This window comes from Amycolatopsis sp. 505, assembly GCF_031625235.1.
Taxonomy (GTDB): domain Bacteria; phylum Actinomycetota; class Actinomycetes; order Mycobacteriales; family Pseudonocardiaceae; genus Amycolatopsis.
On the sequence record NZ_JACKQP010000012.1, the window covers coordinates 113,870 to 225,799 of the forward strand.

A 111,930-nucleotide genomic window follows, 5' to 3' on the forward strand; every position below is an offset into this window, starting at 1 on the left:
CGACGACCAGCAGCGAGCCGCCCGGCCGGATCGCCGCCGCGGCCGCCGTGAAGACGTCACGGCGCAGGTCCGGCGGCAGGTGCATGTACTGCGCGGAGACCAGGTCGTACTGCGCTTCCGGCCGCCACTCGAGGATGTTGCGGTGCAGCCAGTTCACCGTCACGCCCGCCTCGGCGCCGGCCTCCGCCGCGCGGGCGAGCGCGGTTGTCGAGATGTCGACACCGTCGACCGTCCAGCCGTGCTTCGCCAGCCAGATCGCGTCGCCGCCCTCGCCGCTGCCGAGGTCGAGGGCGTGTCCGGGTTTCAGGCCTTCGACCTCGGTGCGCAGGTTGACGTTGACGTTCCCGCTCCAGATCCGGTGCTCGTCACGCTGGTACATCGCTTCCCAGAAGTCCTGCTTCAGCATGGCGTCGACGGTCATCGGGTGGTCGTGGGACATGGTTCCTCCTCAAGGACGTCCCCCGAGCATGCGGGCGACGTCCCCGGGAAGGCAAACCTCGTTGCCGGTTTGGCAACTAGCCCGCGCCGTACACCTGCATTTCGTACAGCGAGTAGCCGTAGGACGTCCCACGCGTGACGCCGTTCATCCGCACGTACCGGCCGGTGCCGGTCAGGCCGGTGAGGTCGTCCGTGCCGCCGTTGCCGGTCGTGGTGCTGTAGATCGACGTCCAGGTCGTGCCGTCGGCCGAGGTCTGGATGCTGTACGCCTTCCCGTACGCGGCTTCCCAGGTCAGTTTGACGTGCGAGACGGCTTTCGTGGCGCCGAGGTCGACGCGCAGCCATTCCGCGTTGCTGCCTTCCTTGGACGCCCAGCGCGTGCCGGTCAGGTTGCCGTCGAAGGCCGCGCTCGCCGGGTAGGACGACGATTCGGTGGAGGACGCCGTTGCGGTCTTCCCCTGTGAGAGCAGGCTTTCCGAGCCGCCGGTCACCGTGACACCCAGCGACGCCGTCTTCGTACCGCCGGTGAGGGTGATCGTCGCCGAGCCGGGGGACGCGGTGGCCGCGGCGGCGACCGTGACGGTCGAGGAGCCGCCGGCGGGCACCGACGCGGGGGAGAAGGCCACGGTGACGCCCGCCGGAGCGCCGCTCGCGGAGAGCGTGACGGCGTCGGTGGAGGTCACGGTGGCCGTCGCCGAGGCGCCCGGCGCGACCGACACCGACGACGGCGTCACGCTGAGGCCCGAGGGGGTGCCGGCCGCGGTGAACGTCCAGCGGGCCTGGGTGCCGGAGCAGCTGCCCGCGGTCAGGGTGGTGCCCGAGGCGCGGAAGCACTTGCTGCTGGACTGGATGTCGGAGATGGTGCCGTCCGGGTTGATCGACCACTGCTGGGCCGGGCCGCCGGTGCAGGTCTGGAGCACGATCGAGCTGCCGGAGATGCCCGCGCACTTGTCGTCGATCACCAGGAACGCGCCGTGGAAGGTGAACCGCTGCTCGGCGGTTCCGGTGCAGGCGGCCACTTTCAGCGTGCTGCCGCTGCCCGGCGCGGCCAGGCAGGTGCCGGTGGAGTTGTTCTTGTACTGGCCGACCGTGGTGTTCGGCTGCGCGCCGCCCCAGCATTCACCGGTGCTGGTGTCGAAGATCGGCGTGGCGTCGTAGGGTTCGTTCGAGGGCGGGTCGACGACGACCGGTTCCATGACCGGGGTGTTGTCGGCGTTGTAGTGCGTGAGCGCGTCTTCGCAGTCGATCGCGTCGAAGGCGCTGCCGCCCTTGCCGCCGAGCCAGAGGTCGATGTGGCGCAGGCCGGGGCCGCCGTTCGGGCCGTGGCCGTTCCAGTCGTCGGAACACTCGTCGCAGCCGTCCTCCATGATGAAGTACTTCTTCACCCGTGGCACCCAGACCTTGGTGCCGGGCTTGAGTTCGTCGCTGCTGGTGGCGAAGGTGATCGGGTCGGCGTAGGTGCCCTTGCCGCCCGCGGTGCCGTGGATCTGCGGGTAGGAGATGTCCCCGCCGGGCGGGGTGTTGTCCCACCAGCCGTAGAAGGTGAGGAAGGTGGGCTGCGTGGTCGCCGCGGCGGCCGTGCTTCCGCCGGCGAGGGCGGTGGCCAGGGCGAGGAACAGGGTCACGACGAGCACGAGCGCGCGCCGGGTCATGCTGCCTCCGGGGGACTGGGCGGACGATGACTGCGGCGTGCGTCCAGGTTCGCCGGGGTTCGCCGGTGCGTCAAGACCTATTCGTAAAGTTTCCTAACGAATGCGGTTTCGTGTCCCGCTCGCCGGGAAAATCGCGTGGCCGCCGGGAGTTCTCGGCGAAGATGGCGGCATGAGCGAACAGCGGGAAATCGTGGTCACCGGGGGCGGCACCGGCATCGGGCTGGCGATCGCCGCCCGGTTCGCGGCGGCGGGCGAGCGGGTGACCGTCACCGGGCGGCGCAAGGACGTCCTCGAAGCGGCGGCGGAGAAGATCGGCGCGCGGGCGGTGTCCTTCGACGCGAGCGACCCGGCGGCGGTGCAGGCGGCACTGGCGGACCTGCCCGAGCGGGTGGACGTCCTGGTCAACAACGCCGGCGGCAACACCGACCGGGTCCGGGAAGCCCCCGCGCCCGGGGACCTGAAGGGCCTCGCCGACGCGTGGCAGGCGAACTTCGAAGCCAACGTGCTCTCCGCCGTGCTCGTCACCGCGGCACTGAAGCCGCGTTTCGCGGACAACGTGCGGGTGGTGACGCTCGGCTCCATCGCGGCGAAGCAGGGCTCAGGCTCGTACGGCGCGGCGAAGGCGGCGATCGAGGCGTGGAACACCGACCTCGCGCGGCAGCTGGGCGCCACGGGCACGGCGAACGTCGTCGCGCCGGGCGTCGTCCTCGACACGGAGTTCTTCCACGGCACGCTGACCGACGAGTGGCTGGAGCCGCGGATCGCACTGGCGTTCAACGGGCGGGCCGGCCGCCCGGAGGAGATCGCGGCCACGGTGTCGTTCCTGGCCGCGCCGGACGCCGCGCACGTCACCGGCCAGGTCGTGCCCGTGAACGGCGGCGCGTACGGCGCCCGCTAGGCCATCCGGGTCGGATGGGCGGCGCGCGGCCGCCGTTCTCTCCATGGTGGAAGTGTTGGAACCACCGGAAGAGAGAGGGGATCCGCCGTGACGGCCGCTCCCGAAACCCCGGCCCTCCCGACGACCCGGCCGGCCGGCTGCCCGTTCGACCCGCCCGGGACCTACGCCACCCTCCGGGAAACCGCGCCGACGTCCAAGGTGCGCTGCCCGGCGGGCATGGACGCGTGGCTGGTCACCCGGTACGCCGACGTCCGCGCGGTGCTCGCCGACCGCACGCTGAGCTCGCGCGGCGCGTCTTCGGTGCACGTGAACCCGAACGCGGACCTGGATTTCGAGGTCAGCCCGGGTTCGATCATCCAGCTCGACGGGGTCGCGCACGCCCGGCTCCGGAAGAAGGTGATCGCGGAGTTCACCGTGCGGCGCGTGGAGGCGCTGCGGGGGTACGTGCGTTCGCTGGTGGAGAGCCATCTCGACGAGATGCTCGCGCGGCCCGGCCACGCGGATCTGGTGCAGGACTTCGCGTTGCCGATCCCGTCGCTGGTGATCTGCGAGCTGCTCGGGGTGCCGTACGGGGATCGGTCGCACTTCCAGCGGCAGAGCGCGACTTTGGTGAGCACGGACGCGACGCGTGAGGAAGGCGAGGAGGCGTACGACACGCTTTCGGGGTATCTCGCCGAGTTGTTCGTCTCCAAGCAGCAGAATCCGCAGGACGATCTGTTCAGCAGGCTGTCTTCCGGTGCTTCCGACGCGTTGACCATGGAGGAACTGGTGGTGCTCGGCCTGAGCCTGCTGGTGGCGGGCCACGAGACGACGGCCAACATGATCGCGCTGAGCACGCTGCTGCTGCTGGAGCACCCGGGCGGCCGGGACGAGGTGCTCGCCTCGCCGGACCGGGCGGTGGAGGAACTGCTGCGGTACCTGTCGGTGGTGCAGTGGGGCGTGCTGCGGTACGCGACAGCGGACGTGCAGGTCGGGGCCCGGTCGGTGAGGGCGGGCGAGTGGCTGGTGGCGGCGCTGAACTCGGCGAACCGCGACGAGTCGGTGTTCACGGGCGCGGACAAGCTGGACTTCGGCCGCGAGTCGCCGCGGACGCACGTGGCGTTCGGGTTCGGAGCGCACCAGTGCGTGGGGCAGCAGCTGGCGCGGGTGGAGCTGCAGGAGGCGTTGACGGGCCTGTTCCGGCGGGTGCCGGATTTGCGGCTGGGGGTGACGCGGGAGGACCTGGAGTTCAAGCACAACACGCTCGTGTACGGAGTCCGGGAACTGCCCGTCGCCTGGGGTTGAATTCGGGAGTATGTGACGGCACCGGCTGATCCCGTGAGGAGGGCCCATGACAGCTCGTCGCCTGTGGGCGGCCGTGGAACCACTGCACGCCGTCGTCTACTTCGCGCCTCAGACGGCCGAAGCGGCGAAAGCGGCCGGCCTGCGCGGCTACTGGATGGGCTACTTCGCGGGGCGGCTGGCGCCCCTCGGCCCGATCGGCCCCGGACCGGCGACGGCGATGCTGTTCGGCTTCGCGCCGTCGATGGTGGCGCGGTCCTTGCCCGACGCCTGGTCGTTCGCCTCGCCCGAGGCCGTCATCGGCTCGCGGACGGAAGCGGTGGCGTCGGCCTTGCGCACGGTCGCGGACGACGTCTCGGAGCTGAGCGCGCTGCTCTGGCGGGCGGTGGACGCGTGCGAGTTCGGCGGCCGCCCGCTCGCGGCGGCGTGGGCGGCGGTGCCGAAGCCGGCGGACGCGCCGGCGAGCCTGTGGCTGGCGGCGACGATCCTGCGTGAGCACCGCGGCGACGGCCACGTCCTCGCGGCGGTCCACGCCGGCCTGAGCGGCCTGGAGACGACCCTCACCCACATCGGTGACGGCGTGCTCGCCCGCGAGGACATCCAGCCCCACCGCGGCTGGACGGACGCACAGTGGGACGAGGCCACCGACCGGCTGCGGGCCCGCGGCATCCTCGACGCGGACGGCGTCCTCACCGACGCGGGCCGTGCCTTGCGCCGCGGCGTCGAGGACGACACGGACCGGCTGGCGGCGGCCCCGGTGGCGGCGCTGGGCCCCGACGTCGACCGGCTGCTGGCGCTGGCGGTGCCGCTGAGCCGGGCGGTGATCGACCGCGGGCTGGTCACCATGCCGAACCCGGTCGGGGTTCCGCGGCCCTGAGGTGTCGATTCCGGGTGCGCCCGTTCGACGCACGGGCAAAACCGGACACTCGGGAGGACTTCATGACGTTGCTCGCCGGCAAGAACGCGATCGTCTACGGCGCCGCGGGGCGGATCGGCACGGCGGTGGCCACCGCCTTCGCGGAGGAGGGCGCGCGGGTGTTCCTCGCCGGCCGCACCCGCTCCAGGCTGGAGGAGGTCGCCGGCCGGATCCGCGCGTCCGGCGGCCGGGCCGAGACGGCGGAGGTCGACGCCCTCGACGAGCGCGCGGTCGACGAGCACGCCGCGGAGGTGGCGGCCGAGGGCGGGATCGGCGTCTCGTTCAACCTGATCGGCCACGGCGACGTCCAGGGCACGCCGCTGGTGGAGATGGCCCTCGCGGACTACGAGCGCCCGGTGCTGACGGCGGTCCGCACCCAGTTCCTGACCGCCCGCGCGGCGGCCCGGCACATGATCGGGCAGCGGCCGGGGGCGATCCTGTTCTTCGGCGGCGCGGGCGACCCGGTGCGGGAGTTCTCGGTCGGCGGGCTGCAGGTGGCGTTCCACGCGCTGGAGGCGATGCGCCGCCAGCTCGCCGCCGAGCTGGGGCCGCACGGGATCCGCACGGTGACGCTCCGCACGGGTGGCATCCCGGAGACGATCCCGGACGGTTTCGCGGGCCGCGCGGAGCTGGAGGAGAACATCGCGGGCAAGACGATGCTCGGCCGCGCGGCCACCCTGGCCGACGTGGGAGCGGTGGCGGCGTTCGTCGCGTCGGACCGGGCGGCCTCGATGACGGCCGCCACGGTCAACGTCAGCTGCGGCGCCCTGGTCGACTGACCCGCACCCGACGTCGCGAATGACTCATTCGGGACCTCCCACGTCCCGAATGAGTCATTCGCGACCTTCCGGCGGGCCTCAGCGCGACCCGTCCCGCTGCTCGACCACCAGCCGCTGGTGCCGGGCCGCGCGCACCCGGTCGCCGCAGGTCGTCGAGCACCAGCGGCGGCGGGCGTGCTCGCGGACGTAGTACCTGATGCACCCGTGGGCCTCGCACGGCCGCACCAACGGCCCCAGCTCGCCGCTCACCACCTCGATCGCGTCGCGGGCCAACGCCCCCACCGCCGCGTCGAGGCTGCCCGGCCGGGCGCTGTCCCACGAGCGGGCCGGCCCGGCACCCCAGGTCAGCACCAGCGCGGCCCCGTCCGCGCGGGCCGCCGCGTTCACCGCCGACACCGCCGCCGCGGAGGGCGCACCGCCCGAGGCCGGCGCCGCCAGCAGCTCGCGGACCGCCGACCGCAGCTCCGTCAGCCGGCGCAGCGACGCCGCGTCCGGGACAGCCGCCGCCAGCCCGTGCGAGTCCAGCCACGAAACCGCCGAGCCGGGCGTTGCGAGGTCGTCCGCCGCCACGCGCCGGGTGTTGACCAGTGCCAACGCCGGCGAGCGGTCCTCGCCCGGTGCCGCCGTGACCATGTCCGCCTCCCGATGTCCGTCCCCAGAGTGTCCCCGACCGTTGACAGCCTACGCCGTCTCATGGATAAATGAGCAAGTAACCATGAGACGCGAGGAGGCAACCGTGCACCACCGCTACGCCACCGTCGACGGCCACCGGCTCTTCTACCGGGAGGCCGGCCCCGCCGGCGCCCCCACGATCGTGCTGCTCCACGGCTTCCCGACGAGCTCGCACATGTTCCGGCACCTCATCCCCGCCCTGGCTGGCCGCTACCACGTCGTCGCGCCGGACTACCTCGGCGCCGGTGCCTCCGATGCGCCGTCCACCAGCGAGTTCGCCTACACCTTCGACGCGCTCGCCGAACTCACGCTCGGCCTGCTCGACCAGCTCGGCCTCGGCCGCTTCGCGCTCTACATCCAGGACTTCGGCGCGCCGGTCGGCCTGCGCATCGCGACCGCGAACCCCGATCGGGTGACCGCGATCGTCACCCAGAACGGCAACGCCTACGTCGACGGCCTCGGCGCCGGGCTCCCGCAGAAGCTCGCCGCCGGCACCCTGACCGAGGACGACCTGCGCACCATGGTCACCCTCGAGGCCACCAAGGCGCAGTACCTCGACGGTGTGCCCGATCCCACGCTGGTCAGCCCGGACGTCTGGATCCACGACCAGGCGCTGCTCGACCGGCCCGGCGCCGCCGCGATCCAGCAGGCGCTGCTCGCCGACTACCACCACAACATCGGCCTGTACCCGAAGTTCCACGAGTACTTCCGGACCAGCCGGGTGCCGCTGCTCGCCGTCTGGGGCGGCAACGACGAGATCTTCATCGCCGACGGCGCCCGCGCCTACGCCCGCGACCTGCCCGACGCCGAAATCCACCTGCTCGATTCCGGCCATTTCGCCCTCGAGACGCACCTGGATTCGATCGCCGGGTACATCCGCGGTTTCCTCGGCCGGGTGCTGCCCGTTGACCGGGACGCCGGTTGACCACCCGGCCGCCGCGCTCGTAGGGTTTTCCCGACCTCCGCCGTCGTCATCAGCCATGGAGGACGGTATGAGTCGACTGATTCGGGCGGGGGCGATCGCGGTCGCGCTCGCCGCCGCGGCGATCACCCCGGCGGCCGCCGCGGACCCGTTGCTGTCACAGGGAAAGCCGGTCACCGTGTCCTCGTCGGGCGGCTGCTGCCCGGCGGCGAACGCGGTCGACGGCGACAGCTCGACCCGCTGGGCGAGCGCGGCCGGTGTCGATCCACAGTGGATTTACGTGGACCTCGGCGCGGCGGTGCACGTCAGCCGCGTCCGGCTGCAGTGGGACGCTTCCTGCGCCACCGCCTACGAAATCGACACGTCCACCGACCACGTCACCTGGACGAAGATCTACGCGACGGACGCGGGCAAGGGCGGCGTCGAGGACCTCACCGCCCTCGACGGCACCGGCCGGTACGTCCGGGTGTACGGCACGAAACGCTGCCGCACCGACTCGTCGAAGGGCTATTCGCTGCAGGAATTCGGCGTCTACGGTTCAGGTGGCGACGTTCAGCCGCCGTCACCGCCCGGCAAGCCGGCGCTCGTCGGGGTCACCCCCACCAGCGCCACGATCGAGTGGACCGCGGCGACCGACAACACCGGCGTCACCGGCTACGACGTCTACCGTGACGGCCAGCTCTGCGCCAGCACCACCGGCGCGCTCACCGCGACCTGCGGCAACCTCGGCCCGAACGGCAGCTACGGCTTCTACGTCAACGCCCGCGACGCCGCCGGGAACGTCTCCCAGGCCAGCGGGACGCTGCAGGTGAAGACACCGCCGTCCGACGACCACACGCCGCCGTCCGCGCCGACGAACGTGCACACCACCGCCGTGAACAGCACGTCGATCGGGCTCGCGTGGACGGCGTCGACCGACGACGTCGGCGTCACCGGCTACCGGATCTACAACGGCACCACGCAGATCGGGACCTCCGACACGGCGAGCACCACGCTCGGCGGCCTGACCCCGAACACCGCCTACCACCTCCAGGTGCGGGCCGTCGACGGGAACGGCAACCTCGGCGACCCGAGCACGCCGGTCCTGGACGTCACCACCACCGGCGGGTCGAACTGCACGCCGTCGCAGGGGGTCTGCGGTGCCACGCAGGTCGGCACGGACGACGACGTCGTGTGGGGCCTGGTGACCCTGCCCGACGGCACGATCCTCTACAACCAGCGCGACGCGCACGCCATCGTCCACCTGAACCCGAAGACCGGCGCGAAGAAGACGATCGGCACCGTCCCGAACGTGCAGAGCACCGACGGCGAAGGCGGCCTGACCGGGCTGGAGATCAACCCGGTGTCGTTCGCCTCGGACCACTGGCTCTACATCATGCACACTTCGGGCAGCGACAACCGGATCGTGCGGATCAAGTACGACCCCGCCGCCGACTCGCTGACCACGAGCACCGAGCAGGTCCTGCTGACCGGCATCGCGCGCAACAAGTTCCACAACGGCGGCCGGCTGCGGTTCAGCCCGGACGGCCGGTTCCTGTTCGCGGGCACGGGCGACGCGCAGAACAGCGGCAACGCCCCGAACACCAGCAGTCTCAACGGAAAGGTGCTGCGGATCAACCCGGACGGCTCGATCCCGGCGGACAACCCGTTCCACAACGCGGTGTGGAGCTACGGCCACCGCAACGTCCAGGGTCTGGCGTTCGACTCCCAGGGCCGGTTGTGGGAGCAGGAGTTCGGCAACAGCATCATGGACGAGACGAACCTGATCGTGAAGGGCGGCAACTACGGCTGGCCGTCCTGCGAAGGGACGTCGGGTTCGTGCGACGGGTTCATCGCGCCGAAGAAGACGTACCCGGTGGCGCAGGGCTCCTGCAGCGGGATCACGATCATCCGTGACGCGCTGTACGTGGCCTGCCAGCGCGGGGCGCGGCTCTACCGCGCGGTGATCAGCGGCAGCTCGCTGACGAACTTCCAGACGTTCTTCAACGGCACCTACGGCCGGCTCCGCACGGCCGAGCCCGCGCCGGACGGGCAGATGTGGCTGGCGACCAGCGTGGACGGTGACAAGGACAGCACGCCGCACAACAGCCACAACAAGATCCTGCGGGTGTCGGTGGGGTAGGTCCGGCCGGTCCGGTGGTCGGCGGAGCGTGGCACACTTCGTCGACCACTACGCCCGGCAGGGGAGCACCGCGCATGACCGATCGTCCGGCGAGGCGAACGCAGGAGCAACGACGCGCCGAGACCGAGCGGCGCGTGCTGGACGCGGCCATGGCGCTCATCGCGCGCAGCGGCTCGCGCGCCGTCACCCTCGCCGAGGTCGGGGAAGCCGCCGGCTACAGCCGCGGCATCGTCTACCACCACTTCGGCAGCCGGGAACGGCTGCTGGAAGCCGTGCTCGACGCGGCGCAGCGGTTCGACGTCCCCGCCTACGACGGGGACGGCCTGGAGCACCTGGTGCGGATCGTCGAGGCGTACCTGCGCAACGTCGTGCGGCGCACCCCGTCGGCGCGCGCCTTCCTGCAGCTGTGGGGCGAGGCGATCGCGGCCGACCCCCTGCTGGCGCCACTGTTCGCCCGCCGGGACGCCGACTTCCGGCAGCTGCTGGCGGACGTCCTCCGCCAGGGCGTCGCCGACGGGTCCGTCCGGTCCGACGTGCACCCGGCCGCGGCCGCTGTGCTGGTCGTCGCCCTGGTCCGCGGGACCGGGCTGCAGCTGATCGCCCAGCCCCCCGTGCGCAACGTCCCCACCCTCATCCGCGAGGCGACGCGCTCGGTCCGCGCGGCGTTCACCGTCGCGCCGTAGTTTCCGGCCGTGGCCGCCCGGCGCCGGCCGCTGCTACACTTACTTGCATACATGCACGCAAGTTAGGAGTGGAGATGGCTGTTCCTCTGGTACTCGTGCACGGCAACCCGGAGAACTCAGGCGTGTGGGGACCGCTGATCGCCGCCCTCGGCCGGGACGACGCGGTGACGCTGTCCCCGCCCGGTTTCGGGGTGCCCGCGTCGGACGGCTTCTCCGCCACGGTGGCGGGCTACGGCGAGTGGCTCGCCGCGCGGCTGGAGCAGTTCAAGGAACCGGTCGACCTCGTCGGCCACGACTGGGGCGGCGCGCACGTCGCCCGGATCGCGATGACCCGCCCGGACCTGATCCGCAGCTGGGCCTCGGACGCGCTCGGCCTCTTCGCGCCGGACTACGTCTGGCACGCGCGGGCGCAGGTGTGGCAGCAGGAAGGGGCGGGCGAGGCCTCGGTGAAGGAGATCTTCGGCGGCAGTTTCGAGCAGCGGCTGGCGGTCGTCACCGCGCTCGGGATGACCGGCCCGGCCGCGGAACGCGTGGCCGCCGGGATGGACGACGGCATGGGGCGGGCGGTGCTCTCGCTCCTGCGGTCGGCCGCCCAGCCGGCGATGGCCGAGGCGGGCCGCGACCTCGCGAAGGCCCGGCAACGGCCCGGGCTGGCCCTGATCGCCCTCGCGGACGTCGACCAGGCCAGCGGGACGCCCGCGCAGCACCGGTTCGCCGGCGAGGCCGCCGGTGCCGAGATCGCCGAGCTCCCCGGTACCGGGCACTGGTGGCCGGTGACGGACCCGCAGCCGGTGGCGCGCGCCCTGACCGCGTTCTGGTCCCGTTTGGACGGTTAGCCGCCGAGGCCGCGCTGACGTCGCGAATGACTCATTCGGGACCTCCGGCGTCCCGAATGAGTCATTCGCGGCACCTGGGCCGGGTCAGCGCCAGCTGTCGTCGCCGAAGCCGAGGGTCACCGGGCCGCGGCGGGTGCCGGCCACGGTTTCGGACGGCAGCACGTCGTCCAGGAACGCGTACTCCGGGCTGCGGGTCCGCGCGTGCCACTGCGCGATCTCGTGCCAGCCCGGGGCGGCCAGCGCGCCGCCGAAGTGCTGGACCGACAGGCTTGCGGTCAGGCACGCGAACCGCAGCCGCTCCACCAGCGGCCAGCCCGTCAGCGTCGCGGCCACGAACCCGGCGCCGAACACGTCACCCGCGCCCGTCGCGTCGAGCACGTCGACCGGCAGCGCCGGGACCGCTGCCGTCTCGCCGGTCGTCCCGTCCACCGCCAGCACCCCCTCGCCGCCGCGGGTGATCACCGCGATCGGGACCAGCTCCGCCAGCCGGGCCAGCGCCGCCTCGGGCGTGTCCGTGCGGGTGTAGCGCATCGCCTCGATCTCGTTCGGCACGAACGCGTGGCAGCACGCCAGCTGCTCCAGCAGCGCCGGCGACCAGGCTTCGGACGGATCCCAGCCGACGTCGGCGAACACCAGGCTGCCGGACTGGTGCGCGGTGTGGACCCACTCGGCCGTGTCGAGGCCGATGTGCGCCACCGTCGCCCGGCTCGGCGGCGGCGAACCGGCGAGCTCGGCGACCGGGACGGGCGGCGGGTGGCCGTGGGTGACCATCGCGCGGTCGCCCGCGTAGGCCAGCGAGACCGTCACCGGCGAGTGCCACTCCGGGAACCGCCGCGACCGCGACAGGTCGATGTGCTCCTGGCGGGCCAGCACGTCCCAGCAGTAGCGCCCGTAGACGTCGGTGCCGAACGCCGCCGCCAGCGACGTCCGCAGGCCGAGCCGGCTCAGCGCGACGGCGAAGTTCGCGATCCCGCCCGGCCCCGAGCCCATGCCGCCGGTCCACACCTCGGTGCCCGGCGCCGGCGGGTGTTCGAGCCCGGTGAAGACCAGGTCGAAGAACAGCAGGCCGGACAGGAAGACGTCGACTTCGGGGGTGGGTTCAGCCGGCACGGGCGCCTCCACGGCGATCACTCGGATGGTCGGCCCGAGCCTGCGTCAGCGAAGGGAGAATCGCAAGAGCTGGGCCGTTTCGGCCACGGATTGCGTGCTCCGGGCTGCTAGGGTCGGCGAATGCGGCACGGCTGTCACCCGACCGAGCGAAGTGACCCGCGGTGAGGCTGGCGATCCTCGGCGGCGGCGGGTTCCGCGTGCCGCTGGTGCACGCGGCGCTGCTGGACGGCGGCGAGGTCACCGAGCTCGTCCTGCACGACGTCGACGCCGGACGCCTCGCGGCGATCGAACGGGTGCTGGCCGAGCAGGCCGGCGGCGTCGCCGACGCACCACGGGTCCGCACCACCACCGACCTCGCCACCGCGGTGTCCGATGTGGACTTCGTGTTCTCGGCCATCCGGGTCGGCGGCCTGCGCGGCCGGCGGCTGGACGAGCGGATCGCGCACGCGGAAGGCGTGCTGGGCCAGGAAACCGCCGGTGCCGGCGGGATCGCCTACGGACTCCGGACGGTCCCGGTCGCGGTCGCCCTCGCGCGGCTGGTCGGCGAGCTGGCGCCGCGCGCGTGGGTCATCAACTTCACCAACCCCGCGGGGCTGGTCACCGAAGCGATGGCCGCGCACCTCGGCGGCCGGGTGATCGGCATCTGCGACTCGCCGGTCGGGCTCTGCCGCCGCGTCGGCCGGGCCCTCGGGATCGACGCGGCGGCGGCGAAGTTCGACTACGCGGGGCTCAACCACCTCGGCTGGCTTCGCTCGGTGCGCGTCGACGGCGAGGACGTCCTGCCGCGGCTGCTGGCCGACACCGCCGCGTGCGAGTCGTTCGAGGAGGGCCGGCTCTTCGGCGCGGACTGGCTGCGCACGCTCGGCGCCATCCCCAACGAATACCTGCACTACTACTACTTCGCCCGCGAGGCCGCGGGTTCGGAGTCGCGCGGGGCGTTCCTCCTCGAGCAGCAACGCGGTTTCTACGCGGACCCTTCGCTGGCCTCGTGGGAACGCACACGCCTGGAACGCGAAGCGACGTACATGGCCGAGACGCGCGAAGGGGAGCGTGACGACCTCGAAGGCGGCGGCTACGAGAAGGTCGCGCTGGCCTTGATGCGCGCCCTCGCGCACGGCGAACGCACGACGCTGATCCTCAACGTCCGCAACGGTTCCGCGCTCCCGGGCGTGCCGGGCGACGCGGTCGTCGAGGTCCCGTGCGCGGTCGACGCCGGCGGCGCCCGCCCGCTCGCCACCGGACCCCTCGCCGACCACGCGCTCGGCCTGGTGACGACGGTCAAGGCCGTCGAGCGGGCCGTGATCGAAGCGGCGACGACGGGTTCGCGGGCGGCGGCACTGCGGGCGTTCGCGCTGCACCCGCTGGTCGGCTCGGTGCCGGTCGCCCGGCGGCTGCTCGACGCCTACGCCGCCGCGCACCCGGAACTCGCCCACCTCGCCTAGACCGCCGCCATCGCGTTGAACTCCGCTTCGGCTTCCCGTTCGGTGTGAACCTGCCACGCCCGTTCGGCGATGTCGTCCGGATCGAGCGTGCCCACGCTGAAGCCGTGGTCCTGTGCGGTGAACACGCGGTGGATGTCCCCGCGCTCGATGAGGCCGCCGATGGTGAGGATCCCGGCGTGGACGCCGGTTTCGCGCAGGGCTTCGTGCAGCGTGAGCACGTACATCCGCAGCGCCGCCGACGCCGGGGCGAGGCTGCCGAGCATCGGCATCGGGTACTTGCCGCTCAGGCCACCGGCGAAGAGCAACGACCCCGAGCCGCGCTTCACCAGGCCTGGCAGTACCGCTTCGACCAGTTGCGCCGCCGGGCGCACGACGGAATCGAACGTGGCGCGCAGGGTGCCGGCACCGGCTTCGGTGAGCGGGGTGATGCCCGGGCCCGCCGTCGCGTCGGCCGGCCCGAAGTACACCGTGTCGATCTCGCCGGCGTCGGCGGTGATGCGGACGAGCACGTCGCGGAGCCGGTCTTCGTCGGTGACGTCGGCCGTGTAGGTGCGGGCATCGATCCCGGCCAGTGACGCGCGGTAACCCGCGTGCCGCGTGTCGGTGCGGGAAACCAGCGCGGTCGTGAAGCCTTCGCGGCCGAACCGGTGGGCGATCGACAGGCCCAGTCCGGGGCCGGCACCCAGGACGGCGAGCACTTTCGGCAAGGGAACCTCCTCAAGTTGAGTACGTTCTCAACTTAGCCACAAGTTGAGGAGGACGTCAACTTACTGGCCGAGGTCCACATAGGACACTGCGCGGGTGAGGCCGTCCGGGCGGTTTCCGGCGTCCGGACGGGTTTCCCGTGGTCGACCGCCTTCCGCGGCGCCGGGAGCGGCGCCCATCATCGGCGGCATGACCGCTGTCTACCCCGCCGAGAAGGACCACCCCGCCGTCCCGATGGGGGAGGTCTACGCCGGGCACCCGCCGGTGTCCCGGATCGCGTTCCCCAGCGGGCACGAGGGCTGGCTGGTGACGCGCTACGACGACGTCCGCACGGTCTTCTCCGACCCGCGGTTCAGCCGCAACCTGCTGTACCCGGGCGCGCCGTGCCTGATCGAGCCGGGCGATTTCTCGACCGGCGAGCACAGCATCCTGAACATGGACCCGCCCGACCACACGCGCCTGCGGCGGCTGTCGGCGCAGGCGTTCACCGTCCGCCGGATCGCCGCGCTGCGGCCCCGGATCCAGGAGATCGCCGACGAGCTCGTCGACGCGGTGATCGCGCACGGGCCGCCGGCGAACCTGGTCGAAGAGTTCGCCTTCCCGCTGCCGACGCTGGTCATGTGCGAACTGCTCGGCGTCCCGTTCGCCGGCCGCGCGCGGTTCGCGCGGTGGTCGCGCGTGATCGTGACGCCGATGCAGCACGCGCCCGCCGACGTCGAGCAGGCCCGCCGCGACGGCGCCGAGGACATGGCCGCGCTGGTGGCGGAGAAGCGCGCGCGGCCCGCGGACGACTTCCTCAGCGCGCTGGTGCACGCCCGCGACGAGGACGGCGACCGGCTCACCGAGCCGGAGCTGATCGACCTGGCCACCCAGTTGCTGCTCGCCGGCCACGAGACGACGGTCAGCTTGATCGGCTGCGGGATCGTCCTGCTGAGCCGGCACCCGGAGCAGCTGGCGGCATTGCGCGCCGACCCCGCGCTGACGCCGGGGGCGGTCGAAGAGATCATGCGCTACGACGGCCCGGTGGACTCGTCCCTGCTGCGCGTCGCGCTGGAGGACGTCACGCTGAGCGGGGTCCTGGTGCGCCGCGGGGAGGCGGTGCTGGCGCACGTCGGGGCCGCGAACCGGGACGAGAACGCGTTCCCGTCGGCGGCGGAGTTCGACATCCGCCGGAAGGACGCGCCGCAGCTCGGCTTCGGGCACGGCATCCACTTCTGCCTGGGCGCGGCACTCGCCCGGCTCGAAGGGGAGATCGCGCTGCGGGCCCTGGTGGACCGGCTGCCGGGGCTGGACCTGGCGGTACCGTGGGAGACGATCGCCTGGCGGCCGCCGCTGTCGGTGCGCGGGCCGGAGGAGGTGCCGGTGACCTGGCGGGGATGAGCCCTGCGCCGAATGCCGGTTCCCATTGACTCCGGCGGCCGAGCCGCGCCGCGCGGGACTGCTCCACTCGGGTAGAACCTGTTCCAGTTCGGGGCCGTGCCGGAGACCATGACCCTCGCCGTTCCCGCGAGCGAGGAGTCGCCATGGATGCCGACCTGACCCGCCGCCAGCTCCTCCGCGGCAGCGCCGCCGGGGTGGGCCTCGCCGTCACCGCCGGGCTCGCCACCCCGGCCGCCGCGGCGGCGGCCGAGTACGACGTCGTCGTGGTCGGCTCTGGAGCCGCCGGCATGACCGCCGCGCTGACCGCGGCCAAACGCGGGCTGAGCGTCGTCGTGCTCGAGAAGGCGCCGACCTTCGGTGGGTCCGCGGCCCGGTCCGGGGCCGGCATCTGGATCCCCAACAACCAGGTGCTGCTCGCCGCGGGCGTCCCGGACACGCCCGCGAAGGCCGCGCAGTACCTCGCCGCCGTCGTCGGCCCGGACGTGCCGGCCGCGCGTCAGGAGGCCTTCCTGCGCAACGGCCCGGCGATGATCTCGTTCGTCCTGGCCAACAGCCCGCTGCGGTTCCGCTTCATGGAGGGCTACAGCGACTACTACCCGGAGCTCCCGGGCGGGCTGCCGAACGGCCGGTCGATCGAGCCGGACCAGTTCGACGGGAACCTGCTCGGCGCCGAGCTGGCGAACCTGAACCCGCCCTACCTCGCCACCCCGCCCGGGCTCGTCGTCTTCAGCGCCGACTACAAGTGGCTGAACCTGGCGCTGGTGAACGCCAAGGGCGCCGCGGTCGCCGCCGAATGCCTCGCCCGCGGCACCGCCGCCGCGCTGGCCGGGCAGAAGCCGCTCACCATGGGGCAATCGCTCGCCGCCGGCCTGCGCGTGGGCCTGCAGCGGGCGAACGTCCCGGTGCTGCTCAACACCCCGCTCGTCGACCTGAACGTCGAAAACGGCGCGGTGACCGGGGTGGTGACGCCGAGCGGGCTGGTGCGGGCCCGGCGCGGGGTGATCGTCGGCTCCGGCGGGTTCGAGCACAACGCGGCGATGCGCGCGCAGTACCAGCGGCAGCCGATCGGCACGGACTGGACCGTCGGCGCGAAGGAGAACACCGGCGACGGCCACCGTGCCGGGCAGCGGGCCGGTGCCGCGCTCGACCTGATGGACGACGCCTGGTGGGGCCCGGCCATCCCGACCCCCGGCGACCCGTACTTCTGCCTGGCCGAGCGGACCCTGCCCGGCGGGCTGATCGTGAACCAGGCCGGGCAGCGGTTCGTCAACGAAGCCGCGCCCTACAGCGACGTCGTGCACACCATGTACGACAAGAACCCGGCGGCGCCGGACATCCCGGCGTGGCTGATCGTCGACCAGAACTACCGCAACCGGTACCTCTTCCGCGACATCGCGCCGCTGCTGCCGTTCCCGGACGCCTGGTACAGCGCGGGTGCGGTCTTCAAGGCGTCGAGCGTCCAAGGGCTGGCCACGCAGATCGGCCTGCCGTCCGCCGTCTTGAAGTCCACTGTGGACCGCTTCAACGGCTTCGCCCGGTCCGGGGTGGACCCCGAGTTCCGCCGCGGCGCCAGCGCGTACGACCACTACTACACGGATCCGTCGGTGACGCCGAACTCCTGCCTGGCCCAGCTGAGGCTGGCGCCGTACTACGCACTGCGGCTGGTCCCCGGCGACCTCGGCACGAAGGGCGGCATGCGCACGGACGCCCGGGCGCGGGTGCTGCGCCCGGACGGCTCGGTGATCCCCGGCCTGTACGCGGCGGGCAACGCGAGCGCGGCGGTGATGGGCCACAGCTACGCCGGCGCGGGGTCGACCATCGGCCCCGCGATGACGTTCGGCTACATCGCCGGCAACGACGTCTAGAACTCCTTTTCCACCAGCGGGAGCACCTCGGTGCCGAGCAGTTCGATGGCCCGCATGACCTCGGTGTGCGGGACACCGGACCAGTCCATCTGCATGGCGTACCGGTCCGCGCCGGTGAGCTTGCCGACCGCGATCAGGCGTTCGGCGATCTCCTGCGGGCTGCCGACGAACAGCGCGTTCGCGTCGCGGGTGTAGTCGTCGTACTCCGCGCGCGTCGGGACCGCCCAGCCGCGGGCGCGGGCGCCGTATTTCATCGTCTCGAGCCAGTACGGGTAGAACGTTTCCTTGGCGTCCTGGGACTTCTCGGCGATGAAGCCGATCGCGCCCATGGTGACGTGCAGGTCCTGCTGTTCGCCCGCTTCCCCGGCGCGGCGGTAGAGGTCGACGAGCGGGGCGAAGCGCTCGGGCTGCCCGCCGATCACCGCGTACACCACCGGCAGGCCGAGCAGGCCGGCGCGGATCGACGACTCGGGGTTGCCGCCGGTGCCGACCGAGATGCGTAGGTGGTCCCCGTACGGCCGGGGCAGGATCCGCGCGTTCTCCAGCGGCGGGCGGAACTTGCCGGACCAGGTCAGCGGGTCTTCGCGGTCGATGCGCAGGAGCAGGGCGAGCTTCTCCTCGAAGAGCTCGTCGTAGTCGCCGAGGTCGTTGCCGAACAGCGGGAACGACTCGGTGAACGACCCGCGCCCGGCGAGCAGCTCGGCGCGGCCGTGGCTGAGCTGGTCGAGGGTGGTGAACTGCTGGTAGAGGCGGACCGGGTCCTCGGTGCTCAGCACGGTGACGGCGGAGCTCAGGGTGATCTGGTTCGTGACGCTCGCGGCGGCGGCCAGCACCGTGCCGGGGTTCGAGATCGCGTACTGGTCGAGGTGGTGCTCGCCGAGGCCGTAGAAGCCCAGGCCCAGCTCGTCGGCGAGCTTGATCCGCTCGAGGGTGTTGGCCAGCGTCCGCGCGACGGTGGGCTGGTCGCCGGTGCGCGGGTCCGGCGCGCGGTCGCCGAAGCTGTAGATGCCGAGTTTCATACAACGCTCAACTACTTTGGGGGCGGATTCGTTCCCTCACCCGAACCGGGCCTGGATGGCTTCGAGGTTCTTCTCCGACAGCTGCAGCGCGGCGTCGCGGAGGCTGAGGCCGTCGAGCGTGGCGACCTCGAACATGCCGGTCACCAGGCCGCGCATCCGGGTGCGGACCTTGCCGAAGGCCTCCTCGGCGTCCGCGCCGACGTCGCCGAACAGCGTCCACCACCACCAGGAGTTGGTCGCCGAGTTGGCGACGAAGTCCGGCACCACGCGGATCCCGCGCCGGTCGAGGAGCTCCTCGGCGTCCGGGGTGACCGGCAGGTTCGCGGCCTCGACGATGAGATTCGCGCCGATCTTGGCCTGGTTGTCGGCGTCGACGCAGTAGGAGATCGCCGCCGGCACCAGCACCTCGGCCGGCACGTCCAGCCACGCTTCCGGGGGCAGCAGCTCGTCGCCGGGCTTGAGGTTGTCGCGGTCGATGCCGCCGAAGCGGTCGCGGTGCCGCAGCAGGTTTTCGACGTCGAGCCCGTCCGGGTTGGCGACGACCCCGCGCACGTCCGAGACGCCGACGACGCGCAGGCCGGCGTCGGCGAGGAAGCGGGCCGTGGCGCCGCCCATCGCGCCGAACCCCTGGAGCACGACCCGGTTCGGCCGGTCGGCCATGCCGAGCAGCTCCAGCCCGGTGAGCGTGGCCTGCGCGACGCCGAGGCCGCCGACCAGCTCGTCGAGCCCCAGGCCGCCGACCTCGATCCGGAAGGCCTCCGCGAGCCGGGCGGTCGCCGCGTCGCGGTCTTCGAGCAGCGGGTAGACGGCCTGCACCGGGCTGAGCAGGCCGATTTCGGCGATGACGCCGTCGATGACGTCCTGGCGCAGGCCCAGGTCCTCGCCCATGGTCCAGTACTGCTCGATGAGCGGCCGCATGGCGTGCAGGTACCGGGCGACGACGTCGCGGGCGCGCTCGTCGTAGGGGTCGAAGTCGATGCCGCCCTTGGCGCCGCCGAGGGGGATGTAGCGGCCGTCGGGGTCGTAGTTGAGGCCTTCCTTGAGCGTCATGCTCCGCGCCAGGCCGCGGACCTCGAACAGCGAGCAGCCGCGGCGCATCCGCAGGCCGCCGCTGGCGACGCCGCGCACGAGCCGGTCGATCACCAGGTAGCCGCGGCACCCGGTGACGGGGTCGGTCCACGCCACTTCGAGCAACGCCGTTCCGCTCATCGCCCCTCCTGATCCCCCGGTCAACACCCGAGCTCGTGCGCCATCGCCTGGGCGACCCACCGGTCGCAGTCCCCGGTGGTGACCGTGCCCTCCCGGGCGACGACCTGGACGGCGAGCCCGTCGAGCAGCGCGGTCAGCCGCCACGCGGCGCCGTGCGGATCGGGGCACCGGAAGGTCCCGGCCCCGACACCCTCCGCGATCAGCGCGACGACGGCGTCCCGCCACCGCAGGTCGAGCCGCTGCAGCACGGCCCGCAGGGCGGCGTCCCGCATGGCGGCGGCACCGGCTTCGATCCACAGCGGCCAGTTGTCGTGCTTGGTGGGCCCGTACAGGGCGAGGACGGCCCGCAGCCGCTGGTCGGCGGGACCGCTTTTGCCGAGCTCCTGGTTCAGCTTGCTCAGTTCGTGCTCGGCGGCCTGCCGGAAGGCTTCGATGACGAGCGTTTCGAGGGTCCCGAAGTGGTAGAAGATCAGCGCGGTGCTGACATCGAGTGAGTGAGCGACATCGGCGGCCCGCACCCCGGCGATCCCCCGGGACCGGATCTGCGCGAGAGCGGCCCGCACGATCTCGTCCCGCCGCACGGCAACGGCCTTCCGCATCATGCGGTCACCGTACCGAGGGCGCCGGGAGCGCGGGAGGCGCCGAATGTGGGTTCCTCGGCCTGTGCGGACGGTCAGGAGCGCAGGTGAGGGTGGGCGACCCCGGCCGCGCGATGGCGCTCGGATCGGTGTGACCGGGCGGCGGCCGGGCTCCGAACCGCCGTGGCCCGCGAGCCGGGCGGGAGGAGCCGGGCGGCGGCAGCCTGTGCAGCGGCCGGGCTGGGCGGCGGGCAGCGAGGCTACTGGGGTTGGCGGCGGCGGGCGGCGAGGCTTGCGAACCGGCGGCTCGGATCCGCGCGCGCCCTCGGAGGCGGGTGGCCCCGCGGTCGCCGAGCCTGTGCCGCGTTGTGAGGTCGCCGTGCCCTTGGAACCGGGCGGGGAGTAGTCGGCAGCGGGCTTGCGAACCGGCGGCCCGGGACCTGCGGCGGCCTCGGAATCGGGCGGGGGAGTCGGCGGCGGCGGAAATCGGCTAGCCGGTCTCGGCGATCCGTGGCGGCGGTCCCGCGTCTGCCCGGACCGAGATGGCGGGACGGGTGGGAGGAGCCGGGCGGCGGCTGAGCCTGTGCCGCGCTGTGAGGTCACTATGAGGTCGCTGTGCATCGGCCCGCGCACGCTGCGGACGCGGCGTCCCTGTGGTGATCTGGACTGGTGGCGATCAAGTTTCCCCGCATCGCGCTGACGGCCGCGGCGGCGTTGCTGGTCCTGGGGACCGGGCTGGTCCTCGGCACCGGCACGACCGCCGACGACGCCTACGCCGCGGGCGCGATCGCCACCCCTCCCGTCCCCACCGCCCCCGCCGTAGAACCGGCAAACCCCGCCGCAGCACCGGCGAAGCCCGCCGCGTCCCCGGTCGGCGCGCTCTTCGCGGACGGGAGCCACTTCTGCACGGCGAGCGTCGTCCACTCGGCCGCCGGCGACCTCGTCCTCACCGCCGCGCACTGCGTCCGGGACGGCATGACCTTCGCCCCCGGCTACCACGACGGCGTCGCGCCGTTCGGGCAGTGGACGGTGACCTCGGTGGCCGTCGCCGGCGGCTGGACGGCGTCGAACGACCCCGATCTGGACTTCGCGTTCCTGACCGTCCGGCAGGCCGGAAACCCCGCCTCCCTGGAAAGCCTCACCGGCGCGAACGTGCTCGGCACGAATCGCGGATTCGAGCACCGGATCACCCTCACGGGCTACCCCGACACGACCGATTCCCCGGTGGTCTGCGCCGGGGACACGACGCGTTCCGACACATATCAGCTGCGCGTGGCGTGCCCCGGTTTCCCGGACGGAACCAGCGGCGGGCCGTGGGTCACCGACGGCGCCGTCATCGGCGTGATCGGCGGTTACCAGCTCGGCGGCGACACCCCGGACGTTTCCTACAGCGCCTATTTCGACGACGACATCGCAAAGCTGTACGCCTCGGTCACGGGCTGAAAACGCGAACCGGGCCCGTGTCCCTGGCGGAGGACACGAGCCCGGTTCACCTCTCGGAACCCTCAGCAGGTCACGATGAGCCCAGTGAGCGCCGAGCAGGTCTTCGACGCGCTGTCGTTGGCGGCGTTGGGATCCGCGGGCGAGCTCGCCGTCCGCTTCGCCGTCGTGGTGTACGAGCCGAGCGCGAGCAGGCCGCCGTTCACCGAGAACTTCGGCGTCGCCGACGCGCCGCTGGCCAGCGAAGCGACGTCACAGTTCACGGTCCGGGTGCCGCTGACGTGGGTGCAGCCGCTGCCACTGGCGAACGACAGACCGGCCGGATACGTGGCCACGACCCGGGTTCCGGTCGCCGTGGCCGGGCCGTTGTTCGTCACGGTCACCGTGTAGTCGATGCGCGCGTTCAGCCCGCCGTGCCCGGTGGCGCCCAGCGCGACCTTGACGTCGGCCTGCGTGGACGGCTCGGCGACGGTGATCACGGGGCCGTCGAAGGTTTCGAAGGCGTAGTTGTCCCCGACGAACTGGTGCTGCAGCGTGAACTGCCCCGGTGCCGCGGTGTCCTTGACGCGCAAGGTCCACACCGTGGTCCTCGTGCCGCCCGCCTCGAGGTCGCCGAAGGCGGCGCGGTAACTGCTCCCGGCCTGGAAACAGCCGACCGCCGTCGTGTTGGTGCAGGACACGATGTCGGCGACGTCGACGATCGCGGTCGGCGTGCCGTAAATGGCGCCCTTCGCGAAAGTCACCGTGAAATCGCGGTCGTTGTGAATGGTTTGCGTGACCGTGAATGTCTGCCCCGGAAGCACCGTGGTGGGACTGACTTCGACGGAACTGGTGGGCGTGTCCGCCTGCGCGGCGGGGGCGATTGCGATGAACGCCGTGGCCAGTGCGGCCACCGAAGACAGGATCGTGGTCCGTCGCCAGCTTCTTTGCATAGTCGTCATCTCGCTGTTCCGGTCCGGGAATGCCGCTCTGACTGATGGTGCATTGGGGTCTTTTTGGACAGCCGACGCTGATCAGTCGTCGCACTCCCGGAATTCGTTACCGCCATCCGGACGCGTTGCGGCACCGCCGTCAGGAGGGACGCCAGCGGCCGTTCATCTCACCCGGCCGCGGCGGCGGGCCCGGCAGATCCGGGCCTTTCGCCGACAACCCCTCGATGAGCAGCGCGAGGTACCGGTGGCGCAGCTCCGACGTCCGGTCCGGGTCGTCGACGCGGATGGCGGCGCAGCACTCGAGGATCATGCCGATGTCCTCGGCGACGGCGTCCGCGCGCAGCCGCCCGGTCTCGTGCGCCCGCTCGACCAGGTGCTTGGTCAGCTCGCCCGCCCGCCGCGCGTCCCGGCCCATCTCGGGGGTCGGGGTGAACGTGCCGGCGAGGTGGACGGTCAGGGAGTGCACGTCGAGTTCGACGACCCGGGCCAGGAAGCCGGTCAGCGCCGACCAGCCGTCCGGCTCCTCCGCGGCGACTTCGGCCTCGCCGATGTACATGAGGAGCCCGTCGTGGCAGATCTTGCAGAGCAGGGCTTCCTTGCTGGGGTAGCGGCGGTAGAGCGCGCTGATGCCGACGCCGGCGCGTTCGGCGACCTGCGAGATGGGGGCCTTCGGATCGCCGAGGAAGACGTGCCGGGCGGCGTCCAGGATCACGAGGTTGTTGCGGGCGGCCTGACCGCGGCGGCCGGGCAGGGCGGTGTCTGTCTCGCGCATCGGCCGAGATTACCACTGGAACGGATCGTTCCGGTCTGCTACAGTTCGGAACGAAGCATTCCGTTCCACCCTTCCGAGGAGTTCACCATGACGGTCCCCGCCCTCCGCCCGTTCCGCGTCGAGATCCCGCAGGCCGCCCTCGCGGACCTGGAGAACCGCCTGCGCGGGGCGCTGTGGCCGGACGAGCTGCCCGCCGAGTACGGCGTCACGAACGAGCGGGTCCGCGCGCTGGCCGAGTACTGGCTGGAGAAGTTCGACTGGCGGGCGTTCGAGGCGCGGCTGAACGCGTACCCGCAGTTCGTGACGGAGATCGACGGCGAGGACATCCACTTCCTGCACGTCCGCTCGTCGCGGGAGGACGCGACGCCGCTGGTCCTGACGCACGGCTGGCCGGGCTCGATCGTGGAGTACCTGGACGTGATCGGCCCGCTGACCGAGCCCGCGTCGGCCGACGAGCCGGCGTTCCACCTGGTCATCCCGTCGCTGCCGGGCTTCGGCTTCTCGGGCCCCACCCGCTCGGCGGGCTGGGACACCCACCGCACGGCGGCGGCGTGGGCCGAGCTGATGAGCCGGCTGGGCTACGAGAAGTACGGCGCGGTCGGCAACGACGGCGGATCGATGATCTCGCCGGAGATCGGGCGGCTCGCGCCGGAGAAGGTCGTCGGCGTGCACGTCACGCAGCTGTTCTCGTTCCCGTCCGGCGACCCGGCCGAGATGGCGGACCTGAGCGAAGCCGACCAGGCCGCGCTGGCGCACCTGCAGTGGTTCTCGGAGAACATGTTCTCGTTCAACATCCTGCACAGCCAGCAGCCGCACACGCTGGCGTTCGCGCTGACGGACTCGCCGCTGGGCCTGCTGGCGTGGAACGCCCAGCTGTTCGGCGAGCACCTGGACCCGGAGTTCGTGGTGGCGAACGTGGCGCTGTACTGGCTGACCCGCACGGGCGGCTCGTCGATCCGCTTCTACTACGAGAACGCCCGCGCGACGGCGCACCCGGAGGGCCCGACGACGGTCCCGACGGCCCTGGCGATGTTCAAGGGCGACTTCCAGTCGATCCGCAGGTTCGCCGAGCGCGACCACGCGAACATCGTCAGCTGGAACAGCTACGACGTCACGGCGACCGGCGGCGGCCCCCGCGACGCGGCGGGCCACTACGCGGCGCACGAAGCCACGGAGGTCCTGGTGGCGGACATCCGCAAGTTCTTCGCGGGCGTGCAGGCCGGCTGGCCGCTCCTCGAGTCGGCCCACGAAGCCCTGCGGGCGGCGATCGCGGGCGTGACGGACTGGTCGGCCCCCACGCCGTGCGCGGAGTGGAACGTCACCCAGGTCCTCCAGCACGCGGCAGGCGACCAGCTCGGCTACGCGGCGGCGATCACCGGAACGGGCGGCCCGGACTTCAACCCGTTCGCCCCCTCGGGTTCGCTTTCGGTGACGGCCTCGGAGTTCTTGGAGCCGACCTTGGCGGCGGCGTCGGCGGCGTTCGCAACGGTGTCCCGGAACGCCGAGGCGGTCCCGACCCCGTTGCCCCAGGGAGCCCTCCCGGCCCCGGTAGCGGTCGGAGCGGCAGCTTTGGACGCGGCGGTCCACGCTTGGGACATCGCGGTGGCAACGGGCCAGAAGTCACGGCTGACGCCGGCGTTGGCGGCCCAGCTCCTCCCGGTGGCCCACCAGCTGGCAGAGCCCCTCCGCGGCTTCGCGTACGCCCCGGCGCTGAACCCGTCCCCGGCCGACGACGCAGTGGCGACGCTCCTGCGGTACCTGGGCCGCAACCCCGAGTGGACGGCTTGAGCTCCGAGCGGGGGAGCGGGAGTGCCGGGAGCCGCAGTGACGGCGCCCGGCATTCCCGCATGCGCACCCTCGCGCTCGCGGCTCTCGCGCTCCGCATCATCGGTACCCGCGCCGCCTACGTCGGCTTCCTCCGCGCTGGCGCTTTCGGTGTGCACGTGAGCCGCTTCCGCACCCCCTCCGCACCGCCGCCCCGGCTTCGCCCGAACCTGCGCCCTCCGACCCCCCGCGCACCTTCCCCGCGCGCGCCCGGCGCATCGGCGCCTGTCCCACCGGCCCGCCGTACCGGCATCCTCTGCGCCGGCGCCCGTGCGTCGGCTTCGCTCGAACGTGCGCCCTCCGACCCCGCGCCCTCCCCGCCCGCGCCCGCCGCACCGGCACCCTCTGCACCGCCGCCCCAGTCCCGGCTTCGCCCCCACCCGACCCCCACCAGTGCCCGCCGCACCGGCGCCCGCCACACCGCCTTCACCCGCACCGTTCGCACCCGCACCGTTCGCACCCGCGGCCTCCGCGCCCGCTCCTTTTGCACCACAGCCCTCGGCCGCGTCGCCTCCGCGCCGCACCAGGTTCCCGGCAGCGCACCACCCGACCTGCCCGAACGAGCCGCCTTCAGCGCGAAACCGACCCAAAACCCCGGCTCACCACTAGCCTCCCAACCATGACGGCATCGGTCACCTCGCCCGACGGGACGGTCATCGGCTTCGAAACCCTCGGCGACGGCCCGCCGATGGTTCTCGTCCACGGCACCGGCGCTGACCACACCCGCTGGGCCGCCGTCCGGGATCGGCTTGCCGAGCGATACCGCCTCCACCTCGTCGACCGGCGCGGCCGCGGCCTCAGCCGGGCCGAGGCCGCCGACTACGACATCCGGCGCGAAGGCGAAGACATCGCCGCCGTGGCCGAAGCCGCCGGGGGCGATGTCTACCTCCTTGCGCACTCCTACGGTGCCCTCTGCGCCCTGGAAGCCGTGCTCACCACCGAAGCCGTCAGCCGCCTGGTCGCCTACGAACCGCCTCGGCCGGAGCCCGGCGGGTCGGTAGTCCCGCCCGAGGCGCGCGCCCGGATGCGAGAAGCCGACAACCCCGAACAGATCCTCGAAATCTTCCTTCAGGAGGCGCTCCGGGTGGACGTCGAGGCCATGCGCCGCACCCCCGTCTGGCGCTCGCGGGTGGCCGCCGCGCACACGATCCCCCGGGAACTGGACGTCGTCGAAAACCTGGTCTTCGACGCGCGGCTCGGCGAGATCGCCATCCCCGTCCGGCTGTTCGCCGGCACCGAAAGCCCCGGCTACCTTCGGCTGGCCGCCCACGCCGTTGCCGAACTGATCCCCACCGCCGACGTCGTTGCCATGCACGGCCAAGCCCACCAGGCCATGGACTTCGACCCCGGCCAGTTCACCGAGGCGGTGTTCGCGTTCGGTCCGGCGTGAGACCGCGGCGGTGCGCCCACGCCGCCACCTCCGTCCGGTTCGCCAGGCCCAGCTTCGCCAGCACACTGCGGACGTGGCTCTCCACCGTCCGCTCCGACACCACGAGCCGCTGGGCGATCTGGCGGTTGCTCAACGCTCCGGCCACCAGCGTCACGATCTCGCGCTCCCGGCCGGTCAGCGGGTCGGCCTCGGCGCGGACCCGGTCGAGGAGCGCCGCCGCGTCCCGGACCCAGCCGGGCATGCCGAGCCGGCGGGCCTCGTCGGCCGCCTGGCGGGCCAGGGGCTCCGCGCGGGACAGGTCTCCGAGCGCCGCCAGCTCGGCCGCCAAGCGGACGCGGTTGTGCACGACGTACGGCCGCGCGCCGAGCCGGGTGTCCCAGGCGATCGCCTCCTCGAACAACGGCACCGCCTCCGCGTGCTGCCCGAGGATCGCCGCCAAGCGGCCGGCCCAGCTGCTGGAGCAGTCGCTGCAGAACGTGCCCGCCCCGCCCGAACCGACCGGGGACGCGCCGGCCACCTGCTTGGCCAGCCACTCCGCCGTTTCGACGTCCTCGAACGCCTCCAGCAGCGGCAGCAGGTTCGGCCCGATGCCCGGTGCCTGCCCGATGAAATCGGGGTCGCGCAGGCGGGGACGCAGGGCGTCGTACGCCGCGCGCGCCTCGTCGCGGCGGCCGGTGACCAGCGCGCACAGCGGCCGGGAGATGACCGTGATCGGCAACGGCGGGGCGATCGCCAGCAGCTCGTCGTAGCCGTCCGGGAGCTCCGCCGGGTCGCCGACCACCTCCGCCAGCTGCTGGGCGAACGCGAACGACATCCCGACCGCCGAGCGGTCCTCGGCCAGTTCCGCCTCGGCGAGCTCGCGCGCCAGCCGGTTCTGCATGCGGGCTTCGGCGAACGCGCCGCGGTAGGCCGCGACCGAGGCTCGAAGCCGCAGCTCGTGCCAGCGGACGAGCGGCAGCCGGGTCGTCGCCGCCAGCGCCGCGATCGCGGCCAGCTCGGTGTCGACGACCGGGATCGTGCCGACTTCGAACGCCGCGTCCAGCCGCCACTTGTGCCCCCACAGCGCCACCAGCGGCCGCGCGGGGCCGCCGAGGGACACCGCGAGCGCGCCCAGCCGCAGCCGCTCGGCCAGCGGGAGTTCGAACGGCCGGATCTTCATCCGGGCGCGGACGGCGTCCAGCACCGCTTCCTGGTCGCCGGACAGCTCGGCCAGCGCCAGCGCTTCGGCGGCGGTTCCGACGGCCTCGGTCGCCCGCCCGTAGTCGGCGGTGACCGCCGCCGACTGGGCCAGGAGCTTCGCGCGCACGGCCGGGTCGGCGGCCGGCCCGATCGCGGCCAGCGCGGACGCCGTCAGCTCGGCCATCCCGGGCAGCAGGTCGGGCGCCGAGGTGTCCCGGACGACGAGCGCCGCGGCGGCGGCGAGCGCCGGATCCGACGTCAGCTCGGCGGCCTCGCGCGCGTGGCCGAGGCTGCCCGCGAACCGGCCCGCGCGGTACTCCGCCGTCGCCAGCTCGACGAGCAGTTCCGCGAGCCCGTCACGGCTGCCCGCGCGGCGGCGGCAGTCGAGCGAGAGGGCCAGGAACCGGGCGGCTTCGGTGAACGCCAGCGAGCGGGTGGCGTCGCGGGCCGCCGCTTCGGCCCAGTCCGCGGCCCGGGCGAGCGCGTCCGGGGTCGCTGCGGCCCGGAACCAGTGCCCGGCCACCACGCCCGGCTCGGCCCGGTGCTCCAGCGCGGCCGCCGTCCGGGCGTGCAGCTGCTCGCGGACGCCCTGGTCGAGGTCGGCGTAGATCCCGTCGCGCACGACGGCGTGGGCGAACCGCCGCGAGCCGGCGACGGCGGGCCGCAGGACCCCGGCGCGCACCGCGCGGTCCAGCGCCGCGACGACGTCGTGGTCCGGCCGCCCGGCCACTTCGGCGACGACGTGCGCGTCGACCTCCTCGCCGAGCACCGAGGCGATCGCCAGCAGCTCCCGCGTCCCGGCGTCGAGCCCGGCGACCGTGGTGCGGACGAGGTGCCGCAGCTCGGCCTCACCGCCGCCGGTCGCCGCGGACCGGGCCACCGCCTTGAGGTAGAGCGGGTTCCCGCCCGAGCGCCGCAGCGCGTCGACGGCGTCGGCCCCGGCCCGGCCGACCTCGGCGAGGTACGCGCGGACGTCGGGCTCGGTCAGCGGCTCGAGGCGCAGGCTCTCCGTCCCCGGCCGGCCCAGCAGCTCCGGCAGGGCCTCGAACAGCGGGCCGGCCGCGTCGGTGTCCCGGTAGGTCGCGATCACGGCGAGCCGGGACCGGCGGATTTCCCCGGCCAGGTGCCGCAGCAGCCGCAGGGATGCCTCGTCGGCCCAGTGCACGTCTTCGAGGACGACGACGAGCCCGTCCGGCGCGGCCGCCGCGACCAGCGCGTCGGCGGCCAGCGCGACGAACCGGAACCGGGCCGCGACCAGGTCGGTGCCGGCGCGGTCGTCGAGGTCGGCCAGAGCTCGCGAGACCTCCGCGCCCGCCGCCGGCAGGGCCTGCAGCACCCGCCGCCACGGCCACAGCGGCGGGGCGCCCGGGTCGTCGACGCACCGGCCCCAGACCGCGGCCGGGCCGGTGACCGTCTCGGCGAGCCGGGTCTTGCCGATGCCGGCCGGGCCGCCCACGAGCACCAGCGCGCCGGTGCCGCCGTCCGCCGCCGCGAGCCACGCGCGCAGGTCGGCCACGGCACCGGCCCGCCCGACGAACGGTTCGCTGCGCGTCACCCGAGCAGTATCCCCTCCGTGCCCGGTTTGCGCGGTGGTCTCCGTACTGGCACTGATGTCCGGACGGCGCTCGCGGCCGAGAGTGACTCCCAACGCGGTGACCAGCGAAAAGGAGCACCTCATGCACGCCACCATCCACCAGTACCGGAGTCCGCTGGGGACGCACGACCTGGCCGAGGGCGCCCTCGGCGCCGCCACGCTCGCCCAGCTCGGCGGCCCGGCCGGCGCCGTCGTCACCTTCTGGCCCGACGCCGCGGCGGCGGGCGAGGCCGCGACCCGGCGGCCCGCCGGGACCACCTGGCTCGACACCGGCGTCTACCGGGTCACCGACGCGCACTGGGCGTCGGACGCGGCCTCCTACGCCCAGCTCACCTGGTTCGACGGGCCGCGGGGCGCCGAGCAGTCGGCCGCGGAGCTGCGCGCGGGCCGCGAGCGCATCTGGCCCGCCGTGCGGGATCTCGAGGGCGTCGGCGCGAGCTACACCCTCATCGCCGAAGACCGGTCCCTGGTCGTCGTCGGGTTCGGCGCGTCCGTGGCGACGATCGAAGCCGTCCAGGAGGCGATCATGGCCACCGAGCTGCTGGCCGGCGAGGACCCGGCGCTGCTGCCCGGCCCGGACCGGGTCGACCTGCACCGCGTGCGGCACGCGGCCCTGCCGGCCCCGGCGGGTGCGCGATGAGCCCGCACACCGCCCCCGCGCTGCGCGCCGGAACCTGGACCGTCCGCAGTGGACGGACGACAGCGGGCTTCGAGGTCCGCAACTTCGGCTTCAACCGCGTGCACGGCACGATCCCGGTCCGCACGGGCCGCGTCGAGGTGCGCGACGGCGCCGTGACCGCGGTGCACGCCGAGCTGGACCTGGGCGCGCTGGACACGCGGAACGAGCGTCGTGACCTCGACCTGCGCAAGCCGAACCTTCTCGACAGCGCCGCTCAGCCGGACATGACGTTCGCGGCCACCGGCGTCCGCAGGCAGGACCACGGCTGGGAAGTGACCGGCGAGCTGCGGCTGCGCGGGACGTCGTGCCCGCTGACGCTGACCGTCGAGCCGGTCACCGCCACCCGCGTCCGCGCCACCGGGACGCTGGACCGGGCCCCGCTCGGCCTGCGGGTCCCGCGCGCGGTGATCGGCCGGTACGTCCGGATCGACGTCGAGGCGGAGCTGGAACCGCCTAGCTGAAGTCCTTCGGGAGCAGGGTGGTCGCCGCGTCCGGCGCGGCGACCGCCTTGGGCCGCCGGTCGCGGAAGATCCAGCCGCCGACGATGCCGCCCAGGAACCCGAACAGGTGACCCTGCCAGCTGACCCCCTCGTCGGTGGGCAGCAGGGAGACGAACGTGTAGGCGAAGCACAACGCCATCACGAGCCCGATCACGATGTCGATCGGGTGCCGGTCGAACAGCCCGCGCACGATGATGTAGCCGAAGTAGCCGAACAGCAGGCCGCTGGCGCCGACCGTGACCGTGTGCGACGGCGTGATGAACCAGACGCCGAGCCCGCTGGCGACGATGATCAGCACGCTCACGCCGAGCCACTTCTTCACCCCGCGGTAGGCGGCGAGGAACCCGAACACGAACAGCGGCCCCGAGTTGGCCTCGATGTGCATCCAGCTGGCGTGCATGAACGGCGAGGTCAGGATGTCCGGCAGCGACCCCGGGTCCCGCGGCTCGATGCCGAACTCGCGGCTCAGGTCGTAGCCGTCGACGGCGTTGACGATCTGCACGAGCCACATGACCGCCAGCAGGGCGACCATCGCCCACAGGGCCTTCTTGGCCTCGGCGATCATCAGTTCGGCGTCGCTGCGGGCCGGTTCCTCGCTCATTTCGTTTCCCCCCTGCTCGGTTCGCGCGCCCGAGAATAGCCGCCGCGGGGCCCGGCCGGCGGCGTTCCGGACCCAGCCGTGACCTGGCAGGGTGGTGACCATGACGTCACACCGGCCGGAGATGGCCTTCCGCGGCCGTCGCATGCCCGGCGACCGAGCGTTGGTCATGGCCATCGTCAACCGGACCCCCGACTCGTTCTACGACAAGGGAGCCACCTTCGCCGACACGGCGGCCATCGAAGCGGTGGACCGAGCGGTGGCGGCGGGCGCCGACATCGTGGACATCGGCGGCGTGAAGGCGGGCGAGGGCCCGGAGGTCGACGTCGACGAGGAGAGCAGGAGGGTGGTCCCGTTCGTCGCGGAGGTCCGCCGCCGCCACCCGGAGCTGGTGATCAGCGTCGACACGTGGCGCCACGAGGTGGGCCGCCAGGTCTGCGAAGCGGGCGCGCACCTGCTCAACGACACGTGGGCGGGCGCCGACCCCAAGCTGGTCGAGGTGGCCGCGGAGTTCGGAGCGGGCTACGTGTGTTCGCACGTCGGGGGGATGCCGGTCCGCACGGACCCGTACCCGAAACCCACCGCAGAGCGCCCGTTCTGGCCGAGTTACGAGGACGTCGTCGCGGACGTGATCGCCGAACTGACGACGGCGGCCTCCCGGACGGTGGCGGCCGGGGTGCCGCGCGAAGGGGTGCTGGTGGACCCGACGTTCGACTTCGGCAAGAGCACCCGCCACGGCTTGGAGCTGCTCCGGAACTTCGACCGCCTGGTGGAGACGGGCTGGCCGGTGTTGGTGGCCCTGTCGAACAAGGACCTGATCGGCGAGACGCTGGACGTACAAGCCCACGACCGCTTGGCCGGAACCCTGGCGGCAACGGCAATAGCGGCAAAGGCAGGGGCGGCAGTGTTCCGCGCACACAATGTAAGAGAGACGCGCGAGGCAGTGGAGGCGGTAGCGGCATTCGCGTGATTCAAAGGAGGGAGCTGGGTGGTCATCCCGTCGCCTGAGGCCGTGAAATCGCTTTGAGCCGGGCCCGCAACCCACCGCGCAGAGCGGGCCGACGACGCAAGCTTGCGGGCCCGGCTCAAAGTGATAGGCCTCGTTCAGGCGACGGGATGGCCACCCTGCGGCCCACCTCCCCAGAGCGGGCTGACAGCGGTAGTTGTGGTCATCCCGGAGCCTGCCTGTCCGGCGAGGACGCTTTTGTCTTTCTGCCGCGGCAGAAATCTTTGCCGCGGCAGAGGCGGGTCCGACCTCCCCCGCCCCTCCGGTGGGATTCTCAGTCGTCGCCCGGGTGTGTCAAGGCGGGAAAGCGTGCCTTGACACACCCGGTCGCCGACTGAAGGGATGGCTGGGATGAGGGGCGGGGGAGGTCTGGTGACGTCGCTGGTCGGGTTGCGCTCCCGGCCGCCGGTCCGCAGGTGGCGATGCCGTGGTCGCCTTGCGCCTCCGGCCGCCGGTCCGCAGCGCCCTCAGCCCGGCTTGCGCCTCCGGCCGCCGGTCCGCAGCGCCCCCGCCCGCCTTGCGCTCCCGGCCGCCGGTTCACAGCGGCCCCAACCCAGCTCGCACCCCAGCCCGCCGGACCGCAGCGCTCCAGCCCGCCTTGCGCTCCCGGCCGCCGGTCCACAGCGCCCCAACCCGGCCCGCCCCCCAGCCCGCCCGTCCGCAGCACCCCTCCCAGCCCGCCCCGCGCCCCCCGGGCCGCCGGCTCGGGTCTTGCCTGTGGACAACACCCGCGCCGGCGCCCGAATCTGTCGGTGCCCTCCGCTAGCGTGGAAATCGGGGGCTGCTCAGGCACCCCTACCGGCTGAGCCGCCAGAGGGAGGTCACCTCCGCGGCTCGCGCCCGGTGCAGCGGGTCGGCCAAATCGAGCGCTCGCGGGTGCCGGGGGACCGCCTCCGTCCGGTCCACCACTCGCAGCCCCGCCGCCGTGATCCAGGCCAGCAACTCCTGCCGCGTGCGCAGCCCCAGGTGCTCCGCCAAATCCGACAACACCAGCCATGCCTCGCCGTCCGGGGTCAGGTGGCGGCGTGCTCGGTCGAGGAAGCCGCGCAGCATTCGGCTGCCCGGGTCGTACACCGCGTGGTCCAGGTCCGTGCGGGGCCGGCCCGGGAGCCAGGGTGGGTTGGCCACCACGAGCGGGGCCCGGCCCGGTGGGAACAGGTCCGCCTTCACCACCTCGGTGCGGTCGCCGAACCCCAGCCGGTCCAGGTTCGATGTCGCGCACGCGACGGCCCGGGGCGAAGTGTCCGTTGCGATCACTCGGTCCACGCCGCGGTGGGCCAGCACGGCCGCGAGCACGCCTGTTCCGGTGCCGATGTCGAACGCCAGGTCCGTGCCCGGCAACGGCGCTTCCGCCACCAGGTCGACGTACTCCTGCCGGATCGGCGCGAACACGCCGTAGTGCGGATGGATCCGCGCGCCCAGGGCCGCGACGAAAACGCCGGTGGCGCGCCACTCCGCCGCCCCGAGGACGCCGAGGAGCTCCCGCAACGGCACCGCGGCCGCGACCTCCGACGGGCCGTAGACCGCGGTGCACGCGGCCCGGACGTCCGGTGCCCGGCGCAGCGGGATCACGTGGCCGGGATCTAGGGGGAGGTACAGCAGCGACAGCAGCCGCGCCCGGCGGGCACGGTCCGCGCGGTACCGGGCGTAGTCGTCCGGCGGAGGCGGTGGGATCCGGCGGTTCACGGCCGCGAGCAGGCGCCTCGCGGCCGGGTAGTCGCCATGCCAAAGCAGGGCGGTGCCCTCGGACATCGTGCGGAGGGCGGCGTCGGCGGACAGGCCGTCGCCGGCCGCGATCGCGACCCGCGAAGGCGGGGAAAAGAGCCGGCGATCGGGTTCGCCGGGCAGGACGAGGTGAGCCACGAGAAGGGTTTTCCGTTCTTGCTGCGGGCACGGCGAAGCACCCGCGAGAGGTGCGGGGTGTGCGGACGACCGGAGCGGGAACTAGCTCAGGACAGCAGCATGAACGGGATTCGTCACCCCCCGACCCTAGCTGCGGGCCCCGCACCATGCGTACAAAGGACGGAAGAGGTGATGCCGGATGGTGTTGCGGCACGGGAAGCGGCGCCGGTGGGCGGTCGTCGCCGCCGTGGCTGCCGTGCTCGTCTCCGCGCCTTCGGTCGTTGCCGCTCTTGCTCCGGCCGGTGCGGCCGCCGATCCCGAGCAGCTGCGGGCCCTCGTGCTCGATTCCGCCGGAAAGCCGTACCAGGGCTACGCCGAAAGCGCCGGTTCGCTCGCCCTTCCGGAGCTGCCGAACCTCGCCGCCGTCACCGCGCTCTTCTCGATGCGGACGCCGATGCGGGCCTGGTACGCCGGGCCCGACCGCTACCGCGTCGACATCCTCGGGACCGCCGGTGAGCACGACGTCTACCGGTTGCCCGATGGCGAATACACCTGGGACTACGGCGACAACACGCTGACCGAGCTGATCGGCGAGCCCGACCTGCGGCTGCCGCGGGCCGGGGACCTGCTGCCGCCCGAGCTCGCGCGGCGGATCCTTCGCTCGGCGAAGGGCGATCCGGTGAGCGCGCTGCCCGGGCGGAACGTCGCCGGCGTGGCCGCGTCCGGCCTGCGGCTCGTGCCCGCCGATCCCGATACCACCATCGGCCGCGTCGACGTCTGGGCGGACCCGGCCACCGGGGTGGCGGTGCGGGTCGAAGTGACCGCGCGCGGGCAGGAGGCGCCGATCCTGGTGACCGAGTTCCAGCAGCTCGAACAGACGACCCCGGTCGTCGAGGCGCCGCGGCCCGCGCTCGGGTCCGGCTTCACCGTGGTGAGCGCTCCGGACGTCGCCGACACGCTCGGCGCGTTCAGCCAGGTCACGCTGCCGACCTCGCTGGCCGGCCGTCCGCTGCTGTCGTCGAACTTCGGGGGTGTGCAGGGCGCCGCCCTCTACGGGCGCGGGCTCGCCGCCTTCGCCGTGATCGCGGTGCCGCGGACCGTGGCCAACGCGGCGGGCGACGCCGCCGGGAAGGCCGGTGCGGTGCAGGTGAAGCTCGCCGCCGGGAGCGTCGTGCAGCTGTCGATCACGCCGCTGTCGCTGGGCATCGTGCGCTCGTCGGTCTCCCGCCGCTCCTACCTGCTGGCCGGGACGGTGACACCCGGCGTCCTGAAGTCCGTCGCCGACGAGCTGTCCCGGCTGCGCCGGAGCGGCCCGTGATCGTCACGCACGCGCTGACCAAGCGCTACGGCCGCACGGTGGCCGTCGACGCGGTCGACCTCGAAGTCCGCGAAGGCGACCGCTACGGCTTCCTGGGCCCCAACGGCTCGGGCAAGACCACCACCGTCCGGATGCTGCTCGGCCTGGTCTACGCGACCGCCGGCGAGATCGAGGTGCTCGGCAAACCGGTGCCGAAGCGGGTCGCCGAGGTGCTGCCGGACGTCGGCGCGCTCGTCGAGGGCCCGGCCGCGTACCCGCACCTGTCCGGGCGCCGGAACCTCGCGCTGCTCGACGCCGCCGGACGCGGGGGCGGGCGGCGCACCCGGCGGCGTCGCATCGACGACGCCCTCGAACAGGTCGGGCTGGGCGGGGTCGACCAGCGGCCGGTGAAGGCGTACTCGCTCGGCATGCGGCAACGGCTCGGGCTCGCCGGCGCGCTGCTGCGCAAACCGCGGCTGCTGATCCTCGACGAGCCGACCAACGGGCTCGACCCGCAGGGCATCAAGGAGATCCGCGAGCTGCTGGTCGAGCTGAACGCGGGTGGCACCACGGTGTTCCTCTCCAGCCACCTGCTGGCCGAGGTGGAGCAGCTGTGCACGCGCGTCGGCGTCGTCGACCGCGGCCGGCTCGTGCTGGAGGACGACCTCGCGACGCTGCGCGCGGCCACCGGCCGGATCCTGGTCGGCACCCCCGACCCGGCCGAGGCCGCCGCGGTCCTCGACGGGCAGCTCGAAGCCCGCGACGGCGACCGGCTGGTCATCCGGCACGGCGATCCGGCGGCGCTGAACGCGATGCTCGTCGAGGCGGGGGTGCGCGTGACGTCGATCCACGCCGAACAGCGGACCCTCGAACAGGTCGTCCTCGACGTGACGGGGCCGGGCTCGGACCGGTTCGGAGCGGCCGGATGATCGGCGTCGAACTGCGGAAGCTCGCGCTGCGGCCGCGGGTCTGGTTCAGCGTGCTGCTGCTGTGCCTGCTGCCCGCGATCGTCGGCGTCTTCCTGGCCACGGCGGACTTCGCGCCGCCGCCGGGGCAGGGCGGGGCGTTCCTTTCGGCGGTGGTCAACGACGGCGCGTTGTACCCGGCCGCCGCGCTCGCGCTGGTGCTGCCGCTGTTCCTGCCGATCGCGGTCGCCGTCACGGCGGGCGACGCGATCGCCGGCGAGGCGGCCACCGGCACCCTGCGCTACCTGCTGGTGCGCCCGGTCGGCCGGACCCGGTTGTTGGGCGCCAAGATGGTCGCGCTCGCGGTGTACGTGACCGCGGCGATCGTCATCGTCGTGCTGACGTCGCTGGTGCTCGGGGTGATCCTGTTCGGCACCGGCGGCACCCCCGGCGTCGCCGGACCGGGCGGCCAGCCCACCGGCGTGACGTCGCTGTCGGGGCAGTCGCTCAGCTCGTCCGCGCTGGGGCTGCGGCTGCTGGGCGCGGTGTCCTACATCGTCGTGTCGATGCTCGGGTTCGCGGCGATCACGGTGTTCCTCTCGACGGTGTCCGACTCGGCGCTGGGGGCCGCGCTGGGCGGGCTGGCCGTGCTCATCACGAGCTCGGTGCTGGAGACCCTGGACGCGGCGGCGGCCGTGAAGCCCTACCTGCCGACGCACTACTGGCTGTCCTGGATCGACTTCTTCCGCGATCCGGTGCTGTGGCGCAACATCGACCACGGGCTCCTGCTGCAGGCCGGCTACATCGTGGTGTTCTTCGGGGCCGCGTGGGCGAACTTCGCGACGAAGGACGTCACGAGCTGAGGCACTCGGTGGGCGCTTCGAGCGGGGTGGTGCCGAGGGCCTGCAGCACGATCTCGGTGACGGCGGCGTCGGTCGGCAGGTCGCCGTGGCCGGCCGGGTTGCCGGGGCAGACCTGCTGGAGCGAGACGTTGACGGCGCCGTCGAGCCGGGCCGAGTCCGGCGGGGTCACCGTCTCGTCGTGGTCGGTCCAGAGCGACAGCCACGGCAGGCCCGGCGGGAGCGGCTGCTTGGCCAGCTCCTGCAGGAGGCTGCTGCCCGGCGCCAGCTGGACGCACGCGGTGGGACAGCCGCCCGGGACCAGCGCGCCGCCCGCCGTGGCGAGGCCGGTGCCGTGCATCGGCGCGCCGAGCGTCACGACCCGGCGGGCCTGGTGGTCGCCGTTCTCCCGGCCGACCCACAGCCGGGCCACGACCCCGCCGGCGGAGTAGCCGACGACGTCGACCGAAGGCGCGCCTTGTTCGTAGGCCTTCTCGACGGCTTCGGCGAGGACGGCGGCCTGCTCGACGAGGTCGCCGGTGCCGTCGCCGGCCAGGGTGAGCACCTCGGCGGGCCGGCCGGTGGCCTGCCGGATCCGCTCGGCGAGGGTCTCCAGGGCGCCCCGGCCGCCGCCGTAGCCGGGGACGAGGAGAACCGGGCCGGGCTTGTTCTGGTCCGGCGTCCCGGCTTCGGGCGCGGCTTTGGCACCGGAGGTCGCGAGGACGGTGGCGACGACCACGACCACCACCGCGACGGCGACGCTGGTCAGCATCAGCCGCCGCCGTGGGCTGAGCCCGCTCCACCACGCCGTGATCCGCACCCTTCCATGATGACCCGGCGGCCGCGGAACCGCCGTGACGGAAGCGGAACTCGCGTGATCGGGGCCGTTACCGCGCGTGCTTGGCGTTGAAGCGGGCCTTCTTCTGGCGGTTCCCGCACGTGTTCATGTCACACCAGCGGCGGGTGCGGCTCTGGCTGGTGTCGAAGAAGGCGGCCCGGCACGTCGGGGAGGCGCACAAGGCCAGCTTTCCGTCCCGCTCGCCGGAGACGATCGCGATCGCGTCGGCGGCGATCACGCTCAGGGCGTCTTCCACGCGGGACGGCGAGCCGAGCCGCCACTGCCGCGTGCCGTCGGGGGTCAGGACCGCCGCGGCGCGGCCCTCGATGCTGCAGTCGTTGAGGACCTGGACCGCGGCCGCCGGGAGTGTCTCCTGCAGTGCGGCCGCGGTTGCGGCGGCGTGGATCGACTCCCGCAGTTCGCGGGCGCGCTCGAGCTGGGCGGCCGTGCAGGAGTCCACGGCGAGGCCCCACACCGCCAGCCAATCGAGGAGCCGCTGCGGCGTGGGAATGCGCTCGACGGCGTCGCCGCACCGCTCCGTCAACGTCGCCGTGAAGCTCGTCGCCAGCACGGTACCGAGGCGGAATTCGGGGAACGCGGCACGCATGGAACCAGCTTAGCCGGTTGCTGGTCGGCCCGGCATCGTGTTAGAACCGTCTTAGCCGGTTCACGACGCCAAGGAGGTCCCATGCCCCTGCTCACCAGCGACGTCCACGCCTTCGAAGCCCACGCCACCGAAGCCGACCTCGACGACCTGCGCGCCCGGCTGGCCGCGGCCCGGCTGCCCGAGCCCGCAACCGGCCCGGGCCAGGGCGTTCCGCTCGCCGACCTCGTCGACGTCGTCGAGTACTGGCGCACCGGGTACGACTGGCGGGCGTTCGAAGCGCGCCTCGACCGGATCGGCCAGTTCCGCACGACCATCGACGGCCTCGGCATCCACTTCCTCCACCGCCGGTCCCCGCGGGCGGACGCCACGCCGCTGCTCATGACGCACGGCTGGCCGGGCAGCGTCGCCGAGTTCGTCGACGTCGTCGACGAGCTGGCGGACCCGGACGACGCCCGCGCACCCGCGTTCCACGTCGTCGCTCCTTCGCTGCCCGGCTTCGGGTACAGCGACAAGCCGGCCACCACGGGCTGGGGCACCGAAAAGATCGCGGCCGCCTGGGTGGAGCTCATGGGCCGGCTCGGCTACCGCCGGTTCGCCGCCCACGGCGGCGACTGGGGCGGCAACATCACCACCGTGCTCGGCGGCCGGTTCCCGGACCACGTGCTGGGCATCCACTCGACGTTCGCCGAAGGACTCCCCGGGGCGGCCACCGACGGCCTGACGGCGGCCGAGCGCCGGTGGGCCGAGGAGACCCGCCACTTCTGGCGCCACCGCGCGGCCTACGCGAAGCAGCAGGCGACCCGGCCGCAGACGATCGGCTACGCGCTCGTCGACTCCCCGGTCGGGCTGCTCGCCTGGATCCTCGACAAGTTCGCCGAGTGGTCCGACACCGAGGACAGCCCGTTCGAAACGATCTCCCGCGACCGCATCCTCGACGACGTCACCCTGTATTGGCTGACCCGCAGCGGCGCCTCCGCGGCCCGGATCTACCACGAGAGCCACAACTCGCTGGATCCCGAGCTCCGGGTCGACGTCCCGGCGGCGATCACCATGTACCCCCGCGACATCGAGCGGTGCCCGCGACCGTGGGCGCAGGAGCGGTACCGGCAGATCGTCCGGTGGCGGGAGCCCGGAGCCGGGGGACACTTCCCGTCGCTGGAGGTGCCCGGGTACTTCGTCGAGGACCTGCGGGAAGGGCTCGCGGCCGTGCTGGCCGCTCAGCCGGCGCCGTAGCAGACGTAGCTGAAGGCGGCCGGGGTCAGGCCGGAGGCCAGGTGGCGGTGGTGGCGGACCATCAGCGCGCGGCCGGCGTCGTCGGGGATCGGGAGGACCGTCGCGACCAGGGCGCGATCGACGAGGAGAGCGGGGACGTCGAGGACTTGGCGGTCGCGAACGCCATCGACGCGCTGAACGCCGAGGGCATCACCCTGATCAACTTGTCCTTCTCGGGCGCGACCTGGGAGGACAAGCCGCCGAAGGCGATCGAGGACGCCTTGCGGCGCTTGCCGCAGCACGCGGTCGTGGTGGCTTCGGCCGGCAACCGCGGCACCCGGCAGCGGGTCCACCCGGCGGGCACCAGGTTGTCGGCCACCGTGGGCGGCCGGCCCGACGACAGCCACGTCAAGGTGGTCGCGGTCGGCTCCGTCGACACTTCGCACGACCCGGCCGAGCCGCCCGTCGCGGACTTCAGCAACTTCGGGCCGTGGATCTCCGCCTACGCCAACGGGGTGCCCGGCGCAGTGGCAGGACGGGGAGCCGGACTTCAACGGCTACTCGGTGTGGAGCGGCACTTCGTTCTCGGCCGCCATCGTGACCGGGCAGATCGCGGCGAAGAGCACGCGACCGGGGCTCACGCGCGCGACGCGGCCGAACGCCTGCTGGACGACGCCGGGAAGATCTGTGTCCGGGACGTCAACGGCAAGCTCGAGCGGCCCTTCGTGCGGGGCGTGCCCGAACCCGGCGAGTGACCTAGAGGCTGGCCCAGCCGGTGGTGACCGTCGTGCCGTCCGCGGCGGTCACCGTCACCCGGGTCGCTCCGCGGGGCAGGCCCGTGGCCGTGAACCAGCCCTCCTCGCCGATCGGGCTCGTGCGCCGCTCTCCCGCCACCTCGATCAGCGCCTCTCCCGTCGCGCCCGTGATCAGGCCGCGCAGCGCCACCCGGCCGCCCGTGTACTCCACCTGCAGCTCCACCGACACCCGCGGCGACGAAAACGACAGCAGCCGGACGTCGTCGCCCGCGGCGCGGACCGCGCCCGCTTCCGCGAGGTCCGAGTCGAACGCGAGGTCCGCCAGCTCGGCGTCGAGGTCGCGGGTGGTCAGCGCCGCGCGGGCCTGGCGCAGCACGAGGTCCGGCACCGGGTCCGCCTGGGCCGCGGCCGCGCGCAGGACGTCCATGAGGTCGTCGTCGGTGGTCATGTCCGGTCCTCCGTCCCGAGCCCGGCCTGGCCGGCCCGCTCGCGCAGCCGCCCGAGGCAGCGTTGCCGGGTCGGGCCGATGCTGCCGACCGGGATGTCGAGGGCGTCCGCCACCTCCGCGTACGACGGCGGGGGCGTGGCCATGAGCACGCGCAGCAGCCGGCGGCACTGGTCCGACAGCTTGTCCAGCGCGCGCCAGAGCGCCGCGTCGCGTTCGCCGAGCAGCAGGGCCGCGTCGACGGCCGGGCCGGGGGCCGGCTCGCTCTGCCAGACCTGGTCGTCGGTCGCACGCTCGCGGTCGGTGCGGCGAAGCTGGCGCAGGCATTCGTGCCGGGTGGTGGTGGCCAGCCAGCCGGGCAGCCGCTCCGGTTCCTTGATCCGGCCGAGGTTTTCGACGAGCTTCAGCCAGACCGTCTGGACGGCGTCGGCGTCCGGGAGCCGGTGGGCGCGGGCGATCGACCAGAGCAGGCTGGCGTACCGGTCGACCAGGGCGTCCCACGCCGCCTGGTCGCCGCGCGCGGCCGCCTCGAGCAGGGTCGTGGTGTCCACTTCACCTCCGCTTGACCCACTCAGCCTAGCCAACAGCAGCCCTTCGGACCCGTACGCCATCGGGGGACTCCTTCGCGTCTTCCCCCCGCTCAGCCGATCCGGTGAGAGCGCCGGAAATACCTGAACCACCCCGGCCGTGGCCGCCGTGTGCCCGGTGGGAGTGGTGGAGATGGTGCGGAGTCTTGTGCTGGTTGCGCTGGTCGTGGAGCTGGTCGCCTGCGGCCCGCCGGTGGTGGAGGTGGACGGGCGGGCGTTGCCGGTGCCGGTGCGCACCGGCGCGCCCCCGGGCGAGCTGCTCGGGGACACGCCGGTGGCGCCGGTCGTCGTGAAGCTCTAGTTGAACGGATCCAGCGTCAGGTAGGCCGTCGCCGGGTTGCCGTCGTTGACCAGTGATTCGTGGTGGCCGACGTCGTCGAACGCGAAGGCGTACGCCTTGCCGTCGGCCATCTGCGCGTGGATCTTGCGCGCGTAGTGGTTGGTGACGGCGTCCTGGTAGAAGCCGGCCGAGCTGGTGTCCGGCTGGTTCGCGTTGGTCAGCAGCGTCGAGCGGTTGAAGCCCGCGCAGAGCGTGCGCGAGATCTGGCCGCGGACGTCGTTCGGCGCGTCGAGGTTCTTGTAGCAGCCGAAGACGCTGTCGGAATCCGGTTTCTGGAACGCGGTCACGAAGCCGCCGGAGGTGTTCGTGAAGTTCATCGTGTTGCCGGAGACCCGGCCGTAGTACTTCACGTTCGGCTGGTCGGCCACCGGGGTCACGGTCAGCGTCGACGAGCTGTACTTCGTCCAGACGCGGTTGATGTAGTCCTGCAGCACGTTCGCGGGCAGCGCGCCGGCTTCGATGCCGTGGCTCGGGGCCAGTGCCCGCAGGACCGTGCCGTCGGAGCGGGTGCGGATCAGGTTGGCCCAGCCGCCCGGCTGGCCGCGCAGCGCGGTGTAGAAACCGTTGTAGCCGCCCGGTTTCAGGTGTCCGGTGCTCCTGGTGGTGCCGCCGACGGGCTGCACGCCGACCGCGTACGGCGCGGAGAACATGTCCACCTGGGTGCTGTTGAGCCACAGGCCGCCGTCGTTGAGCGTGTACTCCGACCAGTTGAAGAGGATGTTGACGTTCGGGTCGGACGGGTTCTGGACCGCCGGCTGGACCAGGCCGCCGGTGGCGAGCTTGAAGACGAGCTTCTGCCCGTAGGAGAAGTAGATCCGGCCGGAGAACTTCGGGATCCGGATGGTGATCGACTGGCCGTTCGCGGGGCCGGGGATCGACGCGTCGGGCGCCGGGATCGGCGGCACCGCGCCGCCGGGCCAGGCGTGGAACGTGCCGTTCGCATCGGCCCAGCCCTGCTGCCCGGTGGCCAGGTTCGTGCCGAGGTCGTAGAGGTAGACGGGATCGCTGCGACCGGAATTGTTGGTGATCTTCAGGGGAATCGTGGCCGGCACCGCTTCGGCGGCGGGGGCGGTCGCGACGGCCGTCGCGAATGCCGCCACCAGCACCGCAAGCCGTTGTCGGACGGACGTTTTCGTGCGCACGGGCGCCTCCTCGTCGAGGCCGGTGATCGCAAGTTGTTCAGACCATTTCAGCGTCGGTGGCCCGGCGAGGAGTTGTCAAAGGCTGATAATTATCAGCCCCCGTCCGGACCAACGGGCGCCGTTGCGCGGAGACCACGGCGGCCAGCACGATCGCCGCGCCGAGCAGCTGCCACGGTGTCAGCCGCTGGCCGAGGGCGAGCCAGCCGAGCAGGGTGGCGACGACCGGGCTCACCAGCCCGAGGAACGTCACGTGCGTGGCCGACAGCGCGCGGATCCCGCGGAACCACAGGGCGTACGCGAACGCGGCGCCGATCAGCGAGAGGTAGGCGTACCCCGCGAGGTTCGCCGCGGACAGCGAGGCGGGCGGCGCACCCTCGACGGCCAGCGCGACCGGCACGAGCACCAGCCCGCCCGCGACGAGCTGCCAGCCGGTGGTCGCCAGCAGGGGTGCGGGGGACGTCCAGCGCTTGCTGAGCACGACGCCGGTGGCCATCACGACCGCGCCGCCGGCCGCCGCGGCGACGCCGATCGCGTCGAGGCGCGCGGAGGACTGCAGCACCAGCAGGCTGACGCCGACGACCCCGGCCACGCCCGCGAGGACGGTGCGCCGGGTCAGGCGTTCGCCGAGCAGGCCGGTGGACAGGCCGGCGACCAGCAGCGGCTGCAGCGCGCCGAGGGTGGCGGCGACCCCGCCGGGCAGCCGGTAGGCGGCGACGAACAGCAGGGCGAGGAACGCGCCGATGTTCAGCGTGCCGAGCACGAGCGAGCGCCACCACCAGTCGCCCTTCGGCAGCCGGCGGGTGAGCGCGACCAGCAGCAGGCCGGCCGGCAGGGCCCGGAGGACGGCGGCGAGCAGCGGGCGGTCGGGCGGCAGGAACTCGGTGGTGACGAGGTAGGTGGTGCCCCAGATGGCCGGGGCGAGGGCGGTGAGGAGCAGCCGTTTGTTTAGCACTAAGGCAGATTACCTCAGTGCTAAGGTACTTGGCTACCTGTTCGCTTACCGCTAAGGCATCGGTTACGCTGTGCCGATGGCGGACCACGTGGACCGGGTGCTCGCGCAGTGGCACGCCGAGCGCCCCGACCTCGACGTTTCCCCGATGGGGGTGATCGGCCGGCTGTCCCGGCTGAGCGCGCTGGTCGACGCGGAGCTGCGCCGCACGTTCGCCCGCCACGGCCTGGACCGCGCGACGTTCGACGTCCTCGCCACCCTCCGCCGCAGCGGCCCGCCGTACCGCCTGACGCCGACGGAGCTGATGCGCTCGGCGATGGTGACGTCGGGGGCGATCACCCAGCGGCTGGACAAGATGGAGGCGCGCGGGCTGGTCGAGCGCACGCCGAACGAGGCGGACGGCCGCGGGGTCCGGGTACGGCTGACCGAGGCGGGCGGGGAGCTGATCGACCGGGTGCTGCCGGAGCACGTCGAGACCGAGCACCGGATCCTGGCCGCGTTGGACGCGGATGAGCGTGACGAACTGGCCGCGACGCTGCGGACCCTCCTGGAAAGCCTCGGCGGCTCGGCTCCTTAGGAGATCTGCCGGACCGGTTCGCTGCCCAGCAGCAGGTCCAGGTCGATCCGGCCGCCGGCGGCCGCCAGGACCGCGTCGATGGCCAGGTCGACGTCGAGCTTGCGGCCGTGCTGGTCGGCGTACGCGCGCATCAGGTTGCCGATGTGCCGCTCCGGGTTGCGCCACGAGGGCCACCGCAGCGACGCCTGCTTCGCCAGCGTCGTGAAGTTCGACTGCCGCACCGTCGCTTCCAGCAGCCATTCCAGGTAGACGCGCATCGCGTGGAACGCCGTGTGCGCGGGCGTCGCCACCGGGCCGTGGCCGGGGACCAGGGTGCGCGGGCGGAAGGTGTCCTGGAGCCAGTCGAGCGCGTCGAGCCAGCCGGGGATCGAACCGTGCACCGCCATCGGGGTGTCGCCGATGAACACCAGGTCGCCGGTGAACAGCGTGCTCGAGCGCGGCTCGTGCACCACCAGGTCGCCCGCCGTGTGCGCGACCCCCGGTACAGCCACGACGTCGATCACCGCGCCGCCCAGGTCCAGCTCGTGCCAGCCGGTCACCGGCCGGACGGCTTCGGGCTCCGGCGGCTCGAGCACGCCCCAATGCGTGTACGTGAAGACGTTGCCGTACGTCTGCGGCCCGGCCTTGACCAGGTCGAGGCTGCCGGGTGCGGCCAGTGCGGTGCCGCCGTCGCGGAGGGCGACGCCGAGTCCGTTGTGGTGTTCGCCGTGCGCGTGCGTGATGACGACCGTGAGTTCCTGGTCGCCCGCGTACTTGCGGACGTCGCGCAGCAGTTCCAGGGTCGCCCGCTCGGTGCCGCAGGTGTCGATCAGCGCGACGCGCTCGGTGCCCTGGATCCAGCCGCTGTTCGCGACGAACCACTCGGCCGGGCTCTTCACGTACGCCACCGTTCCGGGCCGGGCGTGCCGGAGCGGGACGATGTTCGATCTGACGGCCGGCATGGCTTTCCTCCCCTGAACGGACGATGCGGTTAACGACGGTGACGGGGTGAGGTTGCGCGGATTCCCCCGGAATGTTCCCGCCGATTTCTGTCGGCTGACCGGTCGAGAATTTTTCGGATTTGCCGTGGTGCGAGGTCTTGACAGTCGATCACAACCGTCCATACTGGTATATACCTTTATGGGAGGGTCCGGGAAGAAAATCCAGGGGGACTTCGCGCTCGTGGGCCGACGGAAGGTCTGAGGGGTCCTTCCGTCGGCCGCGCGAAGGCCGGTCACCGGCGGTGTTGACACAGATACTGGTACGAACCAGTATGACTCCTGCCGGCCGGGAGGAGAAACATGGCGGGGGCACACGTCCGGATCGACAACCGGCTCATCCACGGTCAGGTCACCCTCGCGTGGACCCGCCGCCTCGGCGTGCGCCGGCTGGTCGTGTGCAACGACGACGTCGCCGCCGACGACCTCCAGCGGATGCTGCTCCCGCAGGCCGCGCGGGGACTGCCCACGGACGTGCTCTCGGTCGAGGCCACGCTGGCCGCCGAAGCCGGCGCGGACGTCATGATCATCGCCAAGCACCCGGAAGACGTCTTCCGCCTCGTCGAGGGCGGCCTGCGGCCCGAGGTCGTCAACGTCGGCAACGCGGCCCCCCGGCCGGGTGAGCCCTACACCATGGTCACCCGCTCGGTCGCGGTCACCGCGGACGAGGCCGACGCCTACCGCAAGCTCGCCGCCGGCGGCGTCCCGCTCGTCACGCAGCTGCTGCCGCAGGACAAGCCCGCCGATTTCGTCCCGCTGCTCGACCGGAAAGGGCTCTAGCTCCGCATGCTCGTCGCGTTGGCCCTGACCCTGTGGGCGATCTACTGCACTTACGACGGCCTCGGGCCGTTCCTCATCTACGCCCAGCGCCCGCTGATCGCCGGCTCGGTCGCCGGGCTGATCACCGGGCACCCCCTGCTCGGCCTGCTCATCGGCGCCACGCTGGAGCTGGCCGCCCTCGGCGTCTACACCTACGGCGGCGCCACCATCCCGGACTACCAGACCGGCGCCATCGTCGGCACCGCGCTCGCCGCGGGGGCCGCCGGCGCCCCGGCCGCGCAGGCCGCGATCGGCATCGGCGTCGGGCTGCCCGCGGCGATCCTGCTCGCGGCGCTGGACCCGGTCGGCAAGATGGTCACCACCGGGCTGGTGCACCGGGCCGACGGCTACGCCGCCGACGGCAACGCCCGCGGCCTGGCCATGATCCACTGGGTGAGCCTGGTCCCGTGGGTGGCCGTGCGCGCGGTCCCGACGTTCCTCGCCGCGCTCGCCGCGTCCGGCGGGCTGGTCAAGGACATCACCGCGAGCATCCCGGCCGGGTTCGTCCAGGGCATGACGCTGGCCGGTTCGCTGCTGCCGGCGGTCGGTTTCGCGCTGCTGCTCGGCATGATGGAGCTCTCGCGCTACTGGTACCTGCTGCTCATCGGGTTCGTCGGGTTCGCCTACCTGCACCTGCCGGTGCTGGGGATCGCGCTGATCGGCGTCGCGGTCGCGATGCTGTTCGTGACGCTGAAGCGCGACGAACCGGCGATCGCCGTGCCGGAAGCGCCCGCCGATGAGTCCACAGTGGACCCGCGGCTGACCAAGCAGGACCTGCGGCGGGTGTTCCGCCGGTACTTCTGGTCCAGCCAGATCTCCTGGAACTACGAGCGGATGCAGGCGCTCGGCTTCGCGTACTCGATGGAGCCGGTGCTGCGCCGGCTGTACCCGGAGAAGGCCGACTACGTCGCCGGCCTGCAGCGGCACCTGCAGTTCTTCAACACCTCGGTGCTCGTCGGCGGCCCGCTGATCCTCGGCTCCAGCGTCGCGCTCGAAGAAGCCGGCACGCCGAAGTCGGCGGCGAGCACGAAGGTCGCGCTGATGGGGCCGATGGCCGGCATCGGCGACACCGTCGTCTTCGCGCTGTACAACAGCATCGTCTTCACCATGGGCGCGTCGTGGGCGCTGCAGGGCAACTGGCTCGGGCCCGCCTTCGCCGCCGTCATGGTGCTCGTGCCGTACGCGCTGGTGCGGCGCTGGCAGTTCTCCTTCGCCTACCGCGAGGGCAAGCGCCTGGCCGGGCACCTCGCCGCCGGGGCGCTCGCCCGCGTCGCCCAGGGGGCGACCGTGCTCGGGTTCGTCGTCCTCGGCGGGTTCATCCCGTCGATCGTCAAGGTCGTCACCACGCTGACCTACCGGCAGACCACCACGGTCCAGGGGCAGCCGGTGACGCAGTCGGTGGCGATCCAGGACCGGCTCGACGAACTGCTCCCGTTCCTGCTCCCGGTGCTCGTCACGGCCGGGGTGTACCTGCTGACGGTCAAGGCGCGGCTGCGTCCGGTCTGGGTCATCGGCATCGTCGTCGTGGCCGGGGTCGTCCTGGGGTGGCTCGGCTGGTTCGCGCCATCGGCCCCGGCGAAAGGTTAGGAGTCCGCCATGCCCGTCCCGATCATCCTCGCCGGCCACGGCCGGCTGCCCTCCGGCGTCGGGGAAGCCGCCGAGATGATCCTCGGCCCGCAGTCGCGGCTGAAGGTCTGCGAGCTGAGCCCGCGCGACAGCCCGGAGGAGTTCGGCGCCCGCGTGCTCGCGCTGGCCGGCGACGCCCCCGGCGTGCTGGTGCTCGCCGACCTGCACGGCGGCTCGCCGTTCAACGCCGTCCGCACGCTCGCGGCCGGGCACCCGCGGCTCCAGCTGGTCTCGGGCCTGAACCTGCCGATGCTGCTGGAAGTCCTGCTGCACACGACCGACGACGTCACCGAGCTGGCCGGGGTGGCGCGCGCCGCCGGCCGCGACGGCGTCGTCGACGTCCTGGAATCGACCTGGTGACCGCCGCGCTCCTGCTCGCCGCGCAAGACGTCCGGATCACGCCGGGACCCGGGCACCCGCTCGGCGGCTACCTGGCCCGGGACGGCGTCGCGACCGGCACGCACGACGACCTCGAAGCGTCCTTGATCTGGCTGTCCACCGAGGACGACCCCGGCGTGGTGTGGGTGGCGCTGGACGCCCTCGCCGTCGACGCCGGCCTGACCCGCACCCTGGCCGACGCGGTCGCCGCGGCGGTGGGCATCAACCCGGACCGCGTGCTCGTCTGCGCGTCGCACACGCACTCCGGGCCCGAGGGCTGGACCGGCCCGCTGCACCCCGGCCTGCCCGGGCGGCGCGACGCCGGGCTGGTCGGTGGCATGGCGGAGAAGGTCACCGGCGCGGCGCTGCGGCTGCGCGCCGGCCGCGGCCGGGTCCGCGCCCGCTGGCACGCGGGCACGACCGAAGCCGTCGGCGGCAACCGCTACCGGCCGGACGGCCCGCACGACACGTCGTTCGGCGTGCTCGAGCTGCGCCGCGACGACGGCACGCCGGCCGCGCTGCTGTTCGACTACGCCAGCCACCCGACGGTGCTCGGCCCGGACAACCTGGCCTGGTCGGCGGACTGGCCGGGAGCGACCCGCCGCGAGCTGGCCACCCTGGTCGGCCAGCCGGTGGCGGCGTTCCTGCAGGGCGCGGCGGGGGACGCGAGCTCCCGCTTCGTCCGCCGGGGGCGCGACCACGCCGAGGTCCGCACGCTCGGCGGCCACCTGGCGACGTCGATCGCCCGCACCCTGGCGACGGTGACGACCCCGCCCGCGACGGCCGGCCCGGTCCGCCTGACCCGCTCGACGCTGCACCTGCCCTACCGCGACATCCCCTCGCTGGAGGACAGCATCGGGCTGCGCCAGGCGGCGGAGGCGGAGTGGCAGCGCGAGCTGGCCTGCCACGGCGAGGACCACCCGGCGGTCCGCATCGCCCAGACCCGCTACGAGGGCTGCGCGATGCTGGCGACGATGGCGGCGAGCGGCCGGCCGACGGGCTGTGCGGAGGTGCCGGTGAGCGTGGTGTCGCTGGGCGAGATCGCCTGGCTGCACACACCGTTCGAGCTGTTCGCCTCGCTGGGCCTGCGCATCCGCCGCGGCAGCCCGTTCCGCCACACCCGCGTGATCGGCTACACGGACGGGTACCTGGGCTACCTCCCGGACGCGGACGGCCACCGCGACGGGATTTACGAGTCGTACGTGACGCTGTTCAGCCCGGAGGCGGGGGACGAACTGGTGGAGCACTGCCTGAAGGTCCTGCGGGCGCACCGGATCAGCTGTTGAGCCGAAGGGGGAATCGCCGCTCCCGGGCTGACCAGGGCGACGGAGCCGGGGAGGCGTCACCGGATCAGCGTCGGCGGGCGGCGCCGACCGGTGCTCCCAAGCTGAGCAGGGCGATCGCGAGAATGCCCGTGCCGGCGAGGACGAAGCCGGTGTCGAGGTGCGGGTTGACCTCGTCGCGCGGCATCGGGCGGACGAAACGGGCCGGGTCGACGAGCGCCGTCGTGCGGTCGCCGGGGGCGAATTCGGTCGTTGTGCGGAGGTCGCCCGGTAGCGGGGCCGGTTTTCCCGGCACGACGAGCCGGTAGGCGCCGGCCGGGCGGGCCGGGGACACCTCCGCCGCGACCGGGGTGCCGCGGTCGGTGAGCGTCAGCTCGGTCACCAGCGCCGGGCCGGACAGGGCCAGCAGGAGCAGGCCGAACATGCCGAACGACAGCCGGGCGAAGCCCTCGTCCGGCCACAGGTCGCCCCGCCAGTACGCGACCGCCCATACCGCCGCCGCGATCGCGCCGAAGCCGAGGCCCGCGACCAGCGCCGCGTCGGCCTGGCGTTGCTGGTGCGCCGACCAGACGCTGACCACCGCCGCCGCCGCGAGGACGCCGAGCAGCAGCGCCGGCCGGTGCAGGTCGTCGCCGTAGCTCACCGCGGGCGGCTCGGGCACCGCACGCGGCTCGACGAGCGGCCTCGGTTCGGGGACGCGCGGCGGGCGGGTGGACCTGGTCGCCAGCACCGCGCCGAGGACGGTGGCCAGCAGCAGGAGCTGTCGCGTCTTCCGTGTCGCCATCGGGCCCCCCTTGCGCCGTTTCCGCTACCACGCGGGCCGGGCGCCGGGGGTTGCCTCAGGACGCCGGGCTGCGGCGCGCCTGCGTGAACACCGTGTAGCGGTCCGCGCGGTACAGCGACCGGCCGGCTTCGATCACGCCGCCGCTCTGGTCGTGCAGCGTGCCCTCGATGATCAGGCACGGCTGGGTGGCTTCGATGCCGAGCAGGGCGGCGTCGTGGCTGTTGGGCAGCACCGCGGAGATGGCCGTGTCGTTCCACTCCGGGCGCACGCCCCAGCGTTCCTCGATCGTGCGGTGCAGGGACTGGGTTTCCCAGTCGAACAGCTCGATGTCCGGGAACCGGTCGACGCTCAGGTTGGTGCGCTCGACCGCGAACGGCTCGTCTTCGACGTAGCGGAGGCGCTCCAGCCGGAAGACCCGGGCGCCGGGCGGCACGTTCAGCCGGCCCGCGATGCGGGGGCCGGCGCTTTCGACCTCGGCGTGCAGGACTTTCGTCTTCGGGACGACGCCGCGGGCCTGCATGTCCTCGGTGAACGAGGTCAGCATGTCGATGTGCGCGGCCTGCCGCTCGGCGGTGAAGGTCGCGGTGCCGTGCTGGCGGTAGAGGATGCCGTCGGCGACCAGGCGGTTGATCTCCTGCCGGACGGTGCCGCGGGCCACCTGGAAGTGCTCGGCGAGGAACCGTTCGGACGGCATCAGCCGCCCCGGCCCGGCCTCGGTGGCGGCGCTTTCGAGGATTTCCCGCAGCTGGTCGCCCTTCGGCCGCCCCGGCTGCAGCGCGTCCGGCAGACGCAGATCGCTCGCGGCGACGTGTTTCGGACGGGGCATGCCTTCAGTATGTCGCGCCCCGGCCGGGGAGGTAACACCCGGCGAGCCTTGGAGCGCCAGGGCAAAGCGGCGGCAAAGCCGGTTTCCCGCAGGTTGACGCAGGCTCGCTGGGAAGCCGGAGTTCCGGTCAGCCCGTGGCGCGGTCGCCGAGCCGTGCGAGGAACTCGCCGGCCAGGGCTTCCCCCGTCACGTGCCCCACCGCGCGGTACAGCGCCTGGGACTCGCGCGCCGTCCCGCCGGCCAGGATCGAACGCCCGGCCGCCTCCTGGACCGCCGCCAAGCCCAGCAGCGCCTCCGCTTCCACCACGCGGAACCCGCCCGCGCGGGCCGCGTCCAGGGCCGTCCGGGCGTGCTCGCCCGCCTCGCCCGGCCGTCCGTCGGCCGCCAGCACCCGGGCCAGCGTCGCCGCCGCCTCCGCCAGCTGGCCGCGCAGCCCGGACTCCGCCGTCAGGGACCGCGCCTCACGCAGCACCCGCTCGGCCGCCGCCAGGTCGCCCCGGCTCTCCTCCGCCCGGCCCAGCGCGATCAAGGCCGCCGCTTCCACCTGGCGGTCGCCGTCGCGGCGGACGCACTCCAAGGCCGTCTTCGCCGTGGCCGCCGCGGCCGGGAGGTCGCCGCGGGCGATCTGCAACGCGCTCACCACGTTCAGCGTCGTGGCCTCGCCGAAGCTGGAGCCCAGGTCGCGGAACGCTCCCAGTGCCTGGTCGAGGATTTCGCCCGCGGTGGCCAGCCGCCCGGTCGCCAGGAGAACCGATCCGAGGTCGGCGAGGTTGGCCGCCTCCCAGAACGCCAGATCCTCCTTGCGGGCCAGCGCGATCGCCTCCACCAGGCAGTCCTCCGCCTGCTCCAGCCGCCCCAGCTGCCGGTAGTGGCAGCTCAGCGAGTTGAGCGCCAGCGCTTCGCCCGACCGGTTGGCCAGCTCGCGGAACAGCTGGATCGCGCGCCGGCTGTGCTCGACGGCCTCCGACAGCCGGCCCGTCCACTCCAGCATCGCGCCGAGGTTCGCCACCGCCGTCGCCTCGCACTGGCGCCACCCGCACGCGCGGCTGGCCAGCACCGCCTTCTCCGAGTGCCGGATGCCCGCTTCGTGCTGGCCCTCGCGGAAGTACGCGCCGCCCATCGACAGGTGCACCAGCGCTTCGGCGGGCTGGGCGCCGTGGTCCTGCGCCGCGCGCAGCACGATCGGGGCCAGCTCGAGCCACTCCGCGCGCCGCCCGTGGTCGTGGAAGAACCGCCGCAACGCGTCGGCGAGGTACCAGGCGCCCGGGTACGGCCCGCGCGCCGCCGCCTGGCGCAGGGCCGCCGAGAGGTTGGGCACCTCGACGTCCAGCCAGGCCACCGCTTCCGCGGCACCCGCGAAGGCGACCGGGCTCGGCGCCGAGGGCGCGTCCTCGCGGGGGAGCGCCACGATCCGCGCGCCGAGCAGCGCGACGGCGGCGTCCGCGGCCGCGCAGTAGCCGGTGAACAGCCGCTCCCACGCCTCCTCGCGCGCGGGCTCGTCCTCCTCGGCGCGGACGCACTGTTCGGCGTAGCGGCGGGCGAGGTCGTGGAAGCGGTACCGGCGGGGCGCGTGCGCTTCCAGGAGGTTCGCCGCGATCAGCCCGCGCAGCCGCCGGGTCGCCTCGTCGACCGGCACCTCCAGCAGGGCGGACGCGGCGATCGCCGTGAAGTCGGTGCCCGGCACCAGCGCGAGCAGCCGGAACGCCTGCCGCAGCCCGGGCGCCAGTGCCTGGTAGGACACCGAAAAGGCCTTGGCGACGGCGCTTTCGCCGTCGAAGCCGAGGTGGCCCAGCGGGTCGCCGCGCAGCTCGTCGACGAGCTCGCCGATGCTGGCGACGCCGGTGTTCGCCGCCGCGATCCGCAGGGCCAGCGGGTGGTGGCCGCACAGGCGGGCCAGCTCGGCCGCCGCTTCGGGCTCGGCGGCCGTCCGGTCGCCGAGCAGCGCGGTCAGCAGCGCCTGCGAGTCGGCCTCGCGCAGCTGCGCCAGGCCGAGCGACCGCGCGCCGACGCGGGCGACGAGCTCGTCGAGCCGGTGGCGGCTGGTCACCAGCACCCGCCCCGACGACGGCAGCAGCGGCAGCACCTGGGCCGGGTCGCGGGCGTTGTCCAGCACGACCAGGGCCTGCCGGTCGGCCAGCAGCGTCCGGTAGAGCTTGCTCTGGTCGTCGACGCCGGGCGGGACGTCCCGCAGGTCGACGCCGAGGGTCCGCAGCAGCTGCGCGAGCGCGGCGGCCGGGGTGAGCGGTTCGTCTTCGGCGTCGAAGCCGCGCAGGTTCACGTACAGCTGGCCGTCGGGGTAGCGCGCCCGCGCGGTGTGGGCCCAGTGCACGGCCAGCGCGGTCTTGCCGACGCCGGCGGTGCCGGTGATCACCCAGACGTCCCCGGGTTCGTCGAGCGCGGCCAGCTCGGGCGCCCGGCCGGCGAACCCGCGGACGTCCAGCGGCAGCTCGGCGGGCCGCGGGACGGCCGGGGCGGCGGGCGGCGCCGGTTCGCCCTCGCCGCGCAGGATCCGCATCCGCAGGTCCTGCAGGGCCTGGCCGGGCTCGATGCCGAGTTCGTCGACCAGCAGCCGGTGCGCCCGCGCGTAGGTTTCCAGGGCTTCCGGGGTGCGGCCGCAGCGGTGCAGGGCGAGCATCAGCGCGGCCCGCAGGCGCTCGCGGAACGGGTGTTCGTCGACGAGCCGCCGCAGTTCCCCGACGACCTCGCCGTGCCGTCCCGCGACGAGCTCCTGTTCGTACAGCTCCTCGAGGGCGATGAGCCGGCGTTCGGCCAGCGCCGGGCCTTCGTACTCGGCGAGTGACTCGCTCACCCCGCCGAGCGGGGTGCCGTCCCACAGCGCGAGCGCGGCCCGCAGGTGCGCGACGGCGTCCGCCCCGGAAGTGGCCCGGGCCTTGGCGACCTCCTCGTCGAAGACGTCGAGGTCCCGATCGCCGGCCGCGACCTCGATGACGTAGCCGGGCGCGCGCCGCACGATGACGTCGCGGCCGAGCAGCTTCCGCAGTTCCGAGATGTGCACCTGCAGCCGCCCGCGGACGCTCGGCGGCGCGTTCTCGCCCCAGGTGAGGTCGATGAGGCGGTCCTCGGTGACGACCCGGTTGGGGTTCAGCAGCAGCGCGGCCAGCACGGACGTCTGTTTCTGGCCGCCGGGGCGGACCGGGCCCGCGTCACCGAGGACGGTGACCGGTCCGAGCAGGCGGTAGCGCACGTGATGCCCCCCGGAAGACGGACCGAAGCGAAACGGAAGTGCTGTGGACGACCCTATCCCCGGCCAGGCTGGAAGGGAGGCCACGGGTGGACCGAGACGACGTCCAGCGTCTGTTGTTCGTCTGCTTCCCGGACGCCGGGGAAGCCGCCGGCCGCTACCGCGCCTGGCGCGATCCGAGGATCGCGGTGCAGGTCGTGGAGCTGCCGGGCCGGGGCGAACGCCGGGACGAGCACCCCTACCGCGACATGTGGCTGGTGGTCGAGGCACTGGCCGGGGAACTGGCCGGGGCGCTCGAGACCCCGCACGTGCTGTTCGGTGCGGGGCTCGGTGCCCTGGTCGCCTACCGGCTGGCCCAGCGCCGGGTGGCCGCGGGACTGGGGGTCCCGCGGGCACTCGTCGTGGCACACCAGGCACCCCCATCCCGGGCGGCGCGCGCGGTGCCGGAACAGGCGGGCCGCGCGGACGTCAGCCTGCTGGCGAGTGACGCGCACCTCCCGGTGGCCCCGCCGCTGCCGTGCCCGATCAGGGGCTTCGGCGAGCCGCACGTGATGACGGGATGGGGCGAGCACACGAGCGCGGGGTTCGTGCTCACGCCGGCGCGGGCGCAGGACAGCGCGGCCATCCTGCGTGATGCTGTGCTGCGCTCGACGCAGTTGATTTCGGCGATGGCGGTGCAGGCGCCGAAGCTGGCTTAGGGCTCGCCGGCCGGGGGCGGCTGTGGCCACGGCATCGCCAGACGGGGGACCGGCGGCCGGGGGCGCGGGCCGGGTTGGGGCGCTGCGGACCGGCGGCCGGAGGCGCAAGCCGGGCTGAGGGCGCTGTGGACCGGCGGCCGAGGGCGCAAGGCGACCACGGCATCGCCACCTGCGGACCGGCGGCCGGCAACGCAACCCGACCAACGACGTCACCAGACCTCCCCCGCCCCTCATCCCAGCCTTCTCTTCAGTCGGCGACCGGGTGTGTCAAGGCACGCTTTCCCGCCTTGACACACCCGGGCGACGACTGACACTCCCACCGGAGGGGCGGGGGAGGTCGGACCCGCCTCTGCCGCGGCAAAGATTTCTGCCGCGGCAGAAAGACAAAAGCGTCCTCGCCGGACAGGCAGGCTCCGGGATGACCACAACTACCGCTGTCAGCCCGCTCTGGGGAGGTGGGCCGCAGGGTGGCCATCCCGTCGCCTGAACGAGGCCTATCACTTTGAGCCGGGCCCGCAAGCTTGCGTCGTCGGCCCGCTCTGCGCTGTGGGTTGCGGGCCCGGCTCAAAGCGATTTTCACGGCCTCAGGCGACGGGATGACCACCCAGCTCCTCCGATGACAAGCTTCCTGCTGCTGCTCACCAGTGATGTATAAGCACTGTTACAATCTCCCCGTGTCTCTGGCCCGCGCCTTTGTCGACCTCGGTCCGCTCCGTGCCTCGCCGCCCTTTCGGCGGCTTTGGCTGGGGCGGGTCTTCTCCGGCTTTGGCTCGCAGATGACCCTTGTTGCCGTCATGTTCCAGGTCTGGGAACTGACTCGGAGCACCCTGTGGACCGGGGCCGTGGGGCTTGCGCAAGCTCTGCCCATTGTCGTCTTCGGTCTGTTCAGCGGGTCGCTTGTGGACCGGGTTGATCGGCGGAAGGTTGCCCTCGTTGCCACCACCGGGCAGGCTGTCTGCTCCATTCTCCTTGCCGTGCAGGGGTTTCTGGGGGACGTTCCGGTTGTTGCGGTGCTGGCACTGGTCGCCGCCCAGTCGTGCTTTGTCGCCTGTGGTGGGCCGGCCGCCCGGACCTTCGTTCCGCGGCTGCTGCCGCCCGGCCAGCTGGCCGCCGGGCTCGCTCTGAACCGGATCGCCTTCCAGAGCGCCATGCTGCTCGGCCCCGCGCTCGGCGGGCTCGTTCTCGGGTGGGTCAGCGTCGGCGGCTGCTACGTCGTCGACGCTCTCACCTTCTGCCTCGCCTTCTACGGCGTCTTCGGCCTGCCCGCGATGCGGCCCGATGGCGAGCCGTCGCGGCCGGGGCTTCGGGGGGTGGTCGATGGGCTCGCCTTCCTCGTGCGGACGCCCGTTGTGCGCGGGGCGTTGCTCACCGATCTCGCCGCCACCGTCCTCTCCATGCCGATCAGCCTGTTCCCGCTCGTCAACGCCGAACGCTTCGCCGGCGATCCGCGCACGCTCGGCCTGTTCCTGTCGGCCATCGCGGTCGGCGGGGTCGTGGCGTCCGTCTCCTCCGGGACCTTCACGCGGCTGCCTCGGCCAGGCCGCGTGATGCTCGCCGGGTCGGCCCTGTGGGGAGCCGCGCTGACCGGGTTCGGCCTGGCGCCGGACCGGTGGCTCGGCCTCGCCTGCCTCGTCCTCGCCGGGGCGGCCGACACAGTCTCCGTGGTCTCGCGCAGTGCGCTCGTCCAGCTGGCCACGCCGGACGCGCTGCTCGGCCGGGTCGCGGCCGCCGAGCAGATCGTCGGCCAGGCCGGTCCGGACGTCGGCAACCTGCGCGGCGGGCTCGTCGCGGGCGCCGTTTCGGGAACCTTCGCGCTGGTCAGCGGCGGGGTGCTGTGCGTGCTGGCGGTGGTGCTCGTCGGCGCGGTGACGCCCGGCCTGCGCCGCTTCTCGACCCCCGCCGAGGCCGCGAACAGCGGTTAGCCCGGCGACGGCGCCAGTTCCAGCGCCTTCTCCGCGCCCTGGATGAGGTCGGCGTAGGTGATCACCTCGACGCGCCCGAGGTGCGCGTTGTACGTCCGGAGCGTGTCGGGGACGTGCTCGCGGGCCTTGGGGTCCGGCACGTGCTGCGGGTCGCCGATGACCACCGTGGCGAACGCGCGGCGGCATTCGATGCCGAGTTTCTCCTTGATCGTGGTGCGTTCTTCGTCGAATTCGCGCAGGTAGTTGATGCTCTGGCCGACCGCCTTGTTCACTTCGGGGCCGACGACGAAGTAGTTCCGGTGGGGGATGACGAGATCCGGGACGCAGGCCCGTTTCAGTTCGACGACGTGGAGCGCGCCGTCGGCGCGGATCAGCGGGACGTCGAGCTGGGTCATCACCGTCAGGTGCCGCCGCTTCGCCTTGTCGACGAACTTTCCACCGAACATCCACCAGCTTTCCTCGAGGATCTTCTGGAATTCGTTCTCCTTGGCCGCCGGATCCCGGACGACTTCCGAAAGCGCCGTGATGACGTCCCGCTGCTTCGCGGCCTGGATGCCGTCGAGCAGCACCTGCCCGGCGCCGTGCGCGGCCAGGACTCCGGCCGCGTTCGGGGCGTCCGCCAGCGCTTCCGCCAATTGGGCCAATTGGCCCGCGTCCGCTTCGCCCGTCTGGACCTTCCGGATGACGGCGGCGAGCGGGACGTCCGGCTCGGGGGTCTCGAAACGGCCCGAGAGGAACCGGTGCAGTTCGGCGATGTCGGCGTCCTCGCACGTCCACCCGCTCGCGCCGGGCCGCAGGTCGAACCCGGAGAAATCGGGTCGCGGTGTCCAGGAATTGACCACCAGGATCAACTGACCGTCGCCGCTTTGTTCGGGAACGTAATAGAGGGTCGCGGTTTTGTAGACGTTTTCGCCCCGGTGGACGACCGTGGATTCGACGTGCCGGTAGCCGGGGGGTGTCGATTCTTCGATCCGCCTGATCAACTCGTCGGCGGGATCCGGTTCGCCGGGTGAGGAGGTCACGCCAGGCAGTCGCGCCGCCACTCGGTGGCGTTACGACGATCAGCGCAACCCGAGGTCACTACCTGCGGTGGCAAGATCACGAAACCCGGCCACGTGACGACGGTTTCTTTCCGGCCCTCCTGACCGTCCTGTCAGTAGGTTACCCGTTCGCCTTCTTGTCACTCTTTCGCGTGAACCTGACGGGACATATTTCTCGGCAACGCATTTGCGGCCCGGGAAATCGTCATCTACAGTCCCGCTGATCACGGCCGAACGAGCCGTATTCCGTGGTCCCCATAATTCTCTCCGAGGAGTGGCATGCTTCATCGCGCCTCGACACGCCGGCTCGCCGTGCTCGCCCTGGCTTTCGCCGTCCTGCTGACCGGGTGCAGCCAGGTCAAGGGCTCCTCCGCTCCCGGTGACGTCGAAAAGCCGTCGATCCGGGTCGCGATCCTCACCACCGTCGACCTCGCGCCGCTCTGGCTGGCCCAGGAGGGCGGGTACTTCAAGGCCGAGGGCCTCGAGGTGCAGACGGACGTCGGCGCCAGCGGGCAGGAGACGCTCAGCCGGATGACGAGCGGCCAGGACGACCTCGCGCTGTCCACCTACACCCTGTTCTTCCTGGCCAAGAGCAGTGGCGCCGCCGACGTGAAGCTGGTGACCGACGGGACGTCGGCGAGCCCGCGCAGCAACGAGGTCGTCACCGTGCCGAACTCGCCGGTCAAGACGGTGACCGACCTCCAGGGCAAGCGGATCGCCATCAGCTCGAAGAACGCCGCTTCGGACGTGCTGACCCGGTCGGTGATGCGCGACCACGGCGTCGACCCCGGCAAGGTGCAGTGGGTGCCGATGCCGCTGTCGGAGATGAGCGGCGCGCTGGCGCAGGGGAAGGTCGACGCGGCCTACCAGCCGGAACCGTTCCTCACCCAGGCCGCCCGGACCGCGGGCGCGTTCCCGGTCATCGACGCCGCCAGCGGCAGCACCCAGAACTTCCCGCTCACCGGCTACGGCGCCACCGCCAAGTGGGTCCAGGACCACCCGAAGACGATGCGGGCGTTCCAGCGCGCGATGCTCAACGCCACCCGTGCCGCGGTCGACCGGGCCCGGATCGAACCGCTGGTCGTCCGCAACGCCAAGGTCGACCAGGACATCGCCAGCCTGATGGTGATGCCCGCCTTCGGGTCGAGCCTGGACGCCCGCCGCATCCAGCGGGTGCCGGACCTGCTGCAGCAGCTGGGCGTGGTTCAGACGAAGCTCGACGCCTCTTCGATGATCGCCCCGCAGACCGGCACCGGCTGAGCCGGCGACCGGTCGCCGGAGGGCGGGTGCGCATCGCGCACCCGCCCTCTTTTCGTATGTGGCCAAGGGTTTCCGCAAAGGCTGTTATCCCGAAATTTTCAGACCACCGGGGGCCCGTCCGGTTTCGGTGATTCGCACCTTGACACGACCGCCGCCGCAGCCCAGTCTCTTCATACCGACCGCGCGGTACGACGTTGTCCACATGGTGGGATAGGAGAGTCATCGATGGCGCTTCCCGGCGAAGACCTGCTCGTGGTCGACGGCCTCACCGTGCGCTTCGGCGGTCTCACCGCCCTGCACGACGTCCACCTGAGCGTCGACGCCGGCACCGTCGTCGGGGTCATCGGGCCCAACGGCGCGGGCAAGACGACGCTGTTCAACGTCGTCTGCGGCTTCGTCCGGCCCCAGGCGGGCCGGGTGCTGTGGCGGGGGCGGCCGCTCGTCCGGCACCGCCCGGAGCACCTCGCGCGGCTCGGGATCGTCCGGACGCTCCAAGGCCTCGGGCTCTTCCCCGGCCTGACGGTCCTCGAGAACGTGATGGCCGGCGCGGGCCGGCACGCCCGGACCGGCGCGTTGCCGGCCCTCGTCGGCGCCGGCCGCTCGGCTCGCGACGAAGCCGAGCTGGCCGAGCGGGCCCGGGAAACCCTGGGCGAACTCGGGATCGCCGACCTCGCCGGCCGGCTGCCCGGCGTGCTGCCCTACGGCGTGCGGAAACGGGTGGCGCTCGCGCGGGCCCTGGTGGCCGAACCCGACCTCCTGCTGCTCGACGAGCCCGCGAGCGGGCTGTCGTCCGCCGAGCTCGTCGAGCTCTCGACGCTGATCCTCTCGCTGCGGCGGCAGATGGCGGTGGTGCTGGTGGAACACCACATGGACCTGGTCATGCAGGTCTGCGACCAGGTGGTGGTGCTGAACTTCGGCGAGGTGATCGCGACCGGGCCGCCGGCGCTGATCCAGGCCGACCCCCGCGTGGCCGAGGCCTACCTCGGCGACCCCGCCGAGGAGGCGTCCGGTGCTTGAGATCGAAGACCTGTCCGTGGCCTACGGCGCGGTCCGCGCGCTCGACGGCGTCGGCATCACCGTCGAACGCGGCGGGATCACCGCCGTGCTCGGTGCGAACGGGGCCGGGAAGACCACCCTGCTGCGCACCATCAGCGGCCTGCACCCCGCCCGCAGCGGCCGGATCGCCTGGGACAAGAAGGACCTCACCGGGCTGGCGCCGGACCGGATCGCCCGCGGCGGGGTGGCGCACGTGCCCGAGGGCGGCGGCGTCATCACCGAGCTGACCGTCGACGAGAACCTCCGGCTGGGCGCGCTGTGGCGGCGGGACCGCGCCGACCGGGCCGCCGCCCGCCGGGAGATGTACGAGCTTTTCCCGGCCCTGGAAGAACGTTCGGCGAAACCCGCCTCGACGCTCTCCGGCGGCGAACGGCAGATGCTCGCCATCGGCCGGGCCCTGATGAGCCGGCCGTCGCTGCTGCTGCTCGACGAACCTTCGCTCGGCCTCGCGCCGCTGATCACCGCCCGGATCATGGGCATCCTGCGCGACCTGCGGGCCTCCACCGGGCTCACCGTCGTGCTCGTCGAGCAGAATGCGCACTCCGCGCTGTCCATCGCCGACCGCGGGTACGTCCTCGCGCTCGGCCGGGTCGTGGCCGTCGACACCGCGGCGGAACTGCTGGCCGACGACGGCCTCCGCCACGCCTACCTGGGTTTCTGACCGTCCTAATTGGAGGTGAACGGTCCGGTATGCAGGACTTCTTCGACCTGACCCTCGGCGGGATCTCGGCCGGCGCGGTGTACGCGGCGCTCGGGCTCGCCCTGGTCATCATCTACCGGGCCACCCGGGTGGTGAACTTCGCGCAACCCGCCCTCGCCCTGATCTCCACCTACCTCGCCTACTCGGTGACGAAGGCGACCGGCAGCTACTGGCTCGGGTTCGCCGTCGCGATCGTCGCCGGGACGCTGCTGGGCGTCGCCACCGAACGGCTGCTCATCCGGCCGCTGCGGCACCGCTCCGAGCTCAGCTCGATCATCGTCACGCTCGGGCTGCTGCTGGTGCTGCAGGCGGTCGCGGGCATGATCTGGTCCAACGAGCCGCTGGCGTTCCCGTACGCCTTCGACTTCCGCGGCCGGTTCTCCGCCAACGACCTGTTCGTGGTGCTCGTCGTCGTCGCCATCGCCGCGCTGGTGCTGGTGGTGTTCAAGTACACGCCGCTGGGCCTGCGGATGCGGGCGGCCGCGTTCGCCCCCGAAGTGGCGCGCACCCTCGGCGTCCGGGTCGGGCTGATGCTCACCGCCGGCTGGGGACTGGCCGCGGCCGTCGGCTCGCTGGCCGGGCTGCTGGCCACCCCGCCGTTCCTCTTCCCGAACGTGCTGGACGGCGTCTTCGTGTACGCGCTCACCGCGGCGGTGCTCGGCGGCCTCGACAACCCCTTGGGCACCATCGCCGGCGGGTTCGTCCTCGGCGTCGGGCTGTCCTATGTGTCCGGCTACTTCGGACCGGAGATGGTGACGATCGCCGCGCTCGCCATCCTGGTGGTCGTGCTGACGCTGCGGCCCAGCGGACTGTTCGGCCGGGCCAAGGTGAGGCGGGTATGAGCGTGCGCACCGAACCACCCGAGGTCCTGGTGGCCGCCGAGAAGAAACGCCGGACGATGCCGCCGCTGCTCGTCCACGCGCTCGCCGCGCTGGGCGCGTTCGCGGTGGTCGTGCTGCTGACCCTGGTCACCGACGAGTTCACCAACCTGCGCCTCGCGACCATCGGGTACTACCTGGTCGCGGTGGCCGGGCTGACCCTGCTGACCGGCCTCACCGGGCAGGTGTCGCTGGGGCACGGCGCGTTCATGTTCATCGGCGCCTACACGGTGGCGCTGCTGGTGAAGCACGTGCCGTCGTTCCCGTTGTGGGCCGACCTGCTGCTGGCCGCGGCCGCCGGCGGGCTCGCCGGGCTGCTGGCCGGCGCGGCGGCGGCCCGGCTGCGCGGCCCCTACCTCGCCGGGGCGACCCTGGCGCTGGCCGTCGGGCTGCCCGCGCTGACCCGGAAGTTCCCCGACTTCCTGGGCGGCAGCAACGGGCTGAACTTCACCGTCCACAGCAGACCGGCCGGTGTCGGCGTCCCGGAACTGCGCTGGCAGACCTGGATCGTCTGGCTCAGCGTGCTGCTCGCGCTGGTGCTGGTGGTGAACATCGTCCGCGGCCGGCTCGGCCGGGACTTCCGCGCGGTCCGCGACGACGAGGTCGCCGCCGCGCTGAGCGGGATCGCCGTCGGCCGCACGAAGATCCTCGCCTTCCTGGTCAGCGCGGTGTGCGGTGGGCTCGCCGGTGGCCTGCAGGCGTTCCTGCTGGGCACCGCCGCACCCGGCTCGTTCACGCCCGCGCTGTCGCTGAGCCTGCTGGCCGCGGTGGTGCTGGGCGGGCTCGGGTCCCTGTGGGGCGCGCTGTGGGGCGCCGTCGCGCTCGTGTACTTCCAGGCCTGGTCCGAGGATCTCGCCGACGTCCTGCACCTGAACACCGACGTGGCCAACAACCTCCCGCTCGCGGTGTACGGCGTGATCCTCATCGTCGTCGTGCTCGCCTTCCCGCGCGGCATCCAGGGCGGTTTCCGGAAGCTGCGCGGACTTCTCCGCCGACCCGCCGAAAAGAAGGAGAACCATGAGAACCACTAGGTACGGCGCGGGGTTCCTCGCCCTCGCCCTGACGCTGACCGCGTGCGGCGGCGCGGGGGAAAGCGACGGCGGCGGGCAGCAGGCCGCCGATTCGGCGGTCGGCGTGACGAAGGACGCCGTCGTCATCGGCACCCACCAGCCGCTCACCGGCCCGGCCGCGCCCGGCTACAGCAAGATCTCCGTCGGGGCCCGCGCGGTCTACCAGGCGATCAACGACGGCGGCGGGATCAACGGCCGCAAGATCGACTACAAGGTGGAGGACGACGGCTACAACCCGACGAAGACCGTCGAGGTCGTCAAGAAGCTCGTGCTGCAGGACAAGGTCTTCGCGATCGTCGGTGGCCTGGGGACGCCGACGCACTCGAAGGTCGTCGAGTATTTGAACTCCGAAGGCGTCCCGGACCTGCTGGTGTCCTCGGGCGCGCTCGCCTGGGACAACCCGCAGAAGGCGCCGATGACCTTCGGGTACCAGGTGGACTACACCCGCGAAGGCAAGATCCAGGGCAAGTACGTCAAGGACACCTTCGCGGGCAAGAAGGTCGGCTACTTCACGCAGAACGACGACGTCGGCCGCGACACCCAGGCCGGGCTCGACCAGTTCGTCAAGGACCAGGTCGTCGCCAAGCAGGGCTACGACAGCGCGAACACCGACGTCACGCCGCAGCTGTCCGCGCTCAAGGCGGCCGGGGCCGAGGTCGTGGTTTGCGCGTGCATCCCGGCGTTCACCGCGCTGTCCATCCTGGCCGCGGCGAAGATCGGGTACAAGCCGCAATTCGTGGTCAGCAGCATCGGCGCGGACCCGGCGACGCTGTCCGGGCTGCTGCAGGACTTCGCCAAGCGCGGCGGCGCCAGCGTCTCCAGCGGGCAGCTGCTGGCCGGCCTGATCGGCACCGGGTACCTGCCCGACGTCGCCCAGACGTCGGACCCGTGGGTCGCCTACTTCAAGGGCATCCACGACAAGTACATCGCGAAGGAGCCCTTCACCAACACGGTGCTGTTCGGCATGGTGCAGGCCTACACGTTCGGGCAGGCGCTCAAGGCGGCCGGGCCGGACCCGACGCGGCAGAAGGTCGTCGACGCGATGAGCTCCGGCGCGCTGAAGGGGCCGGGCTTGACCCCGTTCGGGTTTTCGAAGGACTCGCACGCCGGCTACACGGGCGCGTACGTGTTCAAGATCAACCCGGACACCACGACGACGGTGCTCCAGCCACCGGCCGTCACCGACCGGGGGACGGGCGCGATCACGCCGTACTCCGGTGAGCGGGCCACTCCCGAGCAGGTCAACCTGGTGAGCAAGTGACGTCCGGGCCGGCTCGTGGGTGCCACGGGCCGGCCCGTCCGCTCACATAGGGTGGCGACATGAGTGTCAGGGAGAAGGTCGTGCGGGCGGCGGTGCGGCTGTTCGCCGAGAAGGGCTTCGAGGCGACGACGGTCCGCGAGATCGTCGAGGAAGCCGGCGTCACCAAGGGCGGGCTGTACCACTACTTCGAGTCCAAGGACGACCTGCTCTTCGAGATCTACGCGGCGATGCTGCGGATGCAGACGCGGCGGATGGTGACGATCGCCGAGTCGGACCTGCCGCTGCCCGAGCGGCTGCACGCGATCATCGCCGACGTCGTGGTCACGAGCATCGCCGACCTCGACGCGGCGACGGTGTTCTTCCAGTCGTTCCCGCTGCTGGAGAAGTCCAAGCAGGTCCAGGTGCGCGCGGAGCGGCGGACGTACCACGAGCGGGTGCGCGACCTGGTCGCCGAGGGGCAGCTGTCCGGGGTCTTCCGCGCGGACGTCCCGGCCGACCTGGTGATCAACTACCACTTCGGCGCGATCCACCGGCTGGGGATGTGGTACCACCCGGAGGGGGAGCTCTCGGGGGAGCAGGTGGGGAAGCACTTCGCGGACCTGATGCTGCGCAGCCTCCGTCCATAGTGGACCGGTTTGACTTCGCCGCCGCCGTGGTACTGATCGGGATCATCGTTGTCTCGCCGAGGAGGGTGCTCGTGCAGATCCAGGTCAACACCGACCACAACGTCCACGGTGGCGAACGGCTGGCCGCCTACGTGACCACCGACCTGGAACAGGGCCTGTCCCGGTTCGGCGGGTGGCTGACCCGGGTGGAGGTGCACCTCAGCGAAGACGGCGGCGCCGAGACGGAAGACAAGAAGTGCGTGATCGAGGCCCGGCCCAGCGGCAAGCAGCCGGTGGCGGTCACCCACCACGCGGCCACGGTGGACGACGCCTACGCCGGGGCGACGCACAAGCTGGTGCGCGTGCTGGATTCCCGGTACGAACGCGCCCACGACCACAAGGGCAGTGACAGCATCCGGCACATGCCCGCGCCGGAAGACCCCGTGATCGGCTAGTCTCGAAGCCGTGTCGAGCCCCGAAGCGTCCAGGACCGGGCTGCCGGTCTTCCCGGCGGCCCGATAACCCCCCGTTCCCGGGTTGCCGGGTGACCACGAAATCGTCCTGCCGATCTCGTGATCTCCTGGAGCTTCCGTGCCCCTTTACCTCCTCGCCCTGGCCGTGTTCGCCATGGGCACGTCCGAATTCATGCTGGCCGGGCTGGTGCCCGGCATCGCCGCCGCCTTCGCCGTCCCGGCGGCGCAGGCGGGGTACCTGACCTCGGCCTTCGCCGCCGGGATGGTCGCCGGCGCACCGCTGATGGCGGCCCTGTCCCGGTCCTGGCGGCGGCGGACGGCGCTGCTGTGCTTCCTGGCGCTCTTCGCGCTGACCCACGTCGTGGGCGGGCTGACGACGTCGTTCGCCGTCCTGCTCGCCACGCGGGTGCTGGCCGCGGTGGCGAACGCCGGATTCCTCGCCGTGGCCCTGACCGCGGCGACCGGTTTCGCGCGCCCCGGCCGCGCGCTCGCCGTCCTGCTGAGCGGCACGACGGTGGCGTGCGTCGCCGGAGTGCCCGGTGGAGCGCTGCTGGACGCGGCGTTCGGCTGGCGGTCGGCGTTCTGGGCGGTGGCGGCACTGTGCCTGCCCGCGTTCGCCGCGGTGTGGTCGATTCCGGACACCGTGGCGGGCGAGCGGCCGGTCGGGTTGCGGGCCGAGCTGGCGGAGTTGCGACCGCTGGCCGGGGTGCTCGCCGTCGCGGCGCTGGTCAACGCGGCCACGTTCGGGGTCTTCACCTACCTGGCGCCGGTGGCCGCCGGTGTCGCTCCGGTACCGGTGGTGCTCGGTGCGTTCGGGGTGGGGTGCTTCGCCGGGATCACCGCGGCCGGGCGGCTCGCCGACCGGTGGCCCGCACGGGTGGTGCCGGCCGGTGGGCCGCTGCTGCTCGCCGGGTGGCTCGCGGCGGCCCTGGCCGGGCCGGTCCCGGCGGTGCTCGTCACGCTCGCGTTCACGCAAGGCGCGTTGTCGTTCGCGGTCGGGGGCACGGTGATCGCCCGGATCCTGCTGCTGGCGGAGGGCGCTCCGACGATGAAGGGGTCCTACGCGACCGCTGCGCTGAACGTCGGCGCCACGGCCGGCCCCGTGCTGGCCGGGGCGGTGGCGAACCCCTTCTGGCCCGCGGCGGCGCTGGTGGCGGGGGCGCTCGCGACCTACGCCTGCCTGCGCCGCCGGACGTAGTGGGTGACCAGGCCCGCGATCGCCGCGACCGCGATACCGCCCGCGATCGTCCGGGGCAGCAGATCCAGCCCCACGAGGAGGCCACCGGCGTTGACCGTGGCACTGATCACCAGCACCAGCCACAGCAGGACCGGGGTGGAGGGACGCGTCGAAACGTTGTCGTTGTTCATGACGCCAACGCTAAAGAACCGCCGCCACCACGGAAATGCCGTGCGCACCCGGATGCGGGGTAGTGCCTGCGCTACCCCGCATCCCGGCCGAGGTACGCCAGCACCGCCAGCACCCGGCGGTGCCCGGCGCCCTCGTCGGACGGCAGGCCCAGCTTCGCGAAGATGTTCCGGATGTGCTTCAGCACCGCGCCGTCGCTGACGACCAGCAGCTCCGCGATGGTGCCGTTGTTGTAACCCTCGGCCATCAGCGCCAGCACTTCACGCTCCCGCGCGGTCAACGCCGCCAAGGGATCGGCCGCGCGCCGGCGGGCCATCAGCTGGGCGATCACCTCCGGGTCCATCGCCGTGCCGCCCTTCGCCACCCGCTCGAGGGCGTCCAGGAACCGCTCGACCTTGCCGACGCGCTCCTTGAGCAGGTAACCCACCCCGCCGACGCCGTCGGCCAGCAGCTCGACCGCGTAGCTCGTCTCCACGTGGGCCGACAGCACCAGCACCGGCAGCGCCGGGTGGATCTCGCGGGCCCGGACGGCCGCGCGCAAGCCTTCGTCGCGGTGGGTCGGGGGCATGCGGACGTCCATCACGACCGCGTCGGGCCGGTCGCCCTCGACGAACGCCAGGAAGTCCTCGGCGTTGTCGACCGCCGCCGCCACTTCGATGCCCGCCGTCTTCAACAGCAGGGCGAGGCCTTCGCGCAGCAGCGCGTCGTCCTCCGCGATCACGACCCGCATGGCAGCTCCACTCGCAGCACGGTCGGCCCACCGGGTGGGCTGGTCAGGGTGAGGGTTCCGTCGAAGGCTTCGGCGCGGCGCCGGATGCCGGCCAGCCCGCTGCCGTCCGACTCGGTCGCGCCGCCGCGGCCGTCGTCGCGGATTTCCAAGTACAGCAACGACGCCGTGCCGCCGAGCCGGATGTCCACTTTGGACGCGTCGGCGTGCTTGGTGACGTTGGCCAGCGCCTCGGCGACGACGAAGTACGCCGCGGCCTCGACCGCGGCCGGGCGGCCCGCCTCGTACTCGACGTCGACCGCGGCGGGCACCGGGCAGCGCTCGGCGAGCGCCCGCACCGCCCCGGCCAGGCCGCGTTCGCTCAGCAGCGGCGGGTAGATGCTGCGGACGACCGTGCGCAGCTCGGCCAGCGCGTCGGTCGCGGTGTCCTGGGCCTTGACCAGCAGGTCGCGCGCGGTCGCCGGGTCCCGGTCGTACAGCTGCCCGGCGATGCCCAGCTGCAGCACGACCGCCGCGATCCGGGCCTGTGTGCCGTCGTGCAGGTCGCGCTCGATGCGCCGCAGCTCGGCGCCGTGGGCCTCCAGCGCCGCCGCCCGGGTCGCGGTCAGCTCGGCGACCCGGTCCGCCAGCACGACGCCGGGCGCGGGCCGCAGCAGCCGCCGCGCGAGCCCCGCCTTCCACCGGGCGATGCGCGGCATCAGGAGGAACAACGCCAGCATCGCGACCCCGCTGAGCACGCTCAGCCCCGCCGTGGGCCACGAGTTCACGACCACGCCGAGCTGGCCCTCGATGCCGCCGGGCACCCACGGCCAGACGACGGCGAAGACGAACTGCTGGAGCGCGCTCACCGGCAGGCCGAACGACAGCACACCCAGGATCGTCCCGGTCGCCGCGTGGAGGCCGAGCCACGCGAGGTCGCGGCGGGTCGCCGGGTCCTTCAGCGGGGAGCCGTCGCGGTACGGCTCGGGGATCGGCTCGCCGAGGTGGCGCGCGGCCTGGCGGCGGTCCACCCCGACCGGCCACCGGGACAGCCGGATCATCGGCGCCAGCGACGGGATCCCGATGCCGAACGGGCACAGCAGGACCACGGCGAACAGCCCGGTGAGGGCGAACATCGACAGCAGCGACGTGCCGGCGCCGACCACGAGGTAACGAACCGCCGACCAGCACTCGCGCAAGCGGGTCGTCACGGCCACAGTGTCCCACCCCACCCCCGGGGTAGTGCTGGCGCTACCCCGCATCCACCTCCCCACAGGATCGATCCGCCGCCCGCGCCGCCCTAGTTTTCCTTGGGAGAGAACGAAGGGGATCGCAATGACCACAGCGAATGCGCTGGAACTGACCGGGGTGCGGAAGGTGTACGGCTCCGGTGACGGCGCCGTCACCGCGCTCGACGGCGTGTCGGCGGAAGTGGCCCGGGGGACGTTCACCGCCGTGATGGGCCCGTCCGGCTCGGGCAAGAGCACTTTCCTGCACTGCGCGGCCGGCCTCGACCGGCCGACGTCGGGGCGCGTGCTGCTCGGCGGCACCGAAATCGGCCGGCTCAAGGAACGCCAGCTGACCGAGCTGCGGCGCACCCGGATCGGGTTCGTCTTCCAGGCCTACAACCTGCTGCCGTCGCTGAACGTGCTGCAGAACATCACCTTGCCGCTGCGGCTGGCCGGCACCAAACCGGACCCGCAGTGGCTGCGGCAGGTCGTCGACGGCGTCGGGATCGCGAACCGGCTGGAGCACCGCCCGGCCGAGCTGTCCGGCGGGCAGCAGCAGCGCGTCGCGATCGCGCGGGCCCTGGTCACCCGGCCCGAGGTCGTGCTGGCCGACGAGCCGACCGGCGCCCTCGACACCCGCACCGGGCGGCAGGTCCTGGACCTGCTCCGCGCGATCGTCGAGCAGATGGGCCAGACCGTGCTGATGGTCACCCACGACCCGGTCGCGGCCTCCGCCGCGCACGGCGTGCTCTTCCTGGCCGACGGCAAGCTGGCCGGCCACCTCCCGCACCCCACCCCCGAGCGGGTCGCGGAGCGGATGACGCACCTCGGGGAGTGGTGAGCGTGCTGGACCTCGCCTGGCAGACGATCCGGAGCCGCCTCGGCGGGTTCGCCGGCGCCTTCATCGCCATCCTCTGCGGCACCGCCCTGGTCGCCGCCTGCGGCATCCTCATGGAATCCGGCCTGCGCGCCGGCGTCCCCACCCAGCGCTACGCCGCCGCGGCCGTCGTCGTCGGCGGAGCCCAGTCCGTGCGCCCGCCCGGCGCCGACGCCCTGTCCTCCGAGCAGGTCGGCGAGCAGCCGCCGGTCCCGGCGGCACTGGCCGGGCGGATCGCCGCGGTCCCCGGCGTGCGCGCGGCCGTGGCCGAGCAGAGCTTCCCGGCCCAGGTCGTCACCCGCGACGGCCGGGTGCTCGCCGACCGCGAGTCGCTGGGCCACAACTGGGACGCGGCCGTGCTGGCACCGTTCACCCTGCGCGGCGGAACCGCGCCCGCCACCGCGGACGAGGTCGTGCTGGACGCCGACCTCGCCCGCCGGGCCGACGTCGGCGTCGGCGGCCAGGTGCGGATCACCACCCGGTCCGGGCCGGTGCCGTTCAAGGTGAGCGGCGTCGTCGACGGCACCGCGCGCCAAGCCGCCCTGTTCTTCACCCCCGGCCGGGCCGCCGAGCTGGCCGGCCGCCCCGGCCAGGTGCACGCGATCGGCGTCCTCGCCGACCCCGGCGTGGCGCCGGAGACGCTCGCCGACCGGGTGCGGGCGGTCACCGGCGGCGCCGAGGTGACCACCGGCGTCGAGCGCAGCAGCATCGAGTTCCTCGACGTCAGCCAGACCCGGGTGCTGCTGCTGGCCATCGCCGGCTCGTTCGGCGGGTTCGCGCTGCTGGTCGCGGTGTTCGTGGTGGCGAGCACCCTCGCCCTGACCATCAACCAGCGCCGCCGGGAGTTCGCCCTGCTGCGTGCGGTCGCGGCCACCCCGCGGCAGATCCGCAAGCTCATCGGCACCGAGACGACCCTGATCGCGCTCGTCGCCGGCGTGCTGGGCAGCCTGCTGGGCCTGGCGGTCGCCGGTGGCCTGCGGGACGCGTTCGCCGCGATCGGCGTGATCCCGGCCGACTTCGGGCTGGCGATCAGCCCGCTCCCGCCGGCGGCGGCGGTCCTGCTCGGCCTGGGCGCGGCCCGGCTGGCGGCCTGGGCGGCCTCGCGGCGGCCGTCGTCGATCCGGCCCGTCGAAGCGCTCGGCGAGGCCGCGGCGGAACGCCGTGAGCTGGGCCGCGGCCGGCTGCTCACCGGCTGGGCCCTGGTGCTGGCCGGCGTCGGCGGCGCGCTCGTCCCGCTGTTCCTGCGCGGCGACATCGCCGCCGCGATCTCGACGATGTCCACCCTCGTCGTCGTCATCGGGCTGGCCGTGGTCGGCCCGCAGGTGACCGGGCTGGTCACCCGGTTCCTGGCCCCGGTGCTCGCGCGGGTCTGGCGGATCAGCGGGTACCTCGCCGGGGCGAACGCCCACGCCAACGCCCGGCGCGTCGCCGCGGCGGTGACCCCGCTGATGCTGGCCGTGGCGTTCGCGCTCGCCACCTTCTACGGGCCGACCGCGACCGCGGCGGCGGCCCAGCAGGAGTCGGCGCGGTCGACGACCGCCGACTACGTGCTCACCGCACCGGGCGGGCTCTCGCCCGAGGTGGCCGCGGCGGCCGGCCGGGTACCCGGGGTCGCGGCGGCGACGCCGGTGGTCCGCACGTCGGTGATCACCGCGACGCCGGTCGGCGACAGCGTGGAGGTCCAGCGGACCCCCGCGCAGGGCCTGGCGGGCGACCGGGCCGGGGCCGCGCTCGAGCTGGGCGTCGACGCCGGCCGGCTCGCCGACCTGACCGGGGACACCGTGGCGCTGAGCCGGGCGGAAGCGGACTGGCTGGAGAAGAAGCTCGGCGACGAGGTCGAGTTCTACTTCGGCGACGGCGTCCCGGCGAAGCTGCGGCTGGTCGCCACCTACACGCACGACCTGGCCTTCGGCGACTTCGTGCTGCCGGTCGCGCTGGCCCGCGAGCACATCGGCGGCCGGCTGGACGATTCGGTGCTGATCCGGCGGCAGCCCGGCGCCGACGCGGGCGCGGTTGCCTCGGCGCTGAGTGCGTTGCCCTACCCGGGACTGGTGGTGGCCCCGGCGTCCGTCAGCACCGCGCCGGAAGGCGGCGAGCGGCAGGCGCAGTTCTACCTGAACCTGGTCGCGGCCGGCGTCATCGTCGGGTACCTCGCGATTTCGGTGGCCAACACGCTGGTCCTGACGACCGCGCAGCGCGGCCGCGAGTTCGCGTTGCTGCGGCTGGTCGGCACGACCCGCCGCCAGGTGACCCGGATGATGCGGCTCGAAGCACTGGCCACGGTCGGGATCGCGATCGTGCTGGGCACGCTGGTGGCCCTGGTCCCGTTGGCGCTGCTCAACTTCGGGCTGCGGGGCAATCCGGTCCCGGCCGGTCCGCTCACCGTCTACTTCGGAATCGTCGCCGGTGCGGCCGCGCTCGGGATGGTGGCGATCGGGGTGGCGACGTCGGTGGCGCTGCGGGCCCGGCCGATCGACGCGATCGGCGTCCGCGAGTAAGGGGGAGCGGGGTGAGCCGGAGCCGGCTCACCCCGCCCGGGTGTCAGCAGGCCGTGTGGGTGTCCACGCCCTCGAAGGAAGTCACCAGGTACTGGGTCGTCTGCCCGAGCAGCACCGAGGTGCCCGCGGCCACGCACTTCTCGCCCTGCTTCGCGCGGACGCCGCCGCCGTAGGCCAGCCCCCACACCTCGATCTTCGTGGCGGCGGAACCGCAGTTGCCCCAGTGGTAATCCCGCGCGGACGGGCCGGACGCGCCCGGTGTCCAGTAGTTGCCGCAGGTGACCGACTCCGTCGCGGACGCCGGGCCCGCCGTGACCGGCAGTGCCGTCGCGACGATTCCGAGCGCGGCCGCGGCCGCAATTCGTTTCATGTGAACCCCCCGTGGTGAATGAGAACGGTGCGGGGCCCACGCTAGCGCTTTCCGGAAGCGGGAAACCCCCTGTAATTCCTAGGGGTTGACGCGAGGTGCGCCCCGCGCGATCATCGAAACTTTCCGAAAGTTATTGCCCGACCAGCGGGACCGCTCGCATGCTTTTCCCATCCTGGCTTGCCTGCCAGCCTCGACGAGGAGGAAGCATGCTCACCAAGAAACGCGGCCGCAGCAGGGTGTTCGCCGGCGGCGCCGTCCTTGCGCTGATCGCCGCATTCCTGCCCGGAACCGCCTGGGCCGACACGGTCATCACGTCCAACCGGACGGGCACCGACAACGGGTACTACTACTCGTTCTGGACCGCCGGCGGCGGCTCGGTCTCCATGACGCTCTCCTCCGGCGGCAACTACCGGACCAACTGGAGCAACGTCAACAACTTCGTCGCCGGCAAGGGGTGGAGCAACGGCAGCCGCCGGACGGTGAACTACTCCGGCAGCTTCAACCCCTCCGGCAACAGCTACCTGGCGCTCTACGGCTGGACGTCCAACCCGCTCGTCGAGTACTACATCGTCGACAACTGGGGCAGCTGGCGGCCGACCGGGACGTACAAGGGCACCGTCACCAGCGACGGCGGCACGTACGACATCTACCAGACGACCCGCTACAACGCGCCGTCCGTCGAAGGCAACAAGACGTTCAACCAGTACTGGAGCGTGCGCCAGCAGCGGCGGACCGGCGGCAGCATCACCACCGGCAACCACTTCGACGCGTGGGGCCGGGCCGGCATGCGGCTGGGCAGCTTCAACTACTACATGATCCTGGCGACGGAGGGCTACCAGAGCAGCGGCAACTCGAACATCACGGTGGGCTGACCATGCGCCGGTCGATCACCATCCTGGCCACGGCGGCCCTCGCCGTGGCGGGCACCATCGCCGTCACGCCGGCGGCCCGGGCGGCCGCGTGCAACGGGTACGTGGGCCTGACGTTCGACGACGGGCCGTCGAACGCCCACACCCCGGCCATCCTGAACGCGTTGCGCCAGAACGGGTTGCGGGCGACGATGTTCAACGAGGGCCAGTACGCGGCCGCCTACCCGGCGCAGGTCCGCGCCCAGACGAGCGCGGGCATGTGGGTGGGCAACCACAGTTACACGCACCCGCACCTGACCCAGCAGAGCCAGGCGCAGGTGGATTCCGAGATTTCCCGGACCCAGCAGGCGATTTCGGCCGGGGGCGGCGGCACGCCCCGGCTGTTCCGCCCGCCGTACGGGGAAACGAACGCGATGGTCCAGTCGGTGGCGGCCAAGTACGGGCTCCGCCAGGTCATCTGGGACGTCGACTCGGGCGACTGGAACAACGCGAGCGTCAGCGCGATCGTCGCGGCCAACGCCCGGCTCACGAACGGCCAGGTCATCCTGATGCACGAATGGCCGGCCAACACCCTCTCCGCCATCCCGCAGATCGCCCGCACGCTGGCGAGCCGCGGGCTGTGCGCGGGGATGATCTCGCCGCAGACGGGGCGGGCGGTCGCCCCGGCCTGAGGCGTGCGGAGGGCGGCGCGGCGCTTGCACCCCGCCGCGCCGCCCTCCGAACCTCCACAGTGGATTCTCCGGCGGCCGTCCGGTGGTAGCCTGCCTCCCGGTGCCGGGAGGGGGATCATGGGGGAGCCGCGGGTGATCAGGGTGGTCGTGGTGGACGACCAGCAGGCCGTCCGCGAAGGCCTGGTCGCGCTCATGGGCCTGCTCGACGACGTCGAGGTGGCCGGTGCGGCGGCCGACGGCGCCGAAGCACTCGCCCTGCTGCGGCGGCTCGACCGGATCGACGCGGTGCTGATGGACCTCACGATGCCCGTGATGAGCGGCGTCGAAGCGACCGAGCGGATCGTCCGCGACCACCCCGAGGTCGCCGTCCTGGTCCTGACGACGTACGCGGACGACGGATCGATCGCCGGCGCCCTGGCGGCGGGCGCGCGCGGCTACCTGACGAAGGACGCGGGCCGCAACGAGATCGGGGCCGCACTGCGAGCGGTGGTCGCGGGCCAGCTGACCTTCGGAGCCGGCGTGTCCGGACGCGTGGCGTCCGCGTTGTCGGGCCGGGGAGCCGGGAAGGACCGGCTGCCGGACGGGCTGACCGCGCGCGAGGCCGAGGTCCTCGGCCTGATCGCGGCGGGCATGAGCAACGGCCAGATCGCCGCCGAGCTCGTCATCGCCGAGGCGACGGTGAAGACGCACATCAACAACGCGTTCGCGAAGATCGGCGTGCGCAACCGGATCGAAGCGCTGCGGTACGCGGTGCAGCACGGTCTGGGCCGCGGGTTCCCGGCTTAGCGGCAACCCGGCTCACCGGCCCAGTTTCTTCAGGATGATCGCGACCACGCCCAGTAGCAGGACAAGCAGGAGGATTCCGCCGCCGATGACGGCGAAGCGGAGGAACAGGAACCCGAGCACTTCGTTCATGGCTTTCCTTTCCGGGTGTTTTCCGACGGAAAGGAAGTTAGGGCGGGACCCGGGTGGAGCGGGACCATCCGGCGGTGGAGATCCGGGTGGATCACCCGGCGACCCGCGTCCGGCAGCACCGGACCTGGTCTTCGGCTGGTGATGCGCTCGCCGACGTGAGAGAAGCGACCTCGCTGAGGTTCGGTCTCGCCAAGGGTTCCCTCCTCAAAATATCCAAGAAATAGGAGGCGCAATGATTTCGGCTGAGTTCCACCGGCTGCGGCTCCCTCCGAGGCGGGACCTCGGTGGTCAAAAAGCTGACAAAATGGCCAGGAAATGTCCAATTCCGCGTAACTGTGCATCGGCATGTGCAGTGACCGAAGTCGCCGCCGATATGCCCGATCGCTCGCTTTCGAGGCGAACGGGGAATCGAGAGCATCTCTCAGCTGCTTCCGCCGTCTGTGCGTAGCCGGCGGACTAGTCCCCGCCAAGCTGTGTGGCTGAGGTGCAGTTCACCTGATCGGGGCGATTTGGAGTCCCGTACGCGAACGATCTCGCCGTCCAGGGCCACTTCCGTGCACTCGGGCTTGGCAGTCGGGTGAGATCGGGAACTCCGGTGCCAGGTAATGCCTCGCTCGTCGACCTCGATTATGGGTGCGCCAAGTCGTCCGTTCATCAGGCCCTCCCGACCCATGATCGGCCGGAGGGATCACCTCCGGCCAATGGACGTGCTGCAGAACAGTCCGATTCTACCCCGATTTCGCAATAGCGAGGAAATTCGGCTCATTCGGCTAATCGGACGCCCGGATGCGGTCGATGGTCGCCTCGAGTTCGTCGGCGGGGGAGGCGTGGTCCGGGTGCTTCAGCACGTCGAAGGCGTCAAGGTACCGGGCGACTTCGTCGGGGTCCGTACGGGCGAGCACCACGCGGCCGGGCTGGTCGAGGTAGACCACGTGGTCCTGGTCCGGTAGCTCGAAGAGCGTGAAGGAGGACTGCATGCCGTCGGTCACGCCTCGATCGAACGTGGCCACCTGGATGGCGACGTTCGGCAGGCGGTTCAGCTCCACGAGGAAGTCGAGTTGCTCCCGCATCACTTCCGCGGAGCCGATCGTTCGGCTGATCGCTGCCTCGTCCAGGATGAACCGGGCCTCCACGGACGGGGACTCGGTCAGGAGAAGGCGGCGTTCGGTGCGCATGAACACCGCACGCTCGATCGCCTCCTCCGAGGAGTCGAAAACAGTGCTCAGCGCGCGGATGTAGGCGGGGGTCTGCAGAATCCCCGGTACGACGAACGCCTGGTACTCGCCCATGCTCGTCGCCGAAGCCTCGACGGCGATGAAGTTGATCAGCGTTGGGTCGACCTGGCCCCGGAAGTCGTCCCACCACGCCTTTTCGCGAGCGGCCCGAGCTGCCTCGGAGAGTGTCTCGACGACGGAGGGATCCTCGACGCCGTAGAGCGCGAGGAGCGCTTTCAGGTCGGTGATCGAGATCCCGACGGTGCCGCCCTCGATGCGGATCACCTTGGACATCGACCACTCGAGCGCGGCGGACACCTCCTTCTGCGTCAACCCGGCGGCGGCGCGTAGGCGACGGAGTTCGCCCAGCAGTCTGCGTCGCGCGGCCACCGGATTGCGTCCCCCGAGCATGATCGGCCCACTCTCTACTAGTCTGGCCTTGCCACCGCCTGCTAGCTTCATGACTGTGAGCAAAGTGCCAGTTCGACATCTGCCAGGTGGCGTTTCGCCATAGGGCAATAGTAGTACCATCTGCTACCGCTAGTAAGCAACTGGTGAGTAAGAACGCACGATCGGGGCATAAGCGAGTGGGTGGTCGGCACGACGACGGCCGTTACTACCGGACCCTGAGCTGGTCCTACTCGGTCCTGATGGTGGTGCGGACCTACACCACCCTCGATCGCCTGCTCACCCTGATCGAGGCGCTCTACCCCGACTCCCCGCGCATCAAGTTCGTCGTCGAGCCGGGATCGGACTTCGCCCGAGGGCTTGCGCGCCACATCGAGGGGATGGGCTTCGAGGTGCTGACCTGGGCGGAAGCGAAGGCCATCCGGTTCGACGTCGTCCTCGCTGCCCACGCGACCCGTGCGCTGGGCGAGCTCCGTGGCCCGGTGTTCGTGGTCCCCCACGGTGCCGGGTACAACCGGCTGGTGGCATGGTCGAGTGGGAGCGACGAGTTCGCGACCGGCCTCGTGGACAGCCAGCTCACGATGGACGACGGACGGGTGTACCCCAGCGCGATCGGTGTGTCCCACGAAGAACAGGTGGAGCGGCTCCGGGTGAGCGCGCCCGAGGCCGCTGATCGGGCCGTGGTCATCGGCGACCCGGTGTTCGACCGGATCGTCGCGTCACGATGGAGGCGTGACGGATTCCGGGAACGCTTCGGAGTCCTCCCCGGCCAGAAGCTGGTCGTGATCACGTCGACCTGGGGTGGGTACAGCACCGTCGGGCGCGACGCGGAACTTCCGATGCGGCTGCTCGCGCAGCTCCCGATGGATCAATACCGTGTCCTGCTGATCATGCACCCGAACGTCTGGTCCATCGACTCGCCGGGCGAAATCAGGACGAAGTTGCGTGACGCGCTGGCCAGCGGGCTGATCGTCGTCCCGCCCCACACGCCGTGGGAGGCCGGCTTGATCGCTGCCGACATCTGCCTGGGTGATCATTCCTCGTTGTCGATCTACGCCGCGGCGATCGGCTGCCGGTTCCTGCTGGCCGCCGACGGACGGGAAGAGCTGGAGCCCACGTCGCCCTTGGCGCAACTCTGCGAAAAGGCGACTCGGCTCGACCTGGGGGGAGACCTCCGTCGCCAGATCGAGGACCACCTGGCCAGCCCGCGCCGGTTGTCCGCCCGGGACATCGCCGACTCGATCTTCCAGCAGCAAGAACAGTCGTGGGCCAGGTTCCGGTCAGTCGTCCGTGCCCTCGCTGGACGCACGGCCCTGCCCGAGGCGCCGCGGATGACCCCGGTGGGCGACCCCGAGCCCATGTCGTGCTGCCGGATCACTGCCTGGATCGTCTCCACGAGGGTCGAGCACGACGCGGACACCGGAGCGATCCGCGTCCCGATCGAACGCTGGCCCCGGATCGCGCGGGATTCGCGGGACAACCCGGACGACGATCTCTGGCAGGCCGCCGACCACGCCGAGGTGCACTGGCCCTTCCGGTCGAACAGCGAGGTGCTACTCCACTCGGCTCCGCTCACCAGGGTGGCGGGCGAGCAGTGGGTGCACGAGATGCTGGCGCCGTCCGGCGAGGGGACGGCCGAAGGCGACCTGCCGCCGACTGAGCACCCCAACGCCTACGTCGCCGCCTACCGCCATGCGGACGGGTGCGCTGTCCGCTGGCGTGGCGGCGGCCTCCGGATCGATGTCGATGGCGACGACCTGTTCGCCGCGGCCAACGTCCTGCACCGCTTGTGGCTGGACGGGTACCCGCTGGACCGGCCGGGGCGGGTCGAATACGGCTACCGGCCGGACGAGGTCAAGACGTTCTGCTTCGCTCCGGCACCGCGGTGATCCGGCGCTCAGGACGGCTCGTCCTCGAGCAGGCTCTTGGCCACGTTCACCAACGGGCTCCCGGCCGCTTCGTACAGCTGAACGAGTCGCTCTGCGGAGTACCGCAACAGGTCCCGGTCGTTGTCGCGCTGAGCCACCTTGACGAGGATCTCCAACGCTTGAGCTTCTTTCACCGGTAGCCGGCTGTCGCGGGTCCTCTGGACAGCGGACCGGAGAACCGATCGTGCGTCGTCGAAGCGCTCCAGCCTTTCGTAGGCGCTCCCCAGCGCGATCCCCACCTTCGCGGTGCACATGCTGTCGTCGATCCGTTCGGCGATGGACATCGCTTCGGTGAGCGTGCGCAGGCCATCGTCGGTCCGTCCGGTCTGGACCAGCAGGTCCCCGAGCTGGTAGGTCTGGAGGACGACACCGCGATCGCTGCCGAGCCGGCAGTTGAGGTCACGGGCGCGTCGCAGGCAGTCCTCGGACTCCCCGTAGCGACGCAGCGCGCGGAACAGCAGTCCTCGCGACTCCAGGACCACGGCTTCCGAGCGCAGATCCCCTTCCGCTACCGAGATGGCCGCCGCCAGCTGCTCGTCGGCGGATTCGAAATCGCGCAATTCGATGAACGCGCGTGCCAGCTGATTGCGGAGGCGTGCTTCGGCGGGACGATTTTCGCACCGGCGTGCGGCGGTGATACCGAGCCGGTGCGTCTCGAGCCAATCCGAATACACCTTCATGTTGTAGTAGAAAGCCCACAGTGATTCGCAAAGCCACCAAGCCGTGTCGAAAATCTCCCGGCGCCAAGCCTCCTGAACCATCGCGAGGAGGGCGGACTGCTCCGCGGAGAACCAGGCCATCGCGGTGGATTTGTCGAACCGCGGAACGGATTCGCCGGGCTTTCGTCCGGAGACGCGCCAGCGGCCCTCGCCCATCACGGCCCGGTCCGCCGCGGCGGCGGCGCGCGCGTACCAGTCGATCATGCGGCCGACGGCGGCATCGCCGGCTTCCTTCGGCTCGTCCCGCTGGGCCATGGCCCGGGCGTGGAGGTGGACGAGATCGTGCAGCCGGTAGCGGTCTTCACCGGCTTCCTGCAGCAAGCTCGAGGAAAGAAGGACGCCGAGGAGCTCGTCGGTGGCTTCGGAGGTGAGCCCCGCTGTCGCCGCCGCGGCTTCCGAGGACACTTGCGGTACCGGGTGCAGGCCGAGCAGGCGGTACATTCGCTTGACGTCGTCCGGTAGTTCGCCGTAAGCGGCGTCGAACATGGGCCGGACTCCCTCCTCGCTGTCGAACGCCAGCCTGTCGAGCCGCTGTCCCTCGTCCGTGAGGTAGCGGATCAGGCGTGGTATGGACCATTGCTTGCGCATGGCCAGCTGGGCCCCGGCCACGCACAGCGCCAGGGGCAGGCCGCCGCACAGCTTGACGAGGTCGCCGACGGCTGCGTGGTCGGTGTTCGCGAGCTTCGGCACCATTTCCGTCACCAGCAGCTTGCTGTCGGAAACCGTCAGCGGAGCCACGTCGATGAATTCGGCTCCCTCGGTGATCAGTGCGCCCAGCTTGCGGCGGCTCGTGACCAGCACGACGCTCTGGCCGGAGCCGGGAATCAACGGCCGCACCTGTGCTGCCAGGTCCGCGTTTTCGAGCACGACCAGCAGTCGCCTGGTCAAGGTGCGGGACCGGAACATCGCGGCGCGCTCGGGGAACGAAGACGGCACGTAGTCCTCGCGAACACCGAGGACGCGGAGGAAACTGCCCAGCACCTCGGAGAGCTCCACACCGCCCGGACGCCGGTAGTCGGCCAGATCGGCGTAAAGCTGCCCTTCGGCGAACCGCTCCAGGTGACGGTGGGCCCAGTTGAGCACCGCCGCCGTCTTGCCGACCCCGCCCAGTCCGGTCAGTACGATGACGGCCGCTCGGTTGTCCTGCGTTTTCCGCACTTTGTCGGAAATGGCCGACAGCTCATGTGATCGGTTGACGAACAAGTGGGGGGCCGGAGGGAGTTGCCGCGGCGTGTCGCGAAGCGTGTACGGCGCCGCCTGCGAGCGAGTTATCGGGGTGCGGCGAGTGATCGGTACCGCGAGCCTGTCCGGCTCGATCTCAGCGCTCATTCGCTCGCTCCCCGCCGAGTGACGCCACGCCGTACGACGATCTGGAACGACCCACCATACCGTGCTCCGGTGCGCGCTTTCCAGGCTTGTTCCAGTTCGACGGCGTCCCGGCGTTTTACCGGTGGCGCTATTGCCCGTTCGTAGCACCTGGCGGCGGCAAAAGGGGTAATCCGGTACCCGCTGGAGTTCGTCACCGTGCGCTTCGCAGGCGATAGTGGACTCACTCCCGTGCCTTCACAGGAGCCACACCAGGTGCCGTTGGAAACGGCGCTCGACGGGCGGGAAGGGGCGGGGTAACCCGGACGGGTGCACGTGCAGAAGCATGAGCAGAACACCTCTCGAACGATAGGGGCGCGAGTAGGTGTCACTGAAGTCGGACGCGGCTCCCCAACGAGTGGTGTCGCCTCGCTCATGGGAACCACGGGCCATCCGGGAACGGGGTCATGACATGCAGTCGCAGCCGGCTCCGTCATCGCTACAGCAAACACGGTGCGTGGTGTCACTCTGGCGGCCCGTTGCGGAGTGCCGGGAGCGGTCCGGGGAGGGCCGAACGCGCCGCGCGGGAACGTCGCGAACGAGACTCGTCCGGGAGCTCTGACGTCCTGAACGAGTCATTCGCCGGCCGAGAGTCGACTTCCGTCGTGGGTGGAAGGTGTCGCGGAATGGAGATTGCCGCGCCCTCGAGGTTGATGTGTCGACGTTCCCGATCGATGTCGCCGTCAGTAACTCGAATTGTGGGGGCTTATCACCTTATCGTGTGGTTTGAAGTCATGCAAAACGGATAAGCTTTCACCCGGCTTCGCCGGGTACGTCACTCTCCCTACTTCTAAGCTCACCCACAACCATTTGTTTTGGACAGTGGTCGTGCAGGGCCTGGCTGTGTGGAGTGAACGTTGAAGAGGCTGATGGCTTCCGGGGCGGTACTCCTGCTCGCCTCGACGGTGCTGCCCTTGAGCGTCCCGGCCGGACCGGCCTTCGCGGACGCTTCCGACGGCACCTTGACCGTCCGGGTGATCCGGGACCTGAACGGCAACGGAACTACGAGCCCGCCCTGGAGACCGGGGTGGCCGGGATCCCGGTGAAGGCCACCGACCCGGCCGGCGCCACGGCCACCGGGACCACCTCCGCGGACGGCACCGTCAAGCTGGCCACCACCGAGCCGGCGGGCGGGAAGTACCGCGTCGAGGCGAGCATTCCCGCGTCGATGCCGTACCTGAAGCCGGCCCCGGCGGGTGGCGGGCTGAGCAGCCTCACCGCGTTCGCCGACGTCTCCGGCGGCAAGAAGGCCGACCTGACGATGGGGCTGTGGAACCCGGCGGACGACTGCCAGGACAACCCCACGCTGGTCACCGCCTGCCAGCGCAACGGCATCGCACCCGGGATCGATCCCCAGGCCAAATCCCTGATCGGCTTCCCGTTAACCGCGCGGGGGACCGGGAGCCCGCCCACCGCTCTGGCCGCCCGGGTCGACACCGGGACGGTCTACGGCATCGCCTACCGCAAGCCGGACAAGCGCATCTTCTCCAGCGCGTTCGCCAAGCGCGCCACCGCCTACGGCACGGGCGGCAGCGGCGCGATCTACGTGACGAACCCGGCGATCAAGACCACCCTGTTCACCAAGGTGCCCGTCCCGGGCGGCACCGCCCACGCCATGCAGACCGGCTTCGACCTGAAGTTCGCCGACGTCGTGGGCAAAAGGAAAGCCTCGGCGCGCTGCGGATCAGATCAGCGAGGACGGCGGCACGCTGTTCGTGGTGAACCTGGCCGACCGCAAGCTCTACCGCTACGACGCGACCGCGGCCGCGCCGAAGGCGAGCTACGCGATCCCGGACCCCGGCTGCCCCGCGGCCGGTGACTGGCGGTCGGGCGGCCTCGGTGTGCACGACGGCGTCGTCTTCGTCGGTGGGGTGTGCTCCGCCGAATCGACGCAGAAGATCGCCGACAAGTGGGTGGTGATCCGCACCTTCGACGCCGCCGCCGGGACGTTCGGCGGAGTGGTCGTGAACCAGCCGCTGACCTTCAAGCGCGGCGACGCCCTGTGGAACGGCAGCAACACCCACTTCTGGAACCCATGGCAGGCCAAGTACCAGCCGCCCGCGCCGCAGGGCGGGAGCCTGCTCGCGTAGCCGGAACCGCTGCTGACCGACATCCGCGCCGAAGCCGGGGGCGACCTCGTGCTCGGCTTCCGCGACCGCTTCGGCGACCAGGGCGTGCAGTGGGCTGGTGGCGGCGTTCGTCCGGCGAGGTGGCGGGGCTGGGTGGCGGACCGCTCTGCGCGAGGTCCGCTCAGGGGGGCGGCCGCGGTTGTTGCGTCGGCGGCTGAGGAGGGCACCGCCCGCCGCTGAGCGCTCGCGCTGCGCGGTTCGGCGGCGGCGTTCGCGCGGTGAGGCGGGTCCCGGCCGGTCGGCGGCTGCCTGCGCGGCAAGCCAACAGCCGCCGCCTTGCGCGGCAGGCCGGCGAGCCCTGCCCGGCGATCGCCGGGCACGCGGCCGAGTCGAGCCGGCGCCCGCCGAGCCGGTGCCCGCGTGCCCGCGAATCCGCGTGTCCGCTGGACCTCAGCGGGCCGGGCGCAGGTGCTCGGCTCGCCAGTGGCGTCCGCGGCGGGGCGTCCGCCAGTGCCGTCCGCGCCACGGGCGGACCGGGCCGCGCGCTGCCAGGAATGCCGGCTGGTGCTCTGCGAAGCCCGCCGCCGTCAGCCCCATCAGGACCGGGTAGCGGACCTCGCCGCGGCGCAACTCCGTGTCGCGGGGGCGGCCCTCCTCGCGGAAGCCCAGCTCTCCGTGCAGCGCCAGCGAGGCGAAGTTGCTGCCGTTGATGCTGACTTCGCACTTGCGGTATCGGCGCAGCTCGAACATGTACGCCAGCAGCACCGTGACCGCGTCGGCGGCGTACCCGCAGCGGCGGTACTGCGGCCCGATGCCGATTCCGTAGCTGAAGTGGCCGGTGGCCGGGTCGGCCTGGATCCAGATCGACCCGACCAGCGTCCGGTTGTGCAGGGTCTCGATCGCGAAGTGGAAGTCGTCGCCCGTCGAGTCGCGGTGGGTCGCCCAGTGGCGGTAACCGCCGACCTGGCGGTCGGAACCGCGGTCGAAGCCGATCAGGGTGCGGTGATCCGCCGGGCGGACCTCCCGCAACCGCACCTTCCACCCCGCCCAGCTCATCGGCAGTGATGGTACAGCCCGGTCACCAGTAGCACTGCGTGGTCATATCGTCGAGCCGGACGAACCTGGACGAGCCGTTCGCCCCGATGATCGCCTTGACGAACACCGGGTTGACGCCGTTGAGGTTCCACCGGGCCGTGTTGACCGCCTGGTGGGCGCCGCTGCCGTCGAGCCACGGGTACGTGCTGTGCAGCAGGTGCCCGCAGCCGTTGGTGGCGAACAGCCAGCCGTTGTTCCGGCCGGAGCGGGCGGTCCCGGCCCCGACGTCGAACCCAGCCGACGCGGACCCGCCGGTCGCCACCAGCCACGAGCCCTGCGGGGTGTCACAAGCTCCGCCTCGCCGGTGTCTTGAGGTCGTTCCGCCCGACGACACAGTGAGGACGAAGCCATGGACACCCGCCTCGACCTGTTTTCCACCGAGACCGGCACCCGGCTGGGCAAGCGGTTCGCGAGCCTCGGCCAGGTCATCGACCGCTCGCCGCTGCCGAAGGTCACCCAGGAACTGGTCAGCCTGCGGGCCAGCCAGATCAACGGCTGCGGCTGGTGCCTCGACATGCACGCCAAGGAGGCCGCCGCGGCCGGGGAGTCGGCGGTCCGGCTCGCGCTGGTCGCCGCCTGGCGGGAGTCGACGGTCTTCACCGAGGCCGAGCGGGCCGCGCTCGCGCTGGCCGAGGAGGGCACCCGGCTCGCCGACGCCGCCGAAGGCGTGTCCGACGCGACCTGGGCCCGGGTGCGCGAGCACTACGACGACGAGCAGGTCGCCGCCTTGATCGCGCTGGTCGCCCTGATCAACGCCGCCAACCGGCTGGCCGTGATCCTGCACCAGAAGGGCGGCTCCTACGAGCCCGGGCTCTTCGCCGCTTTCGCCGAAAAGGGCTGAATCAGCGCGGCGAGGACGGTGCCGAGCACGACCACCGGCGTGAGCGCGAGGAACGCGCCGCCGAGGTGCCCGGCCACGTCCTCGCCGAGCAGGCTGCCGAAGACGGCCACCCCGAACGCCGCCCCGATCGACCGGGCGAAGGTGACCACCGCGCTCGCCGCCCCGATGTCGGCGGCCGGCACCGCGTTCTGCGCCGCCGTCAGCGCCACCATCGGGACCATGCCGATCCCGACGCCGGTGATGGCGAAGTACGCGATCAGCGCCGGCTGCGCCGTCCCCGGCGCCAGGGTGCTCAGCAACAGCAGCCCGGCGACGTTCAGCGCCATGCCGGTCACCAGGACGCCCCGCACGCGACCCGGTTCGGCGACCCACCGCCCGGCCAGCGACTGGCTGACGACCAGCCCGAGCACCAGCGGCAGCAGGTGCACCCCGGACAGCGTCGCCGAGACGCCGTCGGCGACCTGCAGGTACGTCGGCAGGTAGACCAGGACGCTGAACATGGCCACGTTGGCGATGAACCCGACGGCCGCGGCTACGACGACCGTGCGCGAGGGGAAGAACGGCAGCACCGGGGCCGCCGCGCGCCGCTCGACCGGGACCACCAGTCCGATGAGGACGATCACCCCGCCCGCGAGGGCCAGCGTGCCCGGGGACGTCCAGCCCCACCGCGGGCCGAAGGAGGTGATCAGGACCAGCGCCGTGGCCGCCCCGGCCAGCAGCAGCGCCCCAGCGTAGTCGATGCGGACGGGCGCCCGCCGGGCCGTCGTGGGCAGGGCCCGCGCCGCGAGCACCACGGCCACCAGCCCGACCGGGACGTTGATCAGGAACGCCCACCGCCACGACAGGTGGTCGGTGAACAGGCCGCCGAGCAGCGGTCCGGCGATGCTGGCGACGCCGTAGACCGAGCCGAACCGGCCTTGGTGGCGCCCGCGCTCGGCGGGCGCCGCGATGTCTCCGACCAGAGCGAACGTCAGGACGATCATGCCGCCGCCGGCCAGCCCCTGCAGGGCGCGGGCGGCGATCAGCTGGGGCAGGTCCTGCGCCAGCCCGCACAGCGCGGACGCGACCAGGAACGCCGTGGTGGCCACGAGGTAGAGGCGCTTGCGTCCCAGCAGGTCGCCGAGCTTGCCCCACAGCGGCGTCGCGGCGGTCGAGGCGAGCAGGTAGGACGCGGTGATCCAGGCGATGTCCCGGAACCCGCCGAGGTCGCGGGCGATCCGGGGCAGGGCGGTGGCGACGATGGTCTGGTCCAGCGCGGCCAGCAGGACGGCGAGGATCAGCGCCGTCATCGCCGGCCGCACCGCGGGTCTGACGGGGGTGTCGAGCGTCATTTCGCGGCCGGAACGGTGATCGTCTTGTATTCGGTGTAGGTGCCGAGCCCGACGGCGCCGTACTCGCGGCCGAGGCCGCTGGCCTTGAACCCGCCGAACGGGCCGTCGAAGCCGATCGGCGCGCCGTTGATCGTGACCGTGCCGGTCCGCACCCGGCGGGCGACGGCGAGCGCGTGGGCCGGGTCCGCCGACCACACCCCGCCGGACAGGCCGTACTCGGAGTCGTTGGCGATGCGGACGGCGTCGTCCTCGTCGTCGTAGGCGATCACGACCAGGACCGGGCCGAAGATCTCCTCCTGCGCGATGCGCATCGAGTTGTCGACGTCGGCGAACAGCGTCGGCGTGACGTAGTTGCCCGTTTCCAGCCCGGCCGGGACGTCCGGGCCGCCGGTGACCAGCCGCGCGCCCTCGGAGACGCCGAGGCGGATGTAGTCCAGGACCCGCTGCTGCTGGTCACGGCGGATCATCGGGCCGATGAACGTCCCGTCGTCGGCCGGGTCGCCGACACCGAGCGACTCGACCAGCTCCTTCAGCCCGGCGACGACCTCCTCGTAGCGGCTGCGCGGCGCGAGAATGCGCGTCTGCGCGATGCACGATTCGGCGTTGTTGAGCAGGGATCCGAACTTGACGCCCTGGATCGCCGCGCCGAGGTCGGCGTCGGGCAGGATGATCATGGCCGACTTGCCGCCCAGTTCGAGGCTGACCCGCTTGAGCCGCTCCCCGGCCAGCGACGCGATGCGGCGCCCGGCGCGGGTGGACCCGGTGAAGGCGATCTTGTCGACGTCCGGGTGCTTCACCAGGTATTCGCTGGTCTCGCGGTCGGCGGGCAGGACGCTGATGACGCCCTCGGGCAGGCCGGTCTCGGCGAGCAGTTCCGCGAGCAGGTTCATGCTGAGCGTGTTCTCCGGCGAGACCTTCAGCACCACGGTGTTGCCGGCGAGCAGCGCGGGGATGATCTTGGCGGACGCCGAGGAGAACGGCGAATTCCACGGGATGATCGCGGCGACCACGCCGATCGCTTCCCGGCGCACGACCGACCGGAACGGCGCGGCGGGATCCGACGGCTCCAGGGTCTCTTCCCAGCCGAACTCCTCGGCGGCCTTCAGGTAGGCGTTGGCCTGCCGGGTCAGGCCGGGCTGGCCGGCCTCGGTGAACCAGAGCGCCGAGCCGTTCTCCGCGGAGATGAGCGCCGCGATCTCGTCGGCGCGCTTCTCGCGCAGGGCGGCCAGCTTGCGGACGACGGCGATCCGCTCCGCGGGCGAGGTGCGCGGCCACGGGCCCTCGTCGAAGGCCTTCCGGGCGGCCGCGACGGCGCGGTCGACGTCCGCGGGCAGTGCCTGCGCGGCGCGGCCGAGGACGGAGTTGTCGTGCGGCGAACGGATGTCCAGCAGCTCGGTGCTGCTCGGGGCGGTCCACGTGCCGCCGATGAAGAGGTCCTGGTAGGTGACCACTGCTGCTCCCTAAGTCGATCTGTCACATCACTGTAGCACTTAAATGCCTCGCCGGTGTGACAGTTAATGCTAGGGTGGGAGAGTGAGAGCAGACGCCGCGCGAAATCTCGAACTGCTGCTGACCACGGGCGCCCGCATGCTCGCCGAAGACCCGGCCACGAGCATCGCGGCGATCGCGGCGGAGGCCGGCGTCGACCGTCGGACCGTCTACCGCCGGTTCACGAGCCGGGAGGAGCTCCTGTCCGCGGTCTACCAGGCCCGCCTGGACGCGATCGAAGCGGCGATCGAGGCGGCCCGGTTCTGGGAGGCGCCGGTGCCGGAGGCGATGGACCGGTACGTTCTGGGGGTCGTCAAGGTCAACCGCACCTGGCCGACCGAGGTGAGCCGGATGCGCTCAGACCCGGAGATCTGGGCCCGCCGCATGCGCGCGGTCGAAGAGGTCGATCGGTTCCTGAAGCGGGCCGCCGACGAGGGCTACCTGCAGCCGGGGCTGCCGGACCGCTGGCCCGGCAGCGTCCTGGGAGCACTGGTGGGTCTGTCCACAAAGGACAAGCTACCCCTGAATGACGCTCAGGCCGCGATCGTCATCGTCGGCACGTTCCTGCGGGCGTTCGGCACCGGCCGGTCGTGGCGGAGCTAGACTCCAGCCGCCGCGGGAGTCGGACACGAGCTAGGAGAGCTGGTCCTCGCCCGGAGCGTTCGTGCCGGTCTGCGACCCCGAGAGCTGCCGGGCCGTGTTGACCAGCCCGACCATGCTGAACGCCTGCGGCGTGTTGCCCACCTGGCGTCCCAGCTCGGTGTCGTACTCCTCCGACAGCAGCCCGACGTCGTTGCGCAGTCCCAAAAGCTGCTCGAACAGCGAGCGGGCCTCGTCGGGGCGGCCGGTCGCGTGGAGCGCGTCGGCGAGCCAGAAGCTGCAGGCCAGGAAGCTGCCTTCGCCGCCGGGCAGTCCGTCCACCCCGCCGTCCGCGTCGGCGTCGTAGCGGCGGACGAACCCGTCGTGGGCGAGCTCGGCCCGGATCGCGTCCACCGTCCCGCGGACCCGCGGGTCCTCCGCCGGCAGGAAGCCGACGCGCGGGATGAGCAGCAGCGCCGCGTCCAGCCCGCGCGAGCCGTAGAACTGGGTGAACGTGTTGCGGCCGGCGTCGTACCCGTGCGCGCAGACGTCCTGGTGGATCTTCTCCCGCAGCGCCCGCCAGTCCTCGACCGGGCCGTCGAGACCGTGCGCCCGCACCGTGTGCACCGCGCGGTCGACGCCGGCCCAGGCCAGCACCTTGGAGTGGACGAAGTGCCGCCGGTCGCCGCGGACCTCCCAGAGGCTGTTGTCCGGCTGGTCCCAGTGCCCTTCGAGGAAGTCGAGCAGGCCGCGCTGCAGGTCCCAGGCCGGGTGGAACGTCGGGAGCCCGGCTTCGCGGACCAGGTGCAGCCCGTCGAGGACCTCGCCCCAGACGTCGAGCTGGAACTGGTCCGCCGCGGCGTTGCCGACCCGGACCGGCGCCGAGCCTTCGTAGCCGGCCAGCCAGTCCAAAGTGGACTCCGGGAGTCGGCGGGTGCCGTCGAGGCCGTACATGATCTGCAGGTCGGCCGGGTCGCCGGCGACCGCGCGGACAAGCCATTCCCGCCAGGCGCGGGCTTCGTCGTGGTAGCCGGTGCCGATCAGGGCCTGCAGGGTGAACGTCGAATCGCGCAGCCAGCAGTAGCGGTAGTCCCAATTGCGCGGCCCGCCGAGCTGTTCCGGCAGTGACGTCGTCGCGGCGGCGAGGATGCCGCCGGTCGGGGCGTAGGTGAGGGCCTTGAGGGTGATCAGCGCGCGCCGGACCGCGTCCGGCCACTGTCCCCGGTACCGGCAGCGGCCGATCCAGTCCGCCCAGAAGCGTTCCGTGTCGGCGAGCGCGGCTTCGGCGTCGGCGAGCCGCGGCCGCGGCCGGTAGGAGGCGTTGTGGGTGAGGACGAACGGGACGCGCTCCCCGGCGGTGACGGTGAACTCGGCGTGCGTGGCCATGTCCTCGCCGTGCAGCGGCACCGGCGTGCGCACCCGGATCGCGTCCGGGCCGGCGACCGCGACGAACCCGCCCTCCTCCTGACGGACCCACGGGGTGACGGAACCGTAGTCGAACCGCAGCCGCAGCAGCATGCGCATCGGCACCCGGCCGGACACGCCTTCGACGATCCGGACGACGTCGGCGGCTTCCCCGCGCGGCGGCATGAAGTCCAGGACGCGGACGGTGCCGTCGGGGGTGTCCCACTCGGTCGACATGATCAGCGAGTCGCCGCGGTACGAGCGCCGGGTCGCGGGCCCGCCGCTCGCCGGGGCGAGCCGCCAGGTGCCGGCGTGCTCGTCGGCCAGCAGGGCGGCGAAACAGGCCGGAGAGTCGAAGCGCGGCAGGCACAGCCAGTCGATCGCGCCGTCGCGCGAGAGCAACGCGGCCGTGTGCAGGTCGCCCAGGAGGGCGTAGTCCTCGATCAGGGCCACGGCGATCAGCGCTCGAGGTCGAGGACGACCTTGACGTCGTCGTCGCCCGCTTCGAAGGCGTCGGCCGCCTTGCTCAGGGGCACCCGCCGGGTGACGAGCCCGCCCAGCCAGTCCGGGTCCGCGCGGCCGAGTGCGTCGGCGGCGGCCCGGTAGTGGCGCAGGTTGGCGTTGACCGACCCGATGACGACGTCGTTCTCGAGGACGAGCTCGCGGTTGATCGTCCCGGCGTCCACGATCAGGCTGCGGCCGGTGGAGGAGACGCCGGTGAGGCAGACGATGCCGTAGGAAGCGGTGCCCGCCATCGCGTCGAAGACCAGCGAGCCGACGCCGGTGGCTTCGAGGACGATGTCCGGCTCCAGCGACGCCAGCACCTTCTCGATCGGCTCGTGGTGGTAGGTCGCGCCGAGCGCCTCGGCCAGGCGGGGCTTGGGACCGTCGGTGACGCGGTCGAGGAGGTGGACGTCGAGGCCGCGCTGGACGCCCAGCAGCGCGCCGAGCAGCCCGATCGGGCCGGCGCCGGTCACCAGCACCCGCTTCGGTTCGAACCACGCGCGTTCCCCGACGCGCTGGATCTGCTCCCACGCCTTCGCGACCACCGTCGTGGGTTCCATCAGCATGCCGACGTCCCGCAGGCGGGGATCGAGGCGCACCGCGTAATCCGCCTCGACGGTCCACAGTTCGCTGCCGTAGCCGTCGATCTCCTTGATGCCGCGCTCGGTGTAGCGGCCGTTACGGCACATGTCGAACTCGCCGGCCGCGCACGCGCCGCACGGCACCGGGTCGGGCCGCCGGACGACGCCGACAACGAGGTCGCCCTCGGCGAAGTCGCCGGTGGGGGTGATCACCTGCCCGAGTGATTCGTGCCCCAGCACCAGGCGGTCCCGGCCGGGTGGCGCCCAGCCGTACTCGCCGCGGGCGATCTCCTTGTCCGTGCCGCACACGCCGAGCGCGAGGCCGCGCACCAGCAGCTCGCCGTGCGCCGGTTGCGGGTCGGGCACCGTGGCGACCTGCAGGGAGCCCTTCTGTTCCGGCACAACGGTCAGCGCTCGCATCTTCGTTCCTTCCCGCGACGGCGTGCTCGATCACGGGTTGACGCCGTTGCGCTCCGCAAAACATGCGTGCGGGCAGCAATCAGCGTGCAAATGCGACGATGCGGTGCAGAAAGGCCGGACGGGACCGGGAACCGGCCCCGTCCGGGTGACACTTCAGCCGGCGGCGACGATGCGCCACCGCTGGTTGGCGCTGCCGCTGTCGCCGTACTGGCCGACGTCGGCGCCGCTGCCGGTGCGGCCCATGCCGTCGAGGTACAGGCTGGTGCTGCTGTTGCGGATGCGGACGTTGTTCGCGTCGGTCACCACCGACCACAGCTGGTTGCCGCTGCCGCTCCCGGCGTACTGGGCCGCCGCGGCGCCGTTGGTGGTGCGGCCCGCGCCGTCGAGGTAGAGGCCGGTGGCGCGGTTCTTGATCCGCACGCGGTTGCCGGCGTTCTCGATCACCCACTGCTGGTCGGCGCGGCCGGGGTCGGCGCTCGCCTGGCCGGCGGGGGAGCCACCGGCCGTGCGGCCCAGGCCGTCGACGGACAGGCCGGTGGCGGCGTTGACGATCCGGACGTAGGTGCCGCCGCCGTCGCCCAGGCCCCACGCGTACCGCAGCCGGGTCAGCCCGCTCGGGTTGGACAGCGACAGCTTGATGCCCGGGCCGGTGCCCGCCTTGGTCGTCATGCTGTACCAGTCGCCGTCGCGCAGGCCCGGCCAGTACACGCTGCCGACGCCGAGGCTGCGCATCTTGCCGCTGACGCCCCGGATGTAGTCGGCGAAGAACGACCCGCTCGGGATGCTGTAGTCGAGCGTGTCGTAGTGCACGCCGTTCTTGCTGCCGGGCGACATCGGGCCGCCCCACTCGGTGACCACGGTCCGGTCCGCGTACGCGCCGATGTAGCCGCCGAGGTGGTCGGCCCACTCGGTTTCGCTTTCGTAGCCGGCGAAGAACGAATAGTCGTGGGCCGCCAGCAGCGTCCCGTCGAGCCGCCGGTCGCCGCCGACCGCGGGCACGTTCTGGGCGTACCCGGTGCCGTCGAGGATGACCCGGCCGCGCGGCACGCCGGGGTACCGGGCCAACCAGGCGGCGTAGAAGTCGTTGAGCGCGGAAGCGCTGTAGGCGTACGGCTCGTTGATGACCTCGAAGTAGGCGTTCGGGTTGCTGCCGTACTTGGCGACGACGGTGTCCCACATCTGCTGGAACCGGCCGGTGTCCGTGGGTTTGCCGCCGGTGTAGGCCCAGTAGGCGAGGATCACCTTGCCCTTGCTGAGTGCGGTGTCGATTGCCCCGGTGTAGGTGCCCCAGTAGCCGGCGACCGTCGGTTCGTTGATCGGCATCCGGACCGTGCCGGCCCCGGTGATCGAGTACAGCTGGCCGACGACCTGGTCGGCCGTGGCGGCGGCCGAGGAGTACGTGTCGGAGGCGCCGAGCCCGGAGATGTACAGCACGCCGTTGACGAAGTTGTCCCGCGTGTCGGCCCAGTTGACGCCCTTGAACCCGGAGGTGGCCGCCTGGGCCTGCGGCGGGACGGCGGCCAGCAGTCCGCCGGCCAGTGCGGTCAGCGCCAGGAACCGCACCGCCTTGGAAAGCGTCCTGCGGAGCACGGAGTGGGTCGGTTTCATCGGTTCGTTCCTTCCCGGATCCCTGCGCAGCTTCGAGACATTGGGTAACACCTCGCCCGGGGAACCGGCCAGGGTTCCGAAGGGAACCGATCGGAATCGGTCAGGAAAGAACACGGCCGTGCCGCATCGAACAGCGCCACGGCTGTTCGATGCGGCCCGGAATGCGGTCAGCCGAATGCGGTCAGCCGAAGTTCACGTCACTGCACCACATGTACGTCTGGTCCTGGTGGGAAGCCTGCCAGATCGTGAAGATGACGTGGTGCCCGCGGTAGCCGGAGGTCTGGACGTTGAAGGTGATGTCCTTCGCCGGGGCGAAGCGGCCGGTCTGCGTCACCTGGTCCAGGTTGCCCCAGCCGAGGCGCTGGGTGGCCGGGTCGTAGCCGTTCTTGCTGACGTAGACCCGGATGAAGTCGGCGCCGTGGCTGGCCTGGTCGTAGAGGTGCATCGAGAAGTTGCTGCCGATGGTGGTGGTCCGCCACTGGCCGGGGGTGTTCAGGGAGTTGTTGCGAGACAGGCCGTTGCTGCACAGCTGCCCGTCGGGCGTCGCGCCCTGGAAGTTGCCGTGCAGCCCGTCCCGCAACGCGCTCATCCAGTTCCACATGGTGTCGGCGTTGGCCTGGAAAGCCGCCCAGCACATCGGGTCCTGCTGCTGCATGGCGGGGTTCGTGTGCTGGCTGCCCCAATCCTTCCAGCACTGGTAGGCGCGGGTGGCGGGGTCGACGATGGTCCCGTGCGCCGAGGCGGTGGGAACCCCGACGAACAGGCAGGCCAGCCCGGCGGTGACGAGGGCGATGAGCCCCCGCCGTCCGGTGCCGGCCCCGAAGAAGGTGCGCCTGCGCATGGAATGAGCCTCCATTCTCGGAAGAACGTGCGGTTCATGTGGGAGCGCTCCCAGGGTGGCAGCAGCTTATTCTCGATCCGGACAAACGTCAACCAATCGTCGGACCGGAATTGTGGTTATTCCCCACCGTGTCCGTTTCGAAAAGAACGGAATTCCCACCGAAACTTTCGGGTTCGGCAGGACGACGAGACGGTGAGAGCGACGTGCCCGCGTTCCCGCCCAGCCGCCAGCACGCGGAGCAGGTAACCCCCGGGCAGCGAAAGCCGCACCTCCGCCAGTGACCGCGCGCCGGTGCCGACGGACAGTCGGATCCACGGCGGCCAGGTGGGCGGCCGCGTCCGCGTCGGGCAGGAGCGGCGACTCCGGCAGCTCGTCGGTCATCGCGGTGAGCACGTGCTCGATCTCGACCAGGCACCCGGCCATCGACGGCGAAGTGTCGTCGGAGGCACCGGCCACCGTTACGAGCCAGGTCGTCGGGTGGTGCCCCTCGAACCGTGGTCCGAGGGGCACTCCCGGCTAGGTGCAGTTGTGCGACGCGCTGGCCGCCGAGCCGACGGTGATGTCGACCAGGTTGCCGGTCAGCCCCGGCAGCACGATGTGCACGGCCGTCTCGGCCAGGCCGAGATCGGCGTCCGCCACCGGTTTCTGCTCGTTGACGACGATCTTCCCGCCGCCGGCCAGCGGGATCGTGCTGTTCGGCTGGGTCGGCACCGTCACCTGGACCCCGGCGATCTTCAGCGTCATCGTCGCCGAGCCGGTGGCGGCGGTGCACGTGCTGGTCGAGGTCGCGGTGAGCCCGGCGATGTCGATCACCGGCAGGCCCGGCAGCCCGACGTGGACGTCGTCGACGCGCACGGTCGACGAGATCGTGCCCGGCCGCAGGGTGGTGACGACCTGCGGGCACAACGCGTGCGCGTTGACCACCAGCACGCCGATCGACGCCGTGCACGGGGTGGTCGTCCGCGACGCCGTGGCGGTGCGGACCGGGCCGGTGTCCGGGGCCGGCCCCAGTTTCAGCGGCAGCAACGGCAGGTTCACCGAGGCGTCCAGTCCGACCGCGCGCCCGGTGTAGTACTGCAGCCGGGCCTGGGCCGCGTCGCTGGACGGCAGGTAGAACTCGTCCCCGGCGAAGGCCGCCCCGACCGGCACGGTCGCGGTGTCGTTCAGCGGCTGGTCCGCCGACGGGATGTCGCACTGCGCGGCGCCGGCGGTGTCCGTCGTCGCGTCGCACGCCTGCTGCGTCGCGCCCTGGCCGAGGATGAGGTGCACCGCGCGGCCCGCGAGGGGACCGGTGAGGCGCCCGTTCTCGGTCAGCACGGCGGCCAGGTGGGCGGGCTCGCCGTTGGCGATGTGCTTGGTGCCGGTGTAGACGAGCTTCGTCGGTGCCTTGGTGATGGTGAACGGCGCGCTCGTGGCGCTCGGGAAGAAGTCCGCCGTCCCGCCGTAGCCGACCCGCATCGTGGCCGCGCCGGGCGTGTCCGTGATGTCCATCGGGCACGACGCGGTTCCGCTGGGGCTCACGCCGGCGACGCAGCTGCTGCGGCCGAGGGTGAACGTGACCAGGCCCGCGCCCACCGGCCGACCGTCGCTGGTGACCTTGGCGGACGCGATGATCGCGTCGTGGTAGGCCGCCGTCGTCGGGCCGGTGTAGCCGACGCTGGTCGCCTTGCGGACCGGCGGCGGGGGCTCGGTCGGCGGGCCCAGTTCGAGCCCCTCGTAGTACGGGTAGAACGACGCTTCGAGCCGGGCCCGGCTGGTCCCGCTGTTCGCCGCTTCGATCTTCCGGCGGCAATCGGGGTCCAAGCGCGTTTCGCAACGCCAGTAGAAACCCTGCGCGAACGGGACGGTCAATTTGTACTGGCCGCTTTCCAGATCGGTGCAGTCCTTCGCGCTGCGGTGCCAGTGGAACAGGACGTTGTGCCGGTGTGCGCCGTAATTCGCGTACATCACCTGGCCTTGGGGGATGATTGCGTGGAACGGCAGTTCGACGGTGTAGGTCATGTCGTGCACCACCCCTTCGGTGATGCTTCCCGACGCGGACGCCTTGAACTGCCCGACGGCGAATTCCGCGCCGACGGTGGCGGTCGTGGACGCCGTGATGTGCGTGCCGACGCCCTTCGTCACCTTCCAGTCCCACGGACCGGCGAGGCCTTCGGTGCTCTGCTGGGTGTCCTGGATCTTCGTCCAGTCGTCCTCGAGCACCTGGTCGATCTTCATCGTCAGCGGGTCGGGATCGCAGACACCGTCGGTCAGGTGCGTGTCCCAGAGCTGCGAGTCCAGCCCGATCGGGCCGTAGGCGTGCACCGAGTGCTCGTCGAGCGCGGTCACGGCCAGCAGCGTCTTCCGGTTGCCGACGACGTGCTCGCCGCCGCCACCCCACTGCTGGTACTCGCCGTTGTTGCACTCCAAGGTGTAGACGTCACCGGCGTCGTTGCTGTCCAGGCACCGGCCGGTCTGGACGTTGACGAGCGTGTGGCCCACCGCCTCCCAGTGCTGGAAGTAATCCCGCGCGCCGCACGGGTTCAGGTAGACGTTTCCGTTGTAGTCGCTGTCGAGGCAGTTGTGGTTTTCGCGGTTCACGATGGTGGCGACCACCGAATCCCCGATGGCGTTGTCCGAAAACCCGGCCGCGGCGGCCGGTTGCACGATGATTCCGGAAAACGTGAGAAATGCGGCCAGGATGCCGGCCATGGAAATGCGTTTGCGATGGAACAATTCCACTACCCCCTAGTGGCTGTTGTTCAGCGCACGACGGTTCACGCGTGCTTGATCCCCCATGCGCCCCCTGCCGGGCCCCTCGTCCGGCCTTACCAGGCAACGCGCGAGTTCGCCAACGGTCAACAAGGTTCGGTCGCTTCCACCCGGATGGACCAGCGGGCCTGCCCCGGATGCCGCTCGGTTACGCTGCGGGTGACCGGACATCGGGAGGGGCCGATGACAGGACGGCGGTGGGTCCGCTGGGGTGCGCCCCTGGCCGTCGTGGCCCTGGCGGCCGCGCTCGCGGTGACCTGGCGGCCGTGGCTCAGCCCGTGGTGGCCGGGACGGCACGAAGCAGCGTCGCTCCCGGCCGCGTGTCCGCGGTTGCCGGGCCTCGCCGGGGGAACACCGGCGCACCTCAGCGGACCCGGTGACGTAGAAGGAACCGACTGCGTCTGGAACGGCCCGCCCGAGGTCGAGGCGCGGTACTCGTTGTACCGGCGCAGCGGGAACAGCAGTGGCACCAGGGAAGCCGAACGCGAGGCGGCGTCGCGAGTCACCCGGTATCAGGGGCCGTCCGCGGGGCTGACGCTCGGTGCGGACACGCCGGTGCCCGGAGTCGGCGACGAGGCCCGGATCAGCACGCACGGGAGCCTGGTCGTGTTCGTCGCCCGGAAGTCCAATGTGGTCTTGGTGGTGGACTGCACTTCCTTGGGGCGTGGGGAGGTCGAGGCGGCCGTCACCGGTTACGCGAGAACACTGCTGGACTCGGTCAAGCTTTCCTAGCTGTGATGCCCAGGGAGGTTGTCCCGAGTTGAGGTGACCACTGGCGGCCTGTCGTGCAGACAGGTGAAAGCCTCCGGTTGTGAACCGGATCAACCGCCTGTCCCGCATCGACCGGGTCACCGGCGAACCGCAGCGCCGCTACGAACGCGATCATCCCGGCTCGCCTACGCCGAAATCCACACCGACGAAACCGCGGTGACAGCCACCGCCGTGCTGCGCCGGGCCGTGGCCTGGTTCGCCGACCGGGGCGTCACCGTTGAACGAGTTCTGTCCGACAACGGCTCGGCTTACCGGTCCCACGCTTGGCGAGACACATGCGCCGAGCTGGGCGTTATCCCGAAGCGGACCCGGCCTTACCGGCCGCAGACCAATGGCAAAGCATCTGTGAAGACTGGGCTTGGTGCTGCGCCGGGCTGGTCTGACCCCGACCAAGGTGTGACCCACGGGTAGTTCGTGGTGTCCTGCGTTCGATTTGTCGGCCCGCCCGGGCGCAGCATCGTATGCGCACCGGCCAGACGGGTCTGACCTGATAGGAGCTTGGATCAGAAGCCCCGTCACAGACCTGTCGCCCGTCCGGTCGGTTCGCCCATCCGCCAGCGCGAACACACCGGAGGAGCGAGTTCCAGCATGACAACTTCTGCAGGCCGTGTCATCGGCGGCGTCGACACGCACAAGCACACCCACTACGCAGCCGTGGTCGATGAGCACGGCCGGCTCCTCGGACACCGCGAGTTCCCTGCACGCGACCGCGGCTACGCCCAGCTGCTGGACTGGATCACCAGCCACGGTGTCGTTGCCGCGGTCGGTGTCGAAAGCACCGGGTCGTTCGGGGCCACCCTGAGCAGGTTCCTCACCACAGCCGATGTCCGAGTCATCGAGGTCAACCGGCCAAACCGCCTGGCCCGCCGGATGGACGGCAAGTCCGACCGCCTGGACGCCGAGCAGATCGCCCGGGCTGTCCTGGGCTAGACCTCGACCGCAACCCCGAAAGCCAAGTCCGGTGTCGTCGAGGTGATCCGCACCCTGCGGATCACCCGTTCCAGCGCGGTCAAGGCCAGGACCCAAACCTTCAACACCCTGTGGGGCGTGATGATCGGCGCACCCTCACCCCTGCGTGACGACCTGGTGGCCTTGACCAAGAGGACCCTGATCAACCGATGTCTGCAGCTGCATCCCGAAACCGATGACGTCCTCGCCCTCATCGAAGCACCCGCACGGCTGCTCACGGCCGGAGTGACCACGGCACTGCGTGACCTCGCCCGCCGCTGGAAGACGTTGGACGAGGAGATCAAAACCCTCGACAAGCAGATCGAGGCGCTGGTCCGCGCTACAGCCCCGGAGCTGGTCGAGCTTCACGGCGTCGGGATCGAACTGGCCGGGCAGTTCCTCGTCACCGCCGGCGACAACGCTGACCGCATCCGCAGCGAGGCCGCCTTCGCCAAACTCTGCGGGGTCGCCCCGCAACCAGCCAGCAGCGGCCGCACCACCGGACGTCACCGCCTCAGCCGCAGCGGTGATCGCGCCGCCAACAGCGCCCTCTACATCGTCACCATCGTCCGGATGCGCCGCCACCAACCCACCCGGGACTACGTCGAACGACGGACAACCGAAGGACTCAGCAAACGCGAGATCATCCGCTGCCTCAAACGCTACATCGCCCGCGAGATCTACGCCCACCTTCCTCGAACAACACCCCCGCCCACAACCAGCGCACCCTAACGCCGCTTGACGAACATAGGAGCATCGAACGTTTCCACCGGACGCTGGCCGACGGGTGGGCCTACGCCTGCTTCTACCCGACGGAGACACTGCGGCGGGCGGCGCTGCCGGGGTGGCTGCACTTCTACGATCATCACCGATCCCACAGCCCAACCGGCGGCAAGCCGCCGGTCGCCCGGCTGACCAACCTCCCCGGACACCACACCCAGACCTCGCCGCGTCAGGCCGCTTCGACCGCCTCGGCGAAGCGCCACGGCAGCAGGCGGATCACACGCAGCACCCGGCCGGCCGGGTCGACGCGCACGGTGCAGGTGATGCCCCGTCCGGTGGCGAGCAGGTAGCCGTGCTCGACGGCGGCCAAGCCCGTGGCGCTGAGGAACTGCACGCCGCGCAGGTCGATCACCAGGTGGGCCGGCGTGCTCGTGGCCGTGGTGGCGATCAGTTCGCGCAGCCGCGGGGCCGTGGCGAGGTCCAGGTCCCCGGCCGCTTCGACGACCGCGGTGCCCGGGGCGGGCCGGTGGGTGGTGAGGTGGAGCGCGTCCGGCGGTTCGACCGCGCCGGAAACCGTGGGCAGCGTCTGGTGGCAGGTGGTCATGGTGGCCTCTTTCGTCGGCCACACCCTAGGTACAACGCTGAAGTGAAATCGCGGAACGGAAAACCGCGCGACAACTGATGCCCCGAGCGCAGGGGGAGTCTCGTACCGGCCGTCGGCTCGACCGCTGTCCTCAGCATAGGCCATCCGGGCACCGGCGGCCGCAACCGGGAACTGCTTGAACGCGCAACTGGATGCGAGTAGTAGTGGCAGGAGGACCGAACGGAGTCCAGTCACTCTTCAGGGGAGAAGCAATGCCACTTGGTTTCAGCCTTCCGGTGTTCGGCAAGGCGGCGGCCACGCCGGGCGGGATCGCGCGGTACGCGCGCGAGGCGGAACGGGCCGGCGCCGCCGGGCTGTGGGTCGGCGACCGGCTGCTGTCGCCGGTCGACCCGGTCGTGCCTTACCCGGGCTACGACACCATGCCCGAGGAGTTCCACACCGCGCAGGACCCGTTCACCGCGCTGGCCATCGCCGCGGCCGTGACCGAGACCGCGGTGCTCGGTTCGAGCACCATCAACGCGACCCAGTACCAGCCCGCCAACTTCGCCAGGCTGCTGACCAGCATCGACGTCGCGAGCAACGGGCGGCTGCTCCCCGGCCTGGGCATCGGCTGGTCCCCGGACGAGTACGCGGCGGTCGGCGTCCCGATGTCCGAACGCGGCAAGCGGCTCGACGACCTGCTCGACCTCCTGGAAACGTGGTGGTCCAAGGACACCGTGACGCACGAGGGCGTCGGCTACCGGATCGCGGAGTCGAACGTCGCGCTGAAGCCGGTGCGCAAGCCGCCGGTGCACCTGGCCGGCTTCGGCGAGAAGTCGCTGCGCCGCGTGGCCGAGCGGGCCGACGGCTGGCTGCCGGTCTGGTCGGTGCCCGAGCAGTTCCCCGCGGACGTGATCACCTCGACCTTGGCCAAGCTCCGCGCGGACGCCGAGCGCGCCGGCCGCGACCCGCAGGCGCTGGGCGTGGCGCTGCGGGTGAACGCGGCCCCGGGCACGGAAGCGGAGGCGATCGCCGAGTCGGTCACCAAGATCGTCGAACTGGTGGCGCCGGACCACACGTTCGTGGACCTCACCTACCTGACCGGCAGCATCGAGGAACACCTGGATCTGACCGGCCGGCTGCTGGAGCTGACCGCCAAGGGCTGAGCCCCGTCCACGTCGGCGGCACCGCGGGTCCCTTAACCGCGGTGCCGACACCGGCTCAGAGGGACGGCTTGCCGGGCTGGTAGAGCCAAGTCCGGAAGAACGAGTCGAGGTCGCGGCCGGTCAGCCGCTCGACGAACCGGATGAACTGCCGCGTCGAGACGTTGGTGTACCGGTTCGCCGACGGCCACTCCTTGAGCACCCGGAAGAAGGCGCGGTCGCCGATCTTCGTGCGCAGCGCGTGCAGGGTCATCGCGCCGCGGTTGTAGACCAGGTCGTCGAAGATGTGGTCACGGCCTGGGTCGGCGACCTGGCCGCTCCAGTCCTCTTCGTCCGCGTAGGTCTTCTCGAAAGTCTGCTGCACCGGGACGCCGTTGAACTTCTCCTGGTAGAGCCACTCCGAGTAGGTTGCGAAGCCTTCGTTGAGCCAGATGTCCGACCAGTGCACCGGGGTCAGGCTGTCGCCGAACCACTGGTGGCCGAGTTCGTGGGCGAGCAGGTCGCCGTCGACCTCGCTGGTCTTGTGGTCGTAGACCGGCCGGCTCTGCGTCTCGAGGGCGTAGCCGACGCCGACGTCGGCGAGGATGCCGCCGGTCGAGTCGAACGGGTAGGTCCCGTACACCGACGATTCCCACTGGACGATCTGCGCGGTGGTCTGGTTGAACACCTTGCCCTGGCCGGGTTTCGTGTCGATCGACCGGCCGATCGCGGTGATGTTCGGCAGGCCGCCGGCCGCCACGCCGCGGGTGACGTGGTAATCGCCGATCGCGAGCATGCTCAGCTCGCTGGCCATCGGCCGGTTCATGGTCCAGCGGAAGGTGGTCCGGTGATCGCGGGTGGTGGTGGGCCCGGGTTCGCCGTTGGCCAGCACGGTGAGCCCGGTCGGCACGGTGATGGTCTGGGTGTAGGTCGCCTTGTCGTCGGTGGTGTCGTTGACCGGGTAGTAGGTCGCCGCACCGATCGGCTGGTTGAGCGCGACGGCGCCGTCCTTGGTGGCGACCCAGCCGGAGAGGCCCAGCGCGGGGTCGTCGATCTTCTGCGGCACGCCGGCGTAGGACACCGACACGACGAACGGGGTGCCCTTCCGCAACCCGGACGGCGGGGTGATCACCAGTTCCTGGGCACCGCTGCGGGTGAAGGCGGCGTTCCGGCCGTTCACCGAGAGCTCGCTGATCGTCAGCGGGCCCTGGAAGTCCAGGTCGAAGCGGGAGAGGTTCTGGGTGGCCGTGGCGAAGATCGTGGTGGTCGCGTCGATCGCCTGGGTGCCGGGGTCGTACGCGAGCCGGATGTCGTAGTGGCCGACGTCGTAGCCGCCGTTGCCCATGTCGGGGAAGTACGGGTCGCCGGCGCCCGGCGCACCGGGGGAGAACACCGGCGCCGCCTCGGCCGCCGGGCTCGTCGCGGCCACCAACCCGGCGGACAGGACACCGGAGACGAGCAACAACTGACCACGGCCGCGGCAGACGCCTCGCATGGATCCTCCTCGGCAATCATCGACGCTGAAGCGTAGGTCCGACCCGGCACCCGGATCAACCGAACGCCACGCGCCGGACGCTGAGCTGCTTCAGTCCTCCGCGGCCCAGCGGTGGACGGCGAACCGGCTGCCGTCCCGGCGGACCTCGGCCGCACCCGGGCCCCCGAAGTGCGCGGGGACGACGAGCTCGCCGGTGTCCGCCGCGCGTTCGAGGATCGCGCGCCGGGTGGTGGCGGCCTGCCGCGGGTCTTCGCAGAAGCAGCTGCTGTGCTCCGGGGCCACGATCTGGGCGGGGCTGTGCAGCAGGTCCCCGACGAACACCGCCCGGTCCGCGCCGGAGGACACCCGCAGCACCGACGAGCCGGGGGTGTGGCCCGGCGCGGCTTCGAGGGTGAGGTTGCGGTCGAGGCGGTGGTGGTCTTCCCACAGCTCGGCCCGGCCGAGCACGGGCGCGACGCTGTCGGCGTAGACGAGCAGGCTGCCTTCGCGGCGAAGCTGCTCCTGCGGGGTGCGCGGGGCGGGACGGCGATGGGCGTTGCCCGGGGCGAAGTACACCTGGTCGACGCGGGGGATCAAGTAGGTGGCGCGGGGAAAGGTGGGCACCCAGTCGCCGTTGCGCAGCTCGGTGTTCCAGCCGACGTGGTCGTAGTGGATGTGGGTGTTCACGACGACGTCGACGTCCTCGGGCCGGACGCCGGCCGCGGCCAGCCGCTCGAGGAACGGTGTCGCGAGGTGGTTGAACAGCGGGATCTGCGGCCGGTCCCGGTCGTTGCCGACCCCGGTGTCGACCAGGATCACGCGGCCTTCGCTGCGGAGCACCCAGGTCTGCACGGCACCGCGGTAGCCGCCGGTTTCGGGGTTCCAGTGGTCGGGGGCGAGCCAGCCGGCGTTGGCGGTCCAGAGCTCCGGCGGGCTGCCCGGGATGATCGTCTGCACCGGGGCGATCTCGCCCTGCCACTCGACGACCTTGACGACTTCGACTTCACCGATGTGCATGACGCCACGCTAGGACGGCAAAGCGAGCTTTTCCATGCGTCATCGGCTTGTTCCGATGCTCGATCGTCTCAGGGTTACGCTGTCGGCGTGGACGTGCTCAGTGACGCGATCGCCGCGGTGCGGGTCGGCCGGCCCACGTCGAACCGGCTGCGGGCCGGTCCGGACTGGTGCTACCGCTTCGCGCCGTACGAGGGTGCGGGTTTCCACGTGCTGCTGCGCGGCAGCGGCTGGCTGGTCCCGGACGACGGGGAGCCGGTGACGCTCGGTCCCGGCGACGCGGTCCTGGTGCCGCACGGCAGCGCGCACGTCCTCTCCTCGACGCCGGACGCGGCCGGCGCGGTGCCGTTCGAAACGGCGGTGGCCGAGCCGGCCGGGCGCACCGAGTTCCTGTGCGGCAAGTACCGGCTGTCCCACGCGCGGCAGCACCCCTTGCTCGCGAGCCTGCCGGAGGTCGCGCACCTGCCCGCCGAGGTCGGGCGCCACCCCGACCTGCGCGCGGCGATCGACCTGCTCGGGGTCGAGGTGAGCGAGCGGCGGCCGGGCTCGGCGACGGTCCTCACCGGCCTGCTGGACGTGCTGCTGGTCTACCTGATCCGCGCTTGGCTGACCGACCACCCGGATCCGGGCTGGCCGCGGGCGTTGCGGGACCCGGAAGTCGCGGCCGCACTGGAAGCGCTGCACGAGCACCCCGAAGCGCCGTGGCGGATCGAAGACCTGGCCGCCCGGGTCGGCCTGTCCCGGGCCACCCTGGCCCGCCGCTTCACCGCGCTGACCGGCCGGCCGCCGATGGCGTACCTGACCTGGTGGCGGCTCACCACCGCGGCCCGCCTGCTGCAGGACACCGACCTGGCCTTGCCGTCGATCGCCGCGAAGGTCGGCTACGCCTCGCCGTTCGCCTTTTCGCACGCGTTCAAGCGCCAGTTCGGCACCGCGCCGGGCGGATTCCGGGGCGTCGGCCGGACTTGATCGTCGCCGGTCGGCACGTCGGTGCGGGGCACCGGCCCGGCCGGCCGGGGCCGGGCTGGCACACTCAGGCGGTGATCCTCGGATACGTCCTCGCCGTGCTGGCCGCCGTCGCCTCGGGCAGCGGTTCCATCCTGGAGTCGGCCGGCGTCCGGCGGGCCGGTGCCTTCGGCGGCTCGCCCCAGGATCTGGTCGCGCTGCGCCGGCAGCCGCTCTACTTCCTCGGGGTCGGCGTCGATCTGCTCGGGTTCGTCTTCGCCGCCGCGGCCCTGCACCGCCTGCCGCTGTTCCTGGTCCAGTCGGTGCTCGCGTTCAGCGTCGGCGTGACCGCGACGATCTCCGCGATCCTCGGTGTCCGGCTGGCCGGCGCCGGGTGGGCCGCGCTCGGCGTGGGGGCGACCGGCCTGGTGCTGCTCGGCCTGTCCGCGGACCCGGGCCCCGCGCGCCTGCTGCCGCCAGGGTGGAAGCTGCTGCTGGTGGGCGTGGCGGTGGTCATCGCGGCGATCGCGTTCACCGCCCAGCGCGGGGACGGCCGCTGGGCGCCGATCGTGCTGGGGTTCTGCGCCGGGCTGGGGTTCAGCACCGTCGGGGTCGCGGCCCGGACGCTCGACGCGTCCGGGCCGGTCTGGCACCTCGCCGTGGAACCGGCGCTGTGGGCGATGATCGCCAACGGGCTCGTCGCGGCGGTGGCGTTCGCGATGGCCCTGCAACGCGGCCGGGCGACCGCGGTCACCGCCATCATGTTCACCACCAACACGGCGGTGTCCTCGCTGATCGGCGTGGCGCTGCTGAACGACCGCGTCCGCGAGGGTTTCACCGCCGCGGCCGTGGCGGGGTTCGTCCTGGCGGTCGCCGGAGCGATCGGCACCGCCCACTACGCGGCCGGCCACCGGACGGAGCCCAGCACTTCCGCTGCGTGAGCGCGCGGGTTCAGGTCAGGCGTAGCCGCGCTTGAGCATCATGCCCGCGGCCTTGTCGAACTCGGCGTCGGACGGGATGGCGAAGCCCAGCGCGTTGGCGTAGCGGGTGACGATGTTGAACACGGCTGCGACCGCGGCCGCGTCTTCGAGCTGCCGCCGCGTCACTCCCGCAGCCAGCGCCGCTCGGACTTGCCCGCTCCCCAGCTCGTCGGGGCGAAGCGTCATGGTCTCCAAAACGGCGAGAGTGGCGCGCAGGGGATCCGGGAGGGGCGCGGAGTGGTGGTCGGCGAGGGCCGCGTCGGCCACCGCCGTGTCCATCCCGCGCACGGCGATGGCCCGGTGCGCCCCGACGCAGAAGGGACACGAATTCCACTTGGCGACCATCGCGGCCATCAGCTCCCGCTCCGCGACGGACCATCCGCTCGGCCCGCGCATCGCCGCTTGCGTCCACGCGCCGAGCGCCGTCCCGACGAAACCCTTGTGGTAGAAGGCAACCCGGGCCGCGTCCGGGAGACGCGCGCCCAGCGCCAGTGAGATGACCCGGATCAACATCCTGCTGCGGAGACCGTCGCCGCGTTCGACTTCAGGCAGGCGCATCGGTCGCCTCCGCGATCACCCGCGCGGCGGCGTCCCACCGGGCCAGGCCGGCGCCGACACAGGCGGACATGACGATCTCGAACGCGGCCTTGTCGCTGCCGGCCGCCTGCCGCACGGCGTCGACCTCGGCGTCGGTGACCCGGTAGGAGGCGGCCCCGACCTGCCGGGCCAGCTCGTCGTACGGTTCGGCGACGGGCGGCCCACCCGCCGCGCGGTCCGCGACGGCGGTCCGCAGCGCTGCCTCGGTGATTCCGGTGTCGCCGGTCATCGCCGTGCGCAGCGTCTCCGCGCGACGGCGGTGTGAATCGTCGGGTCCTGTGCTCATCGTGGCCTCTCCGCAGCTGCTGGGATCGAGTCCGGTGTGGACGGTATCGGCTTCAGTTCCGCGCGGCATCCCGGTGCGCCGCGGCGCGGAACCGGTCGAGGTAGCGCGGCCACCCCGAGCCGGCGCCGAGGCCGGCAACGCTTTCCCAGCCTTCGCCGTGCCGGTCGAGCGACCAGCGCGGGCTGATGTCCCAGCTGAGAACCACCCGCTCCGGCGGCGCGCAGACGAGGACGCGCGCCCAGGCGCACCGGCTGCCGTCGGAGCCGACGTCGTACCCGGTGTCGCCGGACATCGACGACGATTCCGGCCTGAACCGAGGTGCTGCTCATGGGAGTGGATCCTTTCGGTGCGTCGTCGGTGGACTCACCGGAGGACGAACGGCCGTCCGGCTTCTCGACAGCTCAGCCCGTGGAGTTTTCGAGGGCTCGGATGCGGCCGGCGAGGTACCGCTGGTCGGCGGGGTTGGTGGCGAGCTCGTGAGCGCGCCGGTACGCCGCGACCGCGTCGCCGGTCCGGCCGAGGCGGCGCAGGAGATCGGCGCGGGCGGCGTGCAGCAGGTGGTAGCCGTCGAGACCGTCGATCCGGTCGATCAAGGCCAGCCCCTCGGCCGGGGTGGTGGCCATGGCGACCGCGACGGCGTGGTTGAGCGCGACCACCGGCGACGGCGTTGCGGCGAGCAGCTGCTCGTACACCGCGGCGATCGCGGACCAGTCCGTCTCCTCGGCCGTCGGCGCCTGGGCGTGCAGGACCGCGATGGTCGCCTGCAGCAGGTATGGCCCGGACGTCCCGAACCGCAGGGCCCGGTCCAGCAGCCGGACGGCTTCGGCGATCCCGGCACGGTCCCAGCGGGACCGGTCCTGGTCTTCGAGCAGGACCAGGTCCCCGGCCGGCGTGTACCGGGCGGCCGAGCGCGCGTGGTGGACCAGCAGCAGCGCGACCAGGGCAAGGGCTTCCGGTTCGTCGGGCATGAGGGTGGCCACGAGCTTGGCGAGGCGGATCGCCTCCTGTTGCAGGGCACGGTATTCGGGCTGGTCGCCGCCGGCGGTGTAGCCACGGGTGAAGATCAGGTAGATCACCGCGAGGACGCCGGAGAGCCGCTCGGGCAGCAGGTGGTCGGCGGGGACGTCGAGGCTGATGCCCGCGTCGCGGATCTTGCGCTTGGCCCGCACGAGCCGCTGGGCCAGGGCCGGCTCGGCGATCAGGAAGGTCCGGGCGATCTGCCCGGCGGTCAGGCCGGCCACGGCCTGCAGCGTCAGAGCGACCCGCGCTTCCTCGGCCAAGGCCGGGTGGCAGCAGGTGAAGAGCAGGCTGAGCCGCTCGTCGCCGACGCCGAGCAGGCGCTGTTCGTCGAAGTCCACGGTCGCCGCCTCCGGTGGTGGCGCGAGCCGGGCGAGCTTGTCCCGGCCGGTGCGGGCCCGCCGCAGGCGGTCGATCGCGCTGTTGCGGGCCGCGGTCAGCAGCCAGGCCACCGGGTCGTCGGGTGGCTGGTCGTCCCAGTGGCGCAGGGCGAGCGCGCAGGCGTCCTGCAGCGCGTCTTCGGCGAGTTCGAAGTCGCCCAGCACGCGAACCAGCGCGGCGAGCATCTTCGTCCGGTGCTCGCGGTAGGTCGTCGACAGGACGGCCGCGGCCGTCATGCGCCCGTCGACGGGCGGTGGTCGAGGTCCGGAACCCCGGCGATCGGCCGGACTTCGATCGTGCCGTCGGCGGCCATCGGGCAGAGCGCGGCCAGCTCGAGGGCTTCGTCGAGGTCGCGGCAGTCGAGGACGTAGGTGCCACCGAGGTGTTCGTGGGTCTCGGGGAACGGGCCGTCGGTGATCAGCGTCTTGCCGTCGCGGACGCTGACGGTGGTGGCGGTGTGCTCGCCCTCCAGCGGGTGGCCGGAGACGAACGCACCACGCCGCCGGCATTCCTCGGCGAAGGCGTTGACCCGGGCCAACGCCTCGGGGAAGGCGGGGTCGCCGGGTTCGGGCCGGTCGCAGTTGTAGATCAGCAGCATGTATTGCACGTGTCCTCCAGGCCGTTGTGCCGGGTGCCTTGAAGAGGATGACGAACGGATCGCCCGGAACTCGACAGCCGCGCCGCCCGGGCCGTCGCCGGGTCTCCGGTGCGCTGCCGGCCGGTCAGCTTGGTTTCGCGGGTGCCGGGAAGGTGGCCAGTCCCGCTTCGGCCAGGTGGGCAGCGCGGCGGACCTCGCGGCTGACGGCGTCGATCGCGGCCGGTAGGGGGTGGCCGGGGCGCACGTGGGTCCGGAGGGCCCGGAACTGGACCCGCCACAGGCCGAGGAGCGTTGCCGCGGCGAGCTGGGGTTCGGGGTCGTCGGGGCGCAGCCCGGTCCGGGTGGCGAGTGCTTCGGCGGCGATGTCGACGAACCGGTCGGCGATGTCGCTCTGGTAGGCGCGCAGTGACGGGGTGTTCCGGATCAGGTCGCCGAACTTGCGGTACCGCGCCAGCGCGCGGTCCTGATCGGGGTCGGCGGCGAGACCCTCGGCGAGGCTGTCCCGTTCGTCGTCGAGGATGGTCAGCATTGCGCTGACCAGGGTCAGCGCCGGGTCCGGCAGGTGGGTGCGCAACGCGTCGGCCGTGGCTTCGAGCCGGTCCAGGAGCAGCGCTTCCTTGCTCGGGAAGTAGTTGAAGACGGTCTTTTCGGACACTCCGCACGCCGCGCCGACGTCGGCCACCCGGACGGCGTCGAAGCCGCGTTCGAGGAACATCCGCGCGGCGGTGTCCGACAGCTGCCGGCGCATCATCCGCTTCTTGCGTTCCCGCAGGCCTTCGACGGCCGGCCGGCCGGTTCCCGTTGTCGTCACACGGTCATCCTACTTCAGCCACACGAAAAGTTCTGCTACAGTAATTTTATAGCCACTGAACCTTAAGGAGCCCATCGTGTCCGAGATCCACATCGTCCGCGACTACCCGCACTCGGCCCTGAAGGTCTGGCGCGCCGTGACCGACCCGGACCTGATCCCGTACTGGACCTCGACCGGGAAAGGCGCCCGCGCCGTCGGGTTCGAACCGGTGGCCGGGAACAAGTTCCAGTTCGTCGCCAAGCCGATGCCCGGCTGGCGGGGCATCGTCGACTGCGAGGTGCTGGAGGTCCGCGCGCGGGAACTGCTGCACTACACCTGGGTCGGCGCGGAAGGGGAGCCACCCAGCCACGTCCGCTACCGGCTCGAACCCACCGCCGGAGGAACCCGCTTCACCTACCACCACACCGGGTTCACCGGCGTCGGCGGGTTCGCCATGGCCAAGCTGCTCGGCGCGGTCCGCACCAAGATGCTCACCGTCGGCGTGCCCGCCCTGCTGGCCGAGCTGGACGAGACCGGCGCGCTGCTCCCGGACGCGCCCCTGCGGCTGACTCGCTCCCGATGAACCTCCCCGCCCAGCTGTTCGCGCTGGCCGCGGCGCTGACGCACGTGTGGATCTTCACGATGGAGAGCGTCCGCTTCGGCCGCCCCGAAGTGCACGCCATGTTCGAGGTGCGCGCGGCGGATCTCGCCGCGGTCCGCCCCTGGGCGTTCCACCAGGGTTGCTACAACGCACTCCTGGCCCTGCAGGTGCTCGCCGGGCTGACCGCGGCCCACGCGGGCGCGCTCGCGGCGGGCCGAGCCCTCGTCCTGGCGGCCGGTGTGTCCATGCTCGCGGCGAGCGTGGCACTGATCGCCTTCGACCCCCGCCGGGCGCGGATCAAGGGCCTGATCGGCCAGGGCGCCCCCGCCCTGGCCACCCTCGTCGCCCTGTTGACGTGAGTCGCGAGGGAAGCGAACCGCGTCTTCAGGTGACGCGGAAGACCGGCCAGCCGATCTCGGTGCGCCACGCCGCGGGATCGCCGGTGTCACGAGGGCCGACGGCGTAGACCTCCCGCACCGGCCCGGCCACCGACATCGCGTTCTCCACCACCCAGGTCCCGAGTGCGCCGTAGGTGACCTCGACGCCGTCGTGCTCGCCGACGTGGGTGGTGACGGCCAGTTCCGCGGCCGGAAGGACCGCGGGGTGCACGCGCCCGGTGCGAGGCGGCGCGGCGGTCGGCAGGTAGACGAGCGCGTGACCGCGCTCCTGTTCGAAGAGGGCGTTCTCGTAGCAGCCGCCCGGCGGTCCGGTCACGGCGTCGCCGACGGCCGCCTCCAGCTCGGCCATCGCGCCGGCGAACCAGGCCTCGACGTCGCCGTGCCCGACCACGGCCTCGACCGCCGCGACCGTCCGGGCGGGCTCCGCGCGCAGTTCGACGTCGATCGGCGCCGGGTCGGGCTGGAGCAGGCGCCGCAGCGACACGACCGCCGCGCGGGTGCGGTCGAGCACGTTCTCGAGGCGTTGCAGGTGGTCCGCGACCAGGGCCGCGCGGACACCGGGGTCGGGGGTCCGCAGGATGCGCTGCACGTCGTTCAAGGGGACGTCGAGTTCGCGGAGCCGGTGGATCACCTGCGCGATCGGGATCTGGTCGAGGCCGTAGTAGCGGTAACCGGTGGCCTCGTCCACCACGGCGGGTTCCAGCAGGGCCGCCTCGTGGTACCGGCGCAGGGTCCGCACGCTCAAGTGGGTCAGCCGCGAGAACTCGCCGATGCTCAGCATGCCTCCATCCTGGACTCTCTCCCCGGGGGAGAGTCCACGGCTTGACCCTCCCGCGCCGCGAGCTCACACGATGGGTTCATGACACAGCACACTGATCTGCTCCCGGCCACCGTGCGCGAGTTCCTCGCCGCCCACATCGCCCGCGACGCCGGCACCGCCTCGTCGTTCCTCACCGAGGACGCGGTGCTCGTCGACCAGGGCGAAACCTTCCATGGCCGGGAGAAGACCCACGCGTTCCTGCGGGACGCCGGATCCGAGTTCGAGTACACGACCGAGCAGATCGGCGCTCGCCGCGTCGACGACGCCCACTGGGTGGTGACCGTGCGGCTCGAAGGCACTTTCCCGGGTGGCGTCGCCGAGCTCGACTACCGGTTCGCGTTGCGGGACGGCCTCATCGCCGAACTCGTCATCGCCAACCACACCGCCTGACCGAACCCACGCACGTCGATCTTGACTGGAGAAAAATCATGAAGACTTGGTTCATCACTGGTGGGACGCCCGGGGGGTTCGGTCTGGTCTACGCCGAGGCCGCACTGGACCAGGGCGATCGAGTCGCGGTGACCGCGCGTCGGCCTGCTGAGCTGCGGGAATGGGCTGAGCCTTACGGCGACCGCGTGCTGGTTCTCGAGCTCGACGTCACCGATGCCCAGCAGGTGCGCGCGGCGGTCAAGGCGGCGGAGGAGCGGTTCGGCGGAATCGACGTGCTCGTCAACAACGCGGGCCGCGGCTGGTTCGGCTCGATCGAAGGGGCCCCTGACGAGACGATCCGCCGCACGTTCGACCTCAACCTGTTCGCCGTGGTCGACGTGGTGCGTGCGGTCCTGCCGGGTATGCGGGCACGCGGCGGCGGCTGGATCGTGAACATGTCGTCGGTGGCGGGCCTGGTCAGCGCGCAGGGGTTCGGCTACTACTCGGCGGCGAAGTTCGCGGTCGAAGGACTGTCGGAGACGCTGCGGGTCGAGGTCGAGCCGTTCGGTGTGCGGGTGCTCGTCGTAGAGCCGGGAGCAACCCGCACCAAGGCCTTCGCCGGCTTCCAGGACCAGCCCGTCGACGAGGTCGTCGACGCTTACGTGCCGATGGTCGAGAGCGTCAAGGCGGCGTTCGTGGACCACAACGGCAAGCAAGAGGGCGATCCCGTGCGGGGAGTGCGAGCCGTGATCAGCGCGATGAACGCCCCCGTTCCGCCGCACCGGATCGTGCTCGGCAACTCCGGCTACGACGTCGTCACCGCGATGCACGAGAACGCCCTCGTGGAGCTACGCGCCAACGAGAAGCTTTCACGCAGCACGGACTTCTAGACCGCGTTCCAAGGTCGGGGCTGCGCGGGTGCGCTGCAATGAATGGTCGATCCGTTGTTGCAGCCGCTGGTCGGCATGAGAGTGCGTACGGACCGGTCGTGGTGGGTCTGTGCATCTGGATGCTGGCCGGCGGTGGCACCACCGTTGGGGTCAACGCCTCGTTGTTCGCAGCCTGGTGTGGGAGGTCGTTGTGGCGTGGGTGGAGCAGCGCGGCAGCAGGTCGTGACGCGTGAGATATCGGCGGACGATCGAGAGCTATCGGAGTTGGCTGCGGTGTCACACCTTGCCGAAGTTCGGGGGCCTGCCGTCGGGTGCGATCACGGCGCTGGGTGTGACCGAGTG

General features: G+C 72.0%; 109 protein-coding genes and 2 pseudogenes (1 of these 111 running past the window's edge). 61 read left to right on the top strand and 50 right to left on the bottom strand.

Translation table 11 applies throughout. The annotated features are described in order from the left end of the window. Both H5965_RS37880 and H5965_RS37885 read right to left on the bottom strand, forming a co-directional pair. Positions 1-439: the 5' portion of a class I SAM-dependent methyltransferase gene (locus H5965_RS37880; RefSeq protein ID WP_310975855.1), read on the bottom strand. It extends 185 nt beyond the left edge of the window; 439 of the gene's 624 nt are visible here — the first part of the coding sequence; its start codon is at positions 437-439; the stop codon falls past the left edge of the window. 76 nt (positions 440-515) lie between these two features. Beyond that, a complete protein-coding gene (locus H5965_RS37885) occupies positions 516-2,090 on the bottom strand; it encodes a discoidin domain-containing protein (protein ID WP_310975856.1) in 1,575 nt (524 codons plus the stop codon). Positions 2,091-2,259: 169 nt separating this feature from the next. Between H5965_RS37885 and H5965_RS37890 the strand changes: the two genes are divergently transcribed. The 4 genes from H5965_RS37890 (at position 2,260) to H5965_RS37905 (ending at position 5,964) form a co-directional block, all read left to right on the top strand. After that, positions 2,260-2,988: an SDR family oxidoreductase gene (locus tag H5965_RS37890; RefSeq protein ID WP_310975857.1), complete on the top strand. Its 729-nt coding sequence runs from the start codon at positions 2,260-2,262 to the stop codon at positions 2,986-2,988. Between the two features lie 87 nt (positions 2,989-3,075). Then, a complete protein-coding gene (locus tag H5965_RS37895; RefSeq protein WP_310975858.1) occupies positions 3,076-4,272 on the top strand; it encodes a cytochrome P450 in 1,197 nt (398 codons plus the stop codon). 46 nt (positions 4,273-4,318) lie between these two features. Then, positions 4,319-5,146, top strand: a complete 828-nt coding sequence (locus H5965_RS37900) for an SCO6745 family protein (protein WP_310975859.1) — start codon at positions 4,319-4,321, stop codon at positions 5,144-5,146. A 62-nt stretch (positions 5,147-5,208) separates the two neighbouring features. Then, positions 5,209-5,964 carry an SDR family oxidoreductase gene (locus tag H5965_RS37905; RefSeq protein WP_310975860.1) on the top strand — a complete coding sequence of 252 codons (756 nt, stop codon included), beginning with the start codon at positions 5,209-5,211 and terminating at the stop codon, positions 5,962-5,964. A 78-nt stretch (positions 5,965-6,042) separates the two neighbouring features. Here H5965_RS37905 and H5965_RS37910 read toward each other — a convergent pair whose 3' ends face one another. Next, entirely contained in the window at positions 6,043-6,597 is a 555-nt protein-coding gene (locus H5965_RS37910; RefSeq protein WP_310975861.1) for a CGNR zinc finger domain-containing protein, read from the bottom strand. Positions 6,598-6,679: 82 nt separating this feature from the next. Here H5965_RS37910 and H5965_RS37915 point away from each other — a divergent pair, with 82 nt between their 5' ends. The 4 genes from H5965_RS37915 to H5965_RS37930 all read left to right on the top strand — a co-directional run bounded on the left by H5965_RS37915 (position 6,680) and on the right by H5965_RS37930 (position 11,199). After that, positions 6,680-7,561 carry an alpha/beta hydrolase gene (locus H5965_RS37915; protein ID WP_310975862.1) on the top strand — a complete coding sequence of 294 codons (882 nt, stop codon included), beginning with the start codon at positions 6,680-6,682 and terminating at the stop codon, positions 7,559-7,561. A gap of 67 nt (positions 7,562-7,628) precedes the next feature. Further along, on the top strand, positions 7,629-9,680 hold the full coding sequence (locus tag H5965_RS37920) for a PQQ-dependent sugar dehydrogenase (RefSeq protein ID WP_310975863.1): 2,052 nt from the start codon (positions 7,629-7,631) through the stop codon (positions 9,678-9,680). 74 nt (positions 9,681-9,754) lie between these two features. After that, positions 9,755-10,363, top strand: a complete 609-nt coding sequence (locus tag H5965_RS37925) for a TetR/AcrR family transcriptional regulator (RefSeq protein ID WP_310975864.1) — start codon at positions 9,755-9,757, stop codon at positions 10,361-10,363. Between the two features lie 74 nt (positions 10,364-10,437). After that, complete coding sequence (locus H5965_RS37930; protein WP_310975865.1) at positions 10,438-11,199, top strand: alpha/beta hydrolase; 762 nt, start codon at positions 10,438-10,440, stop codon at positions 11,197-11,199. 84 nt (positions 11,200-11,283) lie between these two features. Here the strand turns inward: H5965_RS37930 and H5965_RS37935 are convergent, their stop codons facing one another. After that, positions 11,284-12,309, bottom strand: coding sequence for a carbohydrate kinase family protein (locus H5965_RS37935; protein ID WP_310975866.1), 1,026 nt, complete (start codon positions 12,307-12,309; stop codon positions 11,284-11,286). 161 nt (positions 12,310-12,470) lie between these two features. On the opposite strand from H5965_RS37935, the gene H5965_RS37940 reads away from it, so the two are divergent. Beyond that, positions 12,471-13,751 carry a 6-phospho-beta-glucosidase gene (locus H5965_RS37940; protein WP_310975867.1) on the top strand — a complete coding sequence of 427 codons (1,281 nt, stop codon included), beginning with the start codon at positions 12,471-12,473 and terminating at the stop codon, positions 13,749-13,751. Here the strand turns inward: H5965_RS37940 and H5965_RS37945 are convergent. Beyond that, positions 13,748-14,449: an SDR family NAD(P)-dependent oxidoreductase gene (locus H5965_RS37945; RefSeq protein WP_310976048.1), complete on the bottom strand. Its 702-nt coding sequence runs from the start codon at positions 14,447-14,449 to the stop codon at positions 13,748-13,750. The two genes, H5965_RS37940 and H5965_RS37945, sit on opposite strands and share 4 nt — an antisense overlap. 196 nt (positions 14,450-14,645) lie before the next feature. Between H5965_RS37945 and H5965_RS37950 the strand changes: the two genes are divergently transcribed. After that, positions 14,646-15,836, top strand: coding sequence for a cytochrome P450 (locus H5965_RS37950; RefSeq protein WP_310975868.1), 1,191 nt, complete (start codon positions 14,646-14,648; stop codon positions 15,834-15,836). Positions 15,837-15,979: 143 nt separating this feature from the next. Then, the gene (gene kstD / locus H5965_RS37955) at positions 15,980-17,701 is read left to right on the top strand and encodes a 3-oxosteroid 1-dehydrogenase (protein WP_310975869.1); all 1,722 of its coding nucleotides are present in this window, start codon (positions 15,980-15,982) and stop codon (positions 17,699-17,701) included. On the opposite strand, the gene H5965_RS37960 is transcribed toward kstD, so the two are convergent. Genes H5965_RS37960 through H5965_RS37970 form a run of 3 tightly spaced genes read right to left on the bottom strand, consistent with a single transcriptional unit; the run spans position 17,698 to position 20,531 of the window. Next, positions 17,698-18,720, bottom strand: a complete 1,023-nt coding sequence (locus H5965_RS37960) for an LLM class flavin-dependent oxidoreductase (protein WP_310975870.1) — start codon at positions 18,718-18,720, stop codon at positions 17,698-17,700. The genes kstD and H5965_RS37960 overlap by 4 nt on opposite strands. Before the next feature lie 36 nt (positions 18,721-18,756). Beyond that, the gene (locus H5965_RS37965) at positions 18,757-19,929 is read right to left on the bottom strand and encodes a Glu/Leu/Phe/Val dehydrogenase dimerization domain-containing protein (protein ID WP_310975871.1); all 1,173 of its coding nucleotides are present in this window, start codon (positions 19,927-19,929) and stop codon (positions 18,757-18,759) included. A gap of 20 nt (positions 19,930-19,949) precedes the next feature. Continuing rightward, entirely contained in the window at positions 19,950-20,531 is a 582-nt protein-coding gene (locus tag H5965_RS37970) for a TetR/AcrR family transcriptional regulator (RefSeq protein ID WP_310975872.1), read from the bottom strand. Positions 20,532-21,173: 642 nt separating this feature from the next. Here H5965_RS37970 and H5965_RS37975 point away from each other — a divergent pair. Beyond that, complete coding sequence (locus H5965_RS37975) at positions 21,174-21,950, top strand: serine protease (RefSeq protein WP_310976049.1); 777 nt, start codon at positions 21,174-21,176, stop codon at positions 21,948-21,950. Between the two features lie 62 nt (positions 21,951-22,012). Here the strand turns inward: H5965_RS37975 and H5965_RS37980 are convergent, their stop codons facing one another. Continuing rightward, the gene (locus H5965_RS37980; protein ID WP_310975873.1) at positions 22,013-22,840 is read right to left on the bottom strand and encodes a DUF11 domain-containing protein; all 828 of its coding nucleotides are present in this window, start codon (positions 22,838-22,840) and stop codon (positions 22,013-22,015) included. Positions 22,841-23,018: 178 nt separating this feature from the next. Further along, complete coding sequence (locus tag H5965_RS37985; protein WP_310975874.1) at positions 23,019-23,651, bottom strand: helix-turn-helix domain-containing protein; 633 nt, start codon at positions 23,649-23,651, stop codon at positions 23,019-23,021. A gap of 87 nt (positions 23,652-23,738) precedes the next feature. Between H5965_RS37985 and H5965_RS37990 the strand changes: the two genes are divergently transcribed. After that, the gene (locus H5965_RS37990; RefSeq protein WP_310975875.1) at positions 23,739-25,439 is read left to right on the top strand and encodes a TIGR03086 family metal-binding protein; all 1,701 of its coding nucleotides are present in this window, start codon (positions 23,739-23,741) and stop codon (positions 25,437-25,439) included. A 655-nt stretch (positions 25,440-26,094) separates the two neighbouring features. Beyond that, entirely contained in the window at positions 26,095-26,865 is a 771-nt protein-coding gene (locus tag H5965_RS37995) for an alpha/beta hydrolase (protein WP_310975876.1), read from the top strand. Here H5965_RS37995 and H5965_RS38000 read toward each other — a convergent pair. Beyond that, positions 26,831-29,599 (bottom strand): AAA family ATPase, encoded by a 2,769-nt coding sequence (locus H5965_RS38000; RefSeq protein WP_310975877.1) that lies wholly within the window; start codon positions 29,597-29,599, stop codon positions 26,831-26,833. The genes H5965_RS37995 and H5965_RS38000 overlap by 35 nt on opposite strands. Positions 29,600-29,720: 121 nt before the next feature. Between H5965_RS38000 and H5965_RS38005 the strand changes: the two genes are divergently transcribed. Both H5965_RS38005 and H5965_RS38010 read left to right on the top strand, forming a co-directional pair. Then, a complete protein-coding gene (locus H5965_RS38005; RefSeq protein ID WP_310975878.1) occupies positions 29,721-30,278 on the top strand; it encodes a hypothetical protein in 558 nt (185 codons plus the stop codon). After that, positions 30,275-30,778, top strand: a complete 504-nt coding sequence (locus H5965_RS38010; RefSeq protein ID WP_310975879.1) for a YceI family protein — start codon at positions 30,275-30,277, stop codon at positions 30,776-30,778. Before H5965_RS38005 ends, H5965_RS38010 begins: the two co-directional genes overlap by 4 nt. On the opposite strand, the gene H5965_RS38015 is transcribed toward H5965_RS38010, so the two are convergent. Next, complete coding sequence (locus H5965_RS38015; RefSeq protein WP_310975880.1) at positions 30,771-31,418, bottom strand: rhomboid family intramembrane serine protease; 648 nt, start codon at positions 31,416-31,418, stop codon at positions 30,771-30,773. The genes H5965_RS38010 and H5965_RS38015 overlap by 8 nt on opposite strands. Before the next feature lie 100 nt (positions 31,419-31,518). Between H5965_RS38015 and folP the strand changes: the two genes are divergently transcribed. Next, a complete protein-coding gene (gene folP / locus H5965_RS38020; RefSeq protein ID WP_310975881.1) occupies positions 31,519-32,385 on the top strand; it encodes a dihydropteroate synthase in 867 nt (288 codons plus the stop codon). An 831-nt stretch (positions 32,386-33,216) separates the two neighbouring features. Here the strand turns inward: folP and H5965_RS38025 are convergent. Beyond that, on the bottom strand, positions 33,217-34,284 hold the full coding sequence (locus H5965_RS38025; protein ID WP_310975882.1) for a class I SAM-dependent methyltransferase: 1,068 nt from the start codon (positions 34,282-34,284) through the stop codon (positions 33,217-33,219). 178 nt (positions 34,285-34,462) lie between these two features. Between H5965_RS38025 and H5965_RS38030 the strand changes: the two genes are divergently transcribed. The 3 genes from H5965_RS38030 to H5965_RS38040 are packed head-to-tail and all read left to right on the top strand — an operon-like array spanning position 34,463 to position 37,328. Next, positions 34,463-35,581 carry a hypothetical protein gene (locus H5965_RS38030; protein WP_310975883.1) on the top strand — a complete coding sequence of 373 codons (1,119 nt, stop codon included), beginning with the start codon at positions 34,463-34,465 and terminating at the stop codon, positions 35,579-35,581. Then, positions 35,578-36,489 carry an ABC transporter ATP-binding protein gene (locus H5965_RS38035; RefSeq protein WP_310975884.1) on the top strand — a complete coding sequence of 304 codons (912 nt, stop codon included), beginning with the start codon at positions 35,578-35,580 and terminating at the stop codon, positions 36,487-36,489. Before H5965_RS38030 ends, H5965_RS38035 begins: the two co-directional genes overlap by 4 nt. Further along, entirely contained in the window at positions 36,486-37,328 is an 843-nt protein-coding gene (locus H5965_RS38040) for an ABC transporter permease (RefSeq protein ID WP_310975885.1), read from the top strand. Before H5965_RS38035 ends, H5965_RS38040 begins: the two co-directional genes overlap by 4 nt. On the opposite strand, the gene H5965_RS38045 is transcribed toward H5965_RS38040, so the two are convergent. Next, complete coding sequence (locus H5965_RS38045) at positions 37,318-38,124, bottom strand: lipase (protein WP_310975886.1); 807 nt, start codon at positions 38,122-38,124, stop codon at positions 37,318-37,320. The genes H5965_RS38040 and H5965_RS38045 overlap by 11 nt on opposite strands. 67 nt (positions 38,125-38,191) lie before the next feature. Continuing rightward, positions 38,192-38,749, bottom strand: a complete 558-nt coding sequence (locus tag H5965_RS38050; protein ID WP_310975887.1) for a CGNR zinc finger domain-containing protein — start codon at positions 38,747-38,749, stop codon at positions 38,192-38,194. 81 nt (positions 38,750-38,830) lie between these two features. On the opposite strand from H5965_RS38050, the gene H5965_RS38055 reads away from it, so the two are divergent. Both H5965_RS38055 and H5965_RS38060 read left to right on the top strand, forming a co-directional pair. Continuing rightward, a complete protein-coding gene (locus H5965_RS38055) occupies positions 38,831-39,982 on the top strand; it encodes an alpha/beta fold hydrolase (RefSeq protein ID WP_310975888.1) in 1,152 nt (383 codons plus the stop codon). A 50-nt stretch (positions 39,983-40,032) separates the two neighbouring features. Continuing rightward, positions 40,033-40,716, top strand: coding sequence for a S8/S53 family peptidase (locus H5965_RS38060; protein WP_310975889.1), 684 nt, complete (start codon positions 40,033-40,035; stop codon positions 40,714-40,716). Position 40,717: 1 nt separating this feature from the next. Here the strand turns inward: H5965_RS38060 and H5965_RS38065 are convergent, their stop codons facing one another. Further along, positions 40,718-41,164 carry a hypothetical protein gene (locus tag H5965_RS38065; protein ID WP_310975890.1) on the bottom strand — a complete coding sequence of 149 codons (447 nt, stop codon included), beginning with the start codon at positions 41,162-41,164 and terminating at the stop codon, positions 40,718-40,720. Beyond that, complete coding sequence (locus H5965_RS38070) at positions 41,161-41,712, bottom strand: sigma-70 family RNA polymerase sigma factor (RefSeq protein WP_310975891.1); 552 nt, start codon at positions 41,710-41,712, stop codon at positions 41,161-41,163. The genes H5965_RS38065 and H5965_RS38070 overlap by 4 nt, the downstream gene beginning before the upstream one ends. Positions 41,713-41,881: 169 nt before the next feature. Between H5965_RS38070 and H5965_RS38075 the strand changes: the two genes are divergently transcribed. Further along, positions 41,882-42,049, top strand: coding sequence for a hypothetical protein (locus H5965_RS38075; protein WP_310975892.1), 168 nt, complete (start codon positions 41,882-41,884; stop codon positions 42,047-42,049). On the opposite strand, the gene H5965_RS38080 is transcribed toward H5965_RS38075, so the two are convergent. Further along, positions 42,046-43,230: a glycoside hydrolase family 64 protein gene (locus H5965_RS38080; RefSeq protein ID WP_310975893.1), complete on the bottom strand. Its 1,185-nt coding sequence runs from the start codon at positions 43,228-43,230 to the stop codon at positions 42,046-42,048. The genes H5965_RS38075 and H5965_RS38080 overlap by 4 nt on opposite strands. A gap of 37 nt (positions 43,231-43,267) precedes the next feature. Then, positions 43,268-44,182, bottom strand: coding sequence for an EamA family transporter (locus H5965_RS38085; protein ID WP_310975894.1), 915 nt, complete (start codon positions 44,180-44,182; stop codon positions 43,268-43,270). Between the two features lie 76 nt (positions 44,183-44,258). On the opposite strand from H5965_RS38085, the gene H5965_RS38090 reads away from it, so the two are divergent. Beyond that, the gene (locus tag H5965_RS38090; protein WP_310975895.1) at positions 44,259-44,756 is read left to right on the top strand and encodes a MarR family transcriptional regulator; all 498 of its coding nucleotides are present in this window, start codon (positions 44,259-44,261) and stop codon (positions 44,754-44,756) included. Here H5965_RS38090 and H5965_RS38095 read toward each other — a convergent pair. Next, positions 44,753-45,697: an MBL fold metallo-hydrolase gene (locus H5965_RS38095; RefSeq protein WP_310975896.1), complete on the bottom strand. Its 945-nt coding sequence runs from the start codon at positions 45,695-45,697 to the stop codon at positions 44,753-44,755. The two genes, H5965_RS38090 and H5965_RS38095, sit on opposite strands and share 4 nt — an antisense overlap. 339 nt (positions 45,698-46,036) lie before the next feature. Here H5965_RS38095 and H5965_RS38100 point away from each other — a divergent pair, with 339 nt between their 5' ends. From H5965_RS38100 to H5965_RS38115, 4 genes are read left to right on the top strand one after another with little or no spacing between them, the layout of a single operon-like run. Further along, positions 46,037-46,513 carry a PTS sugar transporter subunit IIB gene (locus H5965_RS38100; RefSeq protein WP_310975897.1) on the top strand — a complete coding sequence of 159 codons (477 nt, stop codon included), beginning with the start codon at positions 46,037-46,039 and terminating at the stop codon, positions 46,511-46,513. A 6-nt stretch (positions 46,514-46,519) separates the two neighbouring features. Then, entirely contained in the window at positions 46,520-48,139 is a 1,620-nt protein-coding gene (locus H5965_RS38105; protein WP_310975898.1) for a PTS system mannose/fructose/sorbose family transporter subunit IID, read from the top strand. Positions 48,140-48,148: 9 nt separating this feature from the next. Beyond that, positions 48,149-48,538, top strand: coding sequence for a PTS mannose transporter subunit IIAB (locus H5965_RS38110; protein WP_310975899.1), 390 nt, complete (start codon positions 48,149-48,151; stop codon positions 48,536-48,538). After that, positions 48,535-49,842 (top strand): hypothetical protein, encoded by a 1,308-nt coding sequence (locus tag H5965_RS38115; protein WP_310975900.1) that lies wholly within the window; start codon positions 48,535-48,537, stop codon positions 49,840-49,842. Before H5965_RS38110 ends, H5965_RS38115 begins: the two co-directional genes overlap by 4 nt. 64 nt (positions 49,843-49,906) lie before the next feature. Here the strand turns inward: H5965_RS38115 and H5965_RS38120 are convergent, their stop codons facing one another. The 3 genes from H5965_RS38120 to H5965_RS38130 form a co-directional block, all read right to left on the bottom strand. Beyond that, a complete protein-coding gene (locus H5965_RS38120; protein WP_310975901.1) occupies positions 49,907-50,623 on the bottom strand; it encodes a hypothetical protein in 717 nt (238 codons plus the stop codon). 55 nt (positions 50,624-50,678) lie between these two features. Then, a complete protein-coding gene (locus H5965_RS38125; protein ID WP_310975902.1) occupies positions 50,679-51,449 on the bottom strand; it encodes a GntR family transcriptional regulator in 771 nt (256 codons plus the stop codon). Between the two features lie 127 nt (positions 51,450-51,576). Then, complete coding sequence (locus H5965_RS38130) at positions 51,577-54,654, bottom strand: BTAD domain-containing putative transcriptional regulator (RefSeq protein WP_310975903.1); 3,078 nt, start codon at positions 54,652-54,654, stop codon at positions 51,577-51,579. 86 nt (positions 54,655-54,740) lie between these two features. Between H5965_RS38130 and H5965_RS38135 the strand changes: the two genes are divergently transcribed. Further along, a complete protein-coding gene (locus tag H5965_RS38135) occupies positions 54,741-55,349 on the top strand; it encodes a thioesterase domain-containing protein (protein WP_310975904.1) in 609 nt (202 codons plus the stop codon). A 674-nt stretch (positions 55,350-56,023) separates the two neighbouring features. Further along, entirely contained in the window at positions 56,024-57,271 is a 1,248-nt protein-coding gene (locus tag H5965_RS38140; protein ID WP_310975905.1) for an MFS transporter, read from the top strand. Here the strand turns inward: H5965_RS38140 and H5965_RS38145 are convergent. After that, positions 57,268-58,293, bottom strand: coding sequence for a Shedu anti-phage system protein SduA domain-containing protein (locus H5965_RS38145; RefSeq protein WP_310975906.1), 1,026 nt, complete (start codon positions 58,291-58,293; stop codon positions 57,268-57,270). The genes H5965_RS38140 and H5965_RS38145 overlap by 4 nt on opposite strands. 297 nt (positions 58,294-58,590) lie before the next feature. Between H5965_RS38145 and H5965_RS38150 the strand changes: the two genes are divergently transcribed. The 9 genes from H5965_RS38150 to H5965_RS38190 all read left to right on the top strand — a co-directional run bounded on the left by H5965_RS38150 (position 58,591) and on the right by H5965_RS38190 (position 66,812). After that, the gene (locus H5965_RS38150) at positions 58,591-59,571 is read left to right on the top strand and encodes an ABC transporter substrate-binding protein (protein WP_310975907.1); all 981 of its coding nucleotides are present in this window, start codon (positions 58,591-58,593) and stop codon (positions 59,569-59,571) included. Positions 59,572-59,796: 225 nt separating this feature from the next. Then, on the top strand, positions 59,797-60,588 hold the full coding sequence (locus tag H5965_RS38155) for an ABC transporter ATP-binding protein (RefSeq protein WP_310975908.1): 792 nt from the start codon (positions 59,797-59,799) through the stop codon (positions 60,586-60,588). Further along, positions 60,581-61,288 carry an ABC transporter ATP-binding protein gene (locus tag H5965_RS38160; protein ID WP_310975909.1) on the top strand — a complete coding sequence of 236 codons (708 nt, stop codon included), beginning with the start codon at positions 60,581-60,583 and terminating at the stop codon, positions 61,286-61,288. The genes H5965_RS38155 and H5965_RS38160 overlap by 8 nt, the downstream gene beginning before the upstream one ends. Positions 61,289-61,317: 29 nt before the next feature. Continuing rightward, positions 61,318-62,169, top strand: a complete 852-nt coding sequence (locus H5965_RS38165; RefSeq protein ID WP_310975910.1) for a branched-chain amino acid ABC transporter permease — start codon at positions 61,318-61,320, stop codon at positions 62,167-62,169. Then, positions 62,166-63,236, top strand: a complete 1,071-nt coding sequence (locus H5965_RS38170) for a branched-chain amino acid ABC transporter permease (RefSeq protein WP_310975911.1) — start codon at positions 62,166-62,168, stop codon at positions 63,234-63,236. The genes H5965_RS38165 and H5965_RS38170 overlap by 4 nt, the downstream gene beginning before the upstream one ends. Continuing rightward, positions 63,223-64,536 (top strand): ABC transporter substrate-binding protein, encoded by a 1,314-nt coding sequence (locus tag H5965_RS38175; protein ID WP_310975912.1) that lies wholly within the window; start codon positions 63,223-63,225, stop codon positions 64,534-64,536. The genes H5965_RS38170 and H5965_RS38175 overlap by 14 nt, the downstream gene beginning before the upstream one ends. Before the next feature lie 59 nt (positions 64,537-64,595). After that, complete coding sequence (locus tag H5965_RS38180; protein ID WP_310975913.1) at positions 64,596-65,162, top strand: TetR/AcrR family transcriptional regulator; 567 nt, start codon at positions 64,596-64,598, stop codon at positions 65,160-65,162. Between the two features lie 71 nt (positions 65,163-65,233). Continuing rightward, on the top strand, positions 65,234-65,596 hold the full coding sequence (locus H5965_RS38185; protein WP_310975914.1) for an HPF/RaiA family ribosome-associated protein: 363 nt from the start codon (positions 65,234-65,236) through the stop codon (positions 65,594-65,596). A gap of 172 nt (positions 65,597-65,768) precedes the next feature. After that, entirely contained in the window at positions 65,769-66,812 is a 1,044-nt protein-coding gene (locus tag H5965_RS38190) for an MFS transporter (RefSeq protein ID WP_396136984.1), read from the top strand. Here the strand turns inward: H5965_RS38190 and H5965_RS38195 are convergent. The 3 genes from H5965_RS38195 to H5965_RS38205 all read right to left on the bottom strand — a co-directional run bounded on the left by H5965_RS38195 (position 66,785) and on the right by H5965_RS38205 (position 68,897). Next, positions 66,785-66,982 (bottom strand): hypothetical protein, encoded by a 198-nt coding sequence (locus H5965_RS38195; RefSeq protein WP_310975916.1) that lies wholly within the window; start codon positions 66,980-66,982, stop codon positions 66,785-66,787. The genes H5965_RS38190 and H5965_RS38195 overlap by 28 nt on opposite strands. Positions 66,983-67,053: 71 nt before the next feature. After that, positions 67,054-67,710: a response regulator transcription factor gene (locus tag H5965_RS38200; RefSeq protein ID WP_310975917.1), complete on the bottom strand. Its 657-nt coding sequence runs from the start codon at positions 67,708-67,710 to the stop codon at positions 67,054-67,056. Then, positions 67,698-68,897, bottom strand: coding sequence for a sensor histidine kinase (locus H5965_RS38205; protein WP_310975918.1), 1,200 nt, complete (start codon positions 68,895-68,897; stop codon positions 67,698-67,700). The genes H5965_RS38200 and H5965_RS38205 overlap by 13 nt, the downstream gene beginning before the upstream one ends. Positions 68,898-69,021: 124 nt before the next feature. On the opposite strand from H5965_RS38205, the gene H5965_RS38210 reads away from it, so the two are divergent. Continuing rightward, the gene (locus H5965_RS38210; RefSeq protein WP_310975919.1) at positions 69,022-69,756 is read left to right on the top strand and encodes an ABC transporter ATP-binding protein; all 735 of its coding nucleotides are present in this window, start codon (positions 69,022-69,024) and stop codon (positions 69,754-69,756) included. After that, positions 69,750-72,290, top strand: a complete 2,541-nt coding sequence (locus H5965_RS38215; protein ID WP_310975920.1) for an ABC transporter permease — start codon at positions 69,750-69,752, stop codon at positions 72,288-72,290. Before H5965_RS38210 ends, H5965_RS38215 begins: the two co-directional genes overlap by 7 nt. A gap of 43 nt (positions 72,291-72,333) precedes the next feature. Here the strand turns inward: H5965_RS38215 and H5965_RS38220 are convergent, their stop codons facing one another. Beyond that, a complete protein-coding gene (locus H5965_RS38220; protein WP_310975921.1) occupies positions 72,334-72,660 on the bottom strand; it encodes a hypothetical protein in 327 nt (108 codons plus the stop codon). A 206-nt stretch (positions 72,661-72,866) separates the two neighbouring features. On the opposite strand from H5965_RS38220, the gene H5965_RS38225 reads away from it, so the two are divergent. The 3 genes from H5965_RS38225 (at position 72,867) to H5965_RS38235 (ending at position 74,986) form a co-directional block, all read left to right on the top strand. Next, positions 72,867-73,532 (top strand): glycoside hydrolase family 11 protein, encoded by a 666-nt coding sequence (locus tag H5965_RS38225; RefSeq protein WP_310975922.1) that lies wholly within the window; start codon positions 72,867-72,869, stop codon positions 73,530-73,532. A 2-nt stretch (positions 73,533-73,534) separates the two neighbouring features. Continuing rightward, positions 73,535-74,200 carry a polysaccharide deacetylase family protein gene (locus H5965_RS38230; protein WP_310975923.1) on the top strand — a complete coding sequence of 222 codons (666 nt, stop codon included), beginning with the start codon at positions 73,535-73,537 and terminating at the stop codon, positions 74,198-74,200. 132 nt (positions 74,201-74,332) lie between these two features. After that, positions 74,333-74,986, top strand: coding sequence for a response regulator transcription factor (locus tag H5965_RS38235; protein ID WP_310975924.1), 654 nt, complete (start codon positions 74,333-74,335; stop codon positions 74,984-74,986). 550 nt (positions 74,987-75,536) lie between these two features. Here H5965_RS38235 and H5965_RS38240 read toward each other — a convergent pair. Next, positions 75,537-75,788, bottom strand: coding sequence for a DUF397 domain-containing protein (locus H5965_RS38240; protein ID WP_310975925.1), 252 nt, complete (start codon positions 75,786-75,788; stop codon positions 75,537-75,539). Between the two features lie 97 nt (positions 75,789-75,885). Then, a complete protein-coding gene (locus tag H5965_RS38245; protein WP_310975926.1) occupies positions 75,886-76,791 on the bottom strand; it encodes a helix-turn-helix transcriptional regulator in 906 nt (301 codons plus the stop codon). A gap of 35 nt (positions 76,792-76,826) precedes the next feature. Between H5965_RS38245 and H5965_RS38250 the strand changes: the two genes are divergently transcribed. Continuing rightward, the gene (locus H5965_RS38250; protein WP_310975927.1) at positions 76,827-78,626 is read left to right on the top strand and encodes a hypothetical protein; all 1,800 of its coding nucleotides are present in this window, start codon (positions 76,827-76,829) and stop codon (positions 78,624-78,626) included. 8 nt (positions 78,627-78,634) lie between these two features. On the opposite strand, the gene H5965_RS38255 is transcribed toward H5965_RS38250, so the two are convergent. Continuing rightward, entirely contained in the window at positions 78,635-80,713 is a 2,079-nt protein-coding gene (locus H5965_RS38255; RefSeq protein WP_310975928.1) for a tetratricopeptide repeat protein, read from the bottom strand. 1,063 nt (positions 80,714-81,776) lie between these two features. Here H5965_RS38255 and H5965_RS38260 point away from each other — a divergent pair. Further along, positions 81,777-82,568 carry a hypothetical protein gene (locus tag H5965_RS38260; protein WP_310975929.1) on the top strand — a complete coding sequence of 264 codons (792 nt, stop codon included), beginning with the start codon at positions 81,777-81,779 and terminating at the stop codon, positions 82,566-82,568. Further along, entirely contained in the window at positions 82,468-82,839 is a 372-nt protein-coding gene (locus H5965_RS38265; protein ID WP_310975930.1) for a hypothetical protein, read from the top strand. The genes H5965_RS38260 and H5965_RS38265 overlap by 101 nt, the downstream gene beginning before the upstream one ends. 429 nt (positions 82,840-83,268) lie before the next feature. Here the strand turns inward: H5965_RS38265 and H5965_RS38270 are convergent, their stop codons facing one another. Continuing rightward, positions 83,269-83,874, bottom strand: a complete 606-nt coding sequence (locus tag H5965_RS38270; RefSeq protein WP_310975931.1) for a GNAT family N-acetyltransferase — start codon at positions 83,872-83,874, stop codon at positions 83,269-83,271. 22 nt (positions 83,875-83,896) lie between these two features. Next, entirely contained in the window at positions 83,897-84,175 is a 279-nt protein-coding gene (locus H5965_RS38275) for a hypothetical protein (RefSeq protein ID WP_310975932.1), read from the bottom strand. Between the two features lie 87 nt (positions 84,176-84,262). Here H5965_RS38275 and H5965_RS38280 point away from each other — a divergent pair, with 87 nt between their 5' ends. Further along, positions 84,263-84,754, top strand: coding sequence for a carboxymuconolactone decarboxylase family protein (locus H5965_RS38280; RefSeq protein ID WP_310975933.1), 492 nt, complete (start codon positions 84,263-84,265; stop codon positions 84,752-84,754). Here the strand turns inward: H5965_RS38280 and H5965_RS38285 are convergent. Next, positions 84,712-86,043 (bottom strand): MDR family MFS transporter, encoded by a 1,332-nt coding sequence (locus H5965_RS38285; protein ID WP_310975934.1) that lies wholly within the window; start codon positions 86,041-86,043, stop codon positions 84,712-84,714. The genes H5965_RS38280 and H5965_RS38285 overlap by 43 nt on opposite strands. Positions 86,044-86,081: 38 nt before the next feature. Further along, complete coding sequence (locus H5965_RS38290) at positions 86,082-87,536, bottom strand: aldehyde dehydrogenase (RefSeq protein WP_310975935.1); 1,455 nt, start codon at positions 87,534-87,536, stop codon at positions 86,082-86,084. Between the two features lie 82 nt (positions 87,537-87,618). Between H5965_RS38290 and H5965_RS38295 the strand changes: the two genes are divergently transcribed. Beyond that, the gene (locus H5965_RS38295) at positions 87,619-88,176 is read left to right on the top strand and encodes a helix-turn-helix domain-containing protein (protein WP_310975936.1); all 558 of its coding nucleotides are present in this window, start codon (positions 87,619-87,621) and stop codon (positions 88,174-88,176) included. Positions 88,177-88,206: 30 nt separating this feature from the next. Here H5965_RS38295 and H5965_RS38300 read toward each other — a convergent pair whose 3' ends face one another. From H5965_RS38300 to H5965_RS38320, 5 genes are all read right to left on the bottom strand, one after another. Next, positions 88,207-90,009 carry a glycoside hydrolase family 15 protein gene (locus H5965_RS38300; RefSeq protein WP_310975937.1) on the bottom strand — a complete coding sequence of 601 codons (1,803 nt, stop codon included), beginning with the start codon at positions 90,007-90,009 and terminating at the stop codon, positions 88,207-88,209. Positions 90,010-90,014: 5 nt separating this feature from the next. Beyond that, positions 90,015-91,061, bottom strand: a complete 1,047-nt coding sequence (locus H5965_RS38305) for a glucose 1-dehydrogenase (protein WP_310975938.1) — start codon at positions 91,059-91,061, stop codon at positions 90,015-90,017. 153 nt (positions 91,062-91,214) lie between these two features. Then, positions 91,215-92,669: a ricin-type beta-trefoil lectin domain protein gene (locus H5965_RS38310; RefSeq protein WP_310975939.1), complete on the bottom strand. Its 1,455-nt coding sequence runs from the start codon at positions 92,667-92,669 to the stop codon at positions 91,215-91,217. 181 nt (positions 92,670-92,850) lie between these two features. Next, positions 92,851-93,510, bottom strand: coding sequence for a lytic polysaccharide monooxygenase (locus tag H5965_RS38315; protein ID WP_310975940.1), 660 nt, complete (start codon positions 93,508-93,510; stop codon positions 92,851-92,853). Positions 93,511-94,026: 516 nt separating this feature from the next. After that, positions 94,027-96,201 carry a choice-of-anchor P family protein gene (locus tag H5965_RS38320; protein WP_310975941.1) on the bottom strand — a complete coding sequence of 725 codons (2,175 nt, stop codon included), beginning with the start codon at positions 96,199-96,201 and terminating at the stop codon, positions 94,027-94,029. 243 nt (positions 96,202-96,444) lie between these two features. Here H5965_RS38320 and H5965_RS38325 point away from each other — a divergent pair, with 243 nt between their 5' ends. From H5965_RS38325 to H5965_RS38345, 5 genes and pseudogenes are all read left to right on the top strand, one after another. After that, positions 96,445-96,993, top strand: a complete 549-nt coding sequence (locus H5965_RS38325; RefSeq protein WP_310975942.1) for a hypothetical protein — start codon at positions 96,445-96,447, stop codon at positions 96,991-96,993. Positions 96,994-97,146: 153 nt separating this feature from the next. Next, positions 97,147-97,371: pseudogene (locus H5965_RS38330) on the top strand (DDE-type integrase/transposase/recombinase); the annotation flags it as partial. A gap of 249 nt (positions 97,372-97,620) precedes the next feature. Further along, positions 97,621-97,962, top strand: a complete 342-nt coding sequence (locus tag H5965_RS38335) for a transposase (RefSeq protein ID WP_310975943.1) — start codon at positions 97,621-97,623, stop codon at positions 97,960-97,962. A 42-nt stretch (positions 97,963-98,004) separates the two neighbouring features. Next, positions 98,005-98,712, top strand: coding sequence for a transposase (locus H5965_RS38340; RefSeq protein WP_310975944.1), 708 nt, complete (start codon positions 98,005-98,007; stop codon positions 98,710-98,712). 23 nt (positions 98,713-98,735) lie between these two features. Then, a pseudogene (locus H5965_RS38345) lies at positions 98,736-98,918 on the top strand (IS481 family transposase); the annotation flags it as partial. Between the two features lie 14 nt (positions 98,919-98,932). On the opposite strand, the gene H5965_RS38350 reads toward H5965_RS38345, so the two are convergent. Next, complete coding sequence (locus H5965_RS38350; protein WP_310975945.1) at positions 98,933-99,307, bottom strand: STAS domain-containing protein; 375 nt, start codon at positions 99,305-99,307, stop codon at positions 98,933-98,935. A gap of 251 nt (positions 99,308-99,558) precedes the next feature. Between H5965_RS38350 and H5965_RS38355 the strand changes: the two genes are divergently transcribed. After that, entirely contained in the window at positions 99,559-100,452 is an 894-nt protein-coding gene (locus tag H5965_RS38355) for a TIGR03619 family F420-dependent LLM class oxidoreductase (protein ID WP_310975946.1), read from the top strand. A gap of 55 nt (positions 100,453-100,507) precedes the next feature. On the opposite strand, the gene H5965_RS38360 is transcribed toward H5965_RS38355, so the two are convergent. Together H5965_RS38360 and H5965_RS38365 are read right to left on the bottom strand one after the other, a co-directional pair. Next, positions 100,508-101,923, bottom strand: a complete 1,416-nt coding sequence (locus H5965_RS38360; protein ID WP_310975947.1) for a M1 family metallopeptidase — start codon at positions 101,921-101,923, stop codon at positions 100,508-100,510. A 90-nt stretch (positions 101,924-102,013) separates the two neighbouring features. Then, on the bottom strand, positions 102,014-102,919 hold the full coding sequence (locus tag H5965_RS38365; protein ID WP_310975948.1) for an MBL fold metallo-hydrolase: 906 nt from the start codon (positions 102,917-102,919) through the stop codon (positions 102,014-102,016). A gap of 87 nt (positions 102,920-103,006) precedes the next feature. Between H5965_RS38365 and H5965_RS38370 the strand changes: the two genes are divergently transcribed. Together H5965_RS38370 and H5965_RS38375 are read left to right on the top strand one after the other, a co-directional pair. Continuing rightward, the gene (locus tag H5965_RS38370; protein WP_310975949.1) at positions 103,007-103,885 is read left to right on the top strand and encodes an AraC family transcriptional regulator; all 879 of its coding nucleotides are present in this window, start codon (positions 103,007-103,009) and stop codon (positions 103,883-103,885) included. A gap of 71 nt (positions 103,886-103,956) precedes the next feature. Next, positions 103,957-104,802 (top strand): hypothetical protein, encoded by an 846-nt coding sequence (locus tag H5965_RS38375; protein WP_310975950.1) that lies wholly within the window; start codon positions 103,957-103,959, stop codon positions 104,800-104,802. Positions 104,803-104,817: 15 nt separating this feature from the next. Here the strand turns inward: H5965_RS38375 and H5965_RS38380 are convergent, their stop codons facing one another. The 6 genes from H5965_RS38380 to H5965_RS38405 form a co-directional block, all read right to left on the bottom strand. Next, positions 104,818-105,399 carry a carboxymuconolactone decarboxylase family protein gene (locus tag H5965_RS38380; protein ID WP_310975951.1) on the bottom strand — a complete coding sequence of 194 codons (582 nt, stop codon included), beginning with the start codon at positions 105,397-105,399 and terminating at the stop codon, positions 104,818-104,820. Continuing rightward, positions 105,386-105,724, bottom strand: coding sequence for a hypothetical protein (locus H5965_RS38385; RefSeq protein WP_310975952.1), 339 nt, complete (start codon positions 105,722-105,724; stop codon positions 105,386-105,388). The genes H5965_RS38380 and H5965_RS38385 overlap by 14 nt, the downstream gene beginning before the upstream one ends. A gap of 52 nt (positions 105,725-105,776) precedes the next feature. Continuing rightward, the gene (locus H5965_RS38390) at positions 105,777-106,016 is read right to left on the bottom strand and encodes a hypothetical protein (RefSeq protein ID WP_310975953.1); all 240 of its coding nucleotides are present in this window, start codon (positions 106,014-106,016) and stop codon (positions 105,777-105,779) included. 109 nt (positions 106,017-106,125) lie between these two features. Continuing rightward, complete coding sequence (locus tag H5965_RS38395) at positions 106,126-107,358, bottom strand: DUF6596 domain-containing protein (protein ID WP_310975954.1); 1,233 nt, start codon at positions 107,356-107,358, stop codon at positions 106,126-106,128. Continuing rightward, positions 107,355-107,729 (bottom strand): YciI family protein, encoded by a 375-nt coding sequence (locus H5965_RS38400; protein ID WP_310975955.1) that lies wholly within the window; start codon positions 107,727-107,729, stop codon positions 107,355-107,357. Before H5965_RS38400 ends, H5965_RS38395 begins: the two co-directional genes overlap by 4 nt. Before the next feature lie 115 nt (positions 107,730-107,844). Next, a complete protein-coding gene (locus tag H5965_RS38405) occupies positions 107,845-108,531 on the bottom strand; it encodes a TetR family transcriptional regulator (RefSeq protein WP_310975956.1) in 687 nt (228 codons plus the stop codon). 76 nt (positions 108,532-108,607) lie between these two features. On the opposite strand from H5965_RS38405, the gene H5965_RS38410 reads away from it, so the two are divergent. After that, positions 108,608-109,093, top strand: coding sequence for an SRPBCC domain-containing protein (locus H5965_RS38410; RefSeq protein ID WP_310975957.1), 486 nt, complete (start codon positions 108,608-108,610; stop codon positions 109,091-109,093). After that, positions 109,090-109,470 carry a DUF1304 family protein gene (locus H5965_RS38415; RefSeq protein WP_310975958.1) on the top strand — a complete coding sequence of 127 codons (381 nt, stop codon included), beginning with the start codon at positions 109,090-109,092 and terminating at the stop codon, positions 109,468-109,470. Before H5965_RS38410 ends, H5965_RS38415 begins: the two co-directional genes overlap by 4 nt. Before the next feature lie 25 nt (positions 109,471-109,495). Here the strand turns inward: H5965_RS38415 and H5965_RS38420 are convergent, their stop codons facing one another. After that, a complete protein-coding gene (locus tag H5965_RS38420) occupies positions 109,496-110,290 on the bottom strand; it encodes a MerR family transcriptional regulator (RefSeq protein ID WP_310975959.1) in 795 nt (264 codons plus the stop codon). A 78-nt stretch (positions 110,291-110,368) separates the two neighbouring features. Between H5965_RS38420 and H5965_RS38425 the strand changes: the two genes are divergently transcribed. Both H5965_RS38425 and H5965_RS38430 read left to right on the top strand, forming a co-directional pair. Next, positions 110,369-110,719 carry a nuclear transport factor 2 family protein gene (locus H5965_RS38425; protein WP_310975960.1) on the top strand — a complete coding sequence of 117 codons (351 nt, stop codon included), beginning with the start codon at positions 110,369-110,371 and terminating at the stop codon, positions 110,717-110,719. Between the two features lie 38 nt (positions 110,720-110,757). Next, positions 110,758-111,588, top strand: a complete 831-nt coding sequence (locus H5965_RS38430; RefSeq protein WP_310975961.1) for an SDR family NAD(P)-dependent oxidoreductase — start codon at positions 110,758-110,760, stop codon at positions 111,586-111,588. Positions 111,589-111,930 lie beyond the last annotated feature (342 nt).

What these genes read in the sequence shown, in the direction of transcription:
- H5965_RS37885 (WP_310975856.1), bottom strand. Translation starts at nt 2,090, where the DNA reads ATGACCCGGCGCGCGCTCGTGCTCGTCGTGACCCTGTTCCTCGCCCTG.
- H5965_RS37890 (WP_310975857.1), top strand. Translation starts at nt 2,260, where the DNA reads ATGAGCGAACAGCGGGAAATCGTGGTCACCGGGGGCGGCACCGGCATC.
- H5965_RS37900 (WP_310975859.1), top strand. Translation starts at nt 4,319, where the DNA reads ATGACAGCTCGTCGCCTGTGGGCGGCCGTGGAACCACTGCACGCCGTC.
- H5965_RS37905 (WP_310975860.1), top strand. Translation starts at nt 5,209, where the DNA reads ATGACGTTGCTCGCCGGCAAGAACGCGATCGTCTACGGCGCCGCGGGG.
- H5965_RS37910 (WP_310975861.1), bottom strand. Translation starts at nt 6,597, where the DNA reads ATGGTCACGGCGGCACCGGGCGAGGACCGCTCGCCGGCGTTGGCACTG.
- H5965_RS37915 (WP_310975862.1), top strand. Translation starts at nt 6,680, where the DNA reads ATGAGACGCGAGGAGGCAACCGTGCACCACCGCTACGCCACCGTCGAC.
- H5965_RS37920 (WP_310975863.1), top strand. Translation starts at nt 7,629, where the DNA reads ATGAGTCGACTGATTCGGGCGGGGGCGATCGCGGTCGCGCTCGCCGCC.
- H5965_RS37925 (WP_310975864.1), top strand. Translation starts at nt 9,755, where the DNA reads ATGACCGATCGTCCGGCGAGGCGAACGCAGGAGCAACGACGCGCCGAG.
- H5965_RS37930 (WP_310975865.1), top strand. Translation starts at nt 10,438, where the DNA reads ATGGCTGTTCCTCTGGTACTCGTGCACGGCAACCCGGAGAACTCAGGC.
- H5965_RS37950 (WP_310975868.1), top strand. Translation starts at nt 14,646, where the DNA reads ATGACCGCTGTCTACCCCGCCGAGAAGGACCACCCCGCCGTCCCGATG.
- kstD (WP_310975869.1), top strand. Translation starts at nt 15,980, where the DNA reads ATGGATGCCGACCTGACCCGCCGCCAGCTCCTCCGCGGCAGCGCCGCC.
- H5965_RS37960 (WP_310975870.1), bottom strand. Translation starts at nt 18,720, where the DNA reads ATGAAACTCGGCATCTACAGCTTCGGCGACCGCGCGCCGGACCCGCGC.
- H5965_RS37965 (WP_310975871.1), bottom strand. Translation starts at nt 19,929, where the DNA reads ATGAGCGGAACGGCGTTGCTCGAAGTGGCGTGGACCGACCCCGTCACC.
- H5965_RS37970 (WP_310975872.1), bottom strand. Translation starts at nt 20,531, where the DNA reads ATGATGCGGAAGGCCGTTGCCGTGCGGCGGGACGAGATCGTGCGGGCC.
- H5965_RS37985 (WP_310975874.1), bottom strand. Translation starts at nt 23,651, where the DNA reads ATGCGCGAGACAGACACCGCCCTGCCCGGCCGCCGCGGTCAGGCCGCC.
- H5965_RS37990 (WP_310975875.1), top strand. Translation starts at nt 23,739, where the DNA reads ATGACGGTCCCCGCCCTCCGCCCGTTCCGCGTCGAGATCCCGCAGGCC.
- H5965_RS37995 (WP_310975876.1), top strand. Translation starts at nt 26,095, where the DNA reads ATGACGGCATCGGTCACCTCGCCCGACGGGACGGTCATCGGCTTCGAA.
- H5965_RS38005 (WP_310975878.1), top strand. Translation starts at nt 29,721, where the DNA reads ATGCACGCCACCATCCACCAGTACCGGAGTCCGCTGGGGACGCACGAC.
- H5965_RS38010 (WP_310975879.1), top strand. Translation starts at nt 30,275, where the DNA reads ATGAGCCCGCACACCGCCCCCGCGCTGCGCGCCGGAACCTGGACCGTC.
- H5965_RS38015 (WP_310975880.1), bottom strand. Translation starts at nt 31,418, where the DNA reads ATGAGCGAGGAACCGGCCCGCAGCGACGCCGAACTGATGATCGCCGAG.
- folP (WP_310975881.1), top strand. Translation starts at nt 31,519, where the DNA reads ATGACGTCACACCGGCCGGAGATGGCCTTCCGCGGCCGTCGCATGCCC.
- H5965_RS38030 (WP_310975883.1), top strand. Translation starts at nt 34,463, where the DNA reads ATGGTGTTGCGGCACGGGAAGCGGCGCCGGTGGGCGGTCGTCGCCGCC.
- H5965_RS38040 (WP_310975885.1), top strand. Translation starts at nt 36,486, where the DNA reads ATGATCGGCGTCGAACTGCGGAAGCTCGCGCTGCGGCCGCGGGTCTGG.
- H5965_RS38050 (WP_310975887.1), bottom strand. Translation starts at nt 38,749, where the DNA reads ATGCGTGCCGCGTTCCCCGAATTCCGCCTCGGTACCGTGCTGGCGACG.
- H5965_RS38055 (WP_310975888.1), top strand. Translation starts at nt 38,831, where the DNA reads ATGCCCCTGCTCACCAGCGACGTCCACGCCTTCGAAGCCCACGCCACC.
- H5965_RS38065 (WP_310975890.1), bottom strand. Translation starts at nt 41,164, where the DNA reads ATGACCACCGACGACGACCTCATGGACGTCCTGCGCGCGGCCGCGGCC.
- H5965_RS38075 (WP_310975892.1), top strand. Translation starts at nt 41,882, where the DNA reads ATGGTGCGGAGTCTTGTGCTGGTTGCGCTGGTCGTGGAGCTGGTCGCC.
- H5965_RS38090 (WP_310975895.1), top strand. Translation starts at nt 44,259, where the DNA reads ATGGCGGACCACGTGGACCGGGTGCTCGCGCAGTGGCACGCCGAGCGC.
- H5965_RS38095 (WP_310975896.1), bottom strand. Translation starts at nt 45,697, where the DNA reads ATGCCGGCCGTCAGATCGAACATCGTCCCGCTCCGGCACGCCCGGCCC.
- H5965_RS38100 (WP_310975897.1), top strand. Translation starts at nt 46,037, where the DNA reads ATGGCGGGGGCACACGTCCGGATCGACAACCGGCTCATCCACGGTCAG.
- H5965_RS38105 (WP_310975898.1), top strand. Translation starts at nt 46,520, where the DNA reads ATGCTCGTCGCGTTGGCCCTGACCCTGTGGGCGATCTACTGCACTTAC.
- H5965_RS38110 (WP_310975899.1), top strand. Translation starts at nt 48,149, where the DNA reads ATGCCCGTCCCGATCATCCTCGCCGGCCACGGCCGGCTGCCCTCCGGC.
- H5965_RS38120 (WP_310975901.1), bottom strand. Translation starts at nt 50,623, where the DNA reads ATGGCGACACGGAAGACGCGACAGCTCCTGCTGCTGGCCACCGTCCTC.
- H5965_RS38125 (WP_310975902.1), bottom strand. Translation starts at nt 51,449, where the DNA reads ATGCCCCGTCCGAAACACGTCGCCGCGAGCGATCTGCGTCTGCCGGAC.
- H5965_RS38150 (WP_310975907.1), top strand. Translation starts at nt 58,591, where the DNA reads ATGCTTCATCGCGCCTCGACACGCCGGCTCGCCGTGCTCGCCCTGGCT.
- H5965_RS38155 (WP_310975908.1), top strand. Translation starts at nt 59,797, where the DNA reads ATGGCGCTTCCCGGCGAAGACCTGCTCGTGGTCGACGGCCTCACCGTG.
- H5965_RS38165 (WP_310975910.1), top strand. Translation starts at nt 61,318, where the DNA reads ATGCAGGACTTCTTCGACCTGACCCTCGGCGGGATCTCGGCCGGCGCG.
- H5965_RS38170 (WP_310975911.1), top strand. Translation starts at nt 62,166, where the DNA reads ATGAGCGTGCGCACCGAACCACCCGAGGTCCTGGTGGCCGCCGAGAAG.
- H5965_RS38175 (WP_310975912.1), top strand. Translation starts at nt 63,223, where the DNA reads ATGAGAACCACTAGGTACGGCGCGGGGTTCCTCGCCCTCGCCCTGACG.
- H5965_RS38180 (WP_310975913.1), top strand. Translation starts at nt 64,596, where the DNA reads ATGAGTGTCAGGGAGAAGGTCGTGCGGGCGGCGGTGCGGCTGTTCGCC.
- H5965_RS38190 (WP_396136984.1), top strand. Translation starts at nt 65,769, where the DNA reads ATGGGCACGTCCGAATTCATGCTGGCCGGGCTGGTGCCCGGCATCGCC.
- H5965_RS38195 (WP_310975916.1), bottom strand. Translation starts at nt 66,982, where the DNA reads ATGAACAACGACAACGTTTCGACGCGTCCCTCCACCCCGGTCCTGCTG.
- H5965_RS38200 (WP_310975917.1), bottom strand. Translation starts at nt 67,710, where the DNA reads ATGCGGGTCGTGATCGCGGAGGACGACGCGCTGCTGCGCGAAGGCCTC.
- H5965_RS38210 (WP_310975919.1), top strand. Translation starts at nt 69,022, where the DNA reads ATGACCACAGCGAATGCGCTGGAACTGACCGGGGTGCGGAAGGTGTAC.
- H5965_RS38220 (WP_310975921.1), bottom strand. Translation starts at nt 72,660, where the DNA reads ATGAAACGAATTGCGGCCGCGGCCGCGCTCGGAATCGTCGCGACGGCA.
- H5965_RS38225 (WP_310975922.1), top strand. Translation starts at nt 72,867, where the DNA reads ATGCTCACCAAGAAACGCGGCCGCAGCAGGGTGTTCGCCGGCGGCGCC.
- H5965_RS38230 (WP_310975923.1), top strand. Translation starts at nt 73,535, where the DNA reads ATGCGCCGGTCGATCACCATCCTGGCCACGGCGGCCCTCGCCGTGGCG.
- H5965_RS38240 (WP_310975925.1), bottom strand. Translation starts at nt 75,788, where the DNA reads ATGGGTCGGGAGGGCCTGATGAACGGACGACTTGGCGCACCCATAATC.
- H5965_RS38245 (WP_310975926.1), bottom strand. Translation starts at nt 76,791, where the DNA reads ATGAAGCTAGCAGGCGGTGGCAAGGCCAGACTAGTAGAGAGTGGGCCG.
- H5965_RS38255 (WP_310975928.1), bottom strand. Translation starts at nt 80,713, where the DNA reads ATGAGCGCTGAGATCGAGCCGGACAGGCTCGCGGTACCGATCACTCGC.
- H5965_RS38270 (WP_310975931.1), bottom strand. Translation starts at nt 83,874, where the DNA reads ATGAGCTGGGCGGGGTGGAAGGTGCGGTTGCGGGAGGTCCGCCCGGCG.
- H5965_RS38280 (WP_310975933.1), top strand. Translation starts at nt 84,263, where the DNA reads ATGGACACCCGCCTCGACCTGTTTTCCACCGAGACCGGCACCCGGCTG.
- H5965_RS38285 (WP_310975934.1), bottom strand. Translation starts at nt 86,043, where the DNA reads ATGACGGCGCTGATCCTCGCCGTCCTGCTGGCCGCGCTGGACCAGACC.
- H5965_RS38305 (WP_310975938.1), bottom strand. Translation starts at nt 91,061, where the DNA reads ATGCGAGCGCTGACCGTTGTGCCGGAACAGAAGGGCTCCCTGCAGGTC.
- H5965_RS38310 (WP_310975939.1), bottom strand. Translation starts at nt 92,669, where the DNA reads ATGAAACCGACCCACTCCGTGCTCCGCAGGACGCTTTCCAAGGCGGTG.
- H5965_RS38315 (WP_310975940.1), bottom strand. Translation starts at nt 93,510, where the DNA reads ATGCGCAGGCGCACCTTCTTCGGGGCCGGCACCGGACGGCGGGGGCTC.
- H5965_RS38320 (WP_310975941.1), bottom strand. Translation starts at nt 96,201, where the DNA reads ATGGCCGGCATCCTGGCCGCATTTCTCACGTTTTCCGGAATCATCGTG.
- H5965_RS38325 (WP_310975942.1), top strand. Translation starts at nt 96,445, where the DNA reads ATGACAGGACGGCGGTGGGTCCGCTGGGGTGCGCCCCTGGCCGTCGTG.
- H5965_RS38335 (WP_310975943.1), top strand. Translation starts at nt 97,621, where the DNA reads ATGACAACTTCTGCAGGCCGTGTCATCGGCGGCGTCGACACGCACAAG.
- H5965_RS38350 (WP_310975945.1), bottom strand. Translation starts at nt 99,307, where the DNA reads ATGACCACCTGCCACCAGACGCTGCCCACGGTTTCCGGCGCGGTCGAA.
- H5965_RS38355 (WP_310975946.1), top strand. Translation starts at nt 99,559, where the DNA reads ATGCCACTTGGTTTCAGCCTTCCGGTGTTCGGCAAGGCGGCGGCCACG.
- H5965_RS38360 (WP_310975947.1), bottom strand. Translation starts at nt 101,923, where the DNA reads ATGCGAGGCGTCTGCCGCGGCCGTGGTCAGTTGTTGCTCGTCTCCGGT.
- H5965_RS38365 (WP_310975948.1), bottom strand. Translation starts at nt 102,919, where the DNA reads ATGCACATCGGTGAAGTCGAAGTCGTCAAGGTCGTCGAGTGGCAGGGC.
- H5965_RS38380 (WP_310975951.1), bottom strand. Translation starts at nt 105,399, where the DNA reads ATGCGCCTGCCTGAAGTCGAACGCGGCGACGGTCTCCGCAGCAGGATG.
- H5965_RS38385 (WP_310975952.1), bottom strand. Translation starts at nt 105,724, where the DNA reads ATGAGCACAGGACCCGACGATTCACACCGCCGTCGCGCGGAGACGCTG.
- H5965_RS38390 (WP_310975953.1), bottom strand. Translation starts at nt 106,016, where the DNA reads ATGTCCGGCGACACCGGGTACGACGTCGGCTCCGACGGCAGCCGGTGC.
- H5965_RS38395 (WP_310975954.1), bottom strand. Translation starts at nt 107,358, where the DNA reads ATGACGGCCGCGGCCGTCCTGTCGACGACCTACCGCGAGCACCGGACG.
- H5965_RS38415 (WP_310975958.1), top strand. Translation starts at nt 109,090, where the DNA reads ATGAACCTCCCCGCCCAGCTGTTCGCGCTGGCCGCGGCGCTGACGCAC.
- H5965_RS38420 (WP_310975959.1), bottom strand. Translation starts at nt 110,290, where the DNA reads ATGCTGAGCATCGGCGAGTTCTCGCGGCTGACCCACTTGAGCGTGCGG.
- H5965_RS38425 (WP_310975960.1), top strand. Translation starts at nt 110,369, where the DNA reads ATGACACAGCACACTGATCTGCTCCCGGCCACCGTGCGCGAGTTCCTC.
- H5965_RS38430 (WP_310975961.1), top strand. Translation starts at nt 110,758, where the DNA reads ATGAAGACTTGGTTCATCACTGGTGGGACGCCCGGGGGGTTCGGTCTG.